At 64.2% G+C, this 115343-nt stretch carries 99 protein-coding genes, 1 pseudogene and 1 riboswitch (1 of these 101 running past the window's edge); of the genes and pseudogenes, 45 read left to right on the top strand and 55 right to left on the bottom strand.

The window, feature by feature from the left end; translation table 11 throughout:
• Positions 1-81: 81 nt before the first annotated feature.
• A complete protein-coding gene (gene betB, locus ACY8GK_RS14315) occupies positions 82-1554 on the bottom strand; it encodes a betaine-aldehyde dehydrogenase (protein WP_462401489.1) in 1473 nt (490 codons plus the stop codon).
• A 28-nt stretch (positions 1555-1582) separates the two neighbouring features.
• Positions 1583-2251 carry a transcriptional regulator BetI gene (betI, locus tag ACY8GK_RS14310; RefSeq protein WP_196175720.1) on the bottom strand — a complete coding sequence of 223 codons (669 nt, stop codon included), beginning with the start codon at positions 2249-2251 and terminating at the stop codon, positions 1583-1585.
• A 418-nt stretch (positions 2252-2669) separates the two neighbouring features.
• Here betI and ACY8GK_RS14305 point away from each other — a divergent pair, with 418 nt between their 5' ends.
• Positions 2670-4673, top strand: coding sequence for a BCCT family transporter (locus ACY8GK_RS14305; protein WP_462401488.1), 2004 nt, complete (start codon positions 2670-2672; stop codon positions 4671-4673).
• Between the two features lie 157 nt (positions 4674-4830).
• Complete coding sequence (locus ACY8GK_RS14300) at positions 4831-9501, top strand: dermonecrotic toxin domain-containing protein (RefSeq protein ID WP_462401487.1); 4671 nt, start codon at positions 4831-4833, stop codon at positions 9499-9501.
• Between the two features lie 16 nt (positions 9502-9517).
• Here ACY8GK_RS14300 and ACY8GK_RS14295 read toward each other — a convergent pair whose 3' ends face one another.
• The 4 genes from ACY8GK_RS14295 to gpmI form a co-directional block, all read right to left on the bottom strand.
• A complete protein-coding gene (locus ACY8GK_RS14295; protein ID WP_462401486.1) occupies positions 9518-10288 on the bottom strand; it encodes a divergent polysaccharide deacetylase family protein in 771 nt (256 codons plus the stop codon).
• 8 nt (positions 10289-10296) lie between these two features.
• On the bottom strand, positions 10297-11613 hold the full coding sequence (locus ACY8GK_RS14290) for a S41 family peptidase (RefSeq protein ID WP_196175729.1): 1317 nt from the start codon (positions 11611-11613) through the stop codon (positions 10297-10299).
• Between the two features lie 92 nt (positions 11614-11705).
• A complete protein-coding gene (locus tag ACY8GK_RS14285) occupies positions 11706-12983 on the bottom strand; it encodes a murein hydrolase activator EnvC family protein (RefSeq protein ID WP_196175731.1) in 1278 nt (425 codons plus the stop codon).
• Between the two features lie 190 nt (positions 12984-13173).
• Positions 13174-14709 carry a 2,3-bisphosphoglycerate-independent phosphoglycerate mutase gene (gene gpmI, locus ACY8GK_RS14280; protein ID WP_462401485.1) on the bottom strand — a complete coding sequence of 512 codons (1536 nt, stop codon included), beginning with the start codon at positions 14707-14709 and terminating at the stop codon, positions 13174-13176.
• A gap of 200 nt (positions 14710-14909) precedes the next feature.
• Here gpmI and ACY8GK_RS14275 point away from each other — a divergent pair, with 200 nt between their 5' ends.
• From ACY8GK_RS14275 to secB, 3 genes are read left to right on the top strand one after another with little or no spacing between them, the layout of a single operon-like run.
• Positions 14910-15323 (top strand): rhodanese-like domain-containing protein, encoded by a 414-nt coding sequence (locus ACY8GK_RS14275; RefSeq protein ID WP_196175735.1) that lies wholly within the window; start codon positions 14910-14912, stop codon positions 15321-15323.
• A gap of 1 nt (position 15324) precedes the next feature.
• The gene (gene grxC / locus ACY8GK_RS14270; protein WP_196175737.1) at positions 15325-15579 is read left to right on the top strand and encodes a glutaredoxin 3; all 255 of its coding nucleotides are present in this window, start codon (positions 15325-15327) and stop codon (positions 15577-15579) included.
• Positions 15580-15614: 35 nt separating this feature from the next.
• Positions 15615-16097: a protein-export chaperone SecB gene (gene secB, locus ACY8GK_RS14265; RefSeq protein WP_196175739.1), complete on the top strand. Its 483-nt coding sequence runs from the start codon at positions 15615-15617 to the stop codon at positions 16095-16097.
• An 86-nt stretch (positions 16098-16183) separates the two neighbouring features.
• Here secB and trmL read toward each other — a convergent pair whose 3' ends face one another.
• Complete coding sequence (gene trmL / locus ACY8GK_RS14260) at positions 16184-16639, bottom strand: tRNA (uridine(34)/cytosine(34)/5-carboxymethylaminomethyluridine(34)-2'-O)-methyltransferase TrmL (protein ID WP_196175741.1); 456 nt, start codon at positions 16637-16639, stop codon at positions 16184-16186.
• On the opposite strand from trmL, the gene ACY8GK_RS14255 reads away from it, so the two are divergent.
• On the top strand, positions 16638-17075 hold the full coding sequence (locus ACY8GK_RS14255) for a hypothetical protein (RefSeq protein WP_196175743.1): 438 nt from the start codon (positions 16638-16640) through the stop codon (positions 17073-17075). The two genes, trmL and ACY8GK_RS14255, sit on opposite strands and share 2 nt — an antisense overlap.
• A gap of 447 nt (positions 17076-17522) precedes the next feature.
• Here the strand turns inward: ACY8GK_RS14255 and ntrC are convergent, their stop codons facing one another.
• From ntrC to glnA, 4 genes are all read right to left on the bottom strand, one after another.
• On the bottom strand, positions 17523-18953 hold the full coding sequence (gene ntrC / locus ACY8GK_RS14250) for a nitrogen regulation protein NR(I) (protein ID WP_196175745.1): 1431 nt from the start codon (positions 18951-18953) through the stop codon (positions 17523-17525).
• Positions 18950-20035, bottom strand: coding sequence for a nitrogen regulation protein NR(II) (gene glnL, locus ACY8GK_RS14245; RefSeq protein WP_196175747.1), 1086 nt, complete (start codon positions 20033-20035; stop codon positions 18950-18952). Before glnL ends, ntrC begins: the two co-directional genes overlap by 4 nt.
• A gap of 233 nt (positions 20036-20268) precedes the next feature.
• Entirely contained in the window at positions 20269-20835 is a 567-nt protein-coding gene (locus ACY8GK_RS14240; protein ID WP_196175749.1) for a chorismate mutase, read from the bottom strand.
• A 147-nt stretch (positions 20836-20982) separates the two neighbouring features.
• A complete protein-coding gene (glnA, locus tag ACY8GK_RS14235; protein WP_196175751.1) occupies positions 20983-22389 on the bottom strand; it encodes a glutamate--ammonia ligase in 1407 nt (468 codons plus the stop codon).
• Positions 22390-22720: 331 nt separating this feature from the next.
• Here glnA and thiI point away from each other — a divergent pair, with 331 nt between their 5' ends.
• Positions 22721-24175 (top strand): tRNA uracil 4-sulfurtransferase ThiI, encoded by a 1455-nt coding sequence (gene thiI, locus ACY8GK_RS14230; protein ID WP_196175753.1) that lies wholly within the window; start codon positions 22721-22723, stop codon positions 24173-24175.
• A gap of 126 nt (positions 24176-24301) precedes the next feature.
• On the top strand, positions 24302-26122 hold the full coding sequence (typA, locus tag ACY8GK_RS14225) for a translational GTPase TypA (RefSeq protein ID WP_196175754.1): 1821 nt from the start codon (positions 24302-24304) through the stop codon (positions 26120-26122).
• A gap of 99 nt (positions 26123-26221) precedes the next feature.
• Here the strand turns inward: typA and ACY8GK_RS14220 are convergent, their stop codons facing one another.
• Entirely contained in the window at positions 26222-26626 is a 405-nt protein-coding gene (locus ACY8GK_RS14220; RefSeq protein WP_196175756.1) for a YkgJ family cysteine cluster protein, read from the bottom strand.
• Between the two features lie 181 nt (positions 26627-26807).
• Here ACY8GK_RS14220 and ACY8GK_RS14215 point away from each other — a divergent pair, with 181 nt between their 5' ends.
• The 12 genes from ACY8GK_RS14215 to ACY8GK_RS14160 all read left to right on the top strand — a co-directional run bounded on the left by ACY8GK_RS14215 (position 26808) and on the right by ACY8GK_RS14160 (position 41051).
• The gene (locus ACY8GK_RS14215) at positions 26808-29258 is read left to right on the top strand and encodes a glycogen/starch/alpha-glucan phosphorylase (protein WP_196175758.1); all 2451 of its coding nucleotides are present in this window, start codon (positions 26808-26810) and stop codon (positions 29256-29258) included.
• A gap of 247 nt (positions 29259-29505) precedes the next feature.
• Positions 29506-30516: a class 1 fructose-bisphosphatase gene (locus tag ACY8GK_RS14210; RefSeq protein WP_196175760.1), complete on the top strand. Its 1011-nt coding sequence runs from the start codon at positions 29506-29508 to the stop codon at positions 30514-30516.
• Positions 30517-30520: 4 nt separating this feature from the next.
• A complete protein-coding gene (locus ACY8GK_RS14205) occupies positions 30521-31117 on the top strand; it encodes a DUF924 family protein (protein ID WP_196175762.1) in 597 nt (198 codons plus the stop codon).
• A gap of 108 nt (positions 31118-31225) precedes the next feature.
• Positions 31226-31483, top strand: coding sequence for an outer membrane protein assembly factor BamE domain-containing protein (gene bamE, locus ACY8GK_RS14200; protein ID WP_196175764.1), 258 nt, complete (start codon positions 31226-31228; stop codon positions 31481-31483).
• Positions 31480-32049, top strand: coding sequence for a lipocalin family protein (locus ACY8GK_RS14195; RefSeq protein WP_462401484.1), 570 nt, complete (start codon positions 31480-31482; stop codon positions 32047-32049). Before bamE ends, ACY8GK_RS14195 begins: the two co-directional genes overlap by 4 nt.
• A 230-nt stretch (positions 32050-32279) precedes the next feature.
• Positions 32280-33251, top strand: a complete 972-nt coding sequence (pip, locus tag ACY8GK_RS14190) for a prolyl aminopeptidase (protein ID WP_462401483.1) — start codon at positions 32280-32282, stop codon at positions 33249-33251.
• Positions 33248-33685: a D-aminoacyl-tRNA deacylase gene (dtd, locus tag ACY8GK_RS14185; RefSeq protein WP_462401482.1), complete on the top strand. Its 438-nt coding sequence runs from the start codon at positions 33248-33250 to the stop codon at positions 33683-33685. Before pip ends, dtd begins: the two co-directional genes overlap by 4 nt.
• 262 nt (positions 33686-33947) lie before the next feature.
• Positions 33948-35681: a glucan biosynthesis protein gene (locus tag ACY8GK_RS14180; RefSeq protein ID WP_329604745.1), complete on the top strand. Its 1734-nt coding sequence runs from the start codon at positions 33948-33950 to the stop codon at positions 35679-35681.
• Entirely contained in the window at positions 35674-38259 is a 2586-nt protein-coding gene (gene mdoH / locus ACY8GK_RS14175) for a glucans biosynthesis glucosyltransferase MdoH (protein WP_462401481.1), read from the top strand. Before ACY8GK_RS14180 ends, mdoH begins: the two co-directional genes overlap by 8 nt.
• Positions 38260-38486: 227 nt before the next feature.
• On the top strand, positions 38487-39284 hold the full coding sequence (locus tag ACY8GK_RS14170) for a transporter substrate-binding domain-containing protein (RefSeq protein ID WP_196176192.1): 798 nt from the start codon (positions 38487-38489) through the stop codon (positions 39282-39284).
• Positions 39285-39361: 77 nt separating this feature from the next.
• Positions 39362-40324: an amino acid ABC transporter permease gene (locus tag ACY8GK_RS14165; RefSeq protein ID WP_196175775.1), complete on the top strand. Its 963-nt coding sequence runs from the start codon at positions 39362-39364 to the stop codon at positions 40322-40324.
• The gene (locus tag ACY8GK_RS14160; protein ID WP_196175777.1) at positions 40317-41051 is read left to right on the top strand and encodes an amino acid ABC transporter ATP-binding protein; all 735 of its coding nucleotides are present in this window, start codon (positions 40317-40319) and stop codon (positions 41049-41051) included. The genes ACY8GK_RS14165 and ACY8GK_RS14160 overlap by 8 nt, the downstream gene beginning before the upstream one ends.
• 221 nt (positions 41052-41272) lie before the next feature.
• Here ACY8GK_RS14160 and ACY8GK_RS14155 read toward each other — a convergent pair whose 3' ends face one another.
• From ACY8GK_RS14155 to ubiE, 9 genes are all read right to left on the bottom strand, one after another.
• On the bottom strand, positions 41273-41980 hold the full coding sequence (locus ACY8GK_RS14155) for a 16S rRNA (uracil(1498)-N(3))-methyltransferase (protein ID WP_196175780.1): 708 nt from the start codon (positions 41978-41980) through the stop codon (positions 41273-41275).
• The gene (gene tatC, locus ACY8GK_RS14150) at positions 41977-42765 is read right to left on the bottom strand and encodes a twin-arginine translocase subunit TatC (protein WP_196175782.1); all 789 of its coding nucleotides are present in this window, start codon (positions 42763-42765) and stop codon (positions 41977-41979) included. Before tatC ends, ACY8GK_RS14155 begins: the two co-directional genes overlap by 4 nt.
• The gene (gene tatB, locus ACY8GK_RS14145; RefSeq protein ID WP_196175784.1) at positions 42762-43172 is read right to left on the bottom strand and encodes a Sec-independent protein translocase protein TatB; all 411 of its coding nucleotides are present in this window, start codon (positions 43170-43172) and stop codon (positions 42762-42764) included. Before tatB ends, tatC begins: the two co-directional genes overlap by 4 nt.
• Before the next feature lie 3 nt (positions 43173-43175).
• Positions 43176-43454 carry a twin-arginine translocase TatA/TatE family subunit gene (locus tag ACY8GK_RS14140; RefSeq protein ID WP_462401480.1) on the bottom strand — a complete coding sequence of 93 codons (279 nt, stop codon included), beginning with the start codon at positions 43452-43454 and terminating at the stop codon, positions 43176-43178.
• A 21-nt stretch (positions 43455-43475) separates the two neighbouring features.
• A complete protein-coding gene (locus tag ACY8GK_RS14135; protein WP_196175788.1) occupies positions 43476-43811 on the bottom strand; it encodes a phosphoribosyl-ATP diphosphatase in 336 nt (111 codons plus the stop codon).
• Position 43812: 1 nt separating this feature from the next.
• On the bottom strand, positions 43813-44205 hold the full coding sequence (hisI, locus tag ACY8GK_RS14130) for a phosphoribosyl-AMP cyclohydrolase (protein ID WP_462401479.1): 393 nt from the start codon (positions 44203-44205) through the stop codon (positions 43813-43815).
• A gap of 72 nt (positions 44206-44277) precedes the next feature.
• On the bottom strand, positions 44278-45885 hold the full coding sequence (gene ubiB, locus ACY8GK_RS14125; RefSeq protein ID WP_196175792.1) for a ubiquinone biosynthesis regulatory protein kinase UbiB: 1608 nt from the start codon (positions 45883-45885) through the stop codon (positions 44278-44280).
• Positions 45882-46505, bottom strand: a complete 624-nt coding sequence (locus ACY8GK_RS14120) for a ubiquinone biosynthesis accessory factor UbiJ (protein ID WP_196175794.1) — start codon at positions 46503-46505, stop codon at positions 45882-45884. The genes ubiB and ACY8GK_RS14120 overlap by 4 nt, the downstream gene beginning before the upstream one ends.
• Positions 46505-47275 (bottom strand): bifunctional demethylmenaquinone methyltransferase/2-methoxy-6-polyprenyl-1,4-benzoquinol methylase UbiE, encoded by a 771-nt coding sequence (gene ubiE, locus ACY8GK_RS14115; protein WP_196175796.1) that lies wholly within the window; start codon positions 47273-47275, stop codon positions 46505-46507. The genes ACY8GK_RS14120 and ubiE overlap by 1 nt, the downstream gene beginning before the upstream one ends.
• Positions 47276-47400: 125 nt before the next feature.
• Here ubiE and ACY8GK_RS14110 point away from each other — a divergent pair, with 125 nt between their 5' ends.
• Entirely contained in the window at positions 47401-47676 is a 276-nt protein-coding gene (locus tag ACY8GK_RS14110) for a polyhydroxyalkanoic acid system family protein (protein WP_196175799.1), read from the top strand.
• A gap of 39 nt (positions 47677-47715) precedes the next feature.
• Here ACY8GK_RS14110 and phaZ read toward each other — a convergent pair whose 3' ends face one another.
• The 12 genes from phaZ to gshB all read right to left on the bottom strand — a co-directional run bounded on the left by phaZ (position 47716) and on the right by gshB (position 59251).
• The gene (gene phaZ / locus ACY8GK_RS14105) at positions 47716-48519 is read right to left on the bottom strand and encodes a poly(3-hydroxyalkanoate) depolymerase (protein ID WP_196175801.1); all 804 of its coding nucleotides are present in this window, start codon (positions 48517-48519) and stop codon (positions 47716-47718) included.
• Between the two features lie 201 nt (positions 48520-48720).
• Entirely contained in the window at positions 48721-50400 is a 1680-nt protein-coding gene (phaC, locus tag ACY8GK_RS14100; protein ID WP_462401478.1) for a class II poly(R)-hydroxyalkanoic acid synthase, read from the bottom strand.
• Positions 50401-50505: 105 nt separating this feature from the next.
• Complete coding sequence (locus ACY8GK_RS14095; RefSeq protein ID WP_196175804.1) at positions 50506-50883, bottom strand: gamma-butyrobetaine hydroxylase family protein; 378 nt, start codon at positions 50881-50883, stop codon at positions 50506-50508.
• 266 nt (positions 50884-51149) lie between these two features.
• A complete protein-coding gene (hslU, locus tag ACY8GK_RS14090; protein ID WP_196175806.1) occupies positions 51150-52493 on the bottom strand; it encodes an ATP-dependent protease ATPase subunit HslU in 1344 nt (447 codons plus the stop codon).
• A 76-nt stretch (positions 52494-52569) separates the two neighbouring features.
• Complete coding sequence (gene hslV, locus ACY8GK_RS14085; protein ID WP_462401477.1) at positions 52570-53100, bottom strand: ATP-dependent protease subunit HslV; 531 nt, start codon at positions 53098-53100, stop codon at positions 52570-52572.
• A gap of 195 nt (positions 53101-53295) precedes the next feature.
• The gene (locus ACY8GK_RS14080; protein WP_196175810.1) at positions 53296-54570 is read right to left on the bottom strand and encodes a dihydroorotase; all 1275 of its coding nucleotides are present in this window, start codon (positions 54568-54570) and stop codon (positions 53296-53298) included.
• Positions 54567-55571 (bottom strand): aspartate carbamoyltransferase catalytic subunit, encoded by a 1005-nt coding sequence (locus tag ACY8GK_RS14075; protein ID WP_196175812.1) that lies wholly within the window; start codon positions 55569-55571, stop codon positions 54567-54569. The genes ACY8GK_RS14080 and ACY8GK_RS14075 overlap by 4 nt, the downstream gene beginning before the upstream one ends.
• Before the next feature lie 13 nt (positions 55572-55584).
• The gene (gene pyrR / locus ACY8GK_RS14070) at positions 55585-56103 is read right to left on the bottom strand and encodes a bifunctional pyr operon transcriptional regulator/uracil phosphoribosyltransferase PyrR (protein ID WP_196175814.1); all 519 of its coding nucleotides are present in this window, start codon (positions 56101-56103) and stop codon (positions 55585-55587) included.
• Between the two features lie 51 nt (positions 56104-56154).
• Complete coding sequence (gene ruvX / locus ACY8GK_RS14065) at positions 56155-56586, bottom strand: Holliday junction resolvase RuvX (protein WP_196175816.1); 432 nt, start codon at positions 56584-56586, stop codon at positions 56155-56157.
• Positions 56586-57155, bottom strand: a complete 570-nt coding sequence (locus ACY8GK_RS14060; protein ID WP_196175819.1) for a YqgE/AlgH family protein — start codon at positions 57153-57155, stop codon at positions 56586-56588. Before ACY8GK_RS14060 ends, ruvX begins: the two co-directional genes overlap by 1 nt.
• A gap of 127 nt (positions 57156-57282) precedes the next feature.
• Positions 57283-58188 (bottom strand): energy transducer TonB, encoded by a 906-nt coding sequence (locus ACY8GK_RS14055; protein ID WP_196175821.1) that lies wholly within the window; start codon positions 58186-58188, stop codon positions 57283-57285.
• A gap of 109 nt (positions 58189-58297) precedes the next feature.
• Positions 58298-59251 (bottom strand): glutathione synthase, encoded by a 954-nt coding sequence (gene gshB, locus ACY8GK_RS14050; protein ID WP_196175823.1) that lies wholly within the window; start codon positions 59249-59251, stop codon positions 58298-58300.
• 281 nt (positions 59252-59532) lie between these two features.
• On the opposite strand from gshB, the gene ACY8GK_RS14045 reads away from it, so the two are divergent.
• The 8 genes from ACY8GK_RS14045 (at position 59533) to ACY8GK_RS14010 (ending at position 69795) form a co-directional block, all read left to right on the top strand.
• On the top strand, positions 59533-59934 hold the full coding sequence (locus tag ACY8GK_RS14045; protein WP_196175824.1) for a response regulator: 402 nt from the start codon (positions 59533-59535) through the stop codon (positions 59932-59934).
• A gap of 44 nt (positions 59935-59978) precedes the next feature.
• Positions 59979-60344, top strand: a complete 366-nt coding sequence (gene pilH / locus ACY8GK_RS14040; protein ID WP_196175826.1) for a twitching motility response regulator PilH — start codon at positions 59979-59981, stop codon at positions 60342-60344.
• A gap of 2 nt (positions 60345-60346) precedes the next feature.
• Complete coding sequence (locus ACY8GK_RS14035; protein WP_196175828.1) at positions 60347-60895, top strand: chemotaxis protein CheW; 549 nt, start codon at positions 60347-60349, stop codon at positions 60893-60895.
• Positions 60896-60908: 13 nt separating this feature from the next.
• Positions 60909-62963, top strand: coding sequence for a methyl-accepting chemotaxis protein (locus ACY8GK_RS14030; protein ID WP_462401476.1), 2055 nt, complete (start codon positions 60909-60911; stop codon positions 62961-62963).
• Positions 62964-62967: 4 nt separating this feature from the next.
• Positions 62968-67875 carry an Hpt domain-containing protein gene (locus ACY8GK_RS14025; protein WP_462401475.1) on the top strand — a complete coding sequence of 1636 codons (4908 nt, stop codon included), beginning with the start codon at positions 62968-62970 and terminating at the stop codon, positions 67873-67875.
• Complete coding sequence (locus ACY8GK_RS14020; RefSeq protein ID WP_196175835.1) at positions 67868-68320, top strand: chemotaxis protein CheW; 453 nt, start codon at positions 67868-67870, stop codon at positions 68318-68320. The genes ACY8GK_RS14025 and ACY8GK_RS14020 overlap by 8 nt, the downstream gene beginning before the upstream one ends.
• A 152-nt stretch (positions 68321-68472) precedes the next feature.
• Positions 68473-69090: a PAQR family membrane homeostasis protein TrhA gene (gene trhA, locus ACY8GK_RS14015; RefSeq protein ID WP_462401474.1), complete on the top strand. Its 618-nt coding sequence runs from the start codon at positions 68473-68475 to the stop codon at positions 69088-69090.
• Between the two features lie 168 nt (positions 69091-69258).
• A complete protein-coding gene (locus ACY8GK_RS14010; protein ID WP_196175839.1) occupies positions 69259-69795 on the top strand; it encodes a hypothetical protein in 537 nt (178 codons plus the stop codon).
• 4 nt (positions 69796-69799) lie between these two features.
• On the opposite strand, the gene ACY8GK_RS14005 is transcribed toward ACY8GK_RS14010, so the two are convergent.
• Positions 69800-70519, bottom strand: coding sequence for a 16S rRNA (uracil(1498)-N(3))-methyltransferase (locus ACY8GK_RS14005; RefSeq protein WP_196175841.1), 720 nt, complete (start codon positions 70517-70519; stop codon positions 69800-69802).
• Between the two features lie 210 nt (positions 70520-70729).
• A complete protein-coding gene (locus ACY8GK_RS14000) occupies positions 70730-72136 on the bottom strand; it encodes an adenosylmethionine--8-amino-7-oxononanoate transaminase (protein WP_462401473.1) in 1407 nt (468 codons plus the stop codon).
• A gap of 199 nt (positions 72137-72335) precedes the next feature.
• On the opposite strand from ACY8GK_RS14000, the gene ACY8GK_RS13995 reads away from it, so the two are divergent.
• The 3 genes from ACY8GK_RS13995 (at position 72336) to ACY8GK_RS13985 (ending at position 75614) form a co-directional block, all read left to right on the top strand.
• Entirely contained in the window at positions 72336-74252 is a 1917-nt protein-coding gene (locus ACY8GK_RS13995) for a flavin monoamine oxidase family protein (protein ID WP_196175845.1), read from the top strand.
• Positions 74253-74448: 196 nt separating this feature from the next.
• A complete protein-coding gene (locus ACY8GK_RS13990) occupies positions 74449-75000 on the top strand; it encodes a cytochrome b (protein ID WP_462401472.1) in 552 nt (183 codons plus the stop codon).
• Positions 75001-75035: 35 nt separating this feature from the next.
• Positions 75036-75614, top strand: coding sequence for a YceI family protein (locus tag ACY8GK_RS13985; protein ID WP_196175849.1), 579 nt, complete (start codon positions 75036-75038; stop codon positions 75612-75614).
• 61 nt (positions 75615-75675) lie between these two features.
• Here the strand turns inward: ACY8GK_RS13985 and ACY8GK_RS13980 are convergent, their stop codons facing one another.
• The 4 genes from ACY8GK_RS13980 to ahcY all read right to left on the bottom strand — a co-directional run bounded on the left by ACY8GK_RS13980 (position 75676) and on the right by ahcY (position 81082).
• Positions 75676-77556: a DEAD/DEAH box helicase gene (locus ACY8GK_RS13980; RefSeq protein ID WP_462401471.1), complete on the bottom strand. Its 1881-nt coding sequence runs from the start codon at positions 77554-77556 to the stop codon at positions 75676-75678.
• A 217-nt stretch (positions 77557-77773) separates the two neighbouring features.
• Positions 77774-78559: a substrate-binding periplasmic protein gene (locus tag ACY8GK_RS13975; protein WP_196175852.1), complete on the bottom strand. Its 786-nt coding sequence runs from the start codon at positions 78557-78559 to the stop codon at positions 77774-77776.
• 119 nt (positions 78560-78678) lie between these two features.
• The gene (gene metF / locus ACY8GK_RS13970; protein ID WP_196175855.1) at positions 78679-79524 is read right to left on the bottom strand and encodes a methylenetetrahydrofolate reductase [NAD(P)H]; all 846 of its coding nucleotides are present in this window, start codon (positions 79522-79524) and stop codon (positions 78679-78681) included.
• 148 nt (positions 79525-79672) lie between these two features.
• Entirely contained in the window at positions 79673-81082 is a 1410-nt protein-coding gene (gene ahcY, locus ACY8GK_RS13965) for an adenosylhomocysteinase (protein ID WP_462401470.1), read from the bottom strand.
• Between the two features lie 20 nt (positions 81083-81102).
• Positions 81103-81198, bottom strand: a riboswitch (S-adenosyl-L-homocysteine riboswitch).
• Between the two features lie 177 nt (positions 81199-81375).
• On the opposite strand from ahcY, the gene ACY8GK_RS13960 reads away from it, so the two are divergent.
• Positions 81376-81774, top strand: coding sequence for an acyl-CoA thioesterase (locus tag ACY8GK_RS13960; RefSeq protein ID WP_196175859.1), 399 nt, complete (start codon positions 81376-81378; stop codon positions 81772-81774).
• 188 nt (positions 81775-81962) lie between these two features.
• Here the strand turns inward: ACY8GK_RS13960 and ACY8GK_RS13955 are convergent, their stop codons facing one another.
• Complete coding sequence (locus tag ACY8GK_RS13955; protein WP_196175860.1) at positions 81963-83219, bottom strand: cation:proton antiporter; 1257 nt, start codon at positions 83217-83219, stop codon at positions 81963-81965.
• 231 nt (positions 83220-83450) lie between these two features.
• Here ACY8GK_RS13955 and ACY8GK_RS13950 point away from each other — a divergent pair, with 231 nt between their 5' ends.
• Positions 83451-83837, top strand: coding sequence for an MAPEG family protein (locus ACY8GK_RS13950; RefSeq protein WP_196175862.1), 387 nt, complete (start codon positions 83451-83453; stop codon positions 83835-83837).
• A 10-nt stretch (positions 83838-83847) separates the two neighbouring features.
• Here the strand turns inward: ACY8GK_RS13950 and mltA are convergent, their stop codons facing one another.
• From mltA to ACY8GK_RS13920, 6 genes are all read right to left on the bottom strand, one after another.
• Positions 83848-84999, bottom strand: coding sequence for a murein transglycosylase A (gene mltA, locus ACY8GK_RS13945; protein WP_462401469.1), 1152 nt, complete (start codon positions 84997-84999; stop codon positions 83848-83850).
• 288 nt (positions 85000-85287) lie between these two features.
• Positions 85288-85683, bottom strand: coding sequence for a DUF1090 domain-containing protein (locus ACY8GK_RS13940; RefSeq protein WP_196175866.1), 396 nt, complete (start codon positions 85681-85683; stop codon positions 85288-85290).
• Positions 85684-85817: 134 nt separating this feature from the next.
• The gene (locus tag ACY8GK_RS13935) at positions 85818-86213 is read right to left on the bottom strand and encodes a DUF1090 domain-containing protein (protein WP_196175868.1); all 396 of its coding nucleotides are present in this window, start codon (positions 86211-86213) and stop codon (positions 85818-85820) included.
• A 56-nt stretch (positions 86214-86269) separates the two neighbouring features.
• The gene (ligB, locus tag ACY8GK_RS13930; RefSeq protein WP_462401468.1) at positions 86270-87946 is read right to left on the bottom strand and encodes an NAD-dependent DNA ligase LigB; all 1677 of its coding nucleotides are present in this window, start codon (positions 87944-87946) and stop codon (positions 86270-86272) included.
• Between the two features lie 151 nt (positions 87947-88097).
• Positions 88098-89288 (bottom strand): methionine adenosyltransferase, encoded by a 1191-nt coding sequence (gene metK / locus ACY8GK_RS13925; RefSeq protein ID WP_196175872.1) that lies wholly within the window; start codon positions 89286-89288, stop codon positions 88098-88100.
• 19 nt (positions 89289-89307) lie between these two features.
• Complete coding sequence (locus tag ACY8GK_RS13920) at positions 89308-90303, bottom strand: ArsR/SmtB family transcription factor (protein ID WP_462401467.1); 996 nt, start codon at positions 90301-90303, stop codon at positions 89308-89310.
• A 247-nt stretch (positions 90304-90550) separates the two neighbouring features.
• Here ACY8GK_RS13920 and tkt point away from each other — a divergent pair, with 247 nt between their 5' ends.
• The 9 genes and pseudogenes from tkt to ACY8GK_RS13875 all read left to right on the top strand — a co-directional run bounded on the left by tkt (position 90551) and on the right by ACY8GK_RS13875 (position 98042).
• Positions 90551-92548, top strand: a complete 1998-nt coding sequence (gene tkt / locus ACY8GK_RS13915; RefSeq protein ID WP_196175876.1) for a transketolase — start codon at positions 90551-90553, stop codon at positions 92546-92548.
• A 291-nt stretch (positions 92549-92839) separates the two neighbouring features.
• Positions 92840-93907: an erythrose-4-phosphate dehydrogenase gene (epd, locus tag ACY8GK_RS13910; RefSeq protein ID WP_196175878.1), complete on the top strand. Its 1068-nt coding sequence runs from the start codon at positions 92840-92842 to the stop codon at positions 93905-93907.
• 12 nt (positions 93908-93919) lie between these two features.
• The gene (locus ACY8GK_RS13905; protein WP_462401466.1) at positions 93920-95083 is read left to right on the top strand and encodes a phosphoglycerate kinase; all 1164 of its coding nucleotides are present in this window, start codon (positions 93920-93922) and stop codon (positions 95081-95083) included.
• Positions 95084-95114: 31 nt separating this feature from the next.
• Positions 95115-95333, top strand: coding sequence for a hypothetical protein (locus tag ACY8GK_RS13900; RefSeq protein WP_196175882.1), 219 nt, complete (start codon positions 95115-95117; stop codon positions 95331-95333).
• Positions 95334-95385: 52 nt separating this feature from the next.
• Positions 95386-95712: an MliC family protein gene (locus tag ACY8GK_RS13895; protein ID WP_196175884.1), complete on the top strand. Its 327-nt coding sequence runs from the start codon at positions 95386-95388 to the stop codon at positions 95710-95712.
• 100 nt (positions 95713-95812) lie between these two features.
• A complete protein-coding gene (fba, locus tag ACY8GK_RS13890) occupies positions 95813-96877 on the top strand; it encodes a class II fructose-bisphosphate aldolase (RefSeq protein ID WP_196175886.1) in 1065 nt (354 codons plus the stop codon).
• Positions 96878-96944: 67 nt separating this feature from the next.
• A pseudogene (locus ACY8GK_RS13885) lies at positions 96945-97162 on the top strand (two-component system response regulator); the annotation flags it as partial.
• 66 nt (positions 97163-97228) lie between these two features.
• On the top strand, positions 97229-97729 hold the full coding sequence (locus ACY8GK_RS13880) for a M48 metallopeptidase family protein (RefSeq protein ID WP_196175887.1): 501 nt from the start codon (positions 97229-97231) through the stop codon (positions 97727-97729).
• A 10-nt stretch (positions 97730-97739) separates the two neighbouring features.
• Complete coding sequence (locus tag ACY8GK_RS13875) at positions 97740-98042, top strand: winged helix-turn-helix domain-containing protein (protein WP_196175889.1); 303 nt, start codon at positions 97740-97742, stop codon at positions 98040-98042.
• Between the two features lie 25 nt (positions 98043-98067).
• Here the strand turns inward: ACY8GK_RS13875 and ACY8GK_RS13870 are convergent, their stop codons facing one another.
• The 9 genes from ACY8GK_RS13870 to putA form a co-directional block, all read right to left on the bottom strand.
• A complete protein-coding gene (locus ACY8GK_RS13870) occupies positions 98068-98520 on the bottom strand; it encodes a GNAT family N-acetyltransferase (RefSeq protein ID WP_196175891.1) in 453 nt (150 codons plus the stop codon).
• Positions 98521-98621: 101 nt separating this feature from the next.
• Positions 98622-100802 carry a YccS family putative transporter gene (yccS, locus tag ACY8GK_RS13865; RefSeq protein ID WP_196175893.1) on the bottom strand — a complete coding sequence of 727 codons (2181 nt, stop codon included), beginning with the start codon at positions 100800-100802 and terminating at the stop codon, positions 98622-98624.
• Between the two features lie 110 nt (positions 100803-100912).
• Positions 100913-102094 (bottom strand): BaiN/RdsA family NAD(P)/FAD-dependent oxidoreductase, encoded by a 1182-nt coding sequence (locus ACY8GK_RS13860; protein WP_196175895.1) that lies wholly within the window; start codon positions 102092-102094, stop codon positions 100913-100915.
• A 128-nt stretch (positions 102095-102222) separates the two neighbouring features.
• A complete protein-coding gene (gene dbpA / locus ACY8GK_RS13855; RefSeq protein ID WP_462401465.1) occupies positions 102223-103608 on the bottom strand; it encodes an ATP-dependent RNA helicase DbpA in 1386 nt (461 codons plus the stop codon).
• 58 nt (positions 103609-103666) lie between these two features.
• A complete protein-coding gene (mdtD, locus tag ACY8GK_RS13850; RefSeq protein WP_196175898.1) occupies positions 103667-105094 on the bottom strand; it encodes a multidrug transporter subunit MdtD in 1428 nt (475 codons plus the stop codon).
• Between the two features lie 66 nt (positions 105095-105160).
• Positions 105161-106492 (bottom strand): TldD/PmbA family protein, encoded by a 1332-nt coding sequence (locus tag ACY8GK_RS13845; protein ID WP_462401464.1) that lies wholly within the window; start codon positions 106490-106492, stop codon positions 105161-105163.
• Positions 106492-107934, bottom strand: coding sequence for a TldD/PmbA family protein (locus ACY8GK_RS13840; protein ID WP_196175903.1), 1443 nt, complete (start codon positions 107932-107934; stop codon positions 106492-106494). The genes ACY8GK_RS13845 and ACY8GK_RS13840 overlap by 1 nt, the downstream gene beginning before the upstream one ends.
• A gap of 141 nt (positions 107935-108075) precedes the next feature.
• Positions 108076-108666 (bottom strand): hypothetical protein, encoded by a 591-nt coding sequence (locus ACY8GK_RS13835; protein ID WP_462401463.1) that lies wholly within the window; start codon positions 108664-108666, stop codon positions 108076-108078.
• A gap of 220 nt (positions 108667-108886) precedes the next feature.
• Entirely contained in the window at positions 108887-112840 is a 3954-nt protein-coding gene (putA, locus tag ACY8GK_RS13830) for a trifunctional transcriptional regulator/proline dehydrogenase/L-glutamate gamma-semialdehyde dehydrogenase (protein WP_462401462.1), read from the bottom strand.
• 349 nt (positions 112841-113189) lie between these two features.
• On the opposite strand from putA, the gene putP reads away from it, so the two are divergent.
• Positions 113190-114668, top strand: a complete 1479-nt coding sequence (putP, locus tag ACY8GK_RS13825; RefSeq protein WP_196175908.1) for a sodium/proline symporter PutP — start codon at positions 113190-113192, stop codon at positions 114666-114668.
• Between the two features lie 133 nt (positions 114669-114801).
• Positions 114802-115343, top strand: the 5' portion of a protein-coding gene (locus ACY8GK_RS13820; protein ID WP_196175910.1) for a 23S rRNA (adenine(2030)-N(6))-methyltransferase RlmJ. Its footprint extends 295 nt past the window's final position; only the first 542 of its 837 coding nucleotides appear in the window; it begins with the start codon at positions 114802-114804; its stop codon lies beyond the right edge, outside the window.

The raw sequence follows: 115343 nt of genomic DNA, 5'->3' as shown, positions 1-115343 counted from the left end.
GGCTGCAAGGGCCGGCGGCGCGACGCCACTCGGCTCTTGCTTGCAGCGTGCCGCTTGAAACTTGCGGCTTGGACCTGCGGGTCAGAACACCGAGGCGTAGTCGCCCAGCTCGACCTGGACCGACTTGATTCGGGTGTACTGGGCCAGCGAGCTCACCCCGTTTTCGCGACCGATGCCGGATTGCTTGTACCCGCCGACTGGCATTTCCGCGGGCGATTCGCCCCAGGCATTGATCCAGCAGATGCCCGCTTCGAGCTTGTGGATGATGCGATGCGCGCGGCTGAGGTCGTTGGTGCATACGCCAGCGGCCAGACCGTAGTCGGTGTCGTTCGCCCGGCGAATGACTTCTTCCTCGGTCTCGTAGGTCAGGATGCTCATGACCGGGCCAAAGATTTCTTCCCGGACAATGGTCATGTCGTCCCGGCAGTCGGTGAACACGGTCGGGGCGACGAAGGCGCCGTTGGCGAAGTCGCCGTCCAGCAGACGCTCGCCACCGCACAGCACGCGTGCACCCTGTTCCTTGCCCTTGGCGATGTAGCCCAGCACGTTTTCCATGTGCGCGAAGCTGACCAGCGGGCCGAAGTTGGTGTTTTCCTCTTCGGGGTTGCCGACCCGGATCCGGGCGACGCGCTCGAGGATCTTGGCTTCGAAGGCTGACTTGAGCGCTGCCGGAACGAACACGCGGGTGCCGTTGGTGCAGACCTGGCCGGAGCTGTAAAAGTTGGCCATCATGGCGATGTCGGCGGCGCGGTCCAGGTCGGCATCATCACAGATGATCAGCGGCGACTTGCCACCCAGTTCCATGGTGACTTCCTTGAGCGACGAACTCGAGGCACTGGCCATGACCTTCTTGCCGGTCGTGGTGCCGCCGGTGAAGGAGACCTTCTCGATCCGTGGGTGCTCGGTCAGCCAGGTGCCGACTTCTCGGCCGCTGCCGGTCAGGACGTTGAACACACCGTCCGGCAGGCCGGCCTCGGTGTAGATCTCGGCCAGCTTGAGAGTGGTCAGCGAGGTGACTTCGCTGGGCTTGAAGATCATCGCATTGCCAGCGGCCAGGGCCGGGGCGGATTTCCACAGCGCGATCTGGATCGGGTAGTTCCAGGCACCGATACCGACGGTCACGCCCAGTGGTTCGCGACGGGTATAGACGAAGGCGCTTTCGCGCAGCGGGATCTGCTCGCCCTCGATCGCCGGAACCAGGCCTGCATAGTATTCGAGCACGTCGGCACCGGTGACGATGTCGACGTAACGGGTTTCCGAGTAGGCCTTGCCGGTGTCGAGCGTCTCCAGCATGGCCAGCTCGTCGTTGCGCTCGCGCAGGATCTCGACGGCGCGACGCAGGATACGCGAGCGTTGCATGGCGGTCATTGCCGCCCAGACTTTCTGGCCACGCTCGGCGCTCTGCACGGCACGCTCGACGTCCGCTTCGGTGGCGCGTTGCACATGGGCGAGGACCTCGCCGTTGGCCGGGTTGATGGCTTCGAAGGTGGCGTCGGTGCCAGCGTCGACATAACCACCGTCGATGTAGAGTTTTTGCGTTCCGAAACGGGCCATAGAGTCCTCGCAAGTGCAATGTGAATGGCTATTCGCGTCGTGCTCCTGCCAGTTCGGCGATCGCTTCGCGCGTTTTTCCAGCGGCCTGGGCGCCGTCGTTGGACGGGGCCTGGCGCTTGGCCAGTTGTAGATCCATGTATTCGTAGGCGATGCGAATCGCCTGCTCGGTATCGAACGAATCCCCCGAAAGGGCACCGCGCAGCCATAGGCCGTCGATCAGCGCCGCCAGCCCGCGGGCCGCGAGGCGCGCCTCGGTCAAGGGAAGCGCGCGACGGAACTGGCAGCACAGGTTGGAATACAGGCGGTGATCATTGATCCGCTGCAACCGGTGCAAGGACGGCTGGTGCATGCTCGAGGCCCAGAAGGCCAGCCAGGTCTTCATGGCTGGACCGTTGACCTGGCTGGCATCGAAGTTGCCCTCGATGATCACCTTCAGGTGGGCCCGCGGGCTGCCGTCCGCCAGTGCCTGGCGACGCTGCGCAACGCCTTGGTTGAGCATGCTCATGATGTAGCGCATGGTCGCTTCGATCAGGCCGTTCTTGTCCCGAAAGTAGTGACTGATGATCCCGTTCGACACACCGGCCAGGCGGGCGATCAGCGCAATGCTGGCATCCCCCATTCCGACCTGGTCGACAGCCTGCAAGGTGGCTTCGATCAATTGCTGGCGGCGGATGGGTTGCATACCGACCTTGGGCATCTCGTACATCTCCTCAGGCCTGCGAGCAGTCGACGCGCAACTGCCTCGGCGAAGCCAGTCTATTTTGTTTTGATTGAACGTTCAATCAATAAAGAATAAGCTCTGCGACAATTTGTGCCATTGACAGCTTCAAGGGCCGTCGAGGCCGGCACGAATCGAGTCCCAGGAATGCGTGGAAGCGCCGTATGGCAGGGCTTTGAAAACATCGGCAGGGTGCCAGTGGCAACTGCCGAACGGTCATCGCCAGCGCAGCGAACCGATCGGAGCGTAGCCAGGCGTGCCTGTTTCGTCCCGCTGCGTGCACGAACCACGTTTCCCTGGACGCTTTTATAACACCTGAAGCAGTAGGGCTATTGCACCAATTGCTCGGGGCCATACCGATTAGCCTCCATACCCGCACTGCCGGAGCCTTCGTGCAATGAGTTCTGCCTCCCTTACCAAACCCCCCGCCGAAAGGGTGCGCGTCAACCGCGTGGTGTTCTGCACCTCGGCGTTACTGATCCTGTCGCTGACCCTGCTGCTCATCGCCGTGCCCGACACTGCCGGCCGTGTGCTAGATGTCGCCCAGTCGTGGCTCACCCGAACCTTCGGCTGGTACTACATGCTGGCGATCTGCGGCTACCTGGTGTTCGTCGTCGCGCTGGCTTTCTCGGATTTCGGCAAGCTCAGGCTGGGCGGCAAGGATGACCAGCCGGACTTCAGCTATGGTGCCTGGGCCGGCATGCTGTTCTCCTCGGGCATCGGCATTTCGCTGCTGTACTTCGGAGCCTCCGAGCCTCTGGATCATTACCTCAACCCACCGGAAGGGGTGCCGTCGAGCATGCAGGCGGCCCGTCATGGCCTGCAACTGACGTTCCTGCACTGGGGGCTGCACGGCTGGGCCATCTATGCATTGGTAGGCCTGGCCGTGGGCTACTTCGCCTATCGTCACAATCAACCGTTGGCGTTGCGCTCGGCCCTGTTCCCGCTGTTCGGCGAGCGCTGGGTCAGGGGCGGCGCAGGCCATGCGGTCGACATCTTCGGCATGTTCGTGACGTTGCTGGGCCTGGTGACCAATCTTGGCATCGGCTCCATGCAGGTGGCCTCGGGCCTGGAGTACCTGTTCGGCATGGAGCACGACCGGACCAACCTGCTGGTGGTGATCCTGGTCATGAGCGGCGTGGCGACCATCGCTGCGGTGTCCGGCGTGGAAAACGGCATTCGCCGGCTGTCCAACCTGAACATCCTGCTGTTCAGTGGCCTGCTGCTGTTCGTGTTGCTCGGTGGCCAGACGCTGCACCTGCTCAATGGCTTGGTGCAGAACGTCGGTGACTACCTCAACGGCTTCGTGCTCAAGACCTTCGACTTTTACGTGTATGGGGACGATGGGGCCAAGTCCGAGCGTTGGCTCGGCCTGTGGACCGTTTTCTACTGGGCCTGGTGGATTTCCTGGGGACCGTTCGTCGGCATGTTCATTGCGCGTATCTCCAAGGGGCGCACGGTGCGCGAACTGGTCGCCGGCGTATTGTTGATTCCGTTGGGCTTCACCTTGGCCTGGCTGTCGATCTTCGGCAACACCGCGCTCGACCTGGTCATCAACCAGGGCGCGGTGGAGCTCGGCAAGACGGCGGTCGAGCAACCCTCGATGGCGATCTACCAGTTGCTCGAGTACTTCCCTGCCGCGCGGATCGTGGTCGGGGTGGCGGTGTTCGTCGGTTTCGTGCTGTTCCTGACACCGGCCGATTCCGGCGCGGTGATGATGGCCAACCTATCCTGCAAGGGCGGCCACGTCGACGAAGACGCACCCAACTGGATGCGGATCTTCTGGGCGGTGATCATCACGCTGGTCACCATTGGTCTGTTGTTCGCGGGGAATTTCGCAGCCATGCAGACCATGGTGGTGCTGGCGGGTCTGCCGTTCTCGGTAGTCCTGGTGCTATTCATGTTCGGCCTGTACAAGGCGATGAAGCAGGATGCCCAGCTCGAGCAGGAGCGCGCCGAGCTGGCTGCCCGCGGTCGCCGCGGCTTCAGTGAGCGGCTGACCCAGCTGGAGCTGCAACCCACCCAGGCCGTGGTCCAGCGCTTCATGGACAAACAGGTCGCCCCGGCGCTGCGCGAAGCGGCGGCGCAGATGAGCAGCCTTGGTTTCGACGTCGAGACGCGTCTGGGGCAGTCACGTGCGCTAATGGGCTTGCGCGTGCCGATGGCCGAGGGTAACCCGTTCGTCTACGAAGTGAGCCTGGATGGGTACCTGGCCGCCTCGAACGAAGCGCCGGTCGATGGCGAGCCCGAGGTACGCCAGCGCTTCTACCGCGCCGAGGTGTACTTGCATGACGGTAGCCAGGAGTACGACCTCATGGGCTTGCGCGGCGAGCAGATCGTGCGTGATGTACTGGACCAGTTCGAAAGTCATCGCCAGGTACTGGGCCGCGTGTATAGCTGATCCTGCTTGAACGGGTACCAGGCCCGGTTCGCCAGAACCGGGCCTTTGCGTTTGGCCGGCAAGCGCGGCTCTCGTCCGACGCTGCCTTATGTACCACCGCCTCGTCGTCAGTTTTGCCCAATGTCTGCTGCTCCGCCGACCAACAGGAGCACTACGCATGACGAATCGATTGGATACCGCCAGGGACTACCAGCAGGCTGTCGCCGCCGAATTCGATGCGCGGCCGACGCTACGCCAGGTGGCTGGCAGCGAGGCGCTGAAAATTCTTGCCGCGACACATCCGGCGGTGGCCGCCGCCAACATGCCCAACGCCGAACCCATGGTGCTGCTGATTCCACAGATCCAGAGCGATGCTTCGCCGTCCTATCCGTACTGGATCCGACGCCCTCTGGTGGACGCCTTGCTCGATGCCTTGCTGCAGGGCAGCACGCTCCGGACTCTCGGCGTGGAGGGGGGTGAGTTCATGATCGCCTCGAGCGACGAGTATCCGTTCAGGGACGCCCAGGGCCCACTGCTCGACGAGGCCATCTCGATACAAAAACAGCTCGATGAGCTCGATGCATTGTTAAGAAGACTGGTTCAGACCTTTTGTGATGCTCAGGTCGAGTATTGGGCGCAGGCGAGCAGTCTTGGTGCCAGCCGAGATCGCTGGCTGCAGTTGACGATCAAGTCGGCACTTTTGCAGAACCTTCCGTTGCAAGGACTCGATGATCAGCAGCTGGCCTGTGTCCATGGCTTGCTCCGGGGCGCGAAGGCCAGGCCGACCGTCTTCGCTCTCGAGGCACGGCTCGAATGCGAAGGTGCCAGTCATTGCCTGGTTTTGCCGAACCTGCTGGTGCAGGGCGAGTACGATGAGCGCATGGTCTTGCTGTGGTGCGCCCCGTCGAGCGTGGTGCGCGCGTTCGACTCCTTCGAGGCGTTCGCGGCTGCGCTGCATGACGAACTGGCCGAGCAGTATCGCTTCGACCTGCTGACCTGGACTCGCTACGTGTTGCAGGGCGATCCGTTTGCCCAGCAGTCGGCCTTGCTGCTCGAGGCGATGCTCGATGCGATCCGCACCGTTCGCTACTGGCAGTGCTCCGATGCAGGCACGCTGCAAGCGCTGTTCGCCGTCTTGAGCGATCCGGCCCGGGCCTTCATCGCGGGCTACCGCGCCGTGAGCGAACCATCGCTGCCGGTACCGCCCGGTTTGCGCAACGCTTCGGGCGCCGATGGTTTCGCCTGCCAGGCGATCCTGTTCGAGTTGGCCCTGGCACAAGCCGAATCGGCCGGCTGCTCCTCCCGTGACAGCGTCATGGACTTGCACGGCTATGCAGCCCAGCGCCTGCGTCAAGCGCTGCTGGAGGATCACCCCGATGACGCCAACTACCTTCCCGATGATCTTCTGCTGACCTTGAGCATTGCTCGCGCAACGCCGGGTGGTGCTTCGGTCGGCCCAGGCGATGGCGTCGTGGAGACCGCCAAGGTGAGTCTGGTCGACTATGCCATCGGCAAGCTTGGCCGGTTCCAGGACGCGCTGCTGACGACTGTCGAGCACCGGCACGGGCAGTTGATCATGCATTGGCTGAGCACGCGTTATGTGGACGAGCTGGTACGGCGTGTCGACATCGGCGCAAGCTATCCCGCCTATGTGGCACGAAGCATGGACGAAAGCGAAGGCAAGGCCCAGCGGATCGCCTGTTTCGCCAGGGAGTGGCGTTGCGCGCTACTGTCCGCCGCGCTGGAGGCGAAGTTGGCCGGCAAGCTCGACGAGGCAGCGCTGGGATGCCTGCTGGATTACTGTCGCGGCCATCTGGACCGGGATGTCCCAGGTGTCGTGCTCATGCCGCTGGCATTCAGGCCCGATGCAGATGCAGAGCAAGTGGATACAGTGCGTGGCATGTACGTGCTGTTCTCGGCCGAGCCTGCGATGGTAGTCCTGTACAGGCCGCTGCATGCGCAGGAGCCGATCATGATGTTCCAGAGCCTGGAGGAACTGATGAAGGCAATCGCGACCACGGGCGAGCTGCAGGACAGCGTGCTCGACTGGCTGCCTGAGCAGGCTCGCCGCGTCTATGCCCATGGCGGGTTCCTCGAGCCTCATCCGTTGCAGCCGATCCTCGATGACAGCGCATTGTTGCCGAGAACGGGTCCTGCGGTGCTGCATGCGAGCTTCTGGATGCACGACGTGGATGCGAGGCTCTACCAGGCCAATCGCGACTTGCTGGTCGAGCTCGCGGATCGGCAATCGCTTTCCAATCTGGAAAGACGCTGGGCTCTGCTCGTCCAGGGTGCCTGGCTGCTGTTCGACGTGGCAAGCCTGGTGCTGCGCGGGCCTGCCGCGGTAGTCGCCTGGCTGGTACAGGGCGTGGCGGCGTTGCAGAGCGACCTGCCGGCCATTACCCAGGGCAGTACCTTCGAACGCTCCGCCGCGATCGTCGATCTGCTGCTCGGCCTGGGCATGATCCTGCTTCACGCCAGGCTGCCCAGGCGCATTTCCTCCAGCACGTTCCTGGCGGCCAGCACCACGGCGCTTGGCATGATGCCCCGACCGCGACTGACCGTTGGCCAGAGCAAGGCAATGTCACGGCAAGGCGGCCTGCGGCCGGCGCAGGCCCTGGCCGCCCGGCCCGGCATGCACCTGGATTTTTCCTGGCGCGGTGCGCAGGGCTTCAATGCGCTTGCTGCCGCGCAGCGTGAGCGGCTACGCGGGCTGCGTTCGGCCATCGACCTGCGTGGCGCAGCCTTGGAGGATTCCGGCTTGTACAAGGTGGGCGAGCAGTTGTACGTCGCCATGATGAGCGATGTCTACGCTGTCGAGCGGTCCGAAAGCGGTGTTCGCGTGATCGGCGCACAAGGCGAAACGGGGCCATGGCTTCGTTTCGCGTTCGGGGCGTGGCGTGTCGATGCAGACTTGCGTCTGCGCGGCGGCATGCCCAAGAGCCGCGTGCAGCTCAGAAGGGAGCAGAATCAACAGCGTCTCGAAGCGCTCAAGCACAAGGAAGCCGGCCTGATCCAACAGCGCAACGCGCTGGCCAAGACCTTGGGCGCACACCGCAACGTGCTCATGGACAAGGCGGCGCAGATCCTGGATCTCGAAGCCGTGGCGAATCCGGGTGACTTGCAAGCCAGGGAGCTTGCCTTGCTCAAGGATCTGCAAAAGCGCATCAGGGAAACCGTCGTTTACGATCTCAAGGCCCTGATCGATCACGGACTGGTGCATGACCAGACCGTGGCCGAAATCTTCACGCTCAGGCATGGCGAACAGCTGCTCGACGAGGCCGTCAAGACGCATCGCAGCGAGCTGCGGCAGGAGCTGCTGGAATACTGCGAGGTCTTCTACAACGAGATGGTGTCGCTGATCAACGCGGAAAGCCTCGACCAGTTGGCTGATGCGATCGCCATCCATCCCGAGGACGAAGCGGAGATCCAGCAGTACAAGCGCTACCGGGACGCGCTGGAGAAAGTGGTGAAGTGGGAAGCTGACCTGGTCGAGGTGTCCGGCCATTTCGATCGCCTACTGGAAGAGACGCTCAACGATCATTCGATCGTCTTCAGGCATGCCGAGAGCGGTACCAGGGTGTCCAAGCAGCAACGGCTGTCGGAGATCATCGAGAGGCGTCGACTCAATGCCGTCGACCTGGAGTTCCGTCTGCTGCTGGATCTGGGCGAGCTGAGCATCGATCGGCTGGCTGGAGCCGATGAGCGCACGCTCAGGAAGTTCGAGGCTCATCTGGCCGGCGATGCGCTGCACAGCGCAGGTGTGGCGCACGGTGAGCTGGCCGGCAGCGAACTGGGGCTCGAAGAGCGGATCAGCGTCCTCAACGGTGTGCTGGAAGCCTATGAGGAAGCTGCCGTATCGGCGGACTACCTGGGCAGCATAGCCACGCAGACCATTCGTGCGGACAAGCTCGAGCTCTATTGCAAGACGCTGGAAAGGCTCAAGGGCCATGCGGAAAGAGAACTCGAGGAAGCGGTGCGGGAGAAGGAACTGGCTACGCCTCGGCTCAGTCGCCCAGCGATCTATGCAAGTCGCGGAGGCAGGCGTCGGGTAGTCAGGACCCAGCGCGGGCGCAGCGTGGTCGGAACCGAGGTCGTGATAGACGGCATTTCCGTGGTGCAACAGCGTGACTCACGCACCAACCGGGTACTCAAGACCTTTCACCGGCACGGCTCGGAGTGGCTGGAAGATGCAGGCAGCGCGGTGGAGACGCCTGGAACGGGCCAGGAGCCTGATGCCTTGCGCCAACGGGGGCAGGCCTTGATAGCCGAGGTCGAGTCGGTCATCCGCCTGGCCCGCAAGTACGTCAGGACGGATGAACCGCATGGGCTGTCATCGGTCATCGACCTGCATGTGGAAAAGCTGCTCGAGGTGCAGATGAAGCTGCCACGTGGAGAGCTCGACGCGGCCTTGCAACGTGCCCTGGCAGAGGCCATCGAGCGCCTGCAGGCCGCACGCCGCGACCTGCTGATCGGGCTTTACCTGGCGACCAGCCATCCGACGGCCCAAAGCCTGCGCTTTCTCCATGAGCATGGCCAGGTGACCATCACGCGCGCGGGTGCGCGCAGGGCGCTGGGGCCGAACGACTATCTGGATGTCTACCAGATCCGCCGCCAGCCGGCGCCGGGGCAGTCCAGGGGCGAAGGTCTCTGGGAGGCGCATTTCCACTATCTCGAGGCGAGCGCACCGGCCCGGGCATTTCGCAAGGGGCACCTGAAACTGTGGTCGCAGCGCAATCTCGGGCGCGAAGCGCAGTTGCGCGCAGCGTCGACGGGCAGGGACCTGCTGGCCATCTACCGGGGGGACTTGCGGCCCGAACAGGTCGAGGGGCTGATTCCCTTCGAATGATCGGCGCTGTCCCGGCTCAGCGCCCGGGGTACAGACCATGTCGACCATGGGCTGGCATGGCCAGGTTGCCGCGCTCGGCGATCATCTGGCGGATCTCGATCCATTCGATGCCCTGGCTCGCGAGGCGGGGCAGTTCTCGTTCCAGAACCGCGAGGGTCTGCGGGTAGGGATGACCGATCAGCACGGCGGAGCCTTGCCTGCGCGCCAGCTCGATGCCGAGGCGCAACTGCGCCAGGATGGCTTCGGGCGTGCGCACGTCATCGAGAAACACATCGCGGGACACATGGGCCAGGCCGATCGCCTGGGCCTTGGCCGCGGCGACGGTGGCCGCGCTGGTGCGACTGTCGACGAAGAACAGTCCGCGTCCTTGCAGCTCGCGCATCAGCCAGGCCATCGGCGCGGCCTGCGAGGTCATGCGGCTGCCCATGTGATTGTTGAGACCTGCGGCGAACGGCACTTTCGCCAAGGCCGCGTCCAGTCGTCGCGACAGCGCTTCGACCGGCGCGCCTGGATGCCAGGCGTAAGGGCCGGTCGCCGGCTCCATGGGCATGTGCAGGATCACGGTCCTGCCGGCCTTGTGCGCCTGGCGGGCGAAATCGGTGGCGTGGGGCGTATCGGGCATGATCGCCACGGCCACCGGGCCCGGTAGCGCCAGGACCCGGTTGTCGCGCTCGATGTTCTGGCCCAGGTCATCGATGATCAGGCTCAGGTAGGCCTTGGTGGGCGCGGGCGCAGCGTGGGCACTACCCGCCAGCAGCACGGCCAGCAGCAACGACATCAGGCGCATGGGGCGATTCAACTGCCTTTGGTGATGTTCAGGCCCTTGAGCAGGCTCAGGGCCTGGCTGAGCTGGAAGTCATCGTCCTGTGGTCGTTGCTTGCGCTTGCCGCCACCGGACGGCCGATCGGCACCGCCGTTGCCGTTGCCCAGGTGGCCTTGCAGGTCGGCCTCCTTGAAGTTTTCCAGGTCGGCCTCGGCGGTGAGCTTGGCCGGACGCACCTCGATGTCCGGAACGATGCCCTGGGCCTGGATGGAGCGCCCATTGGGCGTGAAGTACAGCGCAGTGGTCAGCTTGAGCGCACGGTCATTGTTCAGCGGCAGCACGGTCTGCACCGAGCCTTTGCCGAAACTGTCGGTACCCATCAGCACCGCACGCTTCTGGTCCTGCAAGGCGCCGGCGACGATTTCCGAGGCCGAGGCACTGCCACCGTTGATCAGCACCACCATCGGCACGCCTTCGCTGGCGTCGGCGGCATCGGCGGAGAAGCGCAGCTCGGAGTTGGCGATGCGCCCCTTGGTATAGACGATCAGCCCCTTGGTCAGGAAATGGTCGGCCACTTCGACCGCCGACTGCAGCACGCCGCCTGGGTTGTTGCGCAGGTCCAGGACGATGCCGCGCAGCTTCTTGCCGTTGTCCTTGCGCAGCCTGGCCAGTGCCTTGCCGACCTCTTCGCCGGTCTTGACCTGGAACTGGGTGACGCGAATGTAGCCGTAGTCGCTTTCCAGCAGCTGGCTCTTGACGCTCTTGACCTGAATGACCGCACGGGCCAGCGTCACGTCGAACGGACTGCCGCCGTCGCGAACCAGGGTCAAGGTGATCTTTTCGCCGATCTTGCCTCGCATCTTGTCCACGGCCTCGGTCATGGACTGGCCGCGGGTCGGTTGGCCATTGATCTTGACGATCAGGTCACCCGCCTGGATCCCGGCACGCGAAGCCGGCGTGTCGTCGATTGGCGAAACCACCTTGACGAAGTTGTCCTCCATGCCGACCTCGATTCCCAGGCCACCGAACTCGCCGCTGGTGCTTTCCTGCAGCTCTTGGAAATCCTCGGGGCCGAGATAGGCCGAGTGCGGGTCCAGGTTGCTGAGCATGCCCTTGATGGCGTTTTCCAGCAGAGTCTTGTCGTCGACCGGCTCCACGTAGGCGGCCTTGATGCGGTCCATGACTTCGGCGAAGGTGCGCAGTTCATCCAGCGGCAGTGGCGCCTTGGCGGTGACCTCGGTGGCCGGGACCGAAGCCGACCTGGCCGGCTCGGCGGCGAGGGCGGCTGGCCCACCGAGCGCCAGGGTCATGGCCAGGGCCAGTTGAGAGAGGCGAGGCGAATGCAACATGTCGAACGAACTCCTGATCCTGGTATCGCTCCCGCGGGAGCATCGGTGCGGCCAGTGCCTGCGTCACACCGTCTGATGAACGAATACGCCTTCTAACCTCGACACCATTGCGCCGGATCGCTCGGGCGGCCCTGCTGGCGGATGGCGAAGTACAGCCCCGCGCTTTCCTGGCCACCACTGTTGCCTACGGTGGAAATCGCTTCGCCGGCCTTGACGATGTCGCCAGCGCTCTTGAGCAGGCTCTGGTTGTGGCCATACAGGCTCAGGTAGCCATTGCCGTGATCGAGGATGACCAGAAGCCCGGCACCGCGCAACCAGTCGGCGAAGACCACGCGCCCGCCATGTACGGCACGTACCCGGCTGCCCAGTGGCGCGCCGATCATCACGCCATCCCACTTGGCCCTGGAGTCGCCACCTCGGGCATCGCCGAAGCGCGCCAGCAATCGACCATCGACCGGCCATGGAAGTTTTCCCCGCGCGGCAGAAAAAGCACCGCCATAGGTCTCGCCACCACTGCTCACCCGCGGGCCGGCGGCGCTGCGTGGCGGGCGCGGCGTCTCGGCGTCGCGGCTGGCCAGTGCCTCGCGCTCGCGTCTTTCCCGTTCCTGGCGAGCGAGCAATGCACGCTGGCGCGCTTGCTCGGCTTCGCGAGCCTGGCGGGCCAAGGTTTCCTCGATGGTCTTGAGCACGCGGCTCAGTTGCGCCTGGTCCTGCTGGCGGGCCTGCAGCTTGCGATCGCGGTCCTTCATGTCGTTGTCGAGCCTGGCCAGCACCTGCCTGCGCTCGCTGCGTACCTGTTCGAGTTCCTGGCGACGGCTGTCGAGGTTGCCGCGCTGGGCCAGCAACTGGGCTTGCTGGCGAGCGATGTCCTGCTCGACGCCGGCCAGCTCGTGCAGCGTCTCGTTGAAGGCGTGCAACTGTTCCAGCCGCGCCTTGCTCAGGTAGTCGTAGTAGGTCAGGGTGCGAGCGAACTTCTCCGGGTTCTGCTGGTTGAGCAGCAGCTTGAGGTATTCCTCACGGCCGTTCTGATAAGCGGAACGGGCCTGGATGGCGATCAGCCTCTGCTGCTCAATGCGTGCGCTCTGGAGTTTTTTTTTCTCGATATCAAGGCGCTCCAGCTCGCCTTCGGTCTTTTTTAGCTCTTGCTGCAGTGCCTCCACCTGTTGCTCGAGCTTGCCGATGTCGGTCTCGGTGGTCTTGAGGTCCTTCTGCACGCCGGATTTCTCTGCCTGCAGCTTGTCGAGCACTTTCTTGAGTTCGGCGATATCCTGACGCGTGGCTTCCAGCTGTTGCTGGGTCTGCGCGCGCTCGTCGGCGAACGCCGGGCTCAGCAGGCAGGTCAGGGCGAGAGGGATCAGGGCGCGAAGCATGGACTGGGCATACCGGGGATGGAGTTCGGCCTAGTATGCCCGCCATGGCGCGCAAAAAAAACGCTTCGCTGTATCAGCGGCACGCCTGCGGTCGCCAATGCGAAGACCAGAGACGAATCAGTGCGCTGGCCGGTATGCCCGTTCCGCATCGACCGGCCGCGATGGGGGCGCGACGCCCCCGCGAGGCTGATCAGGCATCGACCAGGATCGAGCTCCCGGTCATCTCCGCGGGCTTTTCCAGCCCCAGCAGCTTGAGCATGGTCGGTGCCACGTCGGCCAGCACGCCACCCTCGCGAACCTTGAGGTTGCGCTTGCCGACGTAGATGAACGGTACCGGCTCGGTGGTGTGCGCCGTATGCGCCTGTCCGGTGCACTCATCTTCCATCTGCTCGACATTGCCGTGGTCGGCAGTGATCAGCGCCTCGCCACCGACTTTCTCGAGCGCCTCGACGATGCGGCCCACGCAGGTGTCGAGCGCCTCGACCGCCTTGACTGCCGCTTCGAACACGCCCGTGTGGCCAACCATGTCGCCGTTGGCGTAGTTGACCACGATCACGTCGAAGCGCTGCTGCTCGATGGCCTCGACGATACGGTCGGTCACCTGCGGGGCATTCATCTCCGGCTGCAGGTCATAGGTGGCGACCTTCGGCGATGGGATCAGGATGCGCTCCTCGCCTTCGAACGGTTCCTCGCGACCACCCGAGAAGAAGAAGGTGACATGGGCGTACTTCTCGGTCTCGGCGATCCGCAGCTGGGTCTTGCCATGCTTGGCCAGGTACTCGCCCAGGACGTTGTCCAGACTCGCCGGAGCGAACGCCGCTGGCGCCGGGATCTTGGCCGAATACTGGGTCAGGCCGATGAAGGCGGCGAGCTTGGGCATCCGCGCACGCGGGAACTCGGCGAAGTCGGGCTCGACGAACACGCGTGACAGCTCGCGGGCACGGTCGGCGCGGAAGTTCATGAACACCACGGCGTCGCCGTCCTCGACCTTGGCCGCCTCGCCGATGCGCGTGGCCTTGACGAACTCGTCGCTCTCGTCGCGCGCATAAGCCGCTTCGAGGCCGGCGAGAGCGCTGTCGGCGCTGTATTCGGCCACGCTGTCGACGATCAGGTCGTAGCCTGCGCTGACACGCTCCCAGCGGTTGTCGCGGTCCATGGCGAAATAGCGGCCGATCAGGCTGGCGATACGGCCCTTGCCCAGGCGCGCGAAGGTGTCGTCGAGCAGCTCGATGGAAGCCTTGGCACTGCGGGGTGCGGTATCGCGGCCATCGAGGAAGGCATGCAGGTAGATCTTTTCGGCGCCGCGGCGCGCAGCCAGCTCGACCATCGCCACCAGATGGTCCTGATGGCTATGCACGCCACCGTCGGACAGCAGCCCGAGCACGTGGACCGCCTTGCCAGCTGCCACGGCCTTGTCCACCGCTTCGGTGAGCACCGGGTTGTCGAAGAAATCGCCATCGCGGATGGCCTTGGTCACTCGCGTGAAGTCCTGGTACACCACGCGCCCTGCGCCAAGGTTCATGTGCCCGACTTCCGAGTTGCCCATCTGGCCGTCCGGCAACCCGACATCCATGCCGGAGCCGGAAATCAGGCCATGCGGCCGGGTTGCGCGCAGGCGATCGTAGACCGGCGTGCTGGCCGCGTGGATGGCGTTGTATTCAGGGCTTTCGCTGTGGCCGAATCCATCCAGGATGATCAGGACCAGGGGTTTGGGCGTGCTCGTCATCGATCCCACTCGCGCTTGTCAAAGATGATAAAGACACGCATTTTAGGGCAAATTCGCCAAGGTTGACGAATATTCCTCCTGCATTCGGGCAGGTACCGACAAACTGCCGGTCGTCGAGAGCCCGACCTGTCCTTCGGACTTTGGCCCATCTGGGGCGAAGTGTATACTGGCCGGCATTTTCAATCGCCTGGAACACCCCGATGGTTGCTAACCTGATTCAATTCGCGACAAACCACTTCATTCTGGTGGCGATCTTCTTCGTTCTGCTGATCCTGCTGTTGGTCAATGAAATCCGTCGCGGCGGTCAGAGCCTGAGCAACGGCCAGCTGACCGCGCTGGTCAACGCCGACAAGGGCGTGGTCATCGACATCCGCCCGGCCAAGGAGTACGCCACCGGCCATATCGTCGGCGCGCTCAACATCCCGCAGGACAAGTTGGCCAAGCGCATGCCCGAGCTGGAGAAACACAAGTCCAAGACCTTGATCCTGGTCGACAGCATGGGCCAGCATTCCGGTACGCTCTGCCGCGAGCTGCTCAAGTCCGGCTTCACCGCAGCCAAGCTCAGTGGCGGTGTATCCAGCTGGAAAGCCGACAACCTGCCATTGGTGAAGTGATATGAAACCCGTCATCGTCTATTCCAGCGACTATTGCCCCTATTGCATCCGCGCCAAGCAGCTGCTCAACAGCAAAGGCGTCGCCTTCGAGGAAATCCGGGTCGACGGCAAGCCGCAGCTGCGCGCCGAGATGAGCCAGAAGGCAGGCCGCACCTCGGTTCCGCAGATCTGGATAGGCGACACCCATGTCGGCGGTTGCGATGACCTCTTTGCCCTCGAGCGGGCCGGCAAGCTTGACGGCTTGCTCCAGGCCTGACGCACGTTCGCCCCAAACATCAGAAAGGATCTGCCATGACCGACCAACAGAACAACGGCGCAGCCGAAGACAACTCCCCGCAATTCTCGATGCAGCGCATCTATGTGCGCGACCTTTCGTTCGAGGCACCGAAAAGCCCGGCGATCTTCCGCCAGCAATGGGAACCGAGTGTTTCGCTGGACCTCAACACCAAGCAGAAGACGCTCGAGGGCGACTTCCACGAAGTGGTGCTGACCCTTTCGGTTACCGTCAAGAACGGCGAGGAAGTGGCCTTCATCGCCGAAGTCCAGCAGGCCGGCATCTTCCTGATCAAGAACCTTGACGCGGCCTCGATGAGCCACACCCTGGGTGCGTTCTGCCCGAACATCTTGTTCCCGTACGCACGCGAGACCCTCGACAGCCTGGTCACCCGTGGCTCGTTCCCGGCGTTGATGCTTTCGCCGGTCAACTTCGACGCCCTGTATGCCCAGGAAATGCAGCGCATGCAGGAAGCTGGCGAGGCACCGTCGCTGCAGTGACGTGACGCCGCGTGCTGGGCAGAAAAGCGCCTTGCGGGGCGCTTTTTTCATGGCCGTCGGACAGGGACCCGGTGCTTGCGGCAGGTTCAGGCAAAGCCTTGTTGGCGCCAGGCCTCGTAGACCGTCACGGCCACGGTGTTGGACAGGTTCAGGCTTCTGCATCCTGGCTGCATCGGCAGGCGTAGACGCTGCTGCGCGGGCAGGTTGTCGAGGATCTCGGTGGGCAGCCCACGGCTTTCCGGGCCGAACAACAAGGCATCGCCTGGCTGGAAGGCGACTTCATGGTACGGATGCGAGGCTTTGGTGGTGAAGGCGAACAGGCGTGGCTGGCCGAGGCTTTCCAGGCAGGCGGCCAGGCTCTCGTGACGCTTGAGCGTGGCATACTCATGGTAGTCCAGCCCGGCGCGGCGCAAGCGCTTGTCGTCCAGCTCGAAGCCGAGCGGCTCGATCAGGTGCAGGTCGCAGCCGCTGTTGGCACAGAGCCGGATGATGTTGCCGGTGTTGGGCGGGATTTCTGGTTGAAAAAGGATGACATGAAACATGCACGGCTCCAGGCATGAAGATGACGCGCATTCTACCCCTGAACCGGACCCGCGTTCTAAAGCCTGGCCACGGGTGCTGCTCTCCCTGGCCCTGTTCGGCATGCTGGTGGGCTTGATGATTGGCCGCCTGACCGCGCCCGAGCCACGACTGCTGGAGCGTGTCGAGGTCGTCGAGAGTGGCTTGGACCTGTGGTTCAACGAGGCGCCGAAGCTGCATGGCGAAACGGTGGATGGCACCTTGGCGCTGGTGTTCGAAGCCCAAGGCAAGGCGCGCCGTGGACAGTTGCGCATGCAAGGCAAGCCGGTTGGCTGGCAACTGCGCGAGAGCGACCATGGCATGCTGTTGACGGTGGTCGCCGCGCGTCCTCTGCAGGGCGAATGGAGCCTTGCAGAGGAGGCGGGGCGCTGGCGGGTGCAGGTGAGGCTGCACGAATAAAAGAGGGGATATCCTGGCCTGCCTGTACCAGGGTCCCCGAAACTGGAGATACCTGACTTAATGCAGGTGCCGTGCCAGTTTCGCAATGGCCCTGTAATCAGGGTTTGCGGGTTGTCGCAGGGGAGGGCCAGGGGAAATATTGCCTTCTGGCAGTGCAGCAGGCACAGGATCGGTGCAATGTGGCTGGAATCACACCCGCTAGAGCGGTGGCCGCCGGACCGGCCGCGATGGCCCGCAACGCGGCCCCAGGGTCTGCCAGACCTCTCGCCGACACGGCCCGCACGGGAGCAATTGGCTTTCTAGTCTGCGGATCCTGGGACCGCTCGTGCCCTGTCGCGGCACAGCGGCCGTTACACGCGAGGTGTGCTTCCAGCGCCATCGGTGGGTGTTTGCAGCGCGCGACGCGAAACAATCGCTCGGATCCACCTCGATCCCGACGGCTCAATGTTACTCGCCGTCGTCTTCGTCCGTGCCATCGACCTTCATGCCCAGTTCCTTGATCTTGCGTGTCAAGGTATTGCGGCCCCAGCCCAGCAGCACGGCGGCATCGCGGCGGCGGCCGGCGGTGTGCTTCAGGGCGGTCTCGATCATGATGCGCTCGAAGCTGGGCACGGCGCTGTCCAGCAGGTTGGACTGGCCACGCGCAAGCGCCTGGTCGGCCCACTGGCGCAAGGCTTGCTCCCAATTGGTCACCGGTGCGGTGTCCTGCGGCAGGTTCAATAGCTCCGGTGGCAGGTCGCCGATCAGCACTTCGCGGCCAGAGGCCATGACCGTGATCCAGCGGCAGGTGTTTTCCAGCTGACGGACGTTGCCTGGCCAGGGCAGGTTGCGCATGAACGCCTCGGTTTCCGGCTTGAGCAGCTTGGGCTCGACCGCCAGTTCCTGGGCGGCGCGCCCGAGGAAGTGACGAGCCAGGGTAGGGATGTCTTCACGCCGGTCGGCCAAGCGCGGGATATGGATACGGATCACGTTCAGGCGATGGAACAGGTCCTCGCGGAACTTGCCGGCCTGGACCAGGGTTTCCAGGTTCTGGTGAGTGGCCGCGATGATACGCACATCGACCTTCACCGGTACATGCCCGCCGACCCGATAGAACTCGCCGTCGGCCAGGACCCGCAACAGTCGCGTCTGGGTATCGGCGGGCATGTCGCCGATTTCGTCGAGGAACAGCGTCCCGCCGTCGGCTTGCTCGAAACGTCCGCGGCGCAGGTTGGCCGCGCCGGTGAAGGCGCCTTTTTCGTGCCCGAACAGCTCGGACTCCATCAGGTCCTTGGGAATGGCTGCCATGTTCAGGGCGATGAACGGAGAGGCAGCCCTCGGGCTGTGTCGGTGCAGGGCATGGGCGACCAGCTCCTTGCCGGTACCGGACTCGCCGTTGATCAGCACGGTGATGTTGGAATGACTGAGTCGGCCGATGGCCCGGAACACTTCCTGCATTGCCGGCGCCTCGCCGATGATTTCCGGGGTGCGGGCTAGGCTGGGTGGCGCGGCGAGACCTTGCTGTTCCTGGGCATGCTGGTTGGCGCGCTTGACCAGCGAGACGGCTTCGTCGACGTCGAACGGCTTGGGCAGGTACTCGAACGCCCCGCCCTGGTAGGACGCCACGGCGCTGTCAAGGTCGGAATGGGCGGTCATGATGATGACCGGCAGGCGGGGATGCTGCTCACGGATCTGGGCCAGCAGGTCCAGGCCACTGGTGCCAGGCATGCGGATATCGGAAATGATCACGTCCGGTTGCTGTCTGGCCAGGCGGCCCATGACCCCGTCGGCGCTGTCGAAGCTCTGGGTGGTCATGCCTTCCTGTTGCAGGGCTTTTTCCAGGACCCAGCGGATCGAGCGGTCGTCGTCGACGATCCAGACGGTTTCACTTCGGCTCATGAGGCTGTGGCTCCTTGTTCCAGGGGCAGGAAGATCGAGAAGGTGGTATGCCCGGGATGGCTCTCGCATTCGATCAGACCCTGGTGCTGGCTGATGATGTTCTGGGTGATGGCCAGGCCCAGCCCGGTGCCGTCCGGGCGTCCGCTGACCATGGGATAGAAGAGGGTGTCCTGCAGTTCCGGGGCAATGCCAGGGCCGTTGTCGATGATCTCGACACGAGCCACCAGGCGGTGCCGCGTGTGACCGATGGTGAACTGCCGCATGGCCCGGCTGCGCAAGGTGATGCGCCCCAGGCGCAATTCGTTCTGGCCGCCGATGGCCTGCATGGCGTTGCGCACGATGTTGAGCACGGCCTGGATCATCTGCTCGCGATCGATGAGGACATCCGGCAGGCTCGGGTCGTAGTCGCGGGCCAAGGTGATGCCGCCCTGGCTTTCCGCTTCCACGAGGCTGCAGACACGCTCGAGCACTTCATGAATGTTGGTCAGCGCCAGGGAAGGCAGCTTGTTCGAGCCGAGCATGCGGTCGACCAGATTGCGCAGGCGGTCCGCCTCTTCGATGATCACGTTGGTGTAGTCGCGCAGTTCGGCGCTGGGCAGCTCTCGGGCCAGCAACTGCGCGGCCCCGCGGATACCACCCAGGGGGTTCTTGATCTCGTGGGCCAGGCCACGGACCAGCATCTTGGTGGTTTCCTGCTTGGAGAGCTGGGCTTCTTCCTTGGTGATGCGCAGCAGCCGGTCGCGCGGATGAACCTCGATCAGCAGCAACGTCTGGCCCTGGTTCAGGATTGGCGTGACGGCGTAGTCCACGGTGAGGGTCTGCCCCGTCAACGATGTCAGCTGGGCCTCGCGCTTGGTGAAAGGGTGCGCCTGCTCGACGGCCTGGCGCAGCGAGTTGAGTGCCTCGGCCGACTCGGTGAACAGCTCGCTGATGAACTGGCCATGGCTGCGTTGGCCGCTGACGGCCAGCAGCATTTCCGCGGCCGGGTTCATGTACTCCAGGCGCAAGGCGCCGTCGAGCAGGAGGGTCGCGGTGGTCAGGTTGTCCAGCAAGAGACGGTGCAGTGCATCGCTGATGGTCATGGGGCGTCGTTGACCTCTTTTGGCACATGGATGCCTCGGTATGGACCGTAGGCGAACGCGCCGACAATCCGCTGATGCTGGAAAAATGCAAGAACCAAACCAAGGCTCCGAAACGAAGCGAGGTTTTTAGGAAAAGACCTCTATTCGGGCATGTCCCGGTGTCGAAGGCCCTGACGGCATGACAAGACGCCCCGTAATGAATTTTCTAGCCATGGAAGTAGTCGGAGAATGCACTATTTTGGAGCATTTTCGGCCAAGTGAGCTTGGCAAAGTCGTCCAGTGGCACGGGCCAGCGCAACCTGCCTGAGCATGTCGTCCGAACGCTCTGCCAAGGCAGCGGCCAGTCGCTCCTGGCATTGCGGCCAGCTCTGCTGGTCGAAGCGGGCAAGCTCGTCAAGCAGTTGGTGCTGCAATCGGTCCAGTCGCGGGCGCAAGACCTGGCCCAGGTCCTGCCGCTCGAGGGCCGGCGCTTCACCCAGGGCATGCCAGCGCGACAGCAAGGTGTACTGCACCAGCTTGCTGGCTTCCATCTGGTCGACGAAAAAGTCTTCTGCCCGATCAGGCGCCAGGTCATGGTCGGCTGCTGCCAGGCGAACCGCGGCGATGACCTGGCGCTCCCGTTCGCTGGCCTGGACCGGCTGGCCAAGGTCCCATTTGTGCAATGCAACGATATCGGCCAGTTCCAGGCGTCGCTCGATGGTATCAAGCAGGGGCGTGATGGTTGGGTCGGCAGGTGCGGTAGTGGCGCAGCCAGCCAGGGCGAAAAGAACAAGCGAGCAGGCAGGAAAGGTCGGGCGCATGATGGAAACTCCAGGTCAGAAGTTCCGAGTCTGCTCCGTGGATCAGGCCATACCAGTCGGCGCTTTCCCGTATGCTTGTCCGAAAAGCAAGAACGGCCTCCAATGGAGGCCGCTCGCGGATGCATCGAACGCCTGGCGTCGCCTACATCAGACGCTGTAGTACAGGTCGTACTCCAACGGGTGGACGAAGGTGCGGACCTTGATCTCTTCCTCGGACTTCAGCTCGATGTAGGCATCGATGAAGTCGTCGGAGAACACGCCGCCCTTGGTCAGGAATGCACGGCCCTTGTCCAGTTCTTCCAGGGCTTCCTTCAGGCTGCCACAGACCTGCGGGATTTCCTTGGCCTCTTCCGGTGGCAGGTCGTACAGGTTCTTGTCGGCGGCATCGCCAGGGTGAATCTTGTTCTGGATGCCATCCAGGCCGGCCATCAGCAGGGCGGCGAAGCACAGGTACGGGTTGGCGGCCGGATCCGGGAAGCGGGCTTCGATGCGGCGGGCTTTCGGGCTGGACACGTACGGGATGCGGATCGAGGCCGAACGGTTGCGTGCCGAGTAGGCCAGCATGACCGGGGCTTCGAAGCCTGGCACCAGGCGCTTGTAGGAGTTGGTGGACGGGTTGGTGAAGCCGTTCAGGGCCTTGCCATGCTTGATGATGCCGCCGATGAAGTACAGGGCGGTATCGGACAGGCCGGCGTAGCCTTCGCCAGCGAAGGTGTTCTTGCCTTCCTTGGAGATGGACATGTGCACGTGCATGCCCGAGCCGTTGTCGCCATACAGTGGCTTGGGCATGAAGGTCGCGGTGCGGCCATAGGCATCGGCGACGTTGTGTACGCAGTACTTGAGAGTCTGTACTTCGTCAGCCTTGGCCACGAGGGTGTTGAACTTGACGCCGATCTCGTTCTGGCCGGCAGTCGCTACCTCGTGGTGGTGCACTTCGACGACCTGGCCCATCTCTTCCAGGGCATTGCACATGGCAGTGCGGATTTCATGATCGTGGTCGACCGGCGGCAGGGGGAAGTAGCCGCCCTTGACGCCCGGACGGTGGCCCTTGTTGCCACCTTCGACGGCCTGGTCGGTCATCCAGGAGCCCTGCTCGGAGTAGATCTTGAACATGGCGCCGGAAATGTCGGACTTGAACTTCACTTCGTCGAAGATGAAGAACTCCGGCTCCGGGCCGACGAAGACGGTGTCGCCGATGCCGGTGGACTTCAGGTATTCCTCGGCGCGACGGGCGATGGCGCGCGGATCGCGGTCGTAGCCCTGCATGGTGGAAGGCTCGATCACGTCGCAGACGAGGATCAGGGTCGGTTCTTCGGTGAACGGGTCCAGCACGGCGGTACTGTCATCCGGCAGCAGGATCATGTCGGAAGCTTCGATGCCCTTCCAGCCTTCGATGGAGGAACCGTCGAACATTTTGCCAGCTTCGAAGAAGTCGTCTTCCAGTGCATCGCGAGCTGGCATGGTGACGTGTTGCTGCTTGCCTTTGGTGTCCGTGAAACGCAGATCAATCCACTTGACGTCATGATCCTTGATGAGTTGAACCGACTTCGACATGTTGTCCTCCGGATGGTCTAGGGCACGGTGGGCCGCTACCCTGGAAAAAGGTTGCCGCTGGGCGCGCATAGTCGGCCAAGCTTACCTGCCTCACAAGGGAGCAAATTGCATGCCAGTGCCCGAAAATGGCCAGGTTGCGCCATGTACGTGCTTGCGCACGGCATCTCGGTGCAAAACGGCCGACTGGATGCACCCTTTGGATGCATTCAAGGCAACATGCGCACCAAAAAAGTGCCATGCCTGCCGTCTGTACAAAAGTTGCTCAAAGCTTGAGCAATTTCCGCTATAATTCGCGCCCCCCATTTTCGGCAGGCATGCGCGCGCTGTTTTCATGAAACTCATCGTCAAAGTCTTTCCAGAAATCACGATCAAGAGCCGGCCGGTGCGCAAGCGCTTTATCCGCCAGCTCGGCAAGAACATTCGTACCGTGCTCAAGGATCTCGATCCGCAGCTCGCGGTCGAGGGTGTCTGGGACAATCTCGAGGTGAACACCTGCGTCGAGGATGAAAAGGTTCAGCGCGAAATGATCGAGCGCATGACCTGCATGCCCGGCATCGCGCACTTCCTGCAGGTCGAGGAATACCCGCTGGGCGACTTCGACGATATCGTCGCCAAGTGCCGGGAGCACTTCGGCCACCTGCTGGCCGGCAAGCGCTTCGCCGTTCGCTGCAAGCGCGGTGGCCATCATGGTTTCACCTCGATGGACGTCGACCGTTATGTCGGTAGCCAGCTGCGTCAGCAGTGCGGTGCCGCCGGCATCGACCTGAAACATCCCGAGGTCGAAGTGCGCCTGGAAATCCGTGACCAACGCCTGTATGTGGTGCATACCCGCCATCCAGGCATCGGCGGTTATCCGCTGGGCGCCCTCGAGCAGACCCTGGTGCTGATGTCCGGCGGCTTCGATTCCACCGTCGCGGCCTACCAGATGATGCGCCGCGGGCTGATGACGCACTTCTGCTTCTTCAACCTCGGCGGCCGAGCCCACGAGCTGGGCGTGATGGAAGTGGCCCACTACCTGTGGAAGAAATTCGGCAGCAGCCAGCGCGTGCTGTTCATCAGCGTGCCCTTCGAGGAGGTGATCGGCGAGATCCTCGGCAAGGTCGACAACAGCTACATGGGTGTCACGCTCAAGCGCATGATGCTGCGCGCCTCGGCGCGCCTGGCCGATCGCCTGGAAATCGACGCGCTGGTCACCGGCGAGGCCATCTCCCAGGTATCCAGCCAGACCCTGCCGAACCTCGCCGTGATCGATCAGGCTACCGACAAGCTGGTGCTGCGTCCGTTGCTGGCCAGCCACAAGCAGGACATCATCGATACCGCCTACCAGATCGGCACCGCCGAATTCGCCAAGCACATGCCTGAATACTGCGGCGTGATCTCGGTGAACCCGACCACCTGCGCCAAGCCGCACCGGGTCGCCCGCGAGGAAGAGCAGTTCGACATGGCCGTGCTCGAGCGCGCCCTGGAGCGCGCCCGCTTCATCTCGATCGACAATGTCATCGACGAACTGGGCAAGGACGTGGAGATCGAGGAAGTCGCCGAGGCCCTGCCAGGGCAGATCGTGATCGACATCCGCCATCCCGATGCCCAGGAAGACGAGCCGCTGGTGCTCGAGGGCGTCGAAGTGCAGGCGTTGCCGTTCTACGCGATCAACAGCCGCTTCAAGCAGCTCGATGCCAACCGCCAGTACCTGCTTTATTGCGACAAGGGCGTCATGAGCCGCCTGCATGCGCATCATCTGCTCAGTGAGGGACATGCCAATGTGCGTGTTTATCGTCCGGCATAAGGTTCCGGGGCTCAATGGCGGCAGCATCCGCCATCGCCCTCCCGACCCACGGGCCCGCTGAGCACCATTCATTCATATTGGCCGCCTAGACTGGCGGCAACCGAATCCTCTGATCGAGATACACCTGTGATCGAAAATCTGCGTAACATCGCCATCATCGCCCACGTCGACCATGGCAAGACCACCCTCGTCGACAAGCTGCTGCGCCAGTCCGGCACCCTGGAGCGCAACGAGCTCAACGACGAGCGCGTGATGGACTCCAACGACCAGGAAAAAGAGCGCGGCATCACCATCCTGGCGAAAAATACCGCCATCAACTGGAATGGCTATCACATCAACATCGTCGACACCCCCGGCCACGCCGACTTCGGTGGCGAGGTGGAGCGTGTGATGTCGATGGTCGACTCCGTGCTGCTGCTGGTCGATGCCCAGGACGGCCCGATGCCTCAGACCCGCTTCGTGACCAAGAAGGCCTTCGAAGCCGGCCTCAAGCCGATCGTGGTCATCAACAAGGTCGACCGCCCGGGCGCGCGTCCCGACTGGGTGCTGGACCAGATCTTCGACCTGTTCGACAACCTCGGCGCCACCGACGAACAGCTGGACTTCAAGGTCGTCTACGCCTCGGCCCTGAACGGCATCGCCGGTCTGGACCACACCGACATGGCCGAAGACATGACCCCGCTGTACCAGTCGATCATCGACAACGTACCGGCACCGAGCGTCGACCTCGACGGCCCGTTCCAGATGCAGATCTCGGCACTGGACTACAACAGCTTCCTCGGCGTCATCGGCGTGGGCCGCATCGCCCGTGGTCGCATCAAGCCGAACACCCCGGTGGTTGCCATCGACACCAACGGCAAGAAGCGTAACGGCCGTATCCTCAAGCTGATGGGCCACCATGGCCTGCACCGCGTCGACGTCGAAGAAGCCCAGGCAGGCGACATCGTCTGCATCAGCGGTTTCGACGAGCTGTTCATCTCCGACACCTTGTGCGACCCGACCGCCGTCGAGGCGATGAAGCCACTGACCGTCGACGAGCCGACCGTCTCGATGACCTTCCAGGTCAACGATTCGCCGTTCTGCGGCAAGGAAGGCAAGTTCGTCACCAGTCGCAACATCAAGGACCGTCTGGACAAGGAGCTGCTGTACAACGTGGCCCTGCGCGTTCAGGAAACCGACTCCCCGGACAAGTTCAAGGTCTCCGGTCGTGGTGAGCTGCACCTGTCGGTGCTGATCGAAACCATGCGTCGTGAAGGCTTCGAAATGGCCGTGGGCCGTCCTGAAGTGATCATTCGCGAAGTGGACGGTGTGAAGCAGGAGCCGTTCGAGAACGTCACCATCGACATCCCTGAGGAATCCCAGGGCAAGGTCATGGAAGAGATGGGCCTGCGTAAGGGCGATCTGACCAACATGGTGCCCGATGGCAAGGGCCGCGTTCGCCTGGAGTACAACATTCCGGCCCGTGGCTTGATCGGCTTCCGCAACCAGTTCCTGACCCTGACCAACGGTGCCGGCATCCTGACCTCGATCTTCGATCGCTACGACACCATGAAGTCGGGCCAGATGTCCGGCCGTTTGAACGGCGTGCTGGTATCGGTCGAGACCGGCAAGGCGCTGACCTACTCGCTGGAAACCCTGCAGGCGCGCGGCAAGCTGTTCGTCGAGCATGGCCAGGAGATCTACAATGGTCAGATCATCGGCCTGAACAGCCGTGACAACGACCTGGGCGTGAACCCGACCAAGGGCAAGAAGCTCGACAACATGCGCGCCTCGGGCAAGGACGAAGTCATCGCCCTGGTACCGCCGGTTCGCCATACCCTGGAGCAGGCACTCGAGTTTATCCAGGACGACGAACTGTGCGAAGTGACGCCGAAGTCGATCCGTCTGCGCAAGAAGATCCTGGACGAAGGCGAGCGTACCCGCGCGGCCAAGAAAGCCAAGGCCTGATCGCCAGCGCTGGCTGAATGAAAAAGCCCCCCGCCGCAAGGCCGGGGGCTTTTTCGTGCCCGGGTTGGACCCGCTGCCAGGGCTATGGGCAGAAGGTGTTCAACGCCCAGGCATCCTTGGCTTGTAGGCACAGTAGCCCGGCCGCGGCCCGACCTTGGGATGGTTGCGGCAGGTATCCGGACGCTTGTCGTAGATGGTGCACAGCCGGCTCTTGCGATCTAGGTAGAGGCAATCGTCGTTGCTCATCCGGGCCAGAGTGAAGATGCCCGACTTCTGATTGAAGCGTTCGATGATGCCGTCTTTCTGCAGGCGCTTGGCCACGTTCTTCGGCGGCTCGTCCTGCTCGAATTCGTCGACCACTCCGATGCGGATCAGGTCCTTGATCTTCACCTCCACCGGTAGTGTGCAGCAGGTCGAGTGACAGCCTCCGCACATGTGGCTGGCATAACGTTGCCAGGTGTCCAGGCGGTCGACTTCGGCAGCGGCGATCAGGGTCGGTTTCATTTTTCGACAAAGGGCAAGGGGACGGGGCGCGCGATCATACCGGAGTCGCCAGGCCTGTGGATGACCTTTCGCCGGTTCGGCGCACGCGGCAGAAACCTCGAACCCAGCCAGGCGCTGCGTGTCGAAGCGTCTAGGCTCAATCTTCCCATCCGTATTTCGTCAACTTGCCCGAGGACGCTGCATGTCTCAGGAACTCACCGCACGTGACGCAGAGGTGGCTGCCTTCCGCGCCGCTGTACTGGACAAACTGACCTACGCGGTCGGCAAGGATCCGGAGCACGCCTTCGAACACGACTGGTTCGAAGCCGTCGCCCTGGCCGCCCGCGACCACATGGTCGATCACTGGATGGATCACACCCGCCAGTCCTACAGACGCAGCCAGAAGCGGGTCTACTACCTCTCCCTGGAGTTCCTGATCGGCCGGCTGCTGTACGACAGCCTGAGCAATCTCGGCTTGCTGGAGATCGCTCGCCAAGCCATGGACGGCCTGGATGTGGACCTCGAACGGATCCGTCTGCTCGAGCCCGATGCGGCTCTGGGCAACGGCGGGCTAGGGCGCCTGGCGGCCTGCTTCATGGAAAGCATGTCGACGCTCGGCATTGCCGCGCATGGCTATGGCATCCGCTACGAGCACGGACTGTTCCGCCAGGCGGTGGTCGATGGCTGGCAGCAGGAGCAGACCGAGAACTGGCTGGATTTCGGCAACCCCTGGGAGTTCGAGCGGGCCGAGGTGATCTATCCGATCAGCTTTGGCGGCAGCGTCGAAACCGTGCAGGACGCCGACGGCCAGCAGCGACAGATCTGGACCCCAGGCGAGACGGTCCGCGCGGTCGCCTACGACACGCCTGTGGTCGGCTGGCGTGGCGCCAGCGTCAATACCTTGCGGCTGTGGCGGGCACGCGCGCTGGAGGAGCTGCACCTGGAACGCTTCAACGCCGGCGACCACCTCGGGGCAGTGGCGGAGGTGGCCCGGGCAGAAAGCATTTCGCGTGTGTTGTACCCCGCCGACAGCACCGAAGCCGGCCAGGAGCTGCGTCTGCGCCAGGAGTACTTCTTCGTCTCGGCATCCTTGCAGGACTTGCTGCGACGCCACCTGACCATGCACGAGACGCTGCTGAATTTGCCCGACGCGGCTGCCATCCAGCTCAATGACACCCACCCGTCGATCGCGGTGGCCGAACTCATGCGCCTGCTGGTCGACCTGCACGAGATCCCTTGGGATACCGCCTGGGACCTGACCGTCAGGACCTTGGCCTATACCAACCACACCTTGCTGCCCGAGGCCCTGGAAACCTGGCAGGTCTCGCTCATGGAGCGCATGTTGCCCAGGCACATGCAGATCATCTATCTGATCAACGCCTATCACATCGATGCCTTGCGGGCGAAGGGGCTGCATGATTTCGAAGTGCTGCGTGCCGTGTCGCTGATCGAAGAAGACAACGGCCGGCGCGTGCGCATGGGCAACCTGGCCTTCCTCGGCTCGCACAGTGTCAACGGTGTCTCGGCGCTGCATAGCAAGCTGATGCGCGATACCGTGTTCGCCGAGCTGCACAAGCTCTATCCCGAGCGGATCAACAACAAGACCAACGGCATCACCTTCCGCCGCTGGCTCTACCAGTCCAATGCGCAGCTCACCGACATGCTGGTCGAGGCACTGGGCAAGCAAGTGCTGGACGATCCCGAAGGGCGCCTGCAGGACCTGGCTCCGTACGCCGACAAGGCCAGCTTCCGTCGCCAGTTCGCGGCCCAGCGGCTGCACAGCAAGCGTGCCCTGGCCAGCATCATCCAGGAGCGCCTGGGCGTGACGATCAATCCCGAGGCGCTGTTCGACGTACAGGTCAAGCGCATCCACGAATACAAGCGCCAGCTGCTGAACCTGTTGCACACGGTTGCGCTGTACCAGGCCATTCGCGCCGAGCCGGGGACCGACTGGGCACCGCGCGTGAAGATCTTCGCCGGCAAGGCAGCGGCCAGCTACCACCAGGCCAAGCTGATCATCAAGCTGACCAACGACATCGCCCGGGTGGTCAACAACGACCCGACCGTGCGCGGTCTGCTCAAGGTAGTGTTCCTGCCCAACTACAACGTCAGCCTGGCCGAGAGCATCATTCCGGCCGCCGACCTGTCCGAGCAGATCTCCACCGCAGGCTACGAGGCCTCCGGGACCAGCAACATGAAGTTCGGCCTCAATGGCGCGCTGACCATTGGCACGCTCGACGGTGCCAACGTGGAGATGTGCGACCACGTCGGTATCGAGAACATGTTCATCTTTGGCCTTACCGCCCAGCAGGTCGAGTCGCGTCGACGCAGCGGCGACTTTGGCGCGAATGCCGCGATCGCCGTTTCCCACCGGCTCAACGATGTGCTGCAGGCGATCCGCAGCGGGGTGTTCTCGCCGGACGATCCATCGCGCTATACCGGGCTGGTCGATGCCCTGGTCGAGCATGATCGCTTCCTGGTATGTGCCGACTTCGATGCCTATTGGGAAGCCCAGCGGCGTGTCGAGGAGCTATGGCGCCAGCCCCAGGAGTGGTGGCGCAAGGCCGTGCTCAATACCGCGCACATGGGATGGTTCTCGTCCGACCGGACCATTCGCGAGTACGCCACCGACATCTGGAAGGCGCTGGAATGAAGGCAGGTGTTTCGGCCGGCCTGGAATGGACAAGTCTCCAGGCCGGTGCTGAACTACCTTGGCGCCAGGTCGTCAGATGCGCAAGCCGCGGCCCTGGAGCCGGGCACGAGGAGCCAGCATGGTCTCCTCGACAGGCCCTGGCGCCTTGGCCGACGGGCGTCGGGCACTGCCTGGCGGCTCGCTAGCCTGCCACTCTCCCTGTAAACTGCGTAGGTTTACCTACCTTATTCCCTTTCCGGAGCCACACATGTCCCGCGTTACCCTGAGTCGCTATTTGATTGAGCAGACCCGCAGCAACAATACCCCTGCCGATCTGCGCTTCCTGATCGAGGTGGTGGCGCGCGCATGCAAGGAAATCAGCCACAACGTCTCCAAGGGCGCCCTGGGTGGCGTGCTGGGCAGCATGGGCACCGAGAACGTGCAGGGCGAGGTGCAGAAGAAGCTCGACGTGATTTCCAACGAGATCCTGCTCGAAGCCAACGAATGGGGGGGGCACCTGGCCGGCATGGCTTCCGAGGAAATGGACAATGCCTACCAGATTCCCGGCAGGTACCCCAAGGGTGCCTACCTGCTGGTGTTCGACCCGCTGGATGGCTCCTCTAACATCGATGTCAACGTCTCGGTCGGCACCATCTTCTCGGTGCTGCGCTGCCCGAACGAGTACCTGAGCCAGAACGAAACGCTCAACGAAAAGGCCTTCCTGCAGCCAGGCACCCAGCAGGTGGCCGCCGGCTACGCGATCTACGGGCCGCAGACCATGCTGGTGCTGACTCTCGGCAATGGCGTCAAGGGCTTCACCCTCGATCGCGAGCTGGGCAGCTTCGTCCTGACCCACGAGAACATCCGCGTGCCGGAAAGCACTGCCGAATTCGCCATCAACATGTCCAACCAGCGACATTGGGAGGCGCCGGTACAGCGCTACGTGGGCGAGCTGCTGGCGGGCGACACCGGGCCGCTGAAGAAGAATTACAACATGCGCTGGATCGCTTCGATGGTCGCCGACGTGCACCGGATCCTCACCCGTGGCGGGCTGTTCATGTATCCGCGCGATGCTCGTGAACCGTCCAAGCCGGGCAAGCTGCGCCTGATGTACGAAGCCAACCCGATGTCCTTCATCATCGAGCAGGCCGGTGGCGCATCCACCAACGGCTACGAGCGTATCCTCGACATCCAGCCGGAAAGCCTGCACCAGCGCGTATCGGTGATCCTCGGCTCGAAGCAAGAGGTCGAGCGCGTTACCGCCTATCATAAGGAGTAGATTCATGCTTGCACCTTGGCAGCCGTTGCTGGAATGGTGGTTCGGCTGGGGTACCAGTGCCCAGGCCGTGGCTGACGAGAAAAGCACGCTGTGGTTCGGCAAGCACCATGACGACGAGGCGCGCGAGCGCTTCGGCGACCTGGTTGAACAGGCCCTGGCTGGAGGGCTGGACGAATGGCAGCAGAGCCCGCAGGGCTGGCTGGGCCTGATCCTGCTGCTCGACCAGCTGCCGCGGATGATCCATCGCGACACGCCGCGCGCGTTCGAGGGCGACCGGCGGGCCCAGGTCATCGCCATGCAGGGGCTGCAGCAGCATTGGGATTACCAGCTGCTGCCCATCCAGCGGGCTTTCATCCTGCTGGTGCTGGAGCATTCGGAAGTGCTCGATTGGCAGAACCTGTCGGTCGAACGCCACCAGTCTCTACTGGACGAGCAGCCCGAGGCCAATCGCCGGCTGTTCGAAGGTTTCCTCGATTATGCCCGGCAACACCAGCGCATCATCGAGCGCTTCGGACGCTTCCCGCATCGCAACCTGGTCCTGGGAAGGCCGAGCACCAACGAGGAGATGGATTTCCTGCTCGAGCCAGGCTCGCGCTTCTGAACAGGCGCTGGATGAACAAAAAGGGGTGACCAGGGAACCGAGGAGCCGTTTTCGCTTCTAAGGCCCCTGCAGGCGCTACGCCTGCCCCTTTTTTCCAGGAGCCCCCGCATGCCGTCGATGCGTTCTCTCGCCTTGCTTTCCCTGTGCGTCGTCCTGACTGCCTGCAGCAAGATCAACCAGGAAAACTATTCCAGGCTCAAGGCCGGCATGACCCGGGGCGAGGTCGAGCAACTGCTCGGCACGCCGACCGAATGCGCCGGCGCGCTCGGCATGAGCAGCTGCACCTGGGGTGACGAGCAGAGCTTCATCAGCGTGCAGTATGCCGCCGACAAGGTACTGATGTATTCCGGGCAGGGGTTGAAATGACACGTTTGCAGGTCCTGCTGGGCATCTGCCTGAGCGTCCTGCTCGGCGCCTGTGCCACGCCCGGCGACTCGCTGGCGCCGAACACCGCCGGCGCCATCGACCTCAAGGCCTACCAGGGCAAGTGGTTCGAGCTGGCGCGCCTGCCGATGTACCTAGAGCGCGGCTGCGCCCAGTCCGAGACGCATTACAACCTGCGTGGCGACGGTACGCTAGGCGTACTGAACCGTTGTCGCACGCTCGACGGCCAGTGGCTGCGCGCGCAGGGCAGCGCCTGGCAGCAAGTGCCTGGCCAGAGCGACAGGCTGATGGTCGAGTTCGACAGCTGGTTCAGCCACCTGATGCCCGGCCTGGCCACGACCGACTACTGGATTCTGTATGTCGACGAAGGCTATCAGGTCGCAATCGTCGGCAGTCCGGATCGCCGCCATCTCTGGGTGCTTTCACGCACGCCCGCCCTGGCGGTCGTCGAACGTGAGAGGTTGCTGGCCAGGGCCCGCCAGCAGGGGTACGACACCAGCCGGTTGATCTGGCGAGTGGCCGACCGGGATATCGCCAAGGCGCATTGAGCGGCTCTGCCAGGGTGCGTGGCGGCTGTAGGAGCCGCCGTGCCGCGATGGGGGCCGCGGCCTGGGATCTGGCAGACGACACGGTTTTCGGCCTTGCACCGTGTGAGCTGGGGGCGCTCTGCGTCCCATCGCGGCCGCTTCGCGTCCAATGCCCCACAAGTACACATGCTCAAAGCGCAATTCAGGTTTATGATGCCAACGGCAGACTAAATCCTCACACGGAGTGCGCAATGCAGACCTTGTACCCGCAGATCAAACCCTACGCCCGGCACGATCTGGCCGTGGAGGCGCCGCATGTGCTGTACGTCGACGAAAGCGGCTCGCCAGAGGGGCTGCCCGTGGTATTCCTGCATGGCGGGCCGGGGGCTGGTTGCGACGCGCAGAGCCGCTGCTATTTCGATCCGAACGTCTACCGCATCGTCACCTTCGACCAGCGCGGTTGCGGTCGCTCGACGCCGCATGCGAGCCTGGAGAACAACACGACCTGGCATCTGGTCGAGGACCTGGAGCGCATCCGCGAGCATCTGGGCATCGAGAAATGGGTGCTCTTCGGTGGCTCCTGGGGCTCCACCCTGGCGCTGGCCTACGCGCAGACCCATCCCGATCGAGTCCTGGGCATGGTCCTGCGCGGCGTCTTCCTCTGCCGGCCCCAGGAAATCCACTGGTTCTACCAGGAAGGCGCCAGTCGCCTGTTTCCTGACTACTGGCAGGACTATATCGCGCCGATCCCCGCGGAGGAGCGTGGCGATCTGGTCAGGGCCTTCCACAAGCGGCTGACCGGCAACGACCAGATCGCCCAGATGCATGCGGCCAAGGCCTGGTCGATCTGGGAGGGCAGGACGGCCACCCTGCGACCCAACCCGCTGGTGGTCGACCGTTTCTCCGATCCGCAGCGTGCCTTGTCGATCGCCTGTATCGAATCGCACTACTTCATGAACAATGCGTTCCTGGAAGAAAACCAGCTGGTCCGGGACATGCACAAGATCGCCCACCTGCCGGGGGTTATCGTGCATGGGCGCTACGATGTCATCTGTCCGCTGGACAACGCCTGGGAACTGCACCAGGCCTGGCCCAACAGCGAATTGAAGGTCATCCGCGACGCCGGGCACGCGGCGTCCGAGCCAGGCATCACCGATGCGCTGGTCCGGGCTGCCGACCAGATGGCCCGTCGTCTGCTCGACCTGCCGCTGGAAGAAGCATGAAGGGGCTGATCCAGCGGGTGAGCAGGGCGCGGGTCGAGGTGGCAGGGCAGACCGTCGGAGCCATCGACCAGGGACTCCTGGCCCTGGTCGCTGTCGAGCCGCAGGACACACCGCAGCATGCCGACAAGCTATTGCACAAGTTGCTCAACTATCGTGTGTTCGGCGATCCGCAAGGTAGGATGAACCTGTCGCTCAAGGACACGGGCGGCGGCCTGCTGCTGGTCTCGCAGTTCACCTTGGCGGCAGACACCCGCAGCGGCATGCGGCCGAGCTTTTCCACGGCCGCCCCGCCTGCCTTGGGCGCCGAGCTGTTCGACTATCTGCTGGCGCAGGCCAGGCAGCTGCATGACCCGGTTCGCAGTGGTCGTTTCGGCGCGGACATGCAGGTTCACCTGGTCAATGATGGCCCTGTAACATTCATGTTACAAATATGAGGCACAAAAGCGCTCCATGGGCGTGAAAAACCTGTCTTTGCGTATTAAATAGTTAGGCCGCACTGATGCGTTGTCAGTCGGCCTGCTGGATAATCGCCTGCTGCCTGGGCCTGCATTCGCAGGTCCGTTTCACTCTGACTCGAGTACCGTCCGGAACCGTTTGGGGAATCATTCCGCCCTTTCGGAGTCCGAACAGTGCTCGCCAACCCGGCATTGGTCGCTGGCCGTTGGTTTCATGATCTGTTTTCGGCGAGGGTTGCTCGTGATTGTAAGTCCCTGTAACGCACCAAGAATCCCCGGCAATCGTCTGCGCAAGGCCCTGGCCGCCGGCGTGGCTCTGGTCGGCCTGTTGAGCGCCGGCCAGCTGTGGGCGTTCAATCTTGATGATGTGGCAGCCAAGGCCAAGGATCTGGCTGGTCAGAAATACGAGGCGCCCAAGAGCAACCTGCCAGCGGTCTTCCGCGACATGAAGTTCGCGGACTATCAGAAGATCCGCTTCCTGCAGGACAAGGCCGAGTGGGCCGGCGACAAGACCCCGTTCAAGCTGTCCTTCTATCACCAGGGCATGCACTTCGATACGCCGGTCAGGATCAACGAGGTCACCGCCACCACGGTCGAGGAAATCAAGTACGACCCGAGCCGTTTCGATTTCGGTGACCTGCAGTTCGATGCCGACGCCACCAAGCAGCTCGGCTATGCGGGCTTCCGTGTGCTGTACCCGATCAACAAGGCGGACAAGCAGGACGAGATCATGACCCTGCTCGGCGCCAGCTATTTCCGCGTGGTCGGCAAGGGGCACGTGTATGGCCTGTCGGCGCGTGGCCTGGCGATCGATACCGCGCTGCCATCGGGCGAGGAGTTCCCTCGCTTCCGCGAGTTCTGGATCGAACGCCCCAAGCCTGAAGACAAGCACCTGGTGATCTACGCGCTGCTCGATTCGCCGCGTTCGACCGGCGCCTACAAATTGATCCTGCGGCCCGGCAGCGACACCATCGTCGACGTCAAGTCGCGGGTGTTCCTGCGCGATCATGTGAGCCGCCTTGGCATCGCCCCGCTGACCAGCATGTTCCTGTTCGGCAGCAACCAGCCCTCCAAGGTGCTCAACTATCGCCCGGCCCTGCATGATTCCGAAGGGCTTTCGATCCATGCCGGCAACGGCGAATGGCTGTGGCGCCCATTGAACAACCCCAGGCACTTGGCCGTGAGCAACTTCAGCGTGGAAAATCCGCGCGGGTTCGGTCTGCTCCAGCGTCAACGTGACTTCAGCCACTTCGAGGACCTGGACGACAACTACCAGAAGCGCCCGAGCGCCTGGATCGAGCCGCGTGGCGACTGGGGCAAAGGTACCGTCGACCTGGTGGAAATCCCCACCGCCGACGAAACCAACGACAACATCGTGGCGTTCTGGAGCCCGGAGAAACTGCCGGAGCCGGGCCAGCCGTTCGAGTACGACTACCGCCTGCACTGGACCATCGACGAGTCGCGGTTCCACTCGCCGGAGCTGGGCTGGGTCAAGAAGACCATGCGCTCGACCGGTGACGTCAAGCAGTCCAACCTGATCCGCCAGCCTGACGGCAGCATCGCCTTCCTGGTCGACTTCGAGGGCCCGGCACTGGCCGCGTTGCCCGAGGATACCCCGCTGCGCAGCCAGGTGAGCGTCGGCGACAATGCCGAGGTGGTCGAGAACAACCTGCGCCACAACCCCGAAACCAAGGGCTGGCGCCTGACCTTGCGACTGAAGGTCAAGGATCCGGCCAAGTCCACCGAAATGCGTGCCGCGCTGTTGCGTGACGTTCCGGTCGAGCCTGCCAAGCAGGTTCAGCCTGCCAGCGCTGGCAAGCAGGACAAGCCTGCCGCCCAGTCTGCCAAGCAGGACAAGGCTGCCAAGCCGACCGAGCAGGCTGCTGCCGAGGCGCCCGCCGTCGAAGAAAAACCGGCCACTACCGAGCAGGTGGTGACCGAGACCTGGAGCTATCAGTTGCCTGCCGATGAGTAACTCAAGCGCAAGGCCAGGATCGCTTGACGAGTACCTGGCCCACCTACCCCTGAGCGACGAGCAGCGTGCCGAGCTGGCCGGCTGCTCCTCGTTCGGCGAACTGCACCAGCGGTTGTCGGGCCAGTCGTGCACCGAGCCCGACGAAGCCGTGCAAGGCTCGGTGGCCACCCGCCTGGCCCTGGACTCGGCTGCCGACCTGGAGGACGCCGAGATGCTTGGCGTCGATGGCAACGGTCGGGTCGGCCTGAAGGTCGCCCCGCCGATCAGGCGCACCCGCATGCTGCCCGAGCCGTGGCGCACCAACGTCCTGGTACGCATCTGGCGGCGCCTGACCGGACGCTCCGTCGCCCCGCAGCCCAAGCTCGACCGCGAGCTTCGCGATCTGCCGGCGGCTCGCTGGCGCTGGGTAGGCTCGATGCGCCGCTACATCCTGCTGGTGCTGATGCTCGGCCAGACCGCCGTGGCCGGCTGGTACATGAAGGGTATCCTGCCGTACCAGGGCTGGTCTTTCGTCGATTTCGACGAGGTGGTGAACCAGCCGCTATGGGATACCGTGGTCCAGGTCTGGCCCTATGCGCTGCAGACGAGCATCCTGATCCTTTTCGGGATTCTCTTCTGCTGGGTATCGGCCGGCTTCTGGACAGCCTTGATGGGGTTCCTCGAACTGCTCACCGGGCGCGACAAGTACCGCATTTCCGGGAGCAGCGCGGGTAACGAGCCGATCGCCGAGCAATCGCGTACCGCGATCGTCATGCCAATCTGCAACGAAGACGTTCCACGGGTGTTCGCCGGCCTGCGCGCCACGTTCGAATCGGTGGCTGCCACGGGCGACCTGGATCGGTTCGACTTCTTCGTGCTCAGCGACACCAACAACCCCGACATCGCCGTCGCCGAGCAGCAGGCCTGGCTCGAAGTCTGCCGCGAGGCCAAGGGTTTCGGCCGGATCTTCTATCGGCGCCGCCGCCGCCGGGTCAAGCGCAAGAGCGGCAACCTGGACGACTTCTGCCGCCGTTGGGGGAGCGACTACAAGTACATGGTCGTGCTCGACGCCGACAGCGTGATGAGTGGCGAATGCCTGACCAGCCTGGTGCGGCTGATGGAAGCCAATCCGGATGCGGGGATCATTCAGACCGCGCCCAAGGCGTCCGGCATGGATACCCTGTATGCGCGTCTGCAGCAGTTCGCCACGCGTGTCTATGGGCCGCTGTTCACCGCTGGCCTGCATTTCTGGCAACTGGGTGAATCGCATTACTGGGGGCATAACGCGATCATTCGCATGAAGCCGTTCATCGAGCATTGTGCCCTCGCGCCGTTGCCGGGCAAGGGCGCCTTCGCCGGCGCGATCCTGTCGCACGACTTCGTCGAGGCCGCGTTGATGAGGCGCGCCGGCTGGGGCGTATGGATCGCCTACGACCTGCCAGGCAGCTACGAAGAACTGCCGCCCAACCTGCTCGACGAACTCAAGCGCGACAGGCGCTGGTGCCATGGCAACCTCATGAACTTCCGGCTGTTCCTGGTCAAGGGCATGCACCCGGTTCATCGCGCCGTGTTCCTGACCGGAGTGATGTCCTATCTGTCGGCGCCGCTGTGGTTCTTCTTCCTGGTGTTGTCCACCGCCTTGCTGGCCACCAACACCTTGATGGAGCCGCAATACTTCATCGAGCCGTTCCAGCTCTATCCGTTGTGGCCGCAATGGCATCCGGAGAAAGCCATTGCTCTGTTCTCCACGACCATCGTGCTGCTGTTCCTGCCCAAGCTGCTGAGCGTGGTGCTGATCTGGGCCAAGGGCGCGACCGAATTCGGCGGGCGGATCAAGGTGACGGTGTCGATGTTGCTGGAGATGCTGTTCTCCATGCTGCTGGCCCCGGTGCGGATGATCTTCCATACGCGCTTCGTGCTGGCTGCGTTCCTCGGCTGGGCGGCCACCTGGAACTCGCCGCAGCGTGATGACGATTCCACGCCATGGAGCGAGGCGGTGCGCCGCCATGGGCCGCAAACCCTGCTCGGCATTGCCTGGGCAGCGCTGGTGGCCTGGCTCAACCCAAGCTTCCTGTGGTGGCTGGCGCCGATCGTCGGTTCGCTGGTGCTGTCGATTCCGGTCTCGGTCATTTCCAGCCGCGTGAATCTCGGCCTGCGTGCCAAGGACGAGAAACTGTTCCTCATTCCCGAGGAGTACGACACGCCCCAGGAGCTGCGAGCCACCGACCACTATGCGCACGAAAACCGCTGGCATGCGATGCGTGACGGCTTCGTCCGCGCCGTGGTCGATCCGCGCCAGAACGCCTTGGCGTGCGCCATGGCCACGGCCCGCCACCGACATGCCGAACCGATCGAGAAACAGCGCGCGGCGAACCTGGCCAAGGCACTGGAAGTCGGGCCTCAGGCACTGGATGCTGCTACACGCCTGGCCCTGCTGAGCGACCCGGTCGCGCTGGCACGTCTGCATGAACGGGTCTGGAGCGAACAGCACCGGGCCTGGATCGACCTGTGGCGGGGTTCGATCGCCAACGATCCGCATTCACCGTTGCTGCCCCTGCATCCGGAAGGCGGTGCGCAACCCGCACTGGCCAGCACCTGACCTGACCGAGCTTGGCCACGACCTGGGGCAATCGCCGTGCCCTGGGTCGCCCAGCCGATCAGCTCGTCGACCACCCATCATCGTTTTTGCCAGACAAAGTCCGTCGCGCCTCTAGGTGAGGAGGCGCGCATGCGTTAGCATCGCTCCCCGAAAATGCCGATCGGTCTGTCAGACCTTGCAGCGGCACATAAGAAGATATGTCTTTCCTGCTAGGGGACCTGGTAATGATCAAGAAATACCTGTCGCGGCTCGTGCTCGGCATGACCGCTCTGCTCGCGGTTTCGGCGGTGCAGGCCGGTGCGATCGATGATGCGGTCAAGCGTGGCACCCTGCGTGTCGGCATGGATCCGACCTACATGCCGTTCCAGATGACCAACAAGCGCGGCGAGATCATCGGCTTCGAAGTGGACATTCTCAAGGCCATGGCCAAGTCCATGGGAGTCAAGCTGGAGACCGTTTCCACGGCCTACGACGGCATCATCCCGGCCCTGCTGACCGACAAGTTCGACATGATCGGCAGCGGCATGACCCTGACCCAGGAACGCAACCTGCGCCTGAACTTCAGCGAACCCTTCATCGTGGTGGGCCAGACGCTGCTGATTCGCAAGGAGCTGGCAGGCGAGATCAAGTCCTACAAGGACCTGAACAACGAGAAGTACCGCATCACTTCCAAGCTGGGTACCACCGGCGAACTGGTGGCCCGCAAGCTGATTGCCAAGGCCAAGTACCACGGCTACGACAACGAGCCCGAAGCGGTGATGGACGTGGTCAACGGCAAGGCCGATGCCTTCGTCTACGATGCGCCCTATAACGTGGTGGCGGTGGACAAGGTCGGTGGCGGCAAGCTGGTGTACCTGGACGAGCCGTTCACTTACGAGCCCCTGGCCTTCGGCCTGAAGAAAGGCGATCACGACAGCCTCAACTTCATCAACAATTTCCTGCACCAGATCAAGCACGACGGCACCTACGATCGTATCCACGACAAGTGGTTCAAGAACAAGGAATGGCTCAAGGAAATGGAATGAGCTTGGCCTGCTGACCAGTCTTTGAACCCGACGCGCAGGCTGGCCCTGCGCTTTCGCTTTTACGGAACGACCCGAACGTGATCAAACACAACAAGGCCCGGTGGCCCTGGCACGGCCTTACGGCGCTGGTTCTGGTGGGCCTGGCGTTTAGTCTGTACCTGGCCACTTCCATGATTTCCTATGAGTGGCGCTGGAACCGTGTGCCGCAATATTTCCTCTACCAGGCCGAACAAGCCCAGCGCGCCGAAGGCTACGGCACGGTGCAGGACATCGTCGAGCAGGGCGAGCTGGCTCGAGTGACCCTGCGCGATGAGCACGGTGGCGAGCAGACGCTCGAGGTGGCCAAGGACAGCCTGCAAGTGAGCCGCGGCGACGATGTCGCCGAGGGCGACCAGGTTGGTGTCACTCGCAGTTGGACGGCCGGGCCGTTGGCCTGGGGTCTGTGGACCACGCTGTGGATCTCGGTGGTGTCCGGCGCCTTGGGCTTGCTGGTCGGTCTGCTGGCGGGGCTTTGCCGGCTTTCGAACAATCCCACCTTGCGCGACCTGTCGACGGTCTATGTCGAACTGGTGCGCGGCACGCCCCTGCTGGTGCAGATCTTCATCTTCTACTTCTTCATCGGCACGGTGCTGAACCTGTCGCGCGAATTTGCCGGGGTGGCTGCCCTGGCGCTGTTCACCGGGGCCTACGTGGCGGAAATCGTGCGTGCCGGGGTGCAGTCCATCGCCAAGGGCCAGAGCGAAGCCGCGCGCTCGCTGGGACTCAATGCCAGCCAGTCCATGCGCCACGTGATCCTGCCCCAGGCGTTCAAGCGGGTGCTGCCGCCACTGGCAGGGCAGTTCATCAGCCTGGTCAAGGACACCTCGCTGGTTTCGGTGATCGCTATCACCGAGCTGACCAAGAGCGGCCGCGAGGCCATCACGACATCCTTCTCGACCTTCGAGATCTGGTTCTGCGTAGCAGGCTTGTACCTGCTGATCAACCTGCCGCTGTCGCACCTCGCCAGCCGGCTCGAACGGAGACTTGCGCAAAGTGATTGAAGTACGTGACCTGCTGAAAGTCTTCGATACCCGTGGCCATGTGGTGCGCGCCGTGGACAGCGTGACGACGACGGTGGCCAAGGGCGAAGTGGTCGTGGTGCTTGGCCCCTCGGGTTCCGGCAAGTCCACCTTCCTGCGCTGCCTCAATGGCCTCGAGGATTTCGACGCTGGTCATGTGTCGATCAATGGCCTGGCGCTGGATGATCCGAAGACCGACATCAACGCCTACCGTCGCGAAGTCGGCATGGTGTTCCAACATTTCAACCTGTTTCCGCACATGACCGTGCTGGAGAACCTGTGCCTGGCGCAGAAAGTGGTTCGCAAGCGTGGCAAGGCCGAACGCGAGGCCAAGGCACGGATGTTGCTGAAAAAAGTCGGCATTGCCCAGAAAGCCAACGAATATCCATCCCGGCTGTCTGGCGGCCAGCAGCAACGGGTAGCCATCGCGCGCGCCCTGGCCATGGATCCGCAGGTCATGCTCTTCGACGAACCGACCTCGGCCCTCGACCCGGAAATGGTCGGCGAGGTGCTCGATGTCATGAAGACCTTGGCGCAGGAAGGCATGACCATGGTCTGCGTGACCCATGAGATGGGCTTCGCCCGCGAGGTCGCCGATCGCGTGCTGTTCTTCGATCATGGCAAGCTGCTGGAGGATGCCGCCCCCGAAGCGTTCTTCAGCGCCCCCAACGACGCACGGGCCCAGGCTTTCCTGCGTCAGGTGCTTTGAGACGTCGCCCTTGCCCTATGTATATGAGGCAGGAGGGTTCCAGGGCTGCAACGCGACCCAAGAAAAACCAGGCAAGACGGGCTTGCAGGACCATCGGTGGGGTGTTCGCAACGCCGCCGTCGGGGCGCCGAGCCGGCGGCAATGACCCGCAAGGTGGGCCAGAGCTGCGACGGGCAACGAAGCGGTTCACGGATGGATGCGTGCTACGCTCTGTCTTGCCGCTAAAAAAGCCGGGCAAGAAGCGCAGTGACCGCCGTCTCGACGCGCAGGATGCGCTCCCCCAACTGAACCGGTTGCAGGCCGGCCCTGCTCAGCAGGTCGATCTCATAGGGAATCCAGCCGCCCTCCGGGCCGATGGCCAGGGTCACGGCCGAAGCGACCGCGCGCGGGCAGGCAGGGTAAGGACCGGGGTGACCGACCAAGCCGAGGGTACCGTCGGCGATGGCCGGCAAACGATCCTCGACGAACGGCTTGAAGCGTTTTTCGATGAGCACTTCGGGCAGCACCGTATCGCGGGCCTGTTCGAGCCCCAGGACAAGGTTCTCGCGAATCGCCGCGGGATCGAGGAAGGGGGTTTGCCAAAAGCTTTTTTCTACCCGGTAGCTGTTGACCAGGACCAGCCTCGGTACACCCAGGGTCGCCACGCTCTGGAAAACCCTGCGCAGCATCTTCGGGCGGGGCAGGGCCAATACCAAGGTCAGCGGCAATTTGGCCGGAGGCGCCTGCTCGAAGCCGACCTCGAGCTCGGCTTCGTGCCCTTCCAGGCGGACTACCCGCGCCTGGCCCATGGCGCCCCCCAGCCGGCCCACGCGCAGGTGGTCACCAACGGCGACCCGATGGATCTGCTGCATGTGGATGAAGCGTCGGTCGGCCAGGACCACGCGATCGGCCGCGATGAAGTCGGTGTCCTCGAGCAGCAGCAGGTTCACGGCTGGGTCGCTGGCGGTTGGTCATCGGGGTTGTCGGTGGCGTCGCGTTCCGCGCTGCGCTTGCGGATCAGGCTGCCGCACAGCACGCCGACCTCGAACAGCAACCACATCGGCACCGCCAGCAGAGTCTGGGAGAAGATGTCCGGTGGTGTCAGCACCATCCCGACCACGAAGCAGCCGATGATCACATAGGGCCGGACCTTCTTGAGGTACTGCACGTCGACCACGCCGATCCATACCAGCAGCACCACGGCCACCGGTATCTCGAACGCCACGCCGAAGGCGAAGAACAGCGTCATGACGAAGTCCAGGTAGCTGGATATGTCCGTCATCATCGAAACGCCCTCGGGTGTCGCCGCGGCGAAGAAGCCGAAGATCAGCGGGAACACCAAGAAATAAGCGAAAGCCATGCCGGCGTAGAACAGGATGATGCTCGACACCAGCAACGGGATGGCAATGCGCTTCTCGTGACGATACAGGCCCGGCGCGATGAACCCCCAGACCTGCTGCAGGATGAACGGCACGGCCAGGAACAGCGAGACGGTCATGGTCAGCTTGAACGGCGTCAGGAACGGCGAGGCCACGTCGGTGGCGATCATCGTGGCGTTGGCCGGCAGGTGCGCGCGCAGGGGCGCCGAGACCAGGGTGTAGATCTGCTGGGCGAACGAGAACAGCCCGGCAAAGATCAGAAGGATGGCGGCAACGCAGCGCAGCAGGCGTGTGCGCAATTCGGTCAGGTGCGATACCAGCGGCATCGGCTGGTCATGTTCCGGAGTTTCGCTCATGGGTTCTTGGGCGGCTCTGAAGGTTTCGGCAAGTCGGGTTGCGCGCCGCTCTTGGCCGCGACTTCGTTCGCGTCGGCCGTAGGCGCAGTGATCGCTGGAGCAACCGCGGCAGGATCAGGATCCGCTTGCGTGGCGGCGCTCGCCGGTGCCGACGAAGCCGTCTTCGGGTCGAGGATGCGCCGCGCTTCCTGCTCCATCGACAGGATGTGCTCGTTATGCAGCTGACGGCGGATATCATCGGCGCCGATCTCGCGCTCGACCTCCATGCGGATGCTGTTGAAGCTGCGCTTGAGCCGACCGATCCACAGCCCGGCGGTGCGTGCCGCGCCAGGCAGGCGCTCAGGACCCAGCACGAGCAAGGCCACCAGGCTGACGAGCAGAAGCTCGCTGAAGCTGATCCCGAACATGGGTCAGTCTTTCCGTTGCGTTTCTTGTGCTGGCCTTGCCTGGCCATCGAAGGTGTTGGGCTGGTTCAGTGGCGCGCTATCGTGGGGCTGGACCGGTTGCACAGGTGTCACCGGCGGCGGAGTCTGCTCGGTGGGCTTGTGCTCTTCGTCGTTCATCGCCTTGCGAAAGCCCTTGATCGACTCGCCCAGGTCGCTGCCAAAGTTCTTCAGCTTCTTGGTGCCGAATACCAGCACCACGACCACCAGCAGGACGATCCAGTGTTTCCAGTCAAAAATACCCATGGGGTTCTCCTAGTTCCTTGATCAGGCGGAAGGTTGCCGAGCGGCTTTCTCGGCATGCCCGGAAAGACCGAAGCGTCGTTCGAGTTCGTCGAGCACGGCTTGCGGATGCTGACCCAGCGCGCTGAGCATGACCAGACTGTGGAACCACAGGTCGGCCGTCTCGTAGATGACGTCGCTGCAGTCCCTGCTGATGGCGGCATCCTTGGCGGCGATGATGGTTTCGACCGCTTCCTCGCCGACTTTCTCCAATATCTTGTTGAGCCCCTTGTGATGCAGGCTGGCCACGTAGGAGCTGTCAGGCGCCGCGTGCTTGCGGGCTTCGAGTACTTCGGCGAGGCGGCTCAGGGTGTCGTTCATGTCAGTGTCCTGCGCTGTAGATGGCATCGGGATCCTTGAGGACCGGATCGACGGTCTTCCACCGGCCCTCCTCGAAGACCCGGTAGAAGCAGCTTTCGCGGCCCGTATGGCAAGCGATCTGGCCGAGCTGCTCGACCATCAGGATGATCACGTCGGCATCGCAGTCCAGGCGCATTTCATGCAGCTTCTGCACGTGCCCCGATTCCTCGCCCTTGCGCCACAGCTTGCCACGCGAGCGTGACCAGTAGATGGCACGTCGTTCGGCAGCGGTGAGGGCCAGGGACTCACGGTTCATCCAGGCCATCATCAAGACGCGCCCGGTCTTGTGATCCTGGGCGATGACAGGCACCAGGCCATCGCTGTTCCATCTGATCTCGTCCAGCCAGTCTTTCATCATCGACTCCAAAGCCGGGCCCGTTCCTGTACCGGCCCCTGCTGCTAGTTTGCCAGCCGGGGACCCGACTGGCTATCGGCGAACGATGAGATAGAGCCCGCCGGCAAGCATCAGCCAGGCTGGCCAGGCGGCCGGCGCGGCAAGACTCGCCGCGCTCGCCGCCAGGGTAGCACCGCCGCCGAGCAGGCCGGCACCGAGCAGGCGTAGCGGCCAGCGCTCGTCGTCGCGCTGGCGTGGCATCTTCGGATCGTGCAGGTGTGGTTGCGACAGGCGCTCGAGCAGGTCGCGGGTCATGTCGGCCAGGTGCGGCAGCTGCTCGACCTGGCTTTGCAGGTTGCCAAGCACGGCCTTGGGGCTGTAACGCTCGCGCATCCAGCGTTCCAGATAGGGCTTGGCAGTGGTCCAGAGGTCCAGGTCAGGATACAACTGTCGACCCAGACCCTCGATGTTCAGCAAGGTCTTCTGCAGCAGTACCAGCTGTGGCTGGACTTCCATGTTGAAGCGCCGGGCGGTCTCGAACAGGCGCATCAGTACCTGGCCGAAGGAAATGTCCTTGAGCGGTTTTTCGAAGATCGGCTCGCACACGGTGCGGATCGCCGCCTCGAACTCGTTCAGCTTGGTCTGCGCCGGCACCCAGCCCGAATCAATGTGCAACTGGGCGACCCGGCGATAGTCGCGCTTGAAGAAGGCGAACAGGTTGCGTGCCAGGTAATCCTGGTCTTGCGGCGTCAGGCTGCCGACGATGCCACAGTCGATGGCGATGTACTGGGGGCTCCAGGGCTTGACGTTGCTGACGAAGATATTGCCCGGATGCATGTCGGCATGGAAGAAGCTGTCACGGAACACCTGGGTGAAGAAGATCTCCACTCCGCGCTCGGCCAGCAGCTTCATGTCGGTGCGCTGGTCGGCCAAAGTCGCCAGGTCGGTCACCGGCACGCCATAGATCCGCTCCATCACCAGCACCTTCGGACGACACCAGTCCCAGTACACCTGGGGCACGTACATCAGCTCCGAGCCTTCGAAGTTGCGGCGCAGCTGGCTGGCGTTGGCGGCCTCGCGCAGCAGGTCGAGTTCGTCGTAGATGGTCTTGGCGTAGTCGCCGACCACTTCCACCGGATGCAGGCGGCGCGCATCGGCCGAGACACGCTCGGCGCCCCTGGCGATCAGGAACAGCCAGGCCAGGTCCTGGGCAATGATCGGCTTGAGCCCGGGCCGCACCACCTTGACCACCACTTCCTCGCCGCTCTTGAGCCGCGCGGCATGGACCTGGGCCACCGATGCCGAAGCCAGGGGCTCGACGTCGAAGCGGCTGAAGACTTCGCCAATGCTGGCGCCCAGCTGGGCTTCGATCAGCGCCATGGCCTTGCGTGGGTCGAACGGCGGGACCCGATCCTGCAGCAGCATCAGTTCGTCGGCCACGTCGGCCGGCAACAGGTCGCGGCGAGTGGACAGCAACTGGCCGAACTTGATGAAGATCGGCCCCAGTTCCTGCAGCGCCATGCGCAGGCGCGCGCCACGGTTGTGCGCCGGTGGCTTGCGCGGCAGCCAGCGCCACGGCATGAACAGGCGCAGGCTCTTCAGCCACCAGGGCAGGGGCAGGTCGAACAGCAGGTCGTCGAGGCGATGGCGGATCACGACGCGCTGGATGCGCAACAGACGGCGGACGGCAAGCAGCTTCATGCGTTATCGCTGGTATCAAGGGATCGGGCGAGGCGCGCGATGCGTGCCTCGAGGCGTTCAAGGTCGAGCTTCAGGACGTCCAGTTCGGCAAAGGCCGCTTCGGCCTCGCGTTGACCTACCAGCGAGCGGGATTCCTCGGCCAGATAATCGGACAGGTTCCGGCCCAGGCGCGCGAGCCCGTCACGGGTCCAGCGCGAGCGCAGGCGCACATGGCCGGCCAGCAAGGCGGTGGCTACCGGCCCGAGCCAGCGCGCAAGCTCATGCTCCCAGTCCAGCTCGAGGTCCTGCAGGATCCCGAACAGGTCCAGCAGCGCGGCGCTGTCTCCATGCAGCTGGACCTGCGGGCCATGCAGCACGGCGGTCTTGTCCTCGGCCAGCGCCAGCTGGACCAGGCTGCCGGCGGGAGCGCTCAGGGTGCAGTCGACCTCGCCTTCCCAATGCCCGGCGAGCATCAGGCCCTCTTCATCGGGCAGGATGAACAGTCGCATGGCCGGCTGGCGGCAGTCGATGGCGATCACCTTGCCCTCGAGCCTGGCCAGGCGCGGCAGGGCCGTGCTGTCCAGGCGCAGAACACGGTTCAGACCCCGCTCGACGCTGGCGAGAACACCGGCCATGAACATCAGGGCTTGATTCCTCTGTGCAGGGCGACGATGCCGCTGGTCATGTTGTGGTAGGTGACACGATCGAACCCGGCCGCGGTCATCATCGACTTGAGGGTTTCCTGGTCCGGATGCATGCGGATCGACTCCGCCAGGTAGCGATAGCTGTCCGAATCATTGGTGATCAGCTTGCCAGCCAGGGGCATGAAGGCGAAGGAATAAGCGTCGTAGGCCTTGGACATCAGCTTGTTGGTGGGCTTGGAGAACTCCAGCACCAGCAGCCGGCCGCCAGGCTTGAGCACGCGCAACATCGAGCGCAGGGCCTCTTCCTTGTGGGTCACGTTGCGCAGGCCGAAGGCGATGGTCACGCAGTCGAAGTGATTGTCCGGGAAAGGCAGCTTCTCGGCATCGGCCTGGACGAACTCGATGTTCCCGGCGACCCCACGGTCGAGCAGGCGATCCCGGCCAACCTTGAGCATCGATGCGTTGATATCCGCCAGCACTACCTGGCCGGTCGGGCCGACCAGGCGCGAGAACTTCGCCGCCAGGTCGCCGGTGCCACCAGCGATGTCGAGCACGCGATTGCCGGTGCGCACGCCCGACAGCTCGATGGTGAAACGCTTCCACAGACGATGCATGCCGCCGGACAGGACATCGTTCATCAGGTCGTACTTGGCGGCGACCGAATGGAAGACCTCGGCGACCTTGGCCGCCTTCTGGCTTTCCGGCACGTTCTGGTAGCCGAAGTGGGTCGTGGGTTCGGCGTGTTCGCCTTTGCGCTGGTCGTTCATATCGCTTCACCGGGGAAAAATTATCGCCATTCTAGGGTGAACCGGCCGATTTGTCTTGGCGGGGTGTACCGGTAGGCGGGGGCAGGCATAATGCCAAGCATGTCTTCATCTTCAGGAACACCTGCATGACTCAGATCAGTGTCGAACGTAAACATTCCCTCGGCCGCGAGGCCGCCCGCGCCAAGGCCGAGGCGCTGGTGGAGAAGCTCACCAGCAAGTATGACCTGGCGGCGCGCTGGGAAGGCGACCGCGTCGACATCTCGCGCAGCGGTGCCAATGGCAGCGTCTTCATCGGCGACGACAGCATCCGTATCGACCTCAAGCTCGGCATGATGCTGTCGATGATGAGCGGTGCCATCAAGAGCGAGATCGAGCGGGCCGTGGACAAGGCCCTGGCCTGACCTCACCACCCACAAGCCACAAGCAGCTTGCAGTCCTGGCTACCCGAGAAACCGCATGACGATCGGCGCGATGGTCTCGACCCGAGTGATCAGGAACAGATGGCCGTCGTCGATCACATGCAGCTGGGCATTGGGAATCCGCCACGCCAGCAGGCGCATGTTGATCAATGGAATCAGCGGGTCGTCGTCGCCTGCCAGCAGCAGCGTCGGTTGCCGGAGCTTGTGCAGCCAGTGCACGCTGGTCCAGCCAAGGCCGGCGAACAGCTGCCAGTAGTAACCGGTCTTGTCGCTAGAGCGGGCCGTGGCGGCATGCTGCAAGGCCAGCTCCGGGTTGCGACGGAAGCTGCCGCCATAGATCACGGGCGCAATGCGGGTCACATCGGCAGGCTGCCGATACCGTCGCGGACTGGCCATCATCCACAGGACCTTGGGCTTGCCGGGCACCATCGCGGCACCAGCGCCGGTAGCCGCCAGTATCAGCCTTCTGCAGCGTTCGGGATAATCGTGGGCGAACTGCTGCGCCAGCCCTCCGCCCCACGATACGCCCAGGGCGTCGACCTGCCCGTAGTCCAGGCAGTCGAGCATGCGCGTGGTCAATTTCGCCAGGCCGGAGAACCGATGGGGTCGCGCGGGGGTCGATGAGCCACCCACGCCAGGAGCGTCGAAGGCGATGACCTCGAGGTCCGGGTCGAGTGCCTCGATGAACGGAAAGAGCAACTCCAGGTTGGCGCCAATGCCATTGAAGATCAGCAGGGGTGTCAGGTGCGGCTTGCCGGGGCGGACAGCGGTACGGATGGACTGGTTGCCCAGCTCGACTGTCCTGAAGATGTACGGTTGCGACATGCACAAGACTCTTTGGTTGAGAGGTGTCCCGCCCCACCGGCGGGCGCCAGGGTTGGCCTGGGCTTTGTACGAAAAGTGCCTGCGCGACGATCAGGCTACGTTGAAAACAGGCTCGGAATGCTCATTTACAACCAGCAAACTTCGCTTGCTCGACTGTTTTCGCCTTGCCTGATCGCCGCTCGGCGACTTTCCGTACAAAGCCTAGCGTTCGTGTACATAGGTGCCTGGGGCTGGTTCGACGGCCGGATAGGCACGATTGCCCAGGCGCGCCGGAGCCTTCTTCATCCGGCCGGCGCGCTCGGCCAGCCAGCCCTGCCAGTGCAGCCACCAGGAGTCGGCATGCTTGATGGCGGTCTCCTGCCAGGCCAGCGGGTCATCCAGTCGCTCGCTGCTGGTCATGAAGCGTGCCTTGGGATTGCCGGGCGGATTGATGATGCTCTGGATGTGTCCGCTGGTGGACAGCACGAACTCGATCTTGCCGCCGAACAAGTGGGCCGAGCGGTAGCACGATTGCCATGGGGTGATGTGGTCGGCGCTTCCAGCGACGCTGTAGATGTCGCAACGGACCTGCCCGAGGTCGATGGGCGTGCCGCAGACCTCCAGGGCACCGGGGCGCGGCAGCGGATTGTCCCTGAACATGTCGATCAGGTCGCCATGGAAGGCCGCTGGCAGACGGGTAGTATCGTTGTTCCAGAACAGGATATCGAAGACCGGCGGATCGTTGCCCAGCAGATAGTTGTTGACCCAGTAGTTCCAGACCAGATCGTTGGGGCGCATCCAGGCGAATACCCTGGCCATTTCGCTGCCTTCGAGCACGCCGGCCTGGAAGGAGTGGCGCTTGGCCGCCTCCAGGGTCTGCTCGTCGACGAACAGCGCGAGCTGGTTGTCCAGCGTCGCATCCAGCACGCTGACCAGCAAGGTGAGGGTGTTGACCTTGGCTTCACCCAGGGCGGCATAGTGACCGACCAGCGCCGCGCAGGTGATGCCGCCCGAGCAGGCGCCGAGCATGTTCAGGTCCTTGCTGCCGGTGATGGCCAGCACCACGTCGACGGCTTCCTTGAGTGCCTCGGCGTAGGTCGACAGGCCCCAGTCGCGCTGTGCCTTGGTCGGATTGCGCCAGCTGACCATGAACGTCTGCTGACTGGAGCGAAGGCAAAAGCGCATCACGCTCTTCTCTGGCGTCAGGTCGAACACGTAGAACTTGTTGATCTGCGGTGGCACGACCAGCAATGGCCGGGCATGCACCCGTTCGGTGACGGGCCGGTACTGGATCAGCTCCAGCACCTCGTTGCGGTAGACCACGGCCCCTTCGCTGGTGGCCAGGGTCTTGCCGACCTGGAAGGCGTCCATGTTGATCTGGCTGGGCATGCCGCCGTTGTTGACCAGGTCCTTGGCCAGGTTGCCCAGGCCATCGAGCAGGCTCTTGCCGCCGGTTTCGAAAAAGCGCTTGAGCGCGGCCGGGTTGGCCATGGAGTTGGTCGGCGCCATGGCCTCGGTCATCAGGTTTATGACGAAGTGGCCACGGTCGATGTCCCGCGGATCCAGGCCGCTGTCGTCCAGCCAGTCGTGCAACTCCTTGCGCCAGGCGAGGTAAGCCTGCAGGTAGCGCCGATAGAGCGGGTTCTGGCTCCACGTCGGATCGTTGAAGCGGCGATCGTCGCTGTCCGGCCGCAGGCTGGACGTGCCAAGCAGCACGTTCTTCAGCTCCAGGCCCAGATGGGCGGCATGGCGGGCGCTGTGCAACGGTTGACGTACTGCCTGGCGCACTATCGTGCGCGCCGTGGACAACAGGTTCCTGGCCCGAAGGCCGACCACCGGAGCAAGGCCCAGAGGGTTCTTCGATGCCTGTCGCTGCACCTCATCGTCTTTCTTGCCACTCATCTACGACGCTCCGTTGTCTGGGCAGGGGATGGACAGCAAGCGCCGACGCACGGCCCCATCCATGCGGGCGGAGAAACTGGCCAGGCTACATGGGCGCCCGACAGGCTAGAGCATCAGCTTGACCACCGACTCGGACGGGTCACGCGAACGGCCGGCCTTGTGCAGCTCGTCGAGGTATTCGCTCCACAACTGATCCTGGCGCAGGCACAGCTGCTCGAGGTACTCCCAGGTGAACAAGCCGCTGTCATGTCCATCATCGAAGGTCAGCTTCAATGCATACTGGCCAGCCGGCTCCAGCCCTGTCAGGCCGACCCCCAGCTTGCCGTATTGCAGGACCGGATTGCCATGGCCCTGGACCTCGGCGGACGGAGAATGCACCCGAAGGAATTCCGCAGGCAGATGATAGACCTCGTCCGGAGCATAGGTCAGGCTCAAGGTCTTGGTGGCTTTGTGCAGGTTGATCGCGGTGGGCAATCTCGGCATGACGGGCTCCTCGGCTTAAAGGTCCAGCCTCAAGCTGCAAGCTTCAAGCGGCAAGCTGGTCGAGCTGATCCATGCATCGAGCATTGGCTCGAAGTGAGTGAGGAGTGTGCGACAGCAAGCCGCAAGCCGCAAGCTTCAAGCTGGCCGAGGTGGCTCGTGCATCGAGCACCGGTTCGCATCAGTCTGAGTGTGGACAGCCAGCGCAAGCGCCCGACTTGCTCCTCAAGCGACAAGCCGACACAGGTCGGCTTGTCCCTTGCAGCTAATCAGAGAATGTAGCGAGACAGGTCTTCGTTCTGTGCCAGTTCGCCCAGGTGGCTGTTGACGTATTCGGCGTCGATGCGGATCGGCGCTTCGTCATGGGCGCTGGCCAGGTCGCCAGCACTGAACGATACCTCTTCGAGCAGGCGCTCGAGCAAGGTGTGCAGGCGACGGGCACCGATGTTCTCGGTCTTTTCGTTGACCTGATAGGCGATTTCGGCCAGGCGCTTGATGCCTTCGGCGGCGAACTCGATGTGCAAGCCTTCGGTCTTGAGCAGTTCGCGGTACTGCTCGGTCAACGAAGCATGTGGCTCCTGGAGGATCCGTTCGAAATCCTGCGGAGTCAGGGCCTTGAGCTCGACGCGGATCGGCAGGCGGCCTTGCAGCTCGGGCACCAGATCGCTGGGCTTGCTCAAGTGGAAGGCGCCGGAAGCGATGAAGAGAATATGGTCGGTCTTGACCATGCCCAGCTTGGTGTTGACCGTGCAGCCTTCGATCAGCGGCAGCAGGTCGCGCTGGACACCCTCGCGGGAAACGTCGGCGCCGCCCACATTGCCGCGCTTGGCGACCTTGTCGATTTCATCGATGAACACGATGCCGTGCTGCTCGACCGCCTCGAGCGCCTTGGCCTTGAGTTCGTCCTCGTTGACCAGGCGGCTGGCCTCCTCGTCGCGGACCATCTTCAGCGCTTCCTTGACCTTGAGCTTGCGCGTCTTGCGCTTGCCCTTGCCCATGTTGGCGAAGAGGCTCTGCAACTGGTTGGTCATCTCTTCCATGCCAGGTGGCGCGGCGATTTCGACGCCTACCGCGTCGGCGACATCGATTTCGATCTCCTTGTCGTCCAGTTGCCCTTCACGCAGGCGCTTGCGGAACAGCTGGCGGGTATTGGAGTCGCTGCTGGTGCTCGCGGCTTCCTCGGCGAAGTTGGTGACCCGCGCCTGGGGCAGCAAGGCATCGAGAATCCGGTCCTCGGCCGCATCCTCGGCGCGATGGCGCACCCGGATGATTTCCTGCTCGCGCAGCATCTTCAGCGCGGCATCGGCCAGGTCGCGGATGATCGATTCGACATCGCGACCCACATAGCCGACTTCGGTGAACTTGGTCGCCTCGACCTTGAGGAAGGGGGCATTGGCCAGCTTGGCCAGACGCCGGGCGATCTCGGTTTTGCCGACACCGGTGGGGCCGATCATCAGGATGTTCTTGGGGGTGACTTCGCTACGCAGCTCGACCGGCAGCTGCATGCGCCGCCAACGATTGCGCAGGGCGATGGCCACGGCGCGCTTGGCGTCGTCCTGGCCGATGATATGGCGATTGAGTTCGTGGACGATCTCGCGGGGGGTCATGGACATGATGTGTCTGGTCCTGAAACAGGGTGAGTCAGCGTGGAAAAGCCCGGCCGCCAGGGCCGGGCGCCAGAACAGCTGATCACTCGGCCAGGTCCTGCTCCTCGATGGTCAGGTTGTGGTTGGTGAACACGCAGATGTCACCGGCGATGCTCAAGGCGGTTTCGGCGATCTCTCGAGCCGAAAGGTCGGTCTTGTTCAGCAACGCGCGGGCCGCGGCCTGGGCGAAGGCGCCACCGGAACCCATGGCGATCAGCCCGTCCTCGGGCTCGACCACATCGCCATTGCCGGTAATGATCAGCGAGGCGTCCTTGTTGGCGACCGCCAGCATGGCTTCCAGGCGGCTCAGGGAACGGTCGGTACGCCAGTCCTTGGCCAGCTCCACGGCGGCGCGGACCAAATGGCCCTGGTGTTTCTCCAGCTGACCTTCGAATCGCTCGAACAGCGTGAAGGCATCGGCGGTGGCACCAGCGAAGCCGGCGATGACCTGGCCGTGGTACAGGCGACGGACTTTCTTGGCGTTGCCTTTCATTACGGTATTGCCGAGGGAAACCTGGCCGTCGCCACCCATGACGACTTTGCCGTGGCGGCGAACTGAAACGATGGTAGTCAAGGGGGAGTCTCCACGCAGCGGGGCGAAAATGCCTGATGCAGACTCATATGGGGGAGGGGGGCGGGCTTTTCAAGCCGCAAGCCGCAGGCCGCAGGCGACAAGCTGATCGTGTCGATCTTGCCAAGGACGCTGGTCTGGCAGACGGAGTCGCTTGCAAAGGCGACTCGGTCTGCTTTGGCTTGCAAGCTGCGCCCCTCAGCCCGGTTCGTGACAGATCCGCCCGTCGACCAGGGTGTAGCGTACGGCACCGGGCAGGCAGTGGCCGATGAACGGACAATTCTGGCCCTTGGAATACCAATGCTCGCCGGCCAGGGTCGAGGCGCCTGGGTCGAACAGCACCAGGTCGGCGGCCCCGCCGACCTTGAGTTCACCGACCGGTAGGCGCATGGCCTGGGCCGGGCCGCTGCTCAGGCGAGCCAGTAGCGTCGGCAGGTCGAGCAGGCCATCCTCGACCAGGGTCATGGCCAGCGGCAACAGCAGTTCGACACTGCTGATACCCGGTTCGGTGGCGCCGAAGGGGGCCAGCTTGGCGTCGCGCTCGTGCGGCTGGTGATGGCTGGAAATGGCCTGGATCACCCCGGACTTCACCGCTTCGCGCAGACCGTCGCGGTCGGCTGCGGTTCGCAGTGGCGGCTGGACGTGGTACAGGCTGGAAAAATCACGCAGGGCTTCGTCGGTCAGGATCAGCTGGTAAAGCGCGACGTCGGCGGTCACTGGCAGGCCCATGGCCTGCGCCTGGGCAATCAGACGAGCGCCACGGGCGCTGGTGATCTGCGTGAAGTGCGCCCTGGCGCCGGTCTGTTCGACCAGCAGCAGGTTGCGGGCCAGCGCCACGGTCTCGGCGGTCTCGGGGATGCCGGGCAGGCCGAGGAAGCTGGCCATGGGGCCTTCGTGGGCCAGGCCGCCTTGGGCCAGGTCACGATCCTGGGAGTGGAATACCACGGTCAGGTCGAAGGTGGCTGCATATTCGAGCGCGCGCGCCAAGGTACGGTTGTTGGCCACGCCAGCCAGCCCGTTGCCGAAGGCCACGCAGCCGGTATCGCGCAAGGCGACCAGTTCGGCCAGTTGTTCGCCCTCCAGTCCCTTGGTCAAGGCGCCGATCGGGAACACCTTGCTGTTGCCGGCGTCGCGCGCCTTGTCCAGGATCAGCTCGGTGACCGCCGAGGTATCCAGCACCGGACGGGTCTGCGGTGGGCAGCACAGGCTGGTGACGCCACCGGCCACGGCGGCGCGGGTTTCGCTGGCGATGTTGCCCTTGCGGCTGTAGCCAGGCTCGCGCAGGGCAACGCCAAGGTCGACCAGGCCGGGCGCGGCGACCAGGCCGGCGGCCTGGATCGTGCGGCTGGCCTGGAAGCCAGCAGGCGCGGCGCCGAAGGCGATCAGCCTGCCCTCGGCCAGGTGCAGGTCGCTGACCTGGTCGAGACCGCTGTTGGGATCGATGACCCGTGCACCGAGAATGCTGATGCTCACAGGGCGTTCTCCTGATCGATTTGACGTTGTGCGTTCTGTCCGCTCATGGCCATGGACAACACGGCCATGCGCACGGCGATGCCATAGGTGACCTGGTTGAGGATCACCGACTGGGCGCCGTCGGCGACCGCCGACTCGATCTCCACGCCCCGGTTGATCGGCCCCGGATGCATGACGATGGCGTCCGGCTTGGCGCCGGCCAGACGCGCGGTGGTCAAGCCGAACAGGCGATAGAATTCGCCCTCGCTAGGCAGCAGGCCGCCTGCCATGCGTTCGCGCTGCAGGCGCAGCATGATCACCACGTCCACGTCCCTGAGGCCTTCGCAAAGGTCCGTGTAGACCTTCACGCCGTATTGCTCGATGCCGACCGGCAGCAGCGTCTTCGGGCCGATCACCCGGATGTCCGGACAGCCCAGGGTCTTGAGGGCCAGCATGTTGGAGCGGGCTACCCGCGAATGCAGGATGTCGCCGACGATCGCCACGGACAGGTTCTCGAAACCGCCCTTATGGCGACGGATCGTCAGCATGTCGAGCATGCCCTGGGTCGGATGCGCATGGCGGCCATCACCGCCATTGATCACCGCGACCTCGGGGCAGACGTGCTCGGCGATGAAATGCGCGGCCCCGGAGTCGGAATGGCGTACGACGAACATGTCGGCGGCCATGGCCTCGAGGTTGCGCAGGGTGTCGAAGAGCGTCTCGCCCTTGCTGGTCGAGGAGGTCGATACGTTCAAGGTGAGCACGTCGGCCGACAGCCGCTGGGCGGCCAGCTCGAAGGTGGTACGGGTGCGCGTGGAGTTTTCGAAGAACACGTTGCAGACGGTCTTGCCGCGCAGCAAGGGGACTTTCTTGACCGCGCGGGCGCCGACTTCGAGGAACGAGTCGGCTGTGTCGAGGATTTCGGTGAGTAGCTCACGGGGCAGGCCGTCAAGCGAAAGGAAATGGCGCAGCTGGCCCTGGTCATTGAGCTGCAGCGGGCGCTTGGCGTCGGTTGGCGTCATCGCGGGGGGACTCTCAAAGGGCTGGTGCGCAAGCAAGGTTCTGGCGCTCGAGAACGAGCGGTGCGGGTCCGGACAATTTTACCCGTTCGTTGGCCGCCAATGACAGCGTGGCGCCAAGCACGTTGGGGCGGATCGGCAGTTCGCCTGCGTCCAGGTCGAGCAGGCAGACCAGGGTCACGCTTGCCGGACGCCCGTAGTCGAACAGTTCGTTGAGGGCAGCGCGGATGGTCCGCCCACTCATCAGCACATCGTCCACCAGCACCAGGTGCTGGCCTTCGACCTCGAACGGCAGCTCCGAAGGACGGACCTGCGGGTGCAGGCCGTTCTGGCTGAAGTCGTCCCGATAGAACGACACGTCCAAGGTACCCAGCGGGCTGCTGTCATGCATCTGCGCCTGCAGTGCCTGGGCCACCCAGACGCCACCGGTGCGAATACCGATGAAGCGCGGGGCGCTGATGGAACGGCGCGCCAGGTGCGCGCGCAGGTCGACGGCCATCTGCCGAATCAGCTCGGCGGGGTTGGGTAGGCTCATGCTTGCTCCTCAAGAAACCAGGGTATACCCGGCCTGGACCGGGTGGTCAGGTCACGTCCCGGCGTTGGCCTCCAGCCAGCCTTGCAGGAGCAGGGCGGCGGCCAGGGCGTCGACCGGGTTGTCACGGTAGCTGCCGCGCTGGCCACCCTGGGCCAGGCGCTGGCCCTTGGCCTCGAATGTGGTCAGGCGCTCGTCATGGGTATGCACGGGCAGGTTGAAGCGCCCGTGCAGGCGACGGGCGAACCTTTCGGCCCGGGCACTCATCTCGCTGGGGGTGCCGTCCATGTTCAGGGGCAGGCCAACCACCAGGGCATCGGGTTGCCATTCCTTGACAAGCTTTTCCACCTGCGACCAATCCGGCACGCCATTCTGCGCCTTCAGCGTACAGAGTTCACGGGCCTGGCCGGTGATGACCTGGCCAACGGCCACGCCGATCTGCTTGCTGCCATAGTCGAAGCCCAGCAACAGACGCACTTCAGCCATCAGGCGTGCCCCGCCTGGCTGGTCAGCAGGCTGAGGTTGATACCCAGGCTGGCCGCGGCCGCCTCCAGGCGCAGTTCGCTGGCGGTGTCGAAGAGAATGCGCGGGTCGAACGGGCAAGTGAGCCAGGCGTTGTCGGCGACTTCGGCCTCGAGCTGGCCAGCTTCCCAGCCGGCATAGCCGAGCGTGATCAGGCTCTGGCGCGGGCCCACGCCATCGGCGATGGCGAACAGCACATCCTGGGAGGTCGACAACGACAGCCCCTGCAGCTCGATGGTCGCCTGGTAGCTGATATCGTCGCTGTGCAAGACGAAGCCACGCTCGATCTGCACCGGTCCCCCCATGTAGACCGGGACCTGCACACTGCTCGGCGTCGGTTCCTGGTCCGGTCGCAGCTGTTCGAGGATGTCCGCCAGGCTGATGTCCTGTGGACGATTGACGATCAGCCCCATGGCACCATTGGCATTGTGCTCGAGGACATAGGTCAGGGTCTGGGCAAAGTTCGGATCGCTCATGTGCGGCATGGCGATCAGGAACTGATGCTTGAGGTAGCTGGGGGCGAAGGTTTTCATGGTTGATAGTGTGGCTTCAGGGGGCTTCAGCTGCAAGCTACAAGCTGATCTTGTCGATCTTGCCAATGACGCAGGTTTGGGAGATGAAGTCGCTTGCCAGGCGACTCGGTCCGCTTCGACTTGCAGCTCAGTTGCTGGACAGACGGTCGCCGCGGGCGAAGCGCCAGGTGCGGATGATCTCGAGCCGGTCGAACTCGGCCAGGTCTCCCGTGAACGGGGCGAACGGCGCGGCCAGGCGGACGATGCGCTGAGCGGCCTGGTCGAGGATCGCACTGCCGGAGGACTCCAGTACCAGCACCTCGTACAACGACCCGTCGCGGTTGATCGATACCATCATTCGCAGGCTGCCATAGATCTGCTGACGGCGCGCTTCGTCGGGGTAGTTGAGGTTACCTATCCGTTCGACCTTCTTGCGCCACTCCTCCTTGTACCAGGCGCCCTTGTCGCGCATGGTCGAGGCCGCATTGAGGCGGTGGATACGCGGGCGCTTGGCGTACAGCTGCCGCTCCTGGGACAGCTCGGCCTCGAGGCTGGCGATCTCGCTGGACAACTGTGAACTGTCGAACTTCGGCACGTTGGTCGTGGGCTTGGGCTGCGGTTTGCTTTCCCGAGGACGGGTCACCAGCTTTTCCGGCTTGGCCGCCCTGGTGGTCACGGCAGCCTTCTGCGGCTTCGGCGGTACCCGTACTTCAGGCTTGGCAGCCGGGGGCGGAGTGACCTTGTTGATCTTGCTGTCCTGGAATGGCGCTACCTCGGTGGTGCTGGGCAGCGCCTTCTTCTCCAGCGTGCCACTGCCCTGCTGGTTTTCCTGGGCCTGGTAATCGGCTTTTTCCGGAGCCTTTTCGCTCTTGAACGTGGCCAGGGTGATTTCCATTGAACGACGGATTTCCTTGGGTTCGGCGAACGAGAAACCCAGCCCGAGGATCAGCGCCAAGTGTACGAGGGCAGCCAGGAACAAGGTAAAGCCCAGTCGATCCACCGGGCGCACGCGCGATGGAAGCAGGTCGGAGGGGATGTCGGCAGGCAACGTCATCGAATATCCAGCAAACCGCAAGGCGGGGCGCCATCCGGGCAGGGCGGGCGCGCAGGTCGGGAACGAACTGCATGATACCTCACTCTGCACGGTGGCTTCGCGTCGGTTGTCAGCGGGCCTTGAGCTGGCGATCGATGGCGTCCATCAGGCGGGCGCCAATGCGGGTGTCGTAGGCGGCGTCGATCTCGCGGATGCAGGTCGGGCTGGTGACGTTGATCTCGGTCAGGTAGTCGCCGATGACGTCCAGGCCGACGAACAACAGGCCTTTCTCGCGCAGTGTCGGGCCGACCTGCGCCGCGATCCAGCGGTCTCGCTCGCTCAGCGGGCGCGCCTCGCCACGCCCCCCGGCGGCCAGGTTGCCGCGGGTTTCGCCGCTTGCCGGAATGCGCGCCAGACAGTAGGGCACCGGTTCGCCATCGATCATCAGGATGCGCTTGTCGCCATCGACGATCGCCGGCAGGTAGGCCTGCGCCATGATCTGCTGCTGACCATGTCGGGTGAGGGTCTCGAGGATCACCGACAGGTTGGGGTCACCCGGGCGATGACGGAACACCGAAGCGCCGCCCATGCCGTCGAGCGGCTTGAGGATCACGTCGCCATGGGTGCTGGCGAACTCGCGCAGGACATCGGCACGGCGGCTGACCAGGGTTGGCGCCATGCATTCGGGGAAGCGCGTGGCGAACAGCTTTTCGTTGCAGTCGCGCAGGCTCTGCGGCCGGTTGACCACCAGCACGCCTTCGGCTTCGGCCTGCTCCAGCAGGTAGGTGCTGTAGACGAACTCCATGTCGAACGGCGGATCCTTGCGCATCAGGATCACGTCCAGCTCGCTCAGCGCCGCATCCTGTTCCTCGCCCAGTTCGAACCAGCGTGCCGGATCGGCGAACACCTTCAGCGGACGCATCTGCGCACGGGCCTGGCCAGCCCCCAGGTAGAGGTCGCGCTGTTCCATGTAGAACAACGTCCAACCGCGCTCCTGCGCGGCCAGCAGCATGGCCAGCGAACTGTCCTTCTTGTAGGAGATGCCCGCGATGGGGTCCATGACAATCCCGAGGCGAACGCTCATGGGTGATTCCTCATTGGCGGCGATTGGCCGCGCTACTCGATTGAAAGTCGTTCAGGGTGGCGCCGGGCGCGCGGATGGTCAAGAGGCGCACGGATGGAATGCCCATCCGGACTGTGCTACAAAGGCCGGCATTGGCTTCGAGCTTCGAGCGGCAAGCCACAGGCTGATCGTGTCGATCTTGCCAATGACGCTGGTCTGGAAGATGGAGCCGCTTGCAAAGGCAATTCGGTCTGCTTCGACTTGCAGCTTGCAGCTCAAAGCCCCGCGACGGTGACGCAACCATGGAACGACCCCTGAAGGTGATGGTGATCGACGATTCTCGCACCATCCGCCGTACCGCCCAGCTGCTGCTCGGCGAGGCGGGCTGCGAGGTGATCACCGCCAGCGATGGTTTCGAGGCCTTGGCCAAGATCGTCGACCACAAGCCGGCGCTCATCTTCGTCGACGTCCTCATGCCCCGCCTCGATGGCTACCAGACCTGTGCCATCATCAAGCACAATACCGCTTTCAAGGACATCCCGGTGATCCTGCTGTCGTCGCGCGACGGGGTGTTCGACAAGGCGCGGGGACGGGTAGTCGGGTCCGATCGATTCCTGACCAAGCCTTTCAGCAAGGACGAACTGCTCGATGCGATCAGGGCCCATGTGCCTGGGTTCGCCGGGCAGGCACAACACGCACCGTGATGTCGCACGCGTTGCGCATCGATAGCCTTCCATGGGGACGCAGCATGGCTCGAGTTCTGATCGTCGACGACTCGCCGACGGAAATGTACAAAATGACCCAGATGCTGGAACAGCATGGTCACAGCGTCCTGAAGGCCGACAATGGTGCCGACGGGGTCGCTCTGGCCCGCCAGGAGAAACCCGATGCCGTGCTGATGGATATCGTCATGCCTGGCATGAACGGTTTCCAGGCCACTCGCCAGTTGAGCAAGGATGCCGAGACCAGTGCCATCCCGGTGATCATCGTCACCACCAAGGATCAGGCCACCGACAAGGTCTGGGGGCAGCGCCAGGGCGCGCGCAGCTATCTGGTCAAGCCAGTCGACGAGCAGACCCTGATCCAGGCGCTCGATGGTGTGCTCAAGACTTGATCATGCAGTCATCCGGGGGGACGCCGACCGCCTTCGAACTGCTGCTGGACATCGATCGGCGTTGCCGGCTGCTGACTGCCGACCAGCCGTCATCGGAGCGCCGGGTCGAACAGTGGAGCGGCATCGGTTTTCGCCTTGCCGGGCAATGGTTCGTCGCGCCCATGGGCGAGGTCGCCGAAGTGCTCAACGAGCCACGCAGCACCCGGGTGCCCGGCGTGCAGCCCTGGGTCCGGGGCGTGGCCAACCTGCGCGGGCGGTTGCTACCGGTGATGGACCTGGCTGGTTTCTTCGGCGTGGGGCCGGTGTTGCCAGGCAAGCAGCGTCGGGTGCTGGTGCTGGACCACGAAGCCATTTTCGCCGGCCTGCTGGTCGATGAGGTGCTGGGGCTGCAGCATTTTCCCCCCGCCAGCCTGCAACCTGTGCCACCACAACCTTTGATCCCGGCCGCTGCCCCGTTCGTCCGTGGACATTTCGCGACGCAGCGCAACTGGGCGATCTTCAGCCCTTATGCCTTGGCCCAGGCGCCCGGCTTCCTGGACGTGGCGCTGTAGAGGACTTCGATTCGTGAGCACGCCTGTGACCCCCGCCGTTTCCAGCCGATCGCGCAGCAGTGCGCAGATCACCGTGCTGTTCGTGGTGCTGATCCTGTCGATCATCCTGCTGTTCGCCAATTTCGCCTATCTCAATACCCAGTCCGGCTATGACAAGCAGTACATCGGTCATGCCGGCGAGCTGCGCGTACTGTCCCAACGCATTGCCAAGAACGCCACCGAGGCGGCAGCCGGCAAGTCATTGGCGTTCAAGCTGCTCAGCGATGCGCGCAATGATTTCGAGAGGCGCTGGAGCTACCTCAAGGATGGCGATGCGACCACTGGTCTGCCGGCGGCACCGGCAGCGGTCCGCGACGAAATGGCCGCGGTACGGCAGGATTGGGAAAACCTGCGAAGCAACACCGATACCATCCTGGCCAGCGAGCAGACCGTGCTCTCCCTGCACCAGGTGGCCGCGACCCTGGCCGAAACCGTGCCACAGCTGCAGGTCGAGTACGAGAAGGTGGTCGAGATCCTCCTGCAAAGTGGCGCGCCAGCCAGCCAGGTGGCCGTGGCCCAGCGCCAGTTGCTGCTGGCCGAGCGTATCCTCGGCTCGGTCAACACGGTGCTGGCCGGTGACGACAGCGCCGCCCAGGCGGCCGACGCGTTCGGCCGCGATGCCAGCCGCTTCGGGCAGGTGCTCGATGGCATGCTGACCGGCAACCCGGCGATCCAGGTTACCCGAGTGGCCGATGCCGATGCGCGAGCGCGACTGGCCGAAATTGCCGAACTGTTCCAGTTCGTCGCCGGTTCGGTCGATGAAATCCTGGAGACTTCGCCGGAGCTGTTTCGCGTCCGCGAGGCGGCAGGCAGCATCTTCAGCCTGTCGCAGACCTTGCTCGACGAAGCCTCGCACCTGGCCAACGGTTTCGAGAACCTGGTGGCCAGCCGCACCCTCGACACCGTCGGTGGCTATGCGCTAGGGCTGCTGGCGCTGGCCTCGATCATCCTGATCGGCCTGATCATGGTGCGTACCACCCATCGCCAGCTGCGTGAGACCGCCGAGAAGAACGAGCGCAACCAGCAAGCGATCATGCGCCTGCTGGATGAAATCGAGGAGCTGGCCGCCGGCGACCTGACCGTGACCGTATCGGTGACCGAGGACTTCACCGGCGCCATCGCCGATTCGATCAACTATTCGGTCGACCAGCTGCGGGACCTGGTGACCACGATCAACCATAGCGCCGAGCAGGTCGCCAGCGCGGTGCAGGACACCCAGACCACTGCGCGCCAATTGGCCAAGGCTTCCGAACAGCAGGCCGAGCAGATCAGCGAAGCGTCGGTGGCGGTCGGTGACATGGTCGAATCGATCGACCGGGTCTCCGCCCATGCCTACGAGTCGGCCAAGGTGGCCGAGCGCTCGGTGGAGATCGCCAACAAAGGCAACGAGGTGGTGCACAACACCATCCAGGGCATGGCCAACATCCGCGAACAGATCCAGGATACGGCCAAGCGGATCAAGCGGCTCGGCGAGTCTTCACAGGAAATCGGCGATATCGTCAGCCTGATCGACGACATCGCCGACCAGACCAACATCCTGGCGCTCAATGCGGCCATCCAGGCGTCGCTGGCCGGGGAGGCCGGCCGTGGTTTCGCCGTAGTCGCCGACGAAGTGCAGCGCCTGGCCGAACGCTCGTCCTCGGCCACCCGGCAGATCGAGGCGCTGGTCAGGGCCATCCAGGCCGATACCAACGAGGCGGTGATCTCCATGGAGCAGACGACCGCCGAGGTGGTGCGCGGTGCGCGGCTTGCGCAGGACGCGGGGGTGGCGCTGGCGGAGATCGAAGGGGTATCGCAGACGCTGGCCGAACTGATTCACAACATTTCCGACGCGGCCCAGCTGCAGACGTCCTCGGCTGGGCAGATTTCCCATACCATGGCGGTGATCCAGCAAATCACTGCGCAGACCTCGGCAGGTTCGGGGGCTACCGCCGACAGCATTCGCCATCTGGCGCGGATGGCCAGCGAGATGCGTCGGTCGGTTTCCGGCTTCACCTTGCCCGCCCCGACCGCGCACCGCCGAGCATGAGCCGATGAACCGCACAGCTGCAACGCCCGAGCGTCACTCCATGGTCGCCCTGGCCTGGACCAGGGCAGCGATCGACGAGTGCCTGGCCGATGCCCGGCAGGCCCTGGAGCGCTTTGCCAGCGAGCCTGGCGAAGCCACGGCACTGACTGTGTTCGTCGACAACCTGCATCAGGTCCAAGGCTGCCTGCGCATGCTCGAGCTGCGCGGCGCGGCGCGCCTGGCCGAGGAACTCGAGCTGCTTGGGCGGGCCTTGGCCGATGGCCATGGAGCCCGCGGCGAATGCCTGGGCGCGCTGTGGCGCGGCATCGCCCAGTTGCCGGTCTATCTGGAGCGCCTGCGCAGCGCACGCCATGACCTGCCGCTGGTGGTGCTGCCCCTGCTCAACCAGTTGCGCGGTTGTCGAGGGGCCGAACCGCTTGACCAGGACAGCTTGCAAGCGGGTGCCGACGCCGGCTCGCGGCCGACCGATGCCGACCTGGTCTATGCCGATTGGCCCGAGCAGCTGCACGAAGATGGCCACGGACGTGATGCCTTGCGCTCCGTGGTGATGGCTCTTTGCGATGACCTGGTGCGGATCCGGGAGCGGCTCGACCAGGCCGCGCGTGGCGAATGTCGTCAGGAGCAGCTCGACACCTTGCTGGCACCTTTGCGTCAGGTCGCCGATACCCTGGCCGTCCTAGGGTTCCGGCAGCCCCGGCGGGTCATCCTGGACCAGGTCCTGGCCTTGCAGGGCTTGTCGCGCGAAGCGCAGCCGATGAACGCTGCGCTGCTCATGGACATGGCCGGCGCCCTGTCGTATGTCGAAGCTAGCCTGAACGGCATGGTCGGCCCGCTGGAAGACCCGGGGCAGGCGTCGCTGTCCGCAACGGACCTGGCCGAGATTCGCCAGGTGGTCCTGGAGCAAGCGCTGGCGGTACTGCGCCAGGCCAAGGACCTGATCGGCGACTGTATCGAGTCGGGATGGTCGCGCCAGCGCCTGCAAGCCCTGCCGGGCCTGTTCCAGCAGATGCGCGGCGCGCTGCAGATGCTCATGCTGCCCCGCTCTGGCGACCTTGCCAGCGGCTGCGCGGGTTACCTCGAAAGCTGGCTGCGCCAGCCGGAGCGGGATCCGTCGAGCGATGAGCTCGATGCCTTGGCGCGGGCGTTGAGTGCCATGGAGTGCGATCTGCAATGGCGCATCGCCGATCCGCAGGCCGATACCGAGCCGTTCCAGGAGCAGGCTCGGGCCAGCTTGCGCTCGCTTGGAGTGCAGTGCCCCAGCCCCACCGAGGACAGTCTGCCCACGCCGGCTGAGCCTGGCGTGGATGATGAACTGCGTCGCGTGTTTCTCGAAGAGGCTCGCCAATTGCTTGAGCAGCTCGAGCGGCACTGGCTGCGCTGGTGTGCCGACAATAGCCAGCGCAGTGCCCTCGAAGCGCTGCGCCGTGTATTGCACACCCTCAAGGGCAGCGGTCGGATGGCTCATGCCCAGGTCGTTGCGGAACTGGCCTGGGGCGCCGAGCATCTGCTCAACCGGGTGCTGGAGGACCGCGCGAGTCTGGATGCACAGGCTCAGGTGATGTTGCAGCAGGCGCTTGCGCGCCTGCCAGTCCTGCTTGGGGACTTCGCCGATGGCCGGTTGCCGGCGCTTGCCGAAGTCGAGCGGCTGGCCGAGCACCTGCATGGACTGGCGAACCGCGACACAGCGTCTCACGCCGAAGCCGGCGGCCCCGACCTGAGGTTGCTGGAGATCTTTCGTGGCGAGGCGCAAGGACACCTGACCGTGCTCGAGCAGTTCCTGGAGGCTGCAGGTGGCCAGGCGACGCCGGTCAGCGACGAATTGCAGCGTGCCTTGCATACCCTCAAGGGCAGCGCTGCCATGGCTGGCGTATTGCCGATCGCCGAACTGGCGACTGCGCTCGATCGCCTGGCTCGCGAATACAAGGCGCACCAGTTGCCGCTCGAGACCGGCGACCTGCAGCGGCTCGGCGCGGCGAGCGCGCTGCTGCGCGGCGCAGTGGCGCAGTTGGGCAGGCCCTTGGCGGTCATCGCCGGTGCGAACGTCCTGATCGAAGCGCTTGGCGCGGCGGTCGATGCCCGTCTGCTGGCCTTGGCCGATGAGGATGGCCAGGCGCGGCGCACCCGGCGCGATCCACAGCTGATCGCCGGTTTCCTGGCCCAAGGCATGGATATCCTGCTCGATGCCGAGTCGCTGCTGTCGCGCTGGCAGGAGCATCCGCGCGAACGGCAGGAACTGGACGCCTTGCTCGCCGAGCTGACTTCGCTCGGTCATGCCGCGCACCTTGCCGAGCTCTGGCAGATCGACGACGTCTGCGAAGCCTTGCTCGACCTGTACGGTGCCGTGGAAGAAGGCAGCCTGGCGGTCGATGCTGGCTTCTTCAGGCAGGCGCAGCAGGCCCACGAAGCCCTTATCGACATGCTCGACGAACTGGCCGCCGGACAGCGGGTCACGTCCCGGCCCCAGGTCGTGTCGGCGCTGCGCGGCCTGCTTGGCGAAGCGCTTGCACCGTCTTCGCTCGGTGTGCTCAGCCAGCGAGACGGGGTCGTCGATCTCGACGAGGCGCTCAGGCCCGAGCAGAGCACGCCGCCCAGACCAGCCGAGTCGGATCGGCTGGCCGCCTGCGAAGGCGTCCGAGGCGACAAGGAACTGCTGGAAGTCTTCCTCGATGAAAGCTCCGACCTCGTCGAAAACGCCAGCGAGTCGCTCGTTCGCTGGCAGGCCGAGCCACGCAACACGGTGGAGGTCGAGAACCTGCTGCGCGACCTGCATACCCTCAAGGGCAACGCGCGCATGGTGCAGGTCGGCGCCATCGGCGACCTGGCCCACGAACTGGAGTTTCTCTACGAGCTGCTGGCTGCTGGCCACCTGCCCCCCGGCCCGGCACTGTTCGGGCTGCTGCAGAACTGCCACGATCGCCTCGCGCACATGCTCGATGCCATTCGGCTCGGCCAGCCCTTGCATGCGGCGACAGCGCTGATCGACTACATCCGCAATTTCAGCAGCGCTACCCTGACCGACAGTGCCGCCGGCCAAGGCAAGCCCGAGGCAGACCTGTCCGAAGCCGTCGTGGCGGCGCCCGACCGGTCCGCCGGGGACATGGTGAAGGTAGCGGCGGAACTGCTCGATGACCTTGGCAACCTGGCCAGCGAACATTCCATCATCCGTGGGCGCGTGGAGCAGCATGTCAACGATGCCCAGTTCGCCCTGAGCGAGATGGAAACCACCCTCGAGCGCATGCGTGACCAGCTGCTGCGCCTGGATACCGAGACCCAGGGCCGCAGCTTCGGGCGCCAGCCAGCCGAAGGCGATGACTACGACGACTTCGATCCGCTGGAGATGGACCGGCATTCCCAGTTGCAACAGCTGTCGCGGGCGCTGTTCGAATCGGCGTCGGACCTGCTCGAGCTCAAGGAAACGCTCTGCCAGAAAAGCCGCGAAGCCCAGGCATTGCTGCAGCAACAGGCCCGGGTCAACGGCCGCCTGCAGGAGGGGCTGCTAGGCACCCGCATGGTGCCTTTCGAGCGACTGGTTCCGCGCCTGCAGCGGGTTGTCCGGCAAGTGGCCAGCGAACTGGGCAAACAGGTGGAACTGATGGTGGAGAACGCCGAGGGTGAACTTGACCGCAGCGTGCTCGAACGCATGGTGGCGCCGCTAGAGCACATGCTGCGCAATGCGGTGGATCACGGCCTGGAAACCCGCGAGGCGCGACTGGCCGCGGGCAAGCCCGAGCACGGCACCATCCTGCTCAACCTGCTCCACGAAGGCTCGGACATCGTCATCGAAATGAGCGACGACGGCGCCGGCGTGCCGTTGGAAGCGGTGCGTCGCAAGGCGATCAAGCGCGGCCTGCTCGACCCCGGGGCGCAACTGAGCGATCACGAGGTCATGCAGTTCATCCTGCGGCCGGGCTTTTCCACTGCCGAGAAGATCACCCAGATTTCCGGGCGCGGATTGGGCATGGATGTGGTGCACGAAGAGGTCAAGCAGCTGGGTGGTTCCATGAGCATCGCCTCGAGCGCCGGCAAGGGCGCCAGGTTTTCCATCCGCCTGCCCTTGGCTGTCTCGGTCAACCGGGCCCTGATGGTCAACCTGGGCGAGGAGCAGTACGCCGTTGCGCTCGACAGCATCGAAGGCATCGTCCGCGTGCCGCCGACCGAGCTGCAGCTGTGCTACCAGCAAGACCCGCCTCGCTATCGCTATGCCGGGCGAGAATACCAGCTGTATTACCTCGGTGACCTGCTGCAAGGCAGCAGCCAGCCACAGCTGCTGGGGCAGAGCGTGCCACTGCCGGTACTGCTGGTCGAATCCAGCCAGCGATCCTTCGCCATCCAGGTGGACAGCCTTTCGCCGAGCCGCGAGATCGTGGTCAAGAGCCTGGGGCCGCAGCTGGCCGCCGTGCCTGGCCTGGCAGGCGCCACCTTGCTTGGCGATGGGCGAGTCGTGCTGATCCTCGATCTGCTTGGGCAATTGCGCGGACGACAAAGAAGCCTGGCCCGTCCACCGATCGCCCCACGCCAAGGGTTCGGGCCCACGCCCCGGCCATTGCTGGTCATGGTGGTGGACGATTCGGTGACCGTGCGCAAGGTCACCGGGCGGTTGCTGGAGCGCCATGGCATGAATGTCATTACCGCCAAGGACGGTGTCGATGCCATGGGCCTGCTCGAGGAGCATCGGCCGGATCTGCTGTTGCTGGATATCGAAATGCCGCGCATGGATGGCTTCGAGGTGGCCATGCGAATGCGTGCCGACGAACGCTTCAAGAACGTGCCGATCATCATGATCACTTCGCGCACGGGACAGAAGCACCGCGACCGGGCCATGGCGATCGGGGTCAACGACTACCTGGGCAAGCCGTACCAGGAATCGCTCCTGCTCCAGAGCATCGCCCGCTGGAGTGAACGTCATGCTTGAACACATCGCCGGCCAGCGCAGCATCCTCACCGGCCTGCTCCTGCCCCTGGCCGACCGTACCTTGGTCCTGCCGAATGTCGCGATTGCCGAACTGGTCGGCCAGCCAGCCAGCATCCCCGAAGCCGGCCAGGCCCAGTGGCACCTCGGCTGGCTCGACTGGCGCCAGCGCCGCCTGCCGCTGATCGGCTTCGAAGCCGCCTGTGGCGGCCACACCCCCTGGGGCGAGCGGTCCCGTATCGTCGTGCTCAACGCCCTGGGCGACACCGGCCTGCGCTACCTCGCGCTGCTGCTGCAGGGCATGCCGCGTTCGTGCAAGCTCGACAGCCAGCTCAGCTACGTGGACGTGCCGCTGGCCGACCTGGAGCTTGCCGCCGTGCAAGTGGGCGACCAGGTCGCCCGTGTACCGGACCTGGTCGGCCTGGAGCGGCTCGTGCGCAACCGGTAGCCGCAAGCCAAGGCAGCCCGAGTTGTCTTTGCAAGCGGTGCCATCTTCCAGCCCAGCGTCACTGGCAAGGTCGACACGATCGGCTTGCAGCTTGGAGCTACCGGCTGCAGGCCCACAGGAACCGGCCAGGGCCCGACGAGGTCTGTTCAGGCATGTATTACGGTGAACGTTTCAATGCCTGGACGCACCTGGTCGGTGCGCTACTGGCCTGCGTCGGGGCGATCTGGCTGATCGTCGCCGCCGGGTTGCAAGGCGATCCGTGGAAGATCGTCAGCTGTTCGATCTATGGCGTCACGCTGCTGGTGCTCTATAGCGTTTCCACGCTGTATCACAGCACGCGCGGGCGGCTGAAGGTGATCATGCGCAAGCTCGATCACCTGTCCATCTACTTGCTCATCGCTGGCAGCTATACCCCGTTCTGCCTGGTCAGCTTGCGCGGCCCCTGGGGCTGGAGCCTGTTTGGCGTGGTCTGGGGCCTGGCGGTGGTCGGCATGCTGCAGGAAATCAAGCCGCGCTCGGAAGCGCGCGTGCTTTCAGTGGTCATCTATGCGCTGATGGGCTGGATCGTGCTGGTGGCCGTCCAGCCGCTGCTGCTCTCGCTCGGCACCGCCGGCTTCGCCTGGCTGGCGGCAGGCGGCGTGCTCTATACCATCGGCATCGTGTTCTTCGCCTTCGACCGGCGTTATCGCCATTGGCACGGCATCTGGCATTTGTTCGTCATGGCAGGCAGTTCGTTGCACTTCGTGGCAATAGGGCTGTTCGTGATATGAACGGCACGCTGGATATCTTCATCCGAGATACATTCCATCATTTCTGTCAGTAGCAAGCTGATCGAGACGTCCGTAGCCTTTCGGCAAGCAGTACCTGCAGAGAAGTTGCCGTGTTGCCAAGCTCGTCAACGGCCTGCACAACCCTTTGTCGAGATGAAAGGAACGATCATGAAATCCATGAACTTGTTTCAGCTTGCGTTGGCTGCATTGACCCTTTCCCTGTCGATAGGCTCCCAGGCCAGTGAGTGCGGTTTCAACATACGCGACTGGACGCCGGAAAGTGGCACTCTGAACTACACGGTGGATGCCGTTGGCAAGTCCAAGCTGGACCACGGTCGTGGCATCAGTGTGGGCGACACCCTTGCGCTGACGCCCACGGCCTATCCTAACAAGCCCTCCATCGACATGAAGTTGCAGAACTTCAAGATCGATATGCTCAACGGTGGCGTCGGTTATCTGGAGCTACCGAAGAAGTTCATGTTCAGGTTCAGGGAAGAATCCGGTCCGTACAAGGACTATGACGGACGGCGGCTTCTCATGACGGGTGGCTTGCGAGTGGTGGATGCCAAATGTGGCCAGGATGGCAAGGTCGACAGCGCCACCGTACAACTTTTCGATGACTACATGGCCGTGCTAGGCGAACCTGAAGTAGACGTGTTCCAAGACGCGATATCGCTAGTTCGTTCGGCCCAGGCGCCCAAGTAGTCTTTCAGAAGTCGCCCCAGAGCTGTTGCGCCACGGCCAATCCGACCACCGGCGCCGTTTCGGTGCGCAGCACGCGCGGGCCGAGGCGGGCGGCATGGAAGCCGGCGTGCCTGGCCTGTTCGACCTCGGCGTCGCCGAGGCCACCTTCCGGACCGATCAGGAAGGCCAGGCGGGCCGGCTTGGCGTGGCTGGTCAAGGGGGCTGCGACGGGGTGCAGGACCAGCTTGAGGTCGGCTTCGCTGGCCTTGATCCAGTCGCCGAGCGCCAGCGGTGGATGGATCACCGGCAAGACCGAGCGACCGCATTGCTCGCAGGCGCTGATCGCCACCTGGCGCCAATGGGCCATGCGTTTGTCGGCGCGCTCGTCCTTGAGACGTACCTCGCAGCGTTCGCTGATGATCGGGGTGATTTCGTTGACGCCCAGTTCGGTGGCTTTCTGGATCGCCCAGTCCATGCGCTCGCCGCGCGACAAGCCCTGGCCAAGGTGAACGTGCAATGGCGATTCGGGCTGTCCAGGGAGGGCCTGGTCGAGGTCGACGCGCACGCTTTTCTTGCCTACTTCCAGCAACCGGCCGCGAAATTCCTGGCCACTGCCGTCGAACAGCTGCACGGCGTCACCCGCGGCCATGCGCAGTACGCGACCGATGTAGTGAGCCTGGGCCTCGGGGAGTGCGTGTTCGCCCAGGTTCAAGGGGGCGTCGATGAAGAAGCGGGAGAGTCTCATGGTTCTGCTCTGGTGTCGTTGTTCGTTCAGCTGACTGCTGGGCCAGTAGGACGGGCTGGAGATGGGCTGTGCGGGGCGCCTTGCGGCTTATCGCGGCACCCCGGCCGCTCCTGGAGCGGGTGGAATGGGCACGCCCGGCCGCGAGGGTCGCATGGCGGCCCCAAAATGACCAATGAAACCACCTCTTCGCGCCCGTTTCATGGGATCAGGTCAGCCCGGATCACGAAAGTCCGGGTGGAAGTTCGCAGGCACCGCCACGCTGATGCTATCGCGCGTGGCGATTTCGATCCCTTCGCTGGCGACCTCGGCGAGAAAATCGATCTGCTCGGGCGTGATCACGTAAGGCGGCAGGAAGTAGACCACGCTGCCCAGCGGGCGCAGCAGGGCGCCACGACTCAGGGCGTGTTCGAAAACCTTGAGGCCACGCCGCTCCTGCCAGGGATAGGCGAGCCTGCTGGCCTTGTCCCGGACCATCTCGATGGCCAGCGCCATGCCGGTCTGGCGGACTTCGGCCACGTGCCGATGATCGACCAGGTGCGCGGTGGCACTGGCCATGCGCGCCGACAGTGCCTGGTTGGCCTGGATCACGTTGTCCTGCTCGAAGATGTCCAGGGTCGCCAGCGCCGCGGCGCAGGCCAGCGGGTTGCCGGTATAGCTGTGCGAATGCAGGAAGGCGCGCAGAGTCGGGTAGTCGTCATAGAATGCCTGGTACACCTCGTCGGTGGTCAGGCAGGCGGCCAGCGGCAGGTAGCCTCCGGTCAAGGCCTTGGACAGGCAGAGGAAGTCGGGCCGGATCCCGGCTTGCTCGCAGGCGAACATCGTCCCGGTGCGGCCAAAGCCGACCGCGATCTCGTCGTGGATCAGATGCACCCCGTAGCGATCGCAGGCTTCGCGCAACAGCTTCAGGTAGACCGGATGATACATGCGCATGCCGCCGGCGCCCTGGATCAGCGGCTCGATGATCACCGCGGCGACGCTGGCATGGTGTTCGGCCAAGGTCTGCTCCATGGCAACGAACATGTTCCGCGAGTGCTCTTCCCAGCTCATCCCTTCCGGACGCAGGTAGCAGTCCGGGCTCGGGACCTTGAGCGTGTCGAGCAGCAGGGCCTTGTAGGTCTCGGTGAACAGCGACACATCGCCGACCGACATGGCGGCGATGGTTTCGCCATGGTAGCTGTTGCTCAGGGTGACGAAACGCTTCTTGCCCGGCTGGCCTTTGTTCAGCCAGTAGTGGAAGCTCATCTTCAACGCCACCTCGATGCATGAGGAGCCGTTGTCGGCATAGAACACCCGGTCGAGGCCCGCCGGCGTCATGGCGACCAGGCGTTCGGACAGCTCGATCACCGGCTGATGGCTGAAGCCGGCGAGAATCACGTGTTCCAGCTGGTCGAGCTGGTCCTTGATGCGCTGGTTGATGCGTGGATTGGCATGCCCGAATACGTTGACCCACCAGGAGCTCACGGCGTCCAGGTAGCGCTTGCCTTCGAAGTCTTCCAGCCAGACGCCTTCGCCACGCCTGATCGGAATCAGCGGCAGTTGCTCGTGGTCTTTCATCTGGGTGCAGGGATGCCACAGGACCTCGAGGTCGCGTTGCATCCACTGTTGGTTCAGGCCCATGGTCGTTCTCCTGGCTCGCGGCGCGGACTTGGCCGGCAAGCCTATGCAATGCCAGGTCCGAGGACAACCCGCAATCGCCTTGCCACCTCCGCGGCAATGCTGGCAGGCATGATGGCCCTGGCGTATTCTTCGCCTGGTCTTTTTCCTCAGGAGGCGTCCTGCCTCCCAATTCCCTACCGTTGAACCGGAGTACAGCAAGATGGCTGGTGGTTGGCTGCGCGTGTGCGCATGGGTAGTGATCGGCATGTCCGGCAGCGTTGCGCTGGCCCAGGACAAGGTGCCCTCGGCGATCGTCGTCGGTGGCGGCCTGGCGGGGCTTAGCGCCGCCTACGAGCTGCAAGGCAAGGGTTGGCAGGTGACCCTGCTCGAAGCCAAGCCTGGCGTGGGCGGGCGCTCGGGCCTGGCGACCAGTGAGTGGGTCGGCAACGAGAAGATCCAGCCGGTGCTCAACCACTACCTGCAGCGCTTCCAGCTCACGACGCTTGCGGCACCTGAGTTCGTGCGCAACCCTGGCTACCTGATCGACGGCGACTATTTCAGCAGCGCCGATCTGGCGACCAGGCAACCGGCCATCGCCGAGGCGATCAGACGCTATGAGAAGACCCTCGACGAGCTGGCCGGCTCGATCGATGATCCGCTCGAGCCGGCTGCCACCAGCACCTTGTTCGCCCTGGACCAGATCACCGTCGCCAACTGGCTGGACAAGCTGCAGCTGCCGGCCACCGCGCGACAGCTGATCAACCAGCAGATCCGCAGTCGCTACGACGAACCGTCGCGTCTCTCCCTGTTGTATTTCGCCCAGCAGAGCCGTGTCTACCGCGACATCAGCGACCGTGACTTGCGTGCCTCGCGCCTGCCGGGCGGCAGTCCGCTGCTTGCCCAGGCATTCGTCAAGCAGATCAGGACCATCAAGACCGCTTCGGCGGTGACGGCCATCGTCCAGGACAAGGAGGGCGTCACGGTCAAGGTCGGCGGCGTCGGTTACCGGGCTGACTACCTGGTCATGGCCGTTCCCCTGCGCGCCCTGGCCAGGATCCAGATCACCCCAGGGCTCGACGACCAGCACCTGGCTGCCCTCAAAGGCACCAACTACGGCTGGCGCGACCAGCTGCTGCTCAAGTTCAAGAAGCCGGTATGGGAAAGCCGGGCGCGGATGTCCGGGGAAATCTTCAGCAATGCTGGGCTGGGCATGCTGTGGATCGAGCCGGCCTTGAAGGGCGGTGCCAACGTGGTGATCAACCTGTCCGGCGACAACGCGCGCCTGCTGCAGGCCTTCGGCGACAGGCAGATGGTCGACCAGGTGCTGATTCGCCTGCATGCCTTCTATCCACAGGCGCGTGGTGCGTTCACCGGCTATGAAGTGCGCCGCTACAGCACCGACGCAGGCACTGGCGGTGCGTACCTGGCGTACGGCCCCGGGCAGATCAGCAAATACTGGCGGCTGTGGGAGCGGCCGGTGCAGCGCATCGCCTTCGCCGGCGAACATACCGATGCGCTGTACCCGGGCACCCTCGAAGGCGCCTTGCGCAGCGGCCAGCGGGCCGCCACACAGGTTCAGGAACTGGCGGCGGGCAGGTCGTTCGACCCGGTCAAGATCGCGCCCGGCGTCGCCGTGGCTGCCACCGGTGTCAGCGCCGCCGCCGCCGCGGACAAGGGCGGATTCTTCTCCAGGCTCTTCGGCGGTTCGTCAAGCAAGGCAGGCGAGCCGCGCAGGGCCAAGCCGGCGCCTGCCGAGGTTGGGCAAGGCAAGGCCGATGAAACGAAGCAGGCCAGGCCAGGCTTCTTCTCGAGGCTGTTCGGTTGGGCCAAGCCATCGGCACCAGCCTCGAGCGAGCCTGCCGGCAAGAGCGAGGCACCTGCGCCGCAGCCCTTGGTCGCGCCGCAGCCAGCCGCTGCGGCGACAGCGAGCACCGCTTCCCAGGCCAGAACACAACCTGTCAAGGCCGCTGCGACCACGGCCGGCGACCAGGCCAAGGCCAACCCTCGCACACCCACGCCCGCCAAGCATCCGGCGCCGGCCAGGCACGCCGGCAAGCCAGCCTCGGTCCACAAGACGCCGACCAAGACCGACGGCATCGACAAGGCAGCGCCCCGTCCTCGATCGACGACCCATTGAAGCCTGCCCCAAGGCTGGCGCCTGGCGCCAGTCTGGGTTGCGACAAGCAGGCCAATGGCTATCGTTAACGTTTGCTTAATGACCAAGCCTCACACTGATCATCGTATTTATCGATATTTTGCGGCAGGTTTTTCCGCTTTTATTCGATCGATGACGCGTTAATCTTGTACTCGGCTTTCATGGGGAAACATGGCTCATGCAACTGCGCAACTCACCTGTTCGCTATGGTCTTGTCAGCATCGTCCTGCACTGGAGCGTGGCGCTGACGGTCTTCGCTCTGTTTGCGCTCGGTCTGTGGATGGTCGGGCTGGACTACTATAGTCCTTGGCGCACGGCAGGCCCCGAGTTGCACAAGAGCATCGGCCTGGTGCTGCTGGCGGTCATGTTGGTGCGGGTGCTCTGGCGCCTGGCCAGCCCGCCGCCGCCCGCGATTGCCACCCACGGCATGTTCACCCGCGTGGCCGCCAAGCTTGGCCACCTGGCGCTGTATGGCGGGCTGTTCGCGGTGATGATCGCCGGCTACCTGATCTCCACCGCCGATGGTGTCGGTATCCCGGTGTTCGGCCTGTTCGAAGTGCCGGCGCTGGTCAGCGACTTGCCCGACCAGGCGGACCTTGCCGGGGTCGTGCATTATTACCTGGCCTGGGGGCTGGTGATCTTGGCCACGCTCCATGGCCTGGCCGCACTGAAGCATCATTTCATCGACCGTGACGCGACCCTGCTGCGCATGTTCGGTCGCAAGGCTTGAATCTCGATCCTCAATCGCAAAGAAAGGACCTCAGGATGTTGAAGAAGACTTTTGCCGCCCTGGCGCTGGGCAGCGCACTGTTCTCGGCCGGTCAGGCCATGGCCGCGCAATATAAGATCGACAAGGAAGGCCAGCACGCCTTCGTCGACTGGAAGATCAGCCACTTGGGCTACAGCTTCATCCATGGCACGTTCAAGGACTTCGACGGGACCTTCACCTGGGACAGCGCCAAGCCCCAGGACAGCAAGATCAGCGTCGATCTCAAGACTGCCAGTCTGTGGTCCAATCATGCCGAGCGCGACAAGCATATTGCCAGCGCCGATTTCCTCGACGTGAAGAAGTACCCCGAAGCCAGGTTCGTCTCCACCAGCGTCAAGCCCACCGGTGACAAGACCGCCGATGTGGTCGGTGACCTGACCCTGCACGGCGTGACCAAGCCGGTGACCTTCAAGGCCGTGTTCAACGGCGAAGGCAAGGACCCATGGGGCGGCGAGCGCGCAGGCTTCAATGCCAAGACCACGCTGAACCTGAGCGACTTCGGCATCAAGGGACCGGGACCGACCTCCCAGACCCTGGACCTGGATATCAGCCTGGAAGGCGTCAAGCAGAAGTGACGAGTAGACCATGAACGAAAACGCCGCCCATCGGGGCGGCGTTTTCGTTCTGTAGCGCCAATCAGCGGTTGCGGGTTAGCAAGGCCGGGCGTTCGCCGCGTGGACGGCTTGGCACGTCGTCCAGCTGCTCTGGCGTTGGATAACGGTCGAGCTTGGATTCCTTGCGGATGATCACCGGCTGGTTCTGCGGCTCGCGCGAGCTGCGTACTGCCGGCTCCTGGCGCGCGAAGTCGTCGCGACCGGCCGGCCGCTTGCGGCCAGCGTTGTTGTCGCGGCGCCCGGCAGGGTTGTTCGAGCGCGGACGCTTCTCGTTGACGCCGCCATTGCGTGGGCCGGCTGGACGCCCCTGACCGGCGGCGCCGCTGCGAGCACCGCCAGGCTGGCCTTGGCCGCCGCTGCCACCTTTGCCGCGGTTGCGGCCCTGGTTGCGGTTCTGGTACGGACTGACATAGTCGGCACGATTGCCGAAGTTGTCGATCTCGTCGTCGAGGAATTCCTCCGGATCGCGATCAGGCGGTAGCGCGATGGGGCCCGCCACGGTCTTTTCACCTGGCTGCTGACGTGGCTTGCTGGCGCGCGACTTGCGCGGCTGGCGGTCGGCGGCAGGCTTGTCCTTCTCGCCGCGAGCGGCTTTCTCGGTGGACTTTTCGGTGCCTTGCCGGGGCTTGCCCTTGTCCTTCTCCTTGGCCTTGTCCTTGCGTCCGGCGGCGCCCTCGGCGCGCGGCTGGTTACGTCCACCACGGCCGTTGTTCGGCTGGCGTTCGCGAACCTCGGGTTTCTCGGCTTCCACCTGGCTTGCATCGAAGCCCATCAGGTCGCCATCGGGAATCTTCTGGCGAGTGACGCGTTCGATGCTCTTGAGCAGTTTCTCTTCATCGGACGCCACCAGCGAGATCGCCTCGCCGGAGCGGCCAGCACGGCCGGTACGGCCGATGCGATGCACGTAGTCTTCCTCGACGTTGGGCAGTTCGAAGTTGACCACGTGCGGCAACTGGTCGATATCCAGGCCGCGGGCGGCGATGTCGGTGGCGACCAGCACGCGCACGCTATTGGCCTTGAAGTCGGCCAGGGCCTTGGTGCGGGCGTTCTGGCTCTTGTTGCCATGGATGGCGGCAGCGGTCAGGCCGTGCTTTTCCAGGTATTCGGCCAGGCGATTGGCGCCGTGCTTGGTACGGGTGAACACCAGGACCTGCTCCCACGCACCGAGAGTGATCAGGTGGGCGAGCAGGGCGCGCTTGTGACTGGCGGCCAGTCGGTAGACGCGCTGCTCGATGCGCTCGACCGTGGTGTTGGGCGGCGTGACCTCGATGCGCTCGGGATTGTGCAGCAGCTTGTCGGCCAGGTCGGTGATGTCCTTGGAGAAGGTCGCCGAGAACAGCAGGTTCTGGCGCTTGGCCGGGAGGCGGGCCAGGACCTTCTTGACGTCATGGATGAAGCCCATGTCGAGCATGCGGTCGGCTTCATCGAGCACCAGGATCTCGACATGCGAGAGGTCCACGCTGCCTTGGCCGGCCAGGTCCAGCAGCCGTCCGGGACAGGCGACCAGGACGTCGACGCCCTTGGCCATCGCCTTGACCTGCGGGTTCATGCCGACGCCGCCGAAGATGCAGGCGCTGACGAAGTTCAGGTCGCGGGCATACAGCCTGAAGCTGTCATGCACCTGCGCGGCGAGCTCCCGGGTCGGGGTCAGCACCAGCACGCGTGGCTGGCGCGGGCCGTGACGCTGCGACTTGTCAGGGTGGCCACCCGGGAACAGCCGCTCGAGGATCGGCAGTGCGAAGCCGCCGGTTTTACCAGTACCTGTCTGGGCGGCGACCATCAGGTCACGACCTTGCAACACGGCGGGAATCGCCCGCTGTTGCACCGGGGTTGGCTGGGTATAGCCCGCAGCCTCGATAGCGCGGACTAGAGCCTCGGAGAGACCGAGGGAGGCAAAGGACATGGGCAATCCTGTTCTAGTGGGGGCTGGGCCCTATGGGATGATCTTGCCTGGCGCGATGGGCATCGGAAGATGCGATCGCGTCCGGTACTGCTGGGCCTTGGCCATGCATCGAACGGTGGCGGGCGGCGCACGGGGCGCATGCCTGCCGGTCGAGATGCCTGTTTCGAGACCGAGCGTCCGGGCGTGAGCCGGGCGGGAAGGCCCGAGTATAACAGAGCTATCGAAGTGTGCCGCTTTCCTGCTGCTCAACGGCGTCAGGAAAATCCATCGCCACGGCATGACGCGCATCGATCGCCTGGAACGCCGGCTCCCGCTTGAAGCGCCGCAGTTCTTCGGCAAATCGTTGCGCCAAACGCTCCCGGCCAGGTTCCAGACGCAAGCCCAGGTATTGGGGACGCTGGTTGACCCGCCAAGGCAGCATCTGCACCGCGTCCTGCAAGCCCAGCGCATGCAGCGCGTGATGCCCGGCACGTCGATCGGTGACAAGCAAGTCGATGCGACCGAGCATCAGTTTGCCGAAATTGGCTTGCAGGGTCGGCGCTGGCTCGCGGCGAAACAGCGTCGACTGCTCGAAGGCTTTGCCATGGTCATAGCCGGGCGAGACGCCCACGACCAGGCCGGCGAGGTCTTCCAGACGCCGCACGCGGTGCGGACGCGCACGGGCCTGGAACAGCACGAAGTCCACGCTCGACATGGGTTCGTCGGGATAGACGATGTATTGCCGGCGTGGCCCGGAGCGGAACACGTCCATCACCCCGTCGGCCAGGCCGCGCTCGACCATCGCCAGACAACGCCGCCATGGCATGAACTGCCATTGCACCTCGATACCCAGGCGCCGGAAGACTTCGTTGGCCACCTCCACATGCATGCCCTTGGGCTCGCCTGCCTCGAAGTGAATGTAGGGCGCCCAGTCATCGCTGACGATGCGCAGGCGCTCTGCATGCGCCGTCGAACCCAGGCAGGCCAGCAGGAGGATGGCGAAGAGACGAATGAAATAGGGCATCGCGACAGATTACGACGGATGGGCCAGGCCGGCCAAGCACCGGCGGGATGCCGGTGCTGCCAGGGATCCGATGCACGGCTGAGCATGGGCCGGCCATGGCCGACCGGCCCAGCGGCGATTCAGCGGGGCAGTTGCAGGTTGTTCCAGATCGCCAGGCTCGCCTCGGCCTGGTTCAAGGTGTAGAAGTGCAGGCCTGGGGCGCCGCCTTGCAGCAACTGTTCGCACATGCGGGTGATGACCTGCTCGCCGAATGCCTGGATGCTCTGGGCATCGTCGCCGTACGCTTCGAGCTGCTTGCGGATCCAGCGCGGGATATCCGCGCCGCAGGCATCGGAGAAGCGCGCCAGCTTGCTGTAGTTGGTGATCGGCATGATGCCCGGCACGATCGGGATGTCCACGCCCAGCTTGCGTACTCGCTCGACGAAGTAGAAATAGCTGTCGGCGTTGAAGAAGTACTGGGTGATGGCGCTGTCGGCGCCCGCCTTGACCTTCTGCACGAAATGAGCCAGATCGCTTTCGAAGTTGCGCGCCTGCGGGTGCATCTCCGGGTAGGCAGCGACTTCGAGGTGGAAGTGGTCACCGCTTTCCTGGCGAATGAATTCGACCAGGTCGCTGGCGTAACGCAGGTCGCCGTAGGCCATGCCCATGCCCGATGGCAGGTCGCCGCGCAGCGCGACGATGCGCTTGATGCCGGCGTCCTTGTACTGGGCGAGCAGCGCCCGCAGCTCCTGCTTGCTGTCGCCAACGCACGAAAGGTGCGGCGCGGCAGGCACCTTCACTTCGTTTTCCAGCTGCAGCACGGTATTGAGGGTGCGGTCGCGGGTCGAACCACCGGCGCCGTAGGTGCAGGAAAAGAATTCCGGTTCCAGGCTCGCCAGCTGGCGAGCGACGTTCATCAGTTTCTCATGGCCAGCTTCGGTCTTGGTCGGGAAGAATTCGAAGCTGTAACTGCGCTTTTGTGCCATCTCGTTCTCTCTTCAGCCTCAAGCCTCGAGCTTCAGGCTGCAGGTAAAGGCCGGAGCGGCTTGGCGCCGTCCGGCCTGGTGTCTCCTCGAGCGGCAGGCGGCAAGCTGACCGGCGCTGCGTTCAGGGCTTGCCGCTTGCCGCGGCGCCTTAGTACCGATAGCTGTCCGGCTTGAACGGCCCTTCGACGGTCACGCCGATGTACTCGGCCTGCTGCGACGTCAGCTGGGTGACCACGCCGCCGAAGCCGCGGACCATTTCCAGGGCGACTTCCTCGTCGAGCTTCTTGGGCAGCACTTCGACGGTCAGGCGCTCGGCCTTCTCGGCTGGCGACAGCTCGGCGAACTTCTGCTCGAAGAGGAAGATCTGCGCCAGGACCTGGTTGGCGAACGAGCCGTCCATGACCCGGCTAGGGTGACCGGTGGCGTTGCCCAGGTTGACCAGGCGGCCTTCGGCCAGCAGGATCAGGTAGTCATCGTTCTGCGGATCGAAGTCACCGTGGCCGGTGCGGTGGATCTTGTGCACCTGGGGCTTGACCTCTTCCCAGGCCCAGTTCTTGCGCATGAAGGCGGTATCGATCTCGTTGTCGAAGTGACCGATGTTGCAGACCACGGCACGCTTCTTCAATGCCTTGAGCATGTTGGCATCGCAGACGTTGACGTTGCCGGTGGTGGTGACGATCAGGTCGATGCGGCCCAGCAGGTCGCGGTTGATGCCGTCCTCGGTGCCGGTATTGATGCCGTCCTTGAAGGGCGAAACCACTTCGAAGCCGTCCATGCAGGCTTGCATAGCGCAGATCGGATCGACTTCGCTGACCTTGACGATCATGCCTTCCTGGCGCAGGGACTGGGCCGAGCCCTTGCCCACGTCGCCGTAGCCGATGACCAGGGCCTGCTTGCCCGACAGCAGGTGGTCGGTACCGCGCTTGATGGCATCGTTGAGGCTGTGGCGGCAGCCGTACTTGTTGTCGTTCTTGCTCTTGGTGACCGAGTCGTTGACGTTGATCGCCGGCACCTTCAGTTCGCCCTTGGCCAGCATGTCGAGCAAGCGATGCACGCCGGTGGTGGTCTCTTCGGTGACGCCGTGGATCTTGTCCAGCATGGCCGGGTACTTCGAGTGCAGGATCTCGGTCAGGTCACCGCCATCGTCCAGGACCATGTTGGCGTCCCAGGGCTGGCCATCCTTGAGGATGGTCTGCTCGATGCACCATTCGTACTCCTGCTCGGTCTCGCCTTTCCAGGCGAACACCGGGATCCCGGCGGCGGCGATGGCGGCGGCGGCCTGATCCTGGGTGGAGAAGATGTTGCACGACGACCAGCGCACCTCGGCGCCCAGCGCGACCAGGGTCTCGATCAGCACGGCGGTCTGGATGGTCATGTGGATGCAGCCGAGGATCCTGGCGCCCTTGAGTGGTTGCTCGGCCTGGTACTTGCGGCGCAGGCCCATCAGCGCGGGCATTTCCGATTCGGCGATGATGATCTCGCGACGGCCCCAGTCGGCCAGGGAGATGTCGGCGACCTTGAAGTCGGAAAAACCTGCGGGCGTGTTTACAGCGCTCATTAGAGCCTCCATTCGTAGTGTGCGAATGGGCGCCGTTGTGCGTTGAGCGTCCGCGAGGCGGACAACGCCCCAACCGAGCCTGACAGGTCGAACCTGCTGCAGCGCCCCTCGGCTGGGTGGCGGGCATGACCCTCCTGTCGGACAGTCATGTGGAAACCTGGCGATTATAGCCTTGTCAGCAGCCATGCCCAAGCGCTTCGATCGATTGATCGAGACGATGGTCGATCTTCCATGGAGTCGTCCGAGAGGCTCTGCCATGATGGTTGCACGACAGCCAAGCAGCAGGAGCAACCATGAATTTCCATACTCGCAAGTGGGTCAAGCCAGAAGACCTCAACCCCAACGGCACGCTGTTCGGAGGCAGCCTGCTGCGCTGGATCGACGAGGAGGCGGCGATCTATGCGATCGTCCAGCTGGGCAACCAGCGCGTGGTGACCAAGTACATGTCGGAAATCAACTTCGTCAGCGCTTCACGCCAGGGCGACATCATCGAGCTGGGCATTACCGCCACCGAATTCGGTCGGACCTCGATCACCCTGCGCTGCGAAGTGCGCAACAAGATCACCCGCAAGAGCATCCTGACGGTTGATCGCATGGTGTTCGTCAACCTGGGCGAAGACGGGCTGCCGGCGCCGCATGGGCGCACCAGGATCAAGTATATCGAGGACCAGTTCGATACGGCGGTGGAATGAGCAGGGCAGTCTCTTCCCCTGCATGACCAGAAGGGCTCGTCTTGGTTGCGGCATCGCCCTGCCACGGTGCCGCTTGTACGCTCGATCGTGCCAGCAGGCAAAAGTGCGGTACAGCATCAAAGCAGAGGCTCACCACCAGCACCCGCCGCTCCCATGGGCCATGGGCGCGGCGGGTGCTGCAGGGGCGATCACGGCTGTTCTGGTGTCCCGTTAGGCTGGCGCGTGACGCCGCGCACCACGCGGCCGATCGACAGCCCCTGGATCAGGATCGACGACAGCACCACGATGTAGGTGATCGACAACAGCAGGTCTCGCTCCTCGCCCATCGGTAGCGACAGCGCCAAGGCGACCGAGACGCCGCCGCGCAGGCCACCCCAGGTCAACACCCGGATGGTCCCCTGGGGCACGCTGCGCCAGCGGCGCAGCAGCAGGATCGCCGGCGCCACGGTGAGCAGGCGCGAGAGCAGCACGGCTACCGCGAGAACGCCCGCCGCCGCCAGGTGCAGCCAGTTGAATGGCAACAGCAGCAGCTCCAGGCCGATCAGGGCGAACAGCAGGGCATTGAGCATGTCGTCGATCAGCTCCCAGAAGCCATCCATGTACCGACGGGTCATGTCGTTCATGGCCAGGTTGCGGCCCAGGTTGCCGATGATCAGCCCTGCCACCACCATGGCGATGGGGGCCGAGACATGCAGTTCGTAGCACATGGCCGAGCCACCGATGACCAGGGCCAAGGTCAGCATGACCTCCACCTGGTATTGCTCGACGCTCTTGATCATGCGGTAGGTGGCATAGCCGATCAGCCCGCCGAACAGCACGCCGCCAATGGCTTCGTGAGCGAACAGCATGGCGGTATCGGTGAGGCTGGGTGTCTCGCCCAGCTGGATGATGCCCAGCAGCACGGTGAAGACCACCACCGCGGTGCCGTCGTTGAACAGCGACTCGCCGACGATGGTGGTCTTCAGCGGCTTGGAGGCATTGGCCGTGCGCAGCGCGCCGAGCACCGCGATCGGATCGGTGGGCGAGATCAGTGCGCCGAACAGCAGGCAGTAGATCAGGCTGACATGCCAGCCGAACAGGGCGAAGACCCAGTGCGCCAGGAAACCGATGACCACGGTGGCGATCAGCACGCCCACGGTAGCCAGCAGGCCGATCGGCCAGCGATAGCTGCGCAGATCGGCGAGATTCACGTGCAGGGCCCCGGCGAACAGCAGGAAGGCCAGCATCCAGTGCATCAGCAGATCGTTGAAGTCGATCTGGTTCATCAGGCCTTCGACACGTTCCTCCAGGCCGGGATAGCCGACCAGGCTAAGCCCTTGCAGCATCAGGGAGAACATCAGGGCCGTGACCATCACGCCGATGGCCGGTGGCAGCCCGATGAAACGATAGTTGACGTAGGTGAGGAGGGTGGTCAGGCAGATAAACGCAGCGACAAGCTCAAGCATCCCGATTCCTGTAACAGTGGCTTCCGATTCGTAACCCGAATGACCCGGGCAGTTCTTTGATGACCTGATCCAGGGTTCGGGGCACAGCTTATGACCGAAATTATCGAATTCGTTCATCTGGAGCGGGCTGCGAGAACCTTTTCCAAGGCCGGGAATCCTAGCCTGCGAGCAGGTCCTGGCGGGATACGCCGGATCAGGCTCCAACCCCGACATTTGCACAAGGAACCTGTCATGACCGTCGCTCTATGGTGCGTGCTGATCGCGATCTTCCTGCCACCGCTCTGCTCGCTGATCGCCAAGCTGAGCAGCGGGCGCTTCGGTATCAAGGACAACCATGACCCGCGCGGCTTTCTCGATACGCTCGAAGGGCTGCCGCGCCGGGCCAACGCCGCCCAGCAGAACAGCCACGAAGCCTTGCCGCCGTTCATCGCCGCGGTGCTGGTCGCCGATATCGTCGGCAATGCCGAGCAGGTGACCCAGGATGTGCTCGGAGTGTTGTACATCACCAGTCGTCTGCTCTACATCATCTGTTACCTGGCCGACTGGGCGGCGCTGCGCTCGCTGACATGGTTCATCGGCCTGGCGCTGATCGTGGCGTTCTTCGTGGTCTCCGCCTGAGTTCGAACGCTCAAGGCGCCTTGGGTACGTCGGGCAGCGGCATGCCCTTGGGCCAGAGCAGCCAGAGCCGTCCTTGCTGCTTCATGTCGCCGGCGAGCTTGCCGGCTTCGGCGCCGGTGCCCCAGAACAGGTCTGCGCGTACCTCGCCGGTGATCGCGCCGCCGGTATCCTGTGCAGCCACGGGGCGCACCACCGGGCTGCCGTCAGGGCGGGTCGTCGACAGCCAGAGCAGGCTGCCCAGCGGAATCACCTTGCGATCGATGGCCACGCTGTAGCCGGCGGTCAGCGGCACGTTGAGCGAACCGCGCGGCCCTTCGTTGCTGTCCGGGCGAGCGCTGAAGAACACGTAGCTGGGGTTGCTGGCCAGCAGCTCGGGTACCTTTTGCGGATTGGCCTGGGCCCAGGCGTGGATACTGCCCATGGTCACCTCTTCCTTCTTCAGCTGACCCTGCTCGACCAGCCAGCGGCCGATGGGGCGGTAGGGATGGCCGTTCTGGTCGGCATAGCCGAGCCGCAACTGTCGACCGTCCTCGAGCTGGATGCGGCCCGAGCCCTGGATCTGCAGGAACTGCAGGTCCATCGGATCGGTCAGCCAGGCCAGCACCGGAGCCGGGACGCCCTGGCGATTGATCACCTCGGCGCTGTCGTAGGGCTTGAGCACCCGGCCCTCCAGTCGTCCGCGCAGGCGCTTGCCCTTGAGTTCCGGATAAAGGCTGGCCAGGTCGACGACTACCATGTCGTCCGGCACGCCATACACTGGCACGTTGGCCGAGTCGCTGCGGCTCAGGCTGCCAGGGTACACGGGTTCGTAGTAGCCGGTGATCAGGCCGTCGGCGCTGTTCGCGGCCGAACGCAAGCCATGGACCTGCAGGTTCTGGCGCAGGAAGGCGCGCACCTGGGCCGCGTCGGCCGGGACCGCGGCGGCCGCCTCGCAGGTGCTCGCCCAGGTCGGGTCGCGCCGAAGCTTGTCGCAACCGCTGCGCCATGACTCGAAGCCAGCCAGCATGTCGGCATCTTCGACGGCCGGCAGGTCTTGCCAGTCGGCCTGGACATAGGTAGCCAGGGCATGGGGTCGCGGCTGGGCCTTGTCGCCGTCGTTGCAGCCGACCAGCAAGGCCAGGGCGGGAAGCGCCCAGGCGAGATGGCGCAGAAGAGGTGTCATGCTTTGCATCCTTGGGGACCAGGGTGGTGGCCCTGGCCAGGTTCGCTAGAGAGTGGGAGGGTGCTCACAGGCGAAAGCCGGCGCTGCGTCGCGAAGGCGTGGTCGTCACGATGACGCCGGTCTGCTTCCGACCCGTGGCAGTGCCGATGCTAACTTACCCATGTCTCGATGCAAGGCGGTCTTCGCTCATGCAGCTTCTGCAGGCGCAAGGAGGCGCCGAGCAGGTGCTCGGCGGGCTATGGTTGTCGCGCTTCGGAGCCGGACGGCTCGTTCAGCGCCCGTGCAGTCTCACTTGTCCAGCGCTTGCCTGGCCTGCTCGAGTTCCTGGCGGGACTCGGCCAGTTTGCGTTCGCGCTTGGCGATCTTGTCGGCGTCGCCCTTGGCCCTGGCTTCGGCCAGGTCGGCCTCGCGTTCACGGATTTCCTGCTCGGCCTTGCGCACGTCGGCTTGGCGAGCTGCGCGCAGGCTGTCATCGGTGCAGTGGGCCTGGTTTTCCTTGAGCGCCTTTTCCAGGCCGGCGATCTTGAACAGGTGGCCACGCTCGCGGGCCATCTCGATTTCCTTCCTGATCGAGTCCTGCTTGGCCGCGCAGCCACTCAGGCCGGGCGCCGGCTGCGCGGCCTGCAGCGAACCGGCGGACAGGCACCATGCGCAGGCGAGAAAGAGCGGGGCAAGCAGTTTCATTGGACGTCTCCTGCCGAAGCAAATTTGTCGAAATGATTCAAAATCTGCGGCTGATTGTAGAAGGCGATGCCTCTTAAGGAGCGAGAGGGGCTTCAACTTCAGAAAAGTCCTACATGTTGCCTCGGCAACCAGGGTCAACGTTCCAGATCCTTCACGGCTTCCTGCAGCTGCCTGTTGGCTTCGGCCAACTTTTCCTTACGCTTGTCGATCCGCTGTGGATCACCTTTTTTCATGGCCTTGTCCAGGTCTTTCCTGCGCTGGGCGACTTCATGCCGGGCATCGAGGACCTTCTGCTCGCGTTCCTTGCGCAGGCTGGCTTCGGTGCAGCGCTCGGAGACCTCCTGCAAGGTTTTCTCGAGGGCCGCGACCTGTTGTCCGTCGGCGCTCAGGCGAGCTTGCGCAAGCTGTTCACCGATTGCCTGGCGCTTGGCGGCGCAGCCGGTCAGGCCCGGCTGTTGCTCGGCGGCCAGCAGTGGCGTGGCGGTGAAGGCGAGCAGGACAGGCAGGGTGAAGGTGCAGAGCAGTTTCATGGGGGCTCCAGTCGAACGGGGCAGCAAAAGGGAAATGCTGCCCTGATCGCGTGAAATTAGAAACCCTCGATTGCATGTGCATGCAGTTGCGCGGCCAGCGCCTGGACCTGCTCGTCCATGAAGAAGGCGCGTAGCTGGGCTGCGCGTCGCTGGCCAATGCCCTGCTCGGCCAGCCACTGTTCGCGGCTCCTGGCCGCCAGGGCCGACCAGTCCGGCCCGAGCCGCAGGCTTGCCGGAGCCGGCAAGCCCAGCGCCCGCAGCCAGGTCTCGAATGGCCGCTGGCGTGCCTTGGCGAAGGCTTGCAGCAGTTGCGCGGCACGCGCCTGGCCAATGCCCGGTATCTCCAGCAGGTCGTGCTCCCCGAGTGCCAGCCAGTCGCCGAGTGACGCCACCTTGCCGCTCTCGACCAGATGCGCCCAGGTGCCGCGGCCCAGGCCAGGCAAGTCCAGGCCCTGCTTGCCGGTCATCCAAGCCAGCCGCGAAAGGAACTGCTCCTGGCAAGCCTCGCTGGCTGTCCAGCAGCTCAAGGGATGATGGCGAGCCGGATCAGGGGCACTGACCGGATGGCGTTCGGTACTGCGGTGTATCACCCCATCCAGGCGTGGAATGGTCAGCCCGGCCAGGCTGATGGATACCTGGTCGCCAGGGCGTATATCCATCTGCCGCCAACGGGCCAGCGAACCGGCGCTGACCTGAGCGATGCGTCGGTCATCCAGCTGGACCGGCTGCAAGCGCAGCACGGGCGTCACCCGGCCGCTACGGCCGATCCTGAACTCGACCTGGCGCACCTCAGCCAGCGCCTGGGCGTAAGGGTGCTTCCAGGCCGCGATCCAGTAAGGCGCCCGCGCCCGCCAGCGGGAAGCCGGCGGACGGCTGCCCTGGCGCAGGATGACGCCATCGGTGGCGAAGGGCAGCGGTGTCCGGTACCAGTGCTGGCGCCAGCGCAGCGCTTCGTCGAAACCGCTGACCGCCACGCTCAAGCGTGCACTGTCGGCAAAACCCAAGGCTTGCAGGCGAGCCAGGCGCTGCGCCTGGCTCGCCGGACCTTCAGGCCACTCCCAGACGAACAGGCCGATGCCGCGCCCTTGCTCGGCGTTCATCTGGCTACGCGCCATCAGCCCGGCGACACGGCTCCGGGCGTTGAGGCTGCCGGAACGTGCCTGGATGTGCCCAGGCAGGCGCCAATAAAGCTCGCCTTGCAGATACAGGTCCAGTGGCTCGGGCAATTGTCGGGGAATGTCGGCAAGCTGGGCGATATGTCGGCTCCAGTCATGCCCGCGCTCGCCATCGCCGCGACTGAGCAGGCGCACCAGGCGCCCCTGCCGATACACCAGCGAGACCGCCACGCCATCGACCTTGGGTTGTATCCAGACATCCTGCTTGCCATGCAGCCAGCGCCGGACGGCCACTTCATCGGCGAGCTTGCCGACGCCGGTATGGGGTACCGGGTGAGCGACCGGCCCTGCGGCCGTCGCCAGGGGGTCGTAGGCCTGCGCCAGGGCAAAGCAGCCTTGCAGATGCTCCAGGCGCTGGCGGCTCTGGTCATAGAGCGCATCGGCCACTGGCGAGACGCCCAGGCGATGATAATGGTCATCCCAATCCGCCAGCGTGGCGCGCAGCCGTTGCACCTCCGCCTTGGCCCGCATTGCCGGCCAGTCGGGGCACCGTTCGGTCGCCACTGCCGATGGACCGAAGCCGGCCCATACCCAGAGTGCTATCAACCACCTCGTCATAGGTAGGCATCCTTGCCTGACAGAAGAGGATCAGCCTAGACAGGCGATAGCCAACCCACCCGGCGAAGTTGTCAGTCGATATGACACGAAAAGCCCCCGCCGATCACTCGACGGGGGCTCTCGATTCGCCTTGCCTGGCGCAGCGTGGAGCTTAGAGGCCAGCCGCGCTGCGCAGTTGCTCGGCGCGGTCGGTGCGCTCCCAGGTGAAGGTGGTGAAGGTATCGTCACCCACGGTCTTTTGCTGCGGCGTGCGACCGAAGTGGCCATAGGCGGCGGTTTCCTGGTACATCGGATGCAGCAGGTCGAGCATGGTGGTGATCGCGTACGGGCGCAGGTCGAAGCACTCGCGCACCAGCTGGATGATCCGGTCGTCGGAGATCTTGCCAGTGCCAAAGGTATTCAGCGAAATGGAGGTAGGCTGCGCCACGCCGATGGCGTAGGACACCTGGATCTCGCAACGCTCGGCAAGGCCGGCGGCAACGATGTTCTTGGCCACATAGCGACCGGCGTAGGCCGCCGAGCGGTCGACCTTGGACGGGTCCTTGCCGGAGAAGGCACCGCCGCCGTGACGGGCCATGCCGCCGTAGCTGTCGACGATGATCTTGCGCCCGGTCAGGCCGCAGTCGCCAACCGGGCCGCCGATGATGAACTGGCCGGTCGGGTTGATGTGGAACTTGGTGTCCTTGTGCAGCAGCTCGGCTGGCAGGGTGTGCTTGACAATCAGTTCCATGACCGCTTCCTGCAGGTCTTTCTGCGCGACCTCCGGGTTGTGCTGGGTCGACAGCACGACGGCGTCGATACCCACCACCTTGCCCCCTTCGTAGCGGCAGGTGACCTGGGACTTGGCATCGGGGCGCAGCCATGGCAGCAGGCCGGACTTGCGCGCCTCGGCCTGGCGCTCGACCAGGCGGTGCGAGAAGCAGATCGGCGCCGGCATCAGCACGTCGGTCTCGTTGCTGGCATAGCCGAACATCAGGCCCTGGTCGCCAGCGCCCTGATCCTCGGGCTTGGAGCGGTCGACGCCCTGGGCGATGTCGACGGACTGCTTGCCAATGATGTTCATCACGGCGCAGGTCGCGCCGTCGAAGCCGACGTCGGAGCTGTCGTAGCCAATGTCGACGATGACCTTGCGGACGATATCCTCCAGGTCGACCCAGGCCGAGGTGGTCACTTCACCGGCGATGATGGCGACGCCGGTCTTGACCAGGGTTTCGCAGGCGACGCGGGCGAACTTATCCTGGGTGATGATGGCATCGAGGACTGCATCCGAAATCTGGTCGGCGATCTTGTCCGGATGGCCTTCAGACACGGACTCGGAAGTAAAAAGGGAGTATTCGCTCATCTCGACGGGTTCCTAAAGTTTACCGATGGTGAATGTCGCCAGCAGGTCGCTGGAAGTGTCGGACCTGAATCTGGAAACCGTTACGCAAACCGACGTAGAGGCTGTCGCCGGGAGCCAGCCCCGCCGCGACGGCCCAACCTGCCAGCTCCTCCTGCTCGAAGCCGAGCCAGAGATCGCCACAGGCTTCCCTGGCCCAGCCTTGGTCATGGCTGCACAGCTCGGTGACCAGCAGGCTGCCGCCTGCCTTGAGCCGCAAGGCCAGCCGGCGCAAGGCCTCGGCCGGGTCGCTGAAATGATGCAGGACCATGTTCAGCACGACGCAATCGGCCTGTTCGTCCGACGCGCACAGCGCATCGGCCAGGCGCAGCTCGACATTGTCCAGGTGCTCGCGCTGGCACACCTGGCGCGCCAGCTCGAGCATGGTCGGGCTGTTGTCCAGCGCCACTACCCGGTTGAAGCGCCGGGCCAGGTCCGGCAGGAATTCGCCGTCGCCGGGGCCAATCTCGAGGGCGGTGGCAGGCTCGGCGAAGCCGAGCTTGTCGAGCAGTGCCAGGAGACTTTCGCGATATTGCGGCAGGCCGGCGATCAGGTCCTGCTGCGCGCGGAACCTTTCCTCCACGCGCAGGAAGAAGTCCTGGCTGGTGGCGGCGCGGCGCTGCTGGACCTGGGCGATGCGGGCCTGCACGTCCTCGGCCAGGGACAGTCCATCCACTTCGTCGAGCAATGCCGCATGCAGGCGGCCACCGAGGCGCTGGGTATCGGGCAGCGCACGGCGATAGAAGATGGCGTTGCCTTCGCGTCGGGTGGCCACCAGTTCGGCCTGGGCCAGCACCTTGAGGTGATGACTCATGCCTGACTGGCCGATGTCGAAGATCTGCGCCAGCTCGAGCACGCCGAAGGAATCGTTGGCCAGGGCGCGTAGCACATTCAGGCGCAGCGGATCGCCGCCGGCCTTGCACAGGGCGGTCAGTTCGTCGCTTTGCTGGAGTACGGGAGCGGGGACACGAAGGTTCATGGATCGCAGTCTAGACAGGGGATGCACGACTCGCAACAGCAATATCAAAAAGTTTTGATATTGGATGGAGGGCGCGACTGGCCGACTAGGATGTTCTTCCAGGCACCTTCGCTACGGTCCAGGCTGTCCGATAACTTCGGCAAATCGCCTGGCTGCGACCATCCGTCATTGCTCCGAGGGGCCAACGTGGGCGAAAATGGGCGCCATTTTGTTTCATCACCCAATACAAAGCCCCAGGAGATTAGCGATGCCCAGCCGTCGTGAGCGTGCGAACGCTATTCGTGCACTCAGCATGGATGCCGTGCAAAAGGCCAACAGCGGCCACCCAGGTGCCCCCATGGGCATGGCGGATATCGCCGAGGTGCTGTGGCGCGATTATCTGAAGCACAACCCGAGCAACCCCCAGTTCGCCGATCGCGACCGCTTCGTGCTATCCAATGGCCACGGCTCGATGCTCATCTATTCGCTGCTGCACCTGACCGGCTACGATCTGTCGATCGACGATCTCAAGGGCTTCCGTCAGCTGCACAGCCGTACCCCGGGCCACCCCGAGTATGGCTATACCCCAGGCGTCGAGACCACTACCGGGCCTCTTGGCCAGGGCATCGCCAATGCCGTCGGCTTCGCCATCGCCGAGAAGGTGCTGGCCGGGCAGTTCAACCGTGAAGGCCACACCATCGTCGACCACAACACCTACGTGTTCCTTGGCGACGGCTGCATGATGGAGGGTATCTCCCACGAGGTCGCCTCGCTGGCCGGCACCCTGGGCCTGAACAAGCTGATCGCCTTCTACGACGACAACGGCATCTCCATCGACGGCGAAGTCGAAGGCTGGTTCACCGACGACACGCCCAAGCGTTTCGAGTCCTATGACTGGCAGGTGATCCGCAACGTCAACGGCCACGATGCCGAAGAGATCAAGACGGCCATCGAAACCGCACGCAAGAGCGATCGCCCGACCCTGATCTGCTGCAAGACCATCATCGGTTTCGGTTCGCCCAACAAGCAAGGCAAGGAAGACTGCCACGGCGCTCCGCTGGGCAACGACGAGATTGCCCTGGCGCGCCAGGAGCTGGGCTGGAACCACGGCCCGTTCGAAATCCCCGCCGACATCTATGCCGAATGGGATGCCAAGGCTGCCGGCGCCCGGCTCGAGGCCGAATGGAAGCAGCGTTTCGATGCCTATGCCAAGGCCTACCCCGAGCTGGCCGCCGAGTTCAAGCGTCGCCTGGCTGGCGAGCTGCCTGCCGATTTCGCCGAGAAAGCCCAGGCCTATGTCGCCGAGGTGGCGGCCAAGGGCGAGACGATCGCCAGCCGCAAGGCCAGCCAGAACAGCCTGAACGCCTTCGGTCCGCTGCTGCCGGAGCTGCTTGGCGGTTCCGCCGACCTGGCCGGCTCCAACCTGACCTTGTGGAAAGGTTGCAAGGGCGTGAAGAGCGATGACGCCAGCGGCAACTACCTGTTCTACGGCGTGCGCGAGTTCGGCATGACCGCGATCATGAACGGCGTGGCCCTGCATGGCGGCCTGGTGCCCTATGGCGCGACCTTCCTGATGTTCATGGAATATGCGCGCAACGCGGTGCGCATGTCCGCACTGATGAAGCAGCGGGTGATCCATGTCTATACCCACGACTCCATCGGCCTGGGCGAGGATGGTCCGACCCACCAGCCGATCGAACAGTTGACCAGCCTGCGCAGCACGCCGAACCTGGACACCTGGCGTCCGGCCGATGCGGTCGAGTCGGCGGCGTGCTGGGCCTATGCCTTGCAGCGCAACGATGGGCCTTCGGCGCTGGTCTTCTCGCGTCAGAACCTGCAGCACCAGCAGCGCGATGCGGCACAGATCGCCAACATCGGCCGTGGCGGCTATGTCCTCAAGGACTGCGTGGGCGAGCCCGAGCTGATCCTGATCGCCACCGGTTCCGAGGTGGGCCTGGCCGTGCAGGCGTTCGACAAACTCAGCGAGCAGGGCCGCAAGGTTCGCGTGGTCTCCATGCCGTGCACCAGCGTCTTCGATGCCCAGGATGCTGCCTACAAGCAGTCCGTGCTGCCGCTGGAAGTCGGTGCGCGGATCGCCATCGAGGCCGCGCATGCCGACTTCTGGTACAAGTATGTCGGTCTCGAGGGTCGTGTGATCGGCATGACCAGCTACGGCGAGTCGGCGCCGGCCGCCGCGCTGTTCGAGGCGTTCGGCTTCACCCTGGAAAACATCCTGGGCACCGCCGAGGAACTGCTGGAAGACTGATGTAGAGGTCCGGGGGGCAATGATGCCCCCTTCGATCGCAGGCCAGGCCTCGCGCCGGCGTCCCGGAATGTCCAGGGCCTGTACTCGCGCGGTCGCGAGGCGAGTCGCAAGGCCGAGCCTTCGTTCCTGAAGTGGCCGTGCATCGTTTTCCGATGCATGGCTGCCGTGGGCGCGCTGGCTCGGTGGCGCGACATGTGCGCGACCGAGGGTACGAACCCTGGGCACTCTGCTGGCGCAGCCCCGTCCAGGCCCGCGACAGTCGTATGAACGCTACTGCCACGTGAGTACCTCATGCCCCATTCGCGTCCTTTCAAGGTTGCCCTCAACGGTTATGGCCGCATCGGCCGCTGCGTCTTGCGTGCATTGCTGGAGCGGGGCGCCGGGACCGATCTCGAGATCGTCGCGCTGAACGACCTGGCCGACCTGGCCAGCCTGGAATACCTGACGCGTTTCGACTCCACCCACGGTCGCTTTCCCGGTGAGGTGAAGGTCGATGGCGGCTGCCTGTACATCAATGGTGACTGTGTCCAGGTCATGCGCAGCGCCGCGCCCGAGGACATCGCCTGGGCCGACCTGGATATCGACCTGGTGCTGGAATGCTCGGGCGTCCATCACACGCGTGCCGACGGCCAGCGCTTCCTGGACGCCGGCGCCCCGCGGGTGCTGTTCTCGCAGCCGATGGCCAGCGAGGCAGACGTCGACGCCACGGTGGTCTATGGTATCAATCACCAGACGCTGACCGGCAGCGAACGCCTGGTGTCGAACGCATCCTGCACCACCAACTGTGGCGTGCCGCTGTTGCGCGTGCTGGACGACGCCTTTGGCATCGAATACGTGTCGATCACCACCATCCATTCGGCGATGAACGACCAGCCGGTCATCGACGCCTATCACCATGAGGATTTGCGACGTACGCGTTCGGCCTTCCAGTCGGTGATCCCGGTATCCACCGGGCTGGCCCGGGGCATCGAGCGTCTGCTGCCGGAACTTGCCGGGCGAATCCAGGCCAAAGCGGTACGCGTGCCGACGGTCAATGTATCGTGCCTGGACATCACCTTGCAGACCGCCCGCGCGACTTCGACTGCCGAGGTCAACCGCGTGTTGCGCGACGCCGCCTTGGGCGGTCCGCTGCATGGACTGCTGGCCTATACCGAGTTGCCGCACGCCAGTTGTGATTTCAACCATGATCCCCATTCGGCCATCGTCGATGCCAGCCAGACCCGGGTCTCGGGCCCGCGACTGGTCAATCTGCTCGCCTGGTTCGACAACGAATGGGGTTTCGCCAATCGCATGCTCGACGTCGCAGGCCATTACCTGCAGGCCGTCGAGCGAACCCGTACCACCTGCAAACAGCCTTGAAGGACTGCATTCATGACCGTGTTGAAGATGACCGACCTCGACCTGCAAGGGAAGCGCGTACTGATCCGCGAAGACCTCAACGTCCCAGTGAAGGACGGTGCGGTAGCCAGCGATGCGCGTATCCAGGCTGCGCTGCCGACCATCAGGCTGGCCCTGGAAAAAGGTGCGGCCGTGATGGTCTGCTCGCACCTGGGCCGTCCGACCGAGGGTGAGTTTTCCGCCGAGAACAGCCTCAAGCCGGTCGCCGACTATCTGGCCAAGGCGTTGGGCCGTGAGGTGCCACTGGTCACCGACTACCTCGGGGGTGTCGAGGTCAAGCCCGGTGAGCTGGTGCTGTTCGAGAACGTTCGCTTCAACAAGGGCGAGAAGAAAAGCACGGACGAGCTGGCGCAGCAATACGCGGCCCTGTGCGACGTCTTCGTGATGGATGCCTTTGGCACCGCTCATCGCGCCGAAGGTTCGACCCACGGCGTGGCCCGTTTCGCCAAGGTGGCCGCGGCCGGCCCGCTGCTGGCCGCCGAGCTGGACGCGCTGGGCAAGGCGCTCAAGGCACCGGCCAAGCCAATGGCGGCGATCGTCGCCGGTTCTAAGGTCTCGACCAAGCTGGACGTGCTCAACAGCCTGAGCCAGGTCTGCGACCTGCTGATCGTCGGGGGCGGCATTGCCAACACCTTCCTTGCCGCGGCTGGCCATAAGGTCGGCAAATCGCTGTACGAGCCGGACCTGGTCGAGACTGCCAAGGCCATCGCTGGCAAGGTCAACGTGCCGCTGCCGGTGGATGTGGTGGTCGCCAAGGAGTTCGCCGAAAGCGCCGAGGCGACCGTCAAGGCCATCGCCGACGTGGCCGATGACGACATGATCCTCGATATCGGGCCACAGACCGCCGCCAACTTCGCCCAGCTGCTCAAGTCGTCCAGGACCATCCTGTGGAACGGTCCGGTCGGCGTGTTCGAGTTCGACCAGTTCGGCAACGGCACTCAGGTCCTGGCCAAGGCGATCGCCGACAGCGAGGCCTTCTCCATCGCCGGTGGCGGCGATACCCTGGCCGCGATCGACAAATATGGCGTTGCTTCGGAAATCTCCTACATTTCTACCGGCGGCGGTGCCTTCCTGGAGTTCGTGGAGGGCAAGGTCCTGCCGGCCGTCGAAATCCTGGAACAGCGGGCCAAGGCCTGACGACGGCACGCCTGGCGGAGGGAGCGGCTTGATGATCGAACGAATGGTTGCGCTGGCCATGCTGGCGTCGCTGGCGGCCTGTTCCGGCACGCCGGCCCCGCAGGACGAGCCTGTGCAGCCTGCCAAGGGCGGCTGCTACCAGTCGCAGTGGCAGGCGGAAACCGTGCCGGTGATCAACAAGCGCCTGGGGCCGGCCGGCCTGGAGAAGTACGACGAGGAGCACCAGCAGCGTGCGCAGGGGTGTCCATGAGGCATGACGAGGCAACCTGGCAGGCGTTCGGCGGTCTGCTGGAGGGCGTGCGATGAAGGCGCTCCTGCTCATGCTGGCCCTGGCGGCGCTGGGAGGCTGCGCTGTCTTCGACACCGAGCCCGCGACGCCAGGGCCTTGGACCCGTTGGGTATGCGACAGCCAGGCCGAGGTGCTATGGCGCTTCGCCGATCCCGAGCAGGGCCGCGTGCAAGTCCGCCTTGGCGGCAGCGAGCGGGTCTACCAGCTGCGTGCCGAGCCGGGCGCATCGGGCGCCTTGTACAGTGATGGAGTGCTGGCCCTGCATGTCCAGGGCAGCGAAGGGTTGGCCTACTGGGTCGCAACCAATGATCTGATAGGGCGGGGCTGCAAGGCACCGTGACTGGCCGGGTCGCTGTGGCGACCCATACTAACTTGAACTGCAACCGCCTTCGCGGCAGGCTTGCACGAAAAAACGACGATCGTCGGGAGAGAGATACACAATGGCACTCATTAGCATGCGCCAGATGCTGGACCACGCCGCAGAGTTCGGCTATGGCGTTCCGGCTTTCAACGTCAACAACCTCGAGCAGATGCGCGCCATCATGGAAGCCGCCGACAAGACCGATTCCCCGGTCATCGTCCAGGCTTCGGCAGGCGCGCGCAAATATGCTGGCGCACCCTTCCTGCGTCACCTGATCCTGGCGGCGATCGAGGAATTCCCGCACATTCCGGTCTGCATGCACCAGGACCACGGTACCAGCCCGGACGTCTGCCAGCGTTCGATCCAGCTGGGCTTCAGCTCGGTGATGATGGACGGCTCGCTCAAGGAAGACGGCAAGACCCCGTCGGACTACGAATACAACGTGCGCGTGACCCAGCAGACCGTGGCGTTCGCCCACGCCTGCGGCGTTTCCGTGGAAGGCGAGCTGGGCTGCCTGGGCAGCCTGGAAACCGGCCAGGCCGGTGAGGAAGACGGCGTCGGCGCCGAAGGTACTCTCGATCACAGCCAGCTGCTGACCGATCCGGAAGAGGCCGCCGATTTCGTCAAGAAAACCCAGGTCGATGCCCTGGCCATCGCCATCGGTACCAGCCACGGTGCCTACAAGTTCACCAAGCCGCCAACCGGCGACATCCTGGCAATCGATCGCATCAAGGAAATCCACAAGCGCATTCCCAACACCCACCTGGTCATGCACGGCTCTTCCTCGGTACCGCAGGAATGGCTGGCGATCATCAACCAGTACGGTGGCGACATCAAGGAAACCTATGGCGTGCCGGTCGAGGAAATCGTCGAAGGCATCAAGCACGGCGTGCGCAAGGTGAACATCGACACCGACCTGCGCCTGGCGTCCACCGGTGCCATTCGTCAGTACATGGCCAAGCATCCGAGCGAGTTCGACCCGCGCAAGTTCTTCGCCGAAACCGTGAAAGCCATGCGCGACGTGTGCATCGCCCGCTACGAAGCGTTCGGCACTGCCGGCAATGCCTCGAAGATCAAGCCGATCTCCCTGGAAGGCATGTTCCAGCGCTACGCCAAAGGCGAGCTGACCGCCAAGGTCAACTGATCAGGTACGTCAGGCACGATGAAGAACCCGCAGCGATGCGGGTTTTTTCATGCCTGTGGATTTTCTTGCCGCCCAGCAAGCCGGCCGGCAGCAGTATCGCTTCTATGACGAAGAACTCGATGGTCGTGCGCGCTCGCCGCTGATGCTCGAAGACAGCGTGCGCACGGCCATCGGGCAGCGGGATTTCAGCCTGGTCTACCAGCTCCAGGTAGCCTTCCCCGATGGCCGCCTGCGGGCTTTCGAGGCATTGCTGCGGTGACACCACCCAGTGCCGGCGATTTTCCCCAGTGCTATCCCTGGCCGCAGCGCTGATTGATAAACTGGCGCATCTTCCGGCTACTCGAGCCTGCCATGATCGTACTGCGTTACCTGCAAGCCTATCCGCCGAACCTGCAAGAGCAGGTGCGGCAACTCATCGCCAATGGGCGCCTGGGCGACTACCTGCGGCAACGCTATCCTGACCGGCACGCGGTGCAGAGCGACAGGGCGCTGTATGACTATGTGCAGGCAATCAAGCAGTCGAGCCTGCGCAGCGCGCCCAGCCCTGACAAGGTGCTGTTCGACAACCGCCTCGATCTGACCCATCGCGCCCTGGGCCTGAACACGGCGGTATCGCGTGTCCAGGGCGGCAAGCTCAAGGCCAAGAAGGAAATCCGCATCGCCTCGCTGTTCAAGGAGGCGGCGCCGGAGTTCCTGCGCATGATCGTCGTGCATGAGCTGGCGCATCTGCGAGAGCGCGAGCACAACAAGGCTTTTTACCAGCTGTGTCAGCACATGGAGCCGGCCTACCACCAACTGGAGTTCGACCTGAGGGTCTACCTCACCTGGAAAGAACTGCCCGGCAGCGTCTGAGGAGTACGCCATGACCACCGTTGCAAGCAAGACCCGCAGCAGCTTCTACCGACGTCTGTACGTGGCCTGGCTGATCGACAGCCAGGCTGCCGCCAGCGTGCCGGCCCTGATGGAGGCGACCGGCATGCCCCGGCGCACCGCCCAGGACACCATCGCCGCGCTGGCCGAGCTGGATATCGTCTGCGAGTTCGAGCAGCAGGCCGGTGCGCGCAACCATGCCGGGCACTATCGCATTCGCGACTGGGGGGCGATCGACAAGGCCTGGGTGGGTCGTCACCTGCGGCAGATCCGCCAGGTACTGGGCTATCCGTGAACCTGTCTGGCCCGATGGCGGCGGCTCAAGCCTTGCGCATGCCGATATGGGGGATCCCGTCCTCGACGTAGGCCTCGCTTGCCACCTCGAAGCCATGACGGGCATAGAAGGCTTGCAGATGGGCCTGGGCTGACAGATAGACCGGCGTTTGCGGCCAGCAGCGCGAAGCGAATTCCAGGCCCTTGCGCAGCAATTGGTCACCCAGGCCCTGGCCACGCGCCGAGGCGGCGATCACCACCCGGCCGATCACCACGTCGCCGCCTTGTGATTGCGGATCGAGCAGACGCAGGTAGGCAACCAGTTGGTCATCCTGCCAGGCCATGAGATGGCAGGTATCGCCCGCCAGATCCTGGCCATCGACCTCTTGATAGGCACAGCGCTGTTCCACGACGAAGACTTCGGTACGTAGTTGCAAGATGGCGTGCAGCTGTTGCTTGCCAAGGTCGGTGTGATGCTTGCAGATCCAGTCGAGAGACATCGGGTGGCTCCTTGAGTAGGACGACCATCATCGCAAACCAGGCGTCTGCCAGCGAGCCCCGCCTCGATCTGACAGGGGACGTGGGGCTTGCCGGCCGGCAGTCAGGCCGGGGTGGCCTTGACCAGGTGCGCGGCTAGGGTTCGCAAGGGGCCGAGCTGCCGGGCGATCAACGCCAGCTGGCTCTGTACCAGGCGCTGGTGTTCGTCCAGGTCGTCGGGCATCTGCTCCAGGCTGCTGGCCAGGGCCTGCTCGGCGTCGCTGTGGATGGCCACCGGCAGACGCGCGGCCAGGCCATTGGCGATTTCTTCCAGGCTGGCCGCCAGGCTGGCACCGGCACCGTCGATCAATTGTGCATGGGCCTCGGGTTGCAGCGCGGTGTCGCGATGGGCACCGAGGCCGGACAGGTAGCTGAGCAAGGTGTGGGACAGGACCAGGAAGCGGAAGCCGGCATCGGCTTCCTTGCGGAAGTGGCCCGGCTCCATGAGCATGTTCGACAGCGTCGTCGACAGCGCGGCGTCGGCATTGTGGGCGTTGCGCCGGGCCAGGCGGTAGGCCAGGTCGTCGCGCTTGCCGTGTGCATACTGTTGCATGATCTGGCGCAGGTACTCGCTGGCGCAGGCCAGGGTGTTGGCCAGCACCTTGTTCAGCTTGCGGCCTTGCCAGTCCGGCAGGCACAGGAACACCGCCAGGATGGCGATCAGGCTGCCGACCAGCGTATCGAACAAGCGTGGCAGGAACAGGCCATAGCCATCGCCGATCTGGTTGAAGCAGAACAGTACCATCAGCGTTATGGCAGCCGTGGCCAAGGTATAGCGAGTGGTGCGGTTGACGAAGAACACCACGCCGGCGATGACCGCGAACATCGACTGGATGATCGGGCTGGGGAACAGGTCGAACAGGGCCCAGCCCACGGTCAGGCCGATCGCGGTGCCGAGTATCCGCTGGACCAGCTTGAGCCGGGTGGCCCCGTAGTTGGGCTGGCAGACGAAGAGCGTGGTGAGGATGATCCAGTAGCCTTGGGTCGGGTGGATCAGATGCACCATGCCGTAGCCGATCGATAACGCCAGCGACAGGCGCAAGGCATGACGAAAGACCAGCGAAGTGGGCGTGAGTTGGGTTCGCAGGCGAACCCAGACATCCTTGAAACCGCGCGGCGAGCGATCGAGCAGGCTGCTGTCGGTGGCTTCGGCCAGGGTTTCCGGATTGCTTGCCGCGTCAAGCAGGCGGTCCAGCGTGGCCAGGTTGCTGGCCAGCGCCCGCAGCGAGCGCAGCAGGCCGCGCCAGGCGGGGTTGTTCTGGCTGCGCAGGTGTTCGAGGGACGCGTGCAGGTCGTCCAGGGCCTCGGCGAAGCCGGTGTCGTAGTCGAACGGTTGGCGCAGGCGGATGGATTCGGACAGCTGCTGGCAGATGCTGCCTTGCTGGCGCAGCAGTCGTTGACAGCGGAACATCACGTCGCTGTGGAAGAAAGCCTCGGCCAGGGCATTGTACGGGTAGTGCGAGGCACTGACCCGCTCATGGATGTCCTGGGCCAGGAAGTACAGCTTGAGATATCGGCTGACCTTCGAGTTGGGCTGACTGTTGCCGACCCGGTGCAGGATGATTTCCTTGGCCGCGTTGAGCGCGGCGACCACCTTGCCGTTCTGCCGGGCGAGCTCCAGGCGCCGTGCCTCGACGTCCAGGTTGCGAATCGGCTCGAACAGGCTGGCCTTGAGCTTGATGTAGGCGCCGAGTTCGAAGAACAGCCGGGCCAGTCCCTGCTGTACCGGCTGGTTGGAGAACAGGGCTTGCCATAGCACCGACAGCAGGCCATACCAGGCCGCACCCGCTACCAGCAGCACGGGCTCGTGCCAGAAGTCGCTGACCTGCCCGCCACGCTGGTCGACGCCGATCATGGTGTACACGGCGAGGATCAGCGTCGCCGAGGCAATGGCACCATAGCGTTCGCCCAAGGCCCCCAGCATGGTCAGGCTGAAGGCGGACAGCGCCAGCGCACCGACGAACAGCCAGGGGTAGGGGAACAGCAGCTCCACCGACAGCGCGGCGATGGCAAAGCACACCAGCGTGACCATCAGGGCGCTGAGCCGGCCTTGCCAGCTGTCGTCGGTCTCGGCCAGGGCGCAGGCGATGATGCCGAGGAACAACGGGATCAGCAGACTCATTTCGTTCTGGTGCCAGCACAGAGCCATGCTGCCGGTGAGCGCGATGGTGACGCGGATGCTGTAGCTGAACTTGTCTTGGGCCCACAGGCGACGCAGCCTGTGGCGCAAAGGGGACGATGACATGGTGGCCTGCTGGGCAATGAACGAAAGGATACCGGTCAAGAGAGCCTGGCACTCTCTTGGTCACGGACCAGCAAGAAGCGTTCCGTGCGTCATCGATTCTAGCCCGAAGCCTAGGCGAACTGCGCGGCGGCGTTGGCCGATGCCCAGGCCCACTGGAAGTTGAAGCCACCGAGGTGGCCGCTGACGTCCAGCACTTCGCCGATGAAGTACAGGCCAGGGCTTTTCAGCGACTCCATGCTCTTGGAGGAGACTTCCCGGGTGTCCACGCCGCCAAGAGTGACTTCGGCGGTACGATAGCCCTCGGTGCCAGCGGGCACCAGTTGCCAGGCCGCCAGCCTTTCGGCGAACTCGGCCAGCTGCGCCGGTGTGTACTGTTTCATCGGCTTGGAGACGAACCACTGCTCGGCCAGCAGGTTGGCGAGCTTGCGGGTGAAGACTTCGCCAAGCACGGTCTTCAGTTCGCTGTTGGGCCGCTCGGCCTGCTGCTGGCGCAACCAGTCCAGTGCGTTCCGGTCAGGCAGCAGATTGATCTGGAGCGTGTCGCCGGGCTTCCAGTACGACGAAATCTGCAACATGGCCGGGCCGCTCAGGCCGCGATGGGTGAACAGCAGGTTTTCGCGGAAACTGGCGCCGTTGCAGCTGGCGATGCAATCCAGGGAGGTGCCCGACAATTCACTGCACAGTGCCTTCAACTGGGGCTCGGTAATGGTGAACGGCACCAGCGCGGCGCAGGTCGGCAACACGTTGTGGCCGAACTGGCGGGCGACCTGGTAGCCGAAACCGGTGGCGCCCAGGGTGGGGATCGACAGACCACCGGTGGCGATCACCAATGACTGGCAGGCGAACGCCCCGGCGCTGGTCTGCAAGCGATAGCCCGTATCGGCCTTGTCGATCCGCTCGATGCTGGTGTTCATGCGCAGCTCGACCCCGGCCTGGTCGCACTCGGCGAGCAGCATCTGGAGGATGTCGCTGGACTTGTTGTCGCAGAACAGCTGGCCGAGCTTCTTCTCGTGATATGGCACGCCGTGGCGGGCGACCAGTTCGATGAAATCCCATTGCGTATAGCGCGCCAGGGCCGACTTGCAGAAGTGCGGGTTCTGCGAGATGAAATTGGCCGGCTCGGTATACAGGTTGGTGAAGTTGCAGCGCCCGCCGCCGGACATGAGGATCTTCTTGCCAGGTTTGTTGGCATGGTCGAGCAGCAGCACCTGGCGTGCGCGGCGGGCGGTGAGCTGGGCGCACATTAGGCCGGCGGCGCCAGCGCCGATGATGATCACATCGATGGTTTGCACGAAGGGTCCTTGTCTTGGCAGGGGTTGATCCATCCGGGTTACAGCGCCCCGGTGGGTGCTTGCAGGGCGACGTACAGGCGCGGCCCCAAGGGCTGCGCGGCAGCTCCTTGGTCCGACGAGTACGTACCCTAGACGATGCGCACCTTCAAGGACCTGCCCTTGATCTTCCCGCTGTTGAGCCGCTGTAGCGCCTGCCGGGCCACGCCGCGCTCGACCGCGACGTAGGCCTGGAAGTCGAAGATCGCGATCTTGCCCACCTGACTGCCGGCGATTCCGGCTTCGCCGGTCAGGGCGCCGAGGATATCGCCAGGGCGCAGCTTGTCCTTGCGCCCTGCGGCGATGCCCAGGGTGCTCATGGGAGGTAACAGCGGCTCACCGCCTTTGGAACTCAGCGCGTCAAGCTGCTCCCAGCGCAGCGGGCGCTGCTGCAACTGCTCGATGGCCTGGGCACGGTGGCCTTCGGCCGGAGCCACCAGGCTCACCGCCAGGCCTTTCTCGCCGGCGCGCCCGGTACGGCCGACCCGGTGCACATGGATCTCGGCGTCACGTGCCAGCTCGACATTGATCACCATGTCCAGCCCATCGATGTCCAGGCCGCGCGCCGCCACGTCGGTAGCCACCAGCACCGAGCTGCTGCGGTTGGCGAACAGGGTCAGGACCTGGTCGCGATCACGCTGCTCGAGATCGCCGTGCAGGGCCTGGGCGACGATGCTCTTGGCCTTGAGATGGGCGACCAGCTCTTCGCACTGCTGCTTGGTGAAGCAGAACGCCACGCACGACTGCGGGCGGAAATGCCCGAGCACCCGGGTGACGGCCGTCATGCGCTGGTCGGGATCGATCTCGATGAAACGCTGCTCGATCTGGTTGTCGGCATGCAGGCTCTCGACCTTGACCTGCTGGGGCTGACGCATGAAGTCCGCTGCCAGCTTCTCGATGCCGGCCGGGTAGGTGGCCGAGAACAGCAGGGTCTGGCGTCGCGTCGGCGTGCGCCCGATGATGCTGGCGATGGCATCGAAGAAGCCCATGTCGAGCATGCGGTCGGCTTCGTCGAGTACCAGGGTGTTGAGGCCATCGAGTACCAGGGTGCCTTTGTCCAGGTGCTGCTGCACTCGGCCTGGGGTGCCGACGACGATGTGCGCGCCATGTTCCAGCGAGGCGATCTGTGGACCCAGCGGCACGCCGCCGCACAAGGTCAGGACCTTGATGTTGTCTTCGCCACGGGCCAGGCGGCGCAGCTCCTTGGCGACCTGGTCGGCCAGCTCGCGGGTCGGGCACAGCACCAGCGCCTGGCAGCCGAAGTAGCGAGGGTTGAGCGGGTGAAGCAGGCCGATGCCGAAGGCCGCGGTCTTGCCACTGCCGGTCTTGGCCTGGGCGATCAGGTCCTGGCCCTTGAGGATCACCGGCAGGCTGCGGGCCTGGATCGGGGTCATGGAGGCGTAGCCAAGCGCCTGGAGGTTGGCCAGCATGGCGGTGGACAGCGGCAGGGTAGCGAAGGCGGTGGATTCGGTGGTCACGAGGCGAGCCTGGAGTGCAAAAAATGCCGCACAGTCTACAGGCTCGCGAGCATTCTTCCTAAGGCTCCAGCTCCGGTTCCGGACGACGGGCACGTCGGCCATCGGACGGCGACAACTGGAGGAAGATCGCCGCGGCAAGCATGGCCATCAGGCCGATGGTCAGGAAGGTCAGCTGGAAGGCACCCAGGGTCGTCTCGACACCGTCAGCGCTGCCGGCGGCGGTGAACCCCCCGAGCAGCGCGCCGGCGCAGGCCACGCCCAGGCTAAGCGACAGTTGCGCCACTACCGACAACAGGCTGTTGCCGCTGCTGGCGCTGGCATCGTCCAGGTCGATCAGGGTCACGGTGTTCATTGCCGTGAACTGCAGCGAATTGACCGCTCCAAGCAGGCCGAGCTGCACCAGCAGCAGTCCATAGGGCGTCTGTTCGTCGACCAGGCCCAGGCTGGCCAGCAACAGGCCGAGCAGCAGGGTATTGCCAGTCAGGATGATCCGGTAGCCCAGGCGCTCGATCAGCGGGCGGGCGATGGACTTGGCGATCATTGCCGCGGCGGCCAGCGGGATCATGCTCATGCCCGCCTGTGAAGGCGAATACCCCAGCGCCACCTGCAGCAGCAGCGGCACCAGGAAGGGCAGGGCGCCACTGCCCAGGCGTGCGAACAGGTTGCCCAGGATGCCGATGGCGAAGGTCCGCACCCGGAACAGGCTTGGCGAAAACAGCGGGTCCGGGTCGCGTCCCGCTCGTAGCCAGTAGGCCGCCAGGCAGGCCATGCCCGCGAACAGCAGGAGCATCACGCGCAGGTGCGGCAGGTGCAGTTCACCCAGGCCTTCCATGGCGATGGTGATCAGTACCATCGCCGCGCCGAAGAGCACGAAGCCCGGCCCGTCGAACGGTGTACGCTGCGCCCCGCGCAAGTCCGGGATCAGCTTCCAGACCGCCCAGCAGCCGAGTGCGCCCACCGGCAGGTTGAGCAGGAAGATCCAGTGCCAGCTGAGGATCTCCACCAGCCAGCCGCCCACGGTCGGGCCAAGCAGCGGACCGAGCAGGCCGGGAATGGTGATGAAGCTCATGATCCTCACCAGCTCCGAGCGCGGGTAGGCTCGCAGTACCACCAGACGTCCCACCGGCAGCATCAGCGCGCCCCCCAGCCCCTGGATCACCCGGGCGGCGACCAGGAATGTCAGGCTGTTGGCAATGGCGCAGAGCAGCGAGCCGAAGCTGAACAGCAGGATGGCGCTGAAGAAGATGCGCTTGGTGCCGAAACGGTCGGCGATCCAGCCCGAGGCGGGAATCAGCAGGGCCACGGTGAGCATGTAGGCAATGATCACGCCCTGCATGCGCAGCGGGTTTTCCTCCAGCGAACGGGCCATGGCCGGCAGCGCGGTATTGAGAATGGTGCCGTCCAGGGACTGCATGAAGAAAGCGATGGCCACCACCCAGGGAATCCAGCGGGCGGTGACGGGGTCGAGCGGCGTGCGTTCAGGCATTGGTGGTCTCGTCTGGGCCGTCGCGGGCGGGTCGGGCTGTTCGCCGCCCGGCCCACGAAAGGGCGATCACAATGTCAGGGTCATGGCTTTGACCAGCGCTCCTGGCAGATGACTCGATCCGGTATGCCGTTGGCCATAGGTGCTAGTCGAGAGGATCAGTTCACGCTCGCGGGTCAGCGCTTCCAGTTGCTCGCCTAGCAGGCTGTACAGACTGTCATCGAAGCGCATGGTGGTCACTGGCGCGCGGATCTGGCCGTCTTCCACCCAGAAGGTGGCGAAGCGGGTCAGGCCCGTCATGCGCGCCGCTGGCAGGTCCGAATAGTTCAGGTACCACAGGTTGCTGATATACAGGCCTGTGCCGAGGCGCTCGAGGATTTGCGCCTGGGCCAGGTCGCCGGGGGCCAGGCTCAGGGCGCAAGGCGATTCGTGACTGTCGGCGCCGTTGGCGGCCAGGCCGAACTCGGCGGCGCTGCGCATGCTGACCAGGCGCCCGCTGGCCCGCCCCTGCTCGATCAGGCATACGTCCTGGCGCGGCGAACCCTGGTCGGAGAACGCCGGGCTGAGCGAGCCGCTGACCTGTTCGTCGAAGCACACGATCGGGGCCAATTGCGCATCGCCATGGTAAAGGCGCTGCAGCGCGCTGTTGCCAGTCGCCAACGCCTGAGCGGAAAAGCCGCCCCAGCAGAGCATTGCGGCGATTTCGTCCATGGCGGCCGGTGCCAGGTAGGCACGATAGCTGCCTGGCCGCAAGGTCAGGGCCGGGCGGCCCAGTGCGTCAAGTTGTTCGCGGCACAGGCGCATGCGTTGGGCGAACGTCTGCTGGCTCCAGGCCTGCCCGGCGTAATTGGCCTTCACCGCCTCGCCGTTGCCGTGGAACAGGCTCCAGTCGAGGTTGAAGCTGTTGGCCTGATGCCAGCCCGTCGCTCCGCAGGAGCTGGCGAAGCCACGGCTTATGGGGCCTGCGGCATAGATGCCGACCAGGTCGAGATCGCCTGCTTCATGCTCGATCTGGCCCAGCACATCCGCCAGCTCGGGCAGGGCATGGTCCTGGACGCTATGGCTGCGCCAGGCACGTTCGTCCAGGCGCAACCAGGGGTCGGCTGGCAACAGCGGCAAGGTCTGGCGCAATTGCGCCAGGGCTTGGCGCAGGCGTTGGCGATCGACCTGGGGGTCATCGCTCAAAGTCAGCTGTGACTCTGCCTGGCGGCCCTCGTGAACCAGTCGCAGCTGTGCGTGGGCCTGGCTGACCGAGCCGGCCTGGCGTACCTTGGCGTGGTTGAAGCGCACGAACCGGGAACGTTCGGCGCTGTAGCCGAAGGTGAACCGCTCGCCGGGGCGGATGCTGTCCCGCAGTGCGCCGGCCAGGTCCTCGAAATGCTGCTGTGCCTTGCCCAGCATCAGGCTTGCCCTCCGAATACGTCGATCTGACTGAACACGCACGCTGGCGACGCATGGCCGACCCGGATCACCTGGTTGGGTTCGCCCTTGCCGCAGTTGGGCGTGCCGAGCACCTGGAGGGTACCGCGATCACCGACAGCTGCCAGGCTGCGCCAGAAACTCGCCGAGATGCCCCGGTAGTTGGGGTTCTTCACCACGCCCTTGAGTTCGCCATCCTCGATCAACTGACCCCATTCGCAGCCGAACTGGAACTTATTGCGCGCGTCGTCGATCGACCAGGAACGGTTGGTGCGCATCAGGATGCCACGCTCGATACCGCCGACCAGCTGTTCGAGCGTTCGGTCGCCCGGCTCGATGTTGATATTGGCCATGCGGTCGATCGGCGCGCGGTTCCAGCTGCTGGCGCGGCTGTTGGCAACCCCGTCCAGGCCCGAACGGAACCGCGACAGGGCGCCACCGAGCGGGCGCAGCAACAGGCCATCGCGGATCAGAAACTGTTTGTCCGCCACGCTACCCTCGTCGTCATGGCTGTAGCTGGCCAGTTCACGGGCGATGGTCGGATCGAAGGTCACGTTCAGTAGCGATGAGCCATATTGCAATCGGCCGAAGTCCTCGCGCCTGACGAAACTGGTCCCGGCATAGTTGCGCTCGTCACCGAGGATTCGGTCCATTTCCAGCGGATGGCCGATTGATTCGTGGATCTGCAGTATCATCTGGTCCGGCATCAACAGCAGGTCACGCACGCCGTCGGGTGTGTTCGGCGCCAGCAGCAGCTGCAAGGCTTCGTCGGCCACGCGTGCGCCGGCGCCAACCAGTCCACAGTCGTCGATGACCTCGAAGCCGCCCTGCTGGCCGAAGTTCTCGCGGCCCAGGCTACGGCTCTGGCTGTCCCGGCCATCGCTGGCGGTCACTCCCATGCCGGGAAAGAGGAAGCGCTGGGCGTGCCGCAGTTCGGCTCCGGCGTTGTTCAGGTAGGTCTGCTCGACCTGGGTGATGCCCAGCGTGGCCTGCCAGTCCACCAGGCGCTCGTCCCTGGGGACCCGTGCCGATTCGGTCGCCAGCAGCTCAAGCCACTCGGCGAGGCTTGGCAGCGGCTGATCCAGATTCGGCGAGACATGCTCATGGCGCTCGCTGGCCACGGGCTGCCCGCTCAGGTCCAGCAGGTTGCAAGCCGCGACCTGGCGGGCCAGCGTCTCGGCCTGCTCGAGCGCTCGCTGCAGGCCCGTCTGGGACAGGTCGGCGGTGGCCGCATAGGCTTGCACGCCAGCCAGGCGGACAGTGAGCATGGCGCCCTCGTCCTGGCTGAAGAAAGGAGGCTCGACGACGTTGCGGCGTACCGACAGCCCTTGGTAGGACTGCTTCACATGACGCAGGGAAAACACTTCGGCCTCGCTGCGCAGCGCGGCGAAACGCTGGCGCAGCAGGGCGGTCGAGTCGAACATGCAGGGACCTCCATGTGGTCACGGCCTGACCGGGGCCAGGTCTGGCTCGGACGAAAGGAGCATTATGGCAGGGATGTAGCGGCACGGGCGTGCTTCATGGTCCTCGATCGCTGCGCGGCCCGTCCGCCTCTGCCAGAGCGTTCAGCTCGATGGTATCGACATCGACACCGCACCCGGCAGGATGATGGCCGCGAGGTACGCCAGCCATGACAACGCCCCGCAAGCCATCCATATACCGTTAGCCCAGGTGAACCGAGAATTGGATTCTCCGGCTGGATCCCCCACGCAGAAGTTGATCGCCTGCTGCAGCCTGACAGTCCAGCACAAGCCCAGGCCAACCACGGCGATCGGCAGCCAGGACCATTCCGGCTTCGAGCTGGCCAGCAGCGACAGCCAGATTTGCGCGGCCAGTGCCAGAGGAGCGGCGAGGGCGATCAGGAACGGGGACCAGCGGTAGGTTCTTCCCGATAGACGAATTTGCTGATCGATCCTGCGGTTCAAGCCGTACAGGAACAGAATGCCGCCGGCCGCACGCAGGGCAGGCCATATCTTTTCGCCGCTGCTGCGCCGATAGAAGACCCAGCTGCGCCAGTAGCAGAACAGCCAGTACCCATTGAAGGTGAGCAGACTCAGGATCAGCAGCTTTCGTATCGAAACCACGAAGAACATGGGTTCGCCAACCTTGGCCTCGCTGAGTTGCTGAATCGGAGGAGCAACGTTTTGTATGGGCATCCCGGCACACCTTGTCGAAGCGATAGGCCATTCAACCTGATTGCCCCTGGCCGAATCTGCCTTACATTTCCCAAGGAAAAGCCAGATATTTCTGATAGCCAACGCAACGATGGGAAGGTTCCCAGGCTGGCGGCGAGCGTTCTGGAAGACGCCGTGTCATGAAAAACGGGCCGAAGCAGCCATTCGCCACTTCGGCCCGTCCTGAGCGTGACTGCTTGCTTCAGCCGATGGTCATCAGGCTTGCATTACCCCCCGCCGCGGCGGTGTTCACGCTGACTGCCCGCTCGATCACCAACCGCTCGAGAGCGATCTGATGGTCACCGCTGGACAGCCCTTGCACGCCAACGATGGCGCCGCCGCGCTTGGCTACCTGCTGGCAGATGGCGCGCAGCTGGTCGGAGTCGCCATGGTGCAGGACTGCATCGAAGGCGACTTCGTCCTTGTGCCAGTCGGCCACCAGCCCGATCCTGGCCTGCACGTCCTTCGGCAGGCGGGTGCGCAAGGCCTTGCTCGGTTCGCTGTCGGGGAACAGCGCCGAGCTGCCGACAGCCAGCACGGCGGCGAGCTGGGCGAGCAGGTCGGCTTCGCTTTCGGCCAGGCACAGCACGTGCTCGCGTGGCAGGACGGTGTAGCTGTTGCGCTCTCCGGTGGGGCCTGGCAGCACGCGGGTAATGCCGCTCTGGGACTGTTCGGCGAACTGCTCGCAGAGCGTGGCCAGATCGCCCTGCTGGCTGCCGTCAGCCCAGGCCTTCAAGCTCTCCAATGGCTTGAGCAACTGCTCGCGGACCGGATCGCTCGGCACGGCGTCGCCGTCGACGCGCTTGAAGTGACGGGCAATGGCATCGGCCGGGCGGGTCGAGAGCAGGCGGTACAGGTACAGCGGACCACCGGCTTTCGGACCGGTGCCCGACAGACCCTCGCCACCGAACGGCTGGACGCCGACCACGGCACCGACGATGTTGCGGTTGACGTACATGTTGCCAGCCTTGACGTTGTCCACGACCTTGGCAATGGTCTCGTCGATACGGGTATGCACGCCCAGGGTCAGGCCATAGCCGGATGCATTGATCTGCTCGATGAGCTGATCCAGGTTGCGGCGGTTGTAGCGCACCACATGCAGGACCGGGCCGAAGATCTCGCGCTTGAGTTCGTCGAAGCTTTCCAGTTCGATCAAGGTCGGCATGACGAAGGTGCCGCGCTTGCATTCCTCGGCATCGGCGAGCGCCACCTGGTACACCGAACGGCCCTTCTCGCGCATGCCCTGGATGTGCTTTTCGATGCCGGCCTTGGCCTCGGCGTCGATCACCGGGCCGATGTCCACGGACAGGCGCTCCGGATTGCCCAGGCGACTCTGGGCCATGGCGCCCTTGAGCATCTCGACCACCCGATCGGCGCAATCCTCCTGCAGGCACAGCACGCGCAGGGCCGAGCAGCGCTGGCCGGCACTGTCGAAGGCGGAGGACACCACGTCGACCACTACCTGCTCGGTGAGCGCGGAGGAGTCGACGATCATTGCGTTCTGCCCGCCGGTTTCGGCGATCAGCGGAATCGGCCGGCCTTGTGCATCCAGGCGTCCGGCGACGTTGCGCTGCAGCAGGCGCGCCACCTCGGTGGAGCCGGTGAACATCACGCCCTTGACCCGCTCGTCGCCGACCAGGCGAGCGCCGACGGTTTCGCCGCGCCCCGGCAGCAATTGCAGCACGCCTTCGGGAATGCCTGCCTCGAGCAGAATACGCACGGCCTGCGCCGCGACCAGCGGGGTCTGTTCGGCCGGCTTGGCCAGGACCGGGTTGCCGGCTGCCAGCGCGGCGGCAACCTGGCCGGAGAAGATCGCCAGCGGGAAGTTCCAGGGACTGATGCATACCACCGGCCCCAGCGGACGGTGGGCATCGTTGCTGAAATCGTTGCGCGCCTGGACCGCGTAATAGCGCAGGAAGTCGACCGCCTCGCGCACTTCGGCGATGGCGTTGACATAGGTCTTGCCGGCTTCGCGCACCAGCAGGCCCATCAGCGGCTGGATCTCGGCCTCCATAAGGTCGGCGGCGCGCTCCAGGATCGTGGCGCGTTCGGCGGGCGGCGTGGCTTGCCAGATCGGTGCGGCATTCACGGCGCACTGCACGGCATTGTCGGCGTCGGCGACCGTGGCCTCCTGCACATGCCCGACCACATCGCGGTGGTCCGAAGGATTGAGCACTGCCGAAGCTGCCTCTTCGCTGGCCGGGCAGGCCAGTACCGGCGAAGCCTTCCAGTCGTTATGGGCGGTGGCCAGCAAGGCGCAGGAAAGCGAGGCCAGGCGGTGTTCGTTGGCCATGTCGATGCCGGCCGAGTTGGCCCGCTCGCTGCCGTAAAGGTCGCGTGGCAGCGCGATGCGCGGGTGAGGCAGGCCGATGCAGCCTTCCTGGGTGCCCATCCGCTCGATGCTCACCACCGGGTCGGCGACCAGTTCCTGGATGGACAGGGAGTGGTCCGCCACACGGTTGACGAAGGACGTATTGGCACCGTTCTCGAGCAACCGGCGGACCAGGTACGCCAGCAGGGTCTCGTGGGTGCCGACAGGCGCGTAGATCCGGCACGGCCGGTTCAGCTTGCCTTCGGAAATCTTGCCGACCACCTGCTCGTACAGCGGTTCGCCCATGCCGTGCAGGCACTGGAACTCGTACTGGCCCGGATAGTAGTTCTGTCCGGCGATATGGTAGATGGCCGACAGGGTGTGGGCGTTGTGGGTGGCGAATTGCGGGTAGATGGCTTCCGGCACCGACAGCAGCTTGCGGGCGCAGGCGATATAGGAAATGTCGGTATAGACCTTGCGGGTATAGACCGGATATCCCTCCAAGCCCTCCACCTGGGCGCGCTTGATCTCGCTGTCCCAGTAGGCGCCCTTGACCAGGCGAATCATCAGTCGGTGACGGCTGCGCCGGGCCAGGTCGATGACATGGTCGATCACATAGGGGCAGCGCTTCTGGTAGGCCTGGATGACGAAGCCGATGCCGTTCCATCCTGCCAGCTGCGGCTCGAAGCACAGGCGCTCGAGCAGATCCAGGGAAAGCTCCAGGCGATCGGCTTCCTCGGCATCGATGTTCAGGCCGATGTCGTATTGCTTGGCCATCAGGGTCAGCGAAAGCAGACGTGGGTAGAGTTCTTCCATCACCCGCTCATACTGTGCCCGGCTGTAGCGTGGATGCAGGGCCGAAAGCTTGATGGAAATGCCCGGGCCTTCATAGATGCCACGGCCGTGGGAAGCCTTGCCGATCGAATGGATCGCCTGCTCGTAGGAGGCCAGGTATTTCTGCGCGTCGTGCTCGGTCAGGGCCGCCTCGCCGAGCATGTCGTACGAATAGCGGAAACCCTTGGATTCGAAGCGGCTGGCGTTGGCCAGCGCCTCGGCGATGGTCTCGCCGGTGACGAACTGCTCGCCCATCAGGCGCATGGCCATGTCGACACCCTTGCGGATCATCGGCTCGCCGCTCTTGCCGATGATCCGGCTGAGCGAGGCGGTCAGACCCGATTCATTATGGGTCGAGACCAGCTTGCCGGTCAGCAGCAGGCCCCAGGTGGCGGCGTTGACGAACAGCGACGGACTATTGCCCAGGTGCGGCTGCCAGTTGCCGGTGCTGATCTTGTCGCGAATCAGGGCGTCCCGAGTCCCTTTGTCGGGAATGCGCAGCAAGGCTTCGGCCAGGCACATCAGGGCGACGCCTTCCTGGGAAGACAGCGAGAATTCCTGCAACAGACCTTGCACGATACCTGCCCGACCGCTGGCGCTCTTCTGGTGGCGCAGCTTGTCAGCGATTCGCGCGGCCAGCTTGTTGGTGGCTTCGGCCTGGGCCGCGGTGAGGCGTGCCTGCTCCAGCAATACCGGCACCATTTCCTGTTCGGGGCGCCGATAGGCCGCAGTGATGGCCGCGCGAAGCACCGACTGGGGAAGGATGCTCTCGGCGAATTCCAGGAAGCACTGATGGCTGTGCTCGGCCTGGACTTCCCCGGCGTCGTCGGCGGGGCTTGCGGCCTGGCCATCGAGTTCGGTGAGGGTGGCGCCACCCTCGAGCTTCTCGAGGTAGTTGAAGATCGCCTGCTTGATCAGCCAGTGCGGTGTCCGGTCGATGGACTGCGCGGCTGTCTTGAGTCGCTCGCGGGTCGGGTCATCGAGTTTGACCCCAAGGGTGGTCGTCGCCATTTTGTTGTCCTCATTATTACCACGGTCGTGGCTTAAGCTGGCGCCAAGATTAGCGGTAGGAGCGCTTGGGTGCAACCTAGTGCAACCCTGTTTTTCGCCTGGCCCCGTGCTGTTCGTCCGAGCGCGCCGGACAAGGCTGGGGCAGCGGCCAAGAAGGCGGTCCGGGGGCAAATCCCAGGCTGTTGCAAGATGCGCCAAAACTGTAGGTCATTTCCGAAAAAATGCCCGAGGCGCTACTTGCAAGCGAAAAATGGTTGCACCTTGTTCAAGTTGTTGCATAGGATCCGTCGCCTGGTGCAACCGGCAGGGGTCCGGTCGCAGAGATAAAAACAAACGCCAGGGCACACACATGGGCAATCCGCTTACGATCACCTTCGTGGTCTACATCGCAGCAATGGTGCTGATCGGCTTCGTCGCCTATCGCTCCACCAAGAATCTTTCCGACTACATCCTCGGTGGCCGTAGCCTCGGCAGCGTGGTGACCGCATTGTCCGCCGGCGCTTCCGACATGAGCGGCTGGCTGCTGATGGGGCTGCCGGGCGCCATCTACCTGTCCGGCCTGTCCGAAGCCTGGATTGCCATCGGCCTGACCATCGGCGCCTACCTGAACTGGCTGTTCGTGGCAGGGCGTCTGCGCGTGCAGACCGAACACAACGGCGACGCCCTGACCCTGCCCGATTTCTTCGCCAGTCGTTTCGAGGACCAGACCGGCCTGCTGCGCGTCATCTCGGCAATCGTGATCCTGGTGTTCTTCACCATCTACTGCGCCTCCGGCATCGTCGCCGGTGCCCGCCTGTTCGAAAGCACCTTCGGCATGTCGTACGAGACCGCCTTGTGGGCCGGTGCCGCCGCGACCATCGCCTATACCTTCGTCGGCGGTTTCCTGGCCGTCAGCTGGACCGACACCGTGCAAGCCTCGCTGATGATCTTCGCGCTGATCCTGACCCCGGTGATCGTGCTGATCTCGACCGGCGGCTTCGATACCACCTTCCAGGCCATCGAGCTGCAGGATCCGGCGCACTTCGACATGTTCAAGGGCGCCACATTCGTCGGCATCATCTCGCTGCTTGGCTGGGGGCTGGGTTATTTCGGCCAGCCGCACATCCTGGCGCGCTTCATGGCGGCCGATTCGGTCAAGTCGATCGCCAAGGCCCGTCGCATCTCCATGACCTGGATGATCCTCTGCCTGGCCGGGACCTGCGCGGTAGGCTTCTTCGGCATCGCCTACTTCTCGGCCCACCCCGAGGTCGCCGGGCCGGTCACCGAGAACCCTGAGCGCGTGTTCATCGAGCTTTCCAAGCTGCTGTTCAATCCGTGGATCGCCGGCGTGCTGCTTTCGGCCATCCTGGCAGCGGTGATGAGCACCCTGAGCTGCCAGCTGCTGGTATGCTCCAGCGCCCTGACCGAAGACTTCTACAAGGCTTTCCTGCGCAAGAACGCATCGCAAGGCGAGCTGGTCTGGGTCGGCCGCCTGATGGTCCTGGCCGTGGCATTGATCGCCATCGCTCTGGCGGCCAATCCGCAGAACCGCGTACTTGGCCTGGTGGCCTACGCCTGGGCCGGCTTCGGCGCTGCCTTCGGGCCTGTGGTACTGATCTCGGTGCTCTGGAAAGGCATGACCCGCAACGGTGCGCTGGCCGGCATCGTGGTCGGCGCCGTGACCGTCATCCTGTGGAAGAATCTGGCGATCTCCGACCTGTACGAGATCATCCCGGGCTTCCTCTTCGCCAGCCTCGCCATCGTCGTGGTAAGCAAGCTGGGCAGCCCTTCGCAAAGCATGATCGCCCGCTTCGAGAAGGCTGACGCGGCCTATCACGCGGACAAATGAGCCTTTGGCTGCAAGCTGCAAGCCGATCGGCGGACCTGTTGCATCGCCGCTCAGCTTGCAACCTGCAGCTTGAGGCCTGGAGCTTGCGGCTCCCGCTCCAGGCGGTAGACTTGGTGGCCCTGCAGGAGTCGCCATGAACTATCGTCACGCCTTTCACGCCGGCAACCATGCCGACGTCTTCAAGCACATCGTGCTGACCCGCCTCATCGCCCTGATGTCGCGCAAGGAGCAGCCGTTCGCCTACCTAGATACCCACGCCGGCCTTGGCCTGTATGACCTGCAGGGCGACCAGGCGGTGCGAACCGGCGAGTACCTCGAAGGTATCGCGCGGCTGTGGGGGCGCACTGACCTGCCAGCGATGACGGCCGATTACCTGCGCGTGATCGGGCGGCTCAATCCCGATGGCGAGTTGCGCTACTATCCGGGCTCCCCCGAGCTGGCGCGCCGCCTGATGCGCCAGCAGGACCGTGCCTTGCTCAACGAAAAGCATCCACAGGACGGTCCGCTGCTCAAGGAAAACATGAAGAAGGACCCGCGCGTGGTCGTGCATCTGGGCGAGGGCTGGCATGTGCCGCGTGCCTTGTTGCCGGTCCAGGAAAAGCGCGCCGTGATGCTCATCGATCCACCCTTCGAGCAGGCCGACGAGCTCAAGCGTTGCACCCAGTCGCTCAAGGA

The organism is Pseudomonas sp. Marseille-QA0332, from assembly GCF_054950175.1.
The sequence above is the reverse complement of the archived record's forward strand: the minus strand, read 5'-3'. Positions and strand labels throughout refer to the sequence as shown.

Bases quoted from the DNA above. Each gene is read 5' to 3' on its own strand.
- ACY8GK_RS13875 (WP_196175889.1), top strand. From the start codon at position 97,740: ATGACCACCGTTGCAAGCAAGACCCGCAGCAGCTTCTACCGACGTCTG.
- secB (WP_196175739.1), top strand. From the start codon at position 15,615: ATGACCGACCAACAGAACAACGGCGCAGCCGAAGACAACTCCCCGCAA.
- tkt (WP_196175876.1), top strand. From the start codon at position 90,551: ATGCCCAGCCGTCGTGAGCGTGCGAACGCTATTCGTGCACTCAGCATG.
- ACY8GK_RS13985 (WP_196175849.1), top strand. From the start codon at position 75,036: ATGTTGAAGAAGACTTTTGCCGCCCTGGCGCTGGGCAGCGCACTGTTC.
- ACY8GK_RS14290 (WP_196175729.1), bottom strand. From the start codon at position 11,613: ATGTTGCATTCGCCTCGCCTCTCTCAACTGGCCCTGGCCATGACCCTG.
- ACY8GK_RS13905 (WP_462401466.1), top strand. From the start codon at position 93,920: ATGACCGTGTTGAAGATGACCGACCTCGACCTGCAAGGGAAGCGCGTA.
- putA (WP_462401462.1), bottom strand. From the start codon at position 112,840: ATGGCGACGACCACCCTTGGGGTCAAACTCGATGACCCGACCCGCGAG.
- ACY8GK_RS14195 (WP_462401484.1), top strand. From the start codon at position 31,480: ATGACACGTTTGCAGGTCCTGCTGGGCATCTGCCTGAGCGTCCTGCTC.
- ACY8GK_RS13895 (WP_196175884.1), top strand. From the start codon at position 95,386: ATGAAGGCGCTCCTGCTCATGCTGGCCCTGGCGGCGCTGGGAGGCTGC.
- putP (WP_196175908.1), top strand. From the start codon at position 113,190: ATGGGCAATCCGCTTACGATCACCTTCGTGGTCTACATCGCAGCAATG.
- ACY8GK_RS14305 (WP_462401488.1), top strand. From the start codon at position 2,670: ATGAGTTCTGCCTCCCTTACCAAACCCCCCGCCGAAAGGGTGCGCGTC.
- ACY8GK_RS13950 (WP_196175862.1), top strand. From the start codon at position 83,451: ATGACCGTCGCTCTATGGTGCGTGCTGATCGCGATCTTCCTGCCACCG.
- ACY8GK_RS13840 (WP_196175903.1), bottom strand. From the start codon at position 107,934: ATGTTCGACTCGACCGCCCTGCTGCGCCAGCGTTTCGCCGCGCTGCGC.
- ACY8GK_RS14055 (WP_196175821.1), bottom strand. From the start codon at position 58,188: ATGACGTTGCCTGCCGACATCCCCTCCGACCTGCTTCCATCGCGCGTG.
- ACY8GK_RS14205 (WP_196175762.1), top strand. From the start codon at position 30,521: ATGCTTGCACCTTGGCAGCCGTTGCTGGAATGGTGGTTCGGCTGGGGT.
- mdoH (WP_462401481.1), top strand. From the start codon at position 35,674: ATGAGTAACTCAAGCGCAAGGCCAGGATCGCTTGACGAGTACCTGGCC.
- ruvX (WP_196175816.1), bottom strand. From the start codon at position 56,586: ATGGCTGAAGTGCGTCTGTTGCTGGGCTTCGACTATGGCAGCAAGCAG.
- tatC (WP_196175782.1), bottom strand. From the start codon at position 42,765: ATGAGCGAAACTCCGGAACATGACCAGCCGATGCCGCTGGTATCGCAC.
- tatB (WP_196175784.1), bottom strand. From the start codon at position 43,172: ATGTTCGGGATCAGCTTCAGCGAGCTTCTGCTCGTCAGCCTGGTGGCC.
- gshB (WP_196175823.1), bottom strand. From the start codon at position 59,251: ATGAGCGTTCGCCTCGGGATTGTCATGGACCCCATCGCGGGCATCTCC.
- pilH (WP_196175826.1), top strand. From the start codon at position 59,979: ATGGCTCGAGTTCTGATCGTCGACGACTCGCCGACGGAAATGTACAAA.
- ACY8GK_RS13995 (WP_196175845.1), top strand. From the start codon at position 72,336: ATGGCTGGTGGTTGGCTGCGCGTGTGCGCATGGGTAGTGATCGGCATG.
- thiI (WP_196175753.1), top strand. From the start codon at position 22,721: ATGAAACTCATCGTCAAAGTCTTTCCAGAAATCACGATCAAGAGCCGG.
- ACY8GK_RS13940 (WP_196175866.1), bottom strand. From the start codon at position 85,683: ATGAAACTGCTTGCCCCGCTCTTTCTCGCCTGCGCATGGTGCCTGTCC.
- epd (WP_196175878.1), top strand. From the start codon at position 92,840: ATGCCCCATTCGCGTCCTTTCAAGGTTGCCCTCAACGGTTATGGCCGC.
- ACY8GK_RS13980 (WP_462401471.1), bottom strand. From the start codon at position 77,556: ATGTCCTTTGCCTCCCTCGGTCTCTCCGAGGCTCTAGTCCGCGCTATC.
- ntrC (WP_196175745.1), bottom strand. From the start codon at position 18,953: ATGAGCCGAAGTGAAACCGTCTGGATCGTCGACGACGACCGCTCGATC.
- betB (WP_462401489.1), bottom strand. From the start codon at position 1,554: ATGGCCCGTTTCGGAACGCAAAAACTCTACATCGACGGTGGTTATGTC.
- ahcY (WP_462401470.1), bottom strand. From the start codon at position 81,082: ATGAGCGCTGTAAACACGCCCGCAGGTTTTTCCGACTTCAAGGTCGCC.
- ACY8GK_RS13870 (WP_196175891.1), bottom strand. From the start codon at position 98,520: ATGTCTCTCGACTGGATCTGCAAGCATCACACCGACCTTGGCAAGCAA.
- trhA (WP_462401474.1), top strand. From the start codon at position 68,473: ATGTATTACGGTGAACGTTTCAATGCCTGGACGCACCTGGTCGGTGCG.
- mdtD (WP_196175898.1), bottom strand. From the start codon at position 105,094: ATGCCTGAACGCACGCCGCTCGACCCCGTCACCGCCCGCTGGATTCCC.
- ACY8GK_RS14045 (WP_196175824.1), top strand. From the start codon at position 59,533: ATGGAACGACCCCTGAAGGTGATGGTGATCGACGATTCTCGCACCATC.
- ACY8GK_RS13900 (WP_196175882.1), top strand. From the start codon at position 95,115: ATGATCGAACGAATGGTTGCGCTGGCCATGCTGGCGTCGCTGGCGGCC.
- ACY8GK_RS14075 (WP_196175812.1), bottom strand. From the start codon at position 55,571: ATGACGCCAACCGACGCCAAGCGCCCGCTGCAGCTCAATGACCAGGGC.
- ACY8GK_RS13920 (WP_462401467.1), bottom strand. From the start codon at position 90,303: ATGAACCTTCGTGTCCCCGCTCCCGTACTCCAGCAAAGCGACGAACTG.
- fba (WP_196175886.1), top strand. From the start codon at position 95,813: ATGGCACTCATTAGCATGCGCCAGATGCTGGACCACGCCGCAGAGTTC.
- glnL (WP_196175747.1), bottom strand. From the start codon at position 20,035: ATGACCATCAGCGATGCACTGCACCGTCTCTTGCTGGACAACCTGACC.
- ACY8GK_RS14300 (WP_462401487.1), top strand. From the start codon at position 4,831: ATGACGAATCGATTGGATACCGCCAGGGACTACCAGCAGGCTGTCGCC.
- ACY8GK_RS13960 (WP_196175859.1), top strand. From the start codon at position 81,376: ATGAATTTCCATACTCGCAAGTGGGTCAAGCCAGAAGACCTCAACCCC.
- ACY8GK_RS14035 (WP_196175828.1), top strand. From the start codon at position 60,347: ATGCAGTCATCCGGGGGGACGCCGACCGCCTTCGAACTGCTGCTGGAC.
- ACY8GK_RS14135 (WP_196175788.1), bottom strand. From the start codon at position 43,811: ATGAACGACACCCTGAGCCGCCTCGCCGAAGTACTCGAAGCCCGCAAG.
- ACY8GK_RS14140 (WP_462401480.1), bottom strand. From the start codon at position 43,454: ATGGGTATTTTTGACTGGAAACACTGGATCGTCCTGCTGGTGGTCGTG.
- ubiE (WP_196175796.1), bottom strand. From the start codon at position 47,275: ATGAACGACCAGCGCAAAGGCGAACACGCCGAACCCACGACCCACTTC.
- pyrR (WP_196175814.1), bottom strand. From the start codon at position 56,103: ATGAGCCTACCCAACCCCGCCGAGCTGATTCGGCAGATGGCCGTCGAC.
- ACY8GK_RS14095 (WP_196175804.1), bottom strand. From the start codon at position 50,883: ATGCCGAGATTGCCCACCGCGATCAACCTGCACAAAGCCACCAAGACC.
- phaC (WP_462401478.1), bottom strand. From the start codon at position 50,400: ATGAGTGGCAAGAAAGACGATGAGGTGCAGCGACAGGCATCGAAGAAC.
- ACY8GK_RS14110 (WP_196175799.1), top strand. From the start codon at position 47,401: ATGACTCAGATCAGTGTCGAACGTAAACATTCCCTCGGCCGCGAGGCC.
- ACY8GK_RS14215 (WP_196175758.1), top strand. From the start codon at position 26,808: ATGTCTCAGGAACTCACCGCACGTGACGCAGAGGTGGCTGCCTTCCGC.
- ACY8GK_RS14010 (WP_196175839.1), top strand. From the start codon at position 69,259: ATGAAATCCATGAACTTGTTTCAGCTTGCGTTGGCTGCATTGACCCTT.
- pip (WP_462401483.1), top strand. From the start codon at position 32,280: ATGCAGACCTTGTACCCGCAGATCAAACCCTACGCCCGGCACGATCTG.
- yccS (WP_196175893.1), bottom strand. From the start codon at position 100,802: ATGTCATCGTCCCCTTTGCGCCACAGGCTGCGTCGCCTGTGGGCCCAA.
- ubiB (WP_196175792.1), bottom strand. From the start codon at position 45,885: ATGAAGCTGCTTGCCGTCCGCCGTCTGTTGCGCATCCAGCGCGTCGTG.
- ACY8GK_RS14210 (WP_196175760.1), top strand. From the start codon at position 29,506: ATGTCCCGCGTTACCCTGAGTCGCTATTTGATTGAGCAGACCCGCAGC.
- glnA (WP_196175751.1), bottom strand. From the start codon at position 22,389: ATGTCGAAGTCGGTTCAACTCATCAAGGATCATGACGTCAAGTGGATT.
- hisI (WP_462401479.1), bottom strand. From the start codon at position 44,205: ATGAAAGACTGGCTGGACGAGATCAGATGGAACAGCGATGGCCTGGTG.
- ACY8GK_RS14285 (WP_196175731.1), bottom strand. From the start codon at position 12,983: ATGCTTCGCGCCCTGATCCCTCTCGCCCTGACCTGCCTGCTGAGCCCG.
- ACY8GK_RS14005 (WP_196175841.1), bottom strand. From the start codon at position 70,519: ATGAGACTCTCCCGCTTCTTCATCGACGCCCCCTTGAACCTGGGCGAA.
- ACY8GK_RS14295 (WP_462401486.1), bottom strand. From the start codon at position 10,288: ATGCGCCTGATGTCGTTGCTGCTGGCCGTGCTGCTGGCGGGTAGTGCC.
- ACY8GK_RS14240 (WP_196175749.1), bottom strand. From the start codon at position 20,835: ATGCGCCCGACCTTTCCTGCCTGCTCGCTTGTTCTTTTCGCCCTGGCT.
- ACY8GK_RS13845 (WP_462401464.1), bottom strand. From the start codon at position 106,492: ATGCTGGGCAAGGCACAGCAGCATTTCGAGGACCTGGCCGGCGCACTG.
- ACY8GK_RS14060 (WP_196175819.1), bottom strand. From the start codon at position 57,155: ATGAAAACCTTCGCCCCCAGCTACCTCAAGCATCAGTTCCTGATCGCC.
- ACY8GK_RS14020 (WP_196175835.1), top strand. From the start codon at position 67,868: ATGCTTGAACACATCGCCGGCCAGCGCAGCATCCTCACCGGCCTGCTC.
- ACY8GK_RS14255 (WP_196175743.1), top strand. From the start codon at position 16,638: ATGCACGGCTCCAGGCATGAAGATGACGCGCATTCTACCCCTGAACCG.
- gpmI (WP_462401485.1), bottom strand. From the start codon at position 14,709: ATGACGAGCACGCCCAAACCCCTGGTCCTGATCATCCTGGATGGATTC.
- betI (WP_196175720.1), bottom strand. From the start codon at position 2,251: ATGCCCAAGGTCGGTATGCAACCCATCCGCCGCCAGCAATTGATCGAA.
- grxC (WP_196175737.1), top strand. From the start codon at position 15,325: ATGAAACCCGTCATCGTCTATTCCAGCGACTATTGCCCCTATTGCATC.
- ACY8GK_RS14220 (WP_196175756.1), bottom strand. From the start codon at position 26,626: ATGAAACCGACCCTGATCGCCGCTGCCGAAGTCGACCGCCTGGACACC.
- hslU (WP_196175806.1), bottom strand. From the start codon at position 52,493: ATGTCCATGACCCCCCGCGAGATCGTCCACGAACTCAATCGCCATATC.
- ACY8GK_RS13835 (WP_462401463.1), bottom strand. From the start codon at position 108,666: ATGCCCATACAAAACGTTGCTCCTCCGATTCAGCAACTCAGCGAGGCC.
- ACY8GK_RS13880 (WP_196175887.1), top strand. From the start codon at position 97,229: ATGATCGTACTGCGTTACCTGCAAGCCTATCCGCCGAACCTGCAAGAG.
- metK (WP_196175872.1), bottom strand. From the start codon at position 89,288: ATGAGCGAATACTCCCTTTTTACTTCCGAGTCCGTGTCTGAAGGCCAT.
- ACY8GK_RS14275 (WP_196175735.1), top strand. From the start codon at position 14,910: ATGGTTGCTAACCTGATTCAATTCGCGACAAACCACTTCATTCTGGTG.
- ACY8GK_RS13990 (WP_462401472.1), top strand. From the start codon at position 74,449: ATGCAACTGCGCAACTCACCTGTTCGCTATGGTCTTGTCAGCATCGTC.
- bamE (WP_196175764.1), top strand. From the start codon at position 31,226: ATGCCGTCGATGCGTTCTCTCGCCTTGCTTTCCCTGTGCGTCGTCCTG.
- phaZ (WP_196175801.1), bottom strand. From the start codon at position 48,519: ATGTCGCAACCGTACATCTTCAGGACAGTCGAGCTGGGCAACCAGTCC.
- dtd (WP_462401482.1), top strand. From the start codon at position 33,248: ATGAAGGGGCTGATCCAGCGGGTGAGCAGGGCGCGGGTCGAGGTGGCA.
- ACY8GK_RS13935 (WP_196175868.1), bottom strand. From the start codon at position 86,213: ATGAAACTGCTCTGCACCTTCACCCTGCCTGTCCTGCTCGCCTTCACC.
- ACY8GK_RS14120 (WP_196175794.1), bottom strand. From the start codon at position 46,505: ATGTTCATGGCCGGTGTTCTCGCCAGCGTCGAGCGGGGTCTGAACCGT.
- ligB (WP_462401468.1), bottom strand. From the start codon at position 87,946: ATGACGAGGTGGTTGATAGCACTCTGGGTATGGGCCGGCTTCGGTCCA.
- ACY8GK_RS14025 (WP_462401475.1), top strand. From the start codon at position 62,968: ATGAACCGCACAGCTGCAACGCCCGAGCGTCACTCCATGGTCGCCCTG.
- ACY8GK_RS13955 (WP_196175860.1), bottom strand. From the start codon at position 83,219: ATGCTTGAGCTTGTCGCTGCGTTTATCTGCCTGACCACCCTCCTCACC.
- ACY8GK_RS14000 (WP_462401473.1), bottom strand. From the start codon at position 72,136: ATGGGCCTGAACCAACAGTGGATGCAACGCGACCTCGAGGTCCTGTGG.
- mltA (WP_462401469.1), bottom strand. From the start codon at position 84,999: ATGACACCTCTTCTGCGCCATCTCGCCTGGGCGCTTCCCGCCCTGGCC.
- metF (WP_196175855.1), bottom strand. From the start codon at position 79,524: ATGGCACAAAAGCGCAGTTACAGCTTCGAATTCTTCCCGACCAAGACC.
- trmL (WP_196175741.1), bottom strand. From the start codon at position 16,639: ATGTTTCATGTCATCCTTTTTCAACCAGAAATCCCGCCCAACACCGGC.
- ACY8GK_RS13975 (WP_196175852.1), bottom strand. From the start codon at position 78,559: ATGCCCTATTTCATTCGTCTCTTCGCCATCCTCCTGCTGGCCTGCCTG.